General features: G+C 49.8%; 92 protein-coding genes, 1 tRNA gene and 1 riboswitch (2 of these 94 running past the window's edge). Of the genes, 40 read left to right on the top strand and 53 right to left on the bottom strand.

Translation table 11 applies throughout. The annotated features are described in order from the left end of the window. From MJ611_RS06130 to MJ611_RS06115, 4 genes are all read left to right on the top strand, one after another. A protein-coding gene (locus MJ611_RS06130) for a DUF4175 family protein (RefSeq protein WP_250428628.1) crosses the window boundary here: on the top strand, positions 1-1,627 show its 3' portion. Its footprint begins 548 nt before the window's first position; 1,627 of the gene's 2,175 nt are visible here — the last part of the coding sequence; its start codon lies beyond the left edge, outside the window; it ends in the stop codon at positions 1,625-1,627. 329 nt (positions 1,628-1,956) lie between these two features. After that, complete coding sequence (locus tag MJ611_RS06125) at positions 1,957-3,762, top strand: hypothetical protein (protein WP_250428627.1); 1,806 nt, start codon at positions 1,957-1,959, stop codon at positions 3,760-3,762. Positions 3,763-3,967: 205 nt separating this feature from the next. Beyond that, entirely contained in the window at positions 3,968-4,795 is an 828-nt protein-coding gene (locus MJ611_RS06120; RefSeq protein WP_250428626.1) for a helix-turn-helix domain-containing protein, read from the top strand. A gap of 68 nt (positions 4,796-4,863) precedes the next feature. Beyond that, a complete protein-coding gene (locus tag MJ611_RS06115) occupies positions 4,864-5,769 on the top strand; it encodes a hypothetical protein (RefSeq protein ID WP_250428625.1) in 906 nt (301 codons plus the stop codon). An 80-nt stretch (positions 5,770-5,849) separates the two neighbouring features. Here MJ611_RS06115 and MJ611_RS06110 read toward each other — a convergent pair whose 3' ends face one another. Beyond that, a complete protein-coding gene (locus MJ611_RS06110; protein WP_250428624.1) occupies positions 5,850-6,668 on the bottom strand; it encodes an alpha/beta fold hydrolase in 819 nt (272 codons plus the stop codon). 80 nt (positions 6,669-6,748) lie between these two features. Continuing rightward, entirely contained in the window at positions 6,749-8,890 is a 2,142-nt protein-coding gene (locus MJ611_RS06105) for a sensor histidine kinase (protein WP_250428623.1), read from the bottom strand. A 137-nt stretch (positions 8,891-9,027) separates the two neighbouring features. Here MJ611_RS06105 and MJ611_RS06100 point away from each other — a divergent pair, with 137 nt between their 5' ends. The 5 genes from MJ611_RS06100 (at position 9,028) to MJ611_RS06080 (ending at position 16,126) form a co-directional block, all read left to right on the top strand. Further along, a complete protein-coding gene (locus MJ611_RS06100) occupies positions 9,028-9,801 on the top strand; it encodes a LytR/AlgR family response regulator transcription factor (protein ID WP_250428622.1) in 774 nt (257 codons plus the stop codon). A 374-nt stretch (positions 9,802-10,175) separates the two neighbouring features. Then, on the top strand, positions 10,176-11,729 hold the full coding sequence (locus MJ611_RS06095; RefSeq protein WP_250428621.1) for a sodium:solute symporter family transporter: 1,554 nt from the start codon (positions 10,176-10,178) through the stop codon (positions 11,727-11,729). Next, positions 11,707-12,708 carry an alpha/beta fold hydrolase gene (locus tag MJ611_RS06090; protein WP_250428620.1) on the top strand — a complete coding sequence of 334 codons (1,002 nt, stop codon included), beginning with the start codon at positions 11,707-11,709 and terminating at the stop codon, positions 12,706-12,708. Before MJ611_RS06095 ends, MJ611_RS06090 begins: the two co-directional genes overlap by 23 nt. 30 nt (positions 12,709-12,738) lie before the next feature. After that, positions 12,739-15,231, top strand: coding sequence for a TonB-dependent receptor (locus tag MJ611_RS06085; protein ID WP_250428619.1), 2,493 nt, complete (start codon positions 12,739-12,741; stop codon positions 15,229-15,231). A gap of 127 nt (positions 15,232-15,358) precedes the next feature. After that, on the top strand, positions 15,359-16,126 hold the full coding sequence (locus tag MJ611_RS06080; protein WP_250428618.1) for a 3-hydroxybutyrate dehydrogenase: 768 nt from the start codon (positions 15,359-15,361) through the stop codon (positions 16,124-16,126). A gap of 80 nt (positions 16,127-16,206) precedes the next feature. On the opposite strand, the gene MJ611_RS06075 is transcribed toward MJ611_RS06080, so the two are convergent. From MJ611_RS06075 to MJ611_RS06040, 8 genes are all read right to left on the bottom strand, one after another. After that, entirely contained in the window at positions 16,207-18,150 is a 1,944-nt protein-coding gene (locus MJ611_RS06075) for an OmpA family protein (protein WP_250428617.1), read from the bottom strand. Positions 18,151-18,215: 65 nt separating this feature from the next. After that, positions 18,216-19,169, bottom strand: coding sequence for a PorP/SprF family type IX secretion system membrane protein (locus tag MJ611_RS06070; RefSeq protein ID WP_250428616.1), 954 nt, complete (start codon positions 19,167-19,169; stop codon positions 18,216-18,218). A 32-nt stretch (positions 19,170-19,201) separates the two neighbouring features. Next, positions 19,202-24,163 carry an ice-binding family protein gene (locus MJ611_RS06065; RefSeq protein WP_250428615.1) on the bottom strand — a complete coding sequence of 1,654 codons (4,962 nt, stop codon included), beginning with the start codon at positions 24,161-24,163 and terminating at the stop codon, positions 19,202-19,204. A 514-nt stretch (positions 24,164-24,677) separates the two neighbouring features. After that, positions 24,678-25,637, bottom strand: coding sequence for a PorP/SprF family type IX secretion system membrane protein (locus MJ611_RS06060; protein WP_250428614.1), 960 nt, complete (start codon positions 25,635-25,637; stop codon positions 24,678-24,680). Positions 25,638-25,642: 5 nt separating this feature from the next. Then, positions 25,643-29,266: an Ig-like domain-containing protein gene (locus tag MJ611_RS06055; protein ID WP_250428613.1), complete on the bottom strand. Its 3,624-nt coding sequence runs from the start codon at positions 29,264-29,266 to the stop codon at positions 25,643-25,645. Between the two features lie 459 nt (positions 29,267-29,725). Next, positions 29,726-31,123, bottom strand: a complete 1,398-nt coding sequence (locus MJ611_RS06050; RefSeq protein ID WP_250428612.1) for a T9SS type A sorting domain-containing protein — start codon at positions 31,121-31,123, stop codon at positions 29,726-29,728. 172 nt (positions 31,124-31,295) lie between these two features. Continuing rightward, positions 31,296-31,368 (bottom strand) — tRNA-Met (locus tag MJ611_RS06045). 74 nt (positions 31,369-31,442) lie between these two features. Next, positions 31,443-33,218 carry a BamA/OMP85 family outer membrane protein gene (locus MJ611_RS06040; protein ID WP_250428611.1) on the bottom strand — a complete coding sequence of 592 codons (1,776 nt, stop codon included), beginning with the start codon at positions 33,216-33,218 and terminating at the stop codon, positions 31,443-31,445. A 178-nt stretch (positions 33,219-33,396) separates the two neighbouring features. Here MJ611_RS06040 and hemW point away from each other — a divergent pair, with 178 nt between their 5' ends. The 3 genes from hemW (at position 33,397) to MJ611_RS06025 (ending at position 35,904) form a co-directional block, all read left to right on the top strand. Further along, complete coding sequence (gene hemW, locus MJ611_RS06035; protein ID WP_250428610.1) at positions 33,397-34,524, top strand: radical SAM family heme chaperone HemW; 1,128 nt, start codon at positions 33,397-33,399, stop codon at positions 34,522-34,524. A gap of 96 nt (positions 34,525-34,620) precedes the next feature. Then, positions 34,621-35,031 (top strand): hypothetical protein, encoded by a 411-nt coding sequence (locus MJ611_RS06030; RefSeq protein ID WP_250428609.1) that lies wholly within the window; start codon positions 34,621-34,623, stop codon positions 35,029-35,031. 102 nt (positions 35,032-35,133) lie between these two features. Further along, positions 35,134-35,904: a cyclase family protein gene (locus tag MJ611_RS06025; protein ID WP_250428608.1), complete on the top strand. Its 771-nt coding sequence runs from the start codon at positions 35,134-35,136 to the stop codon at positions 35,902-35,904. A 111-nt stretch (positions 35,905-36,015) separates the two neighbouring features. Here MJ611_RS06025 and metF read toward each other — a convergent pair whose 3' ends face one another. The 4 genes from metF to rplU form a co-directional block, all read right to left on the bottom strand. Then, complete coding sequence (gene metF / locus MJ611_RS06020) at positions 36,016-36,972, bottom strand: methylenetetrahydrofolate reductase [NAD(P)H] (RefSeq protein WP_250428607.1); 957 nt, start codon at positions 36,970-36,972, stop codon at positions 36,016-36,018. Between the two features lie 396 nt (positions 36,973-37,368). Next, complete coding sequence (gene metH, locus MJ611_RS06015) at positions 37,369-41,085, bottom strand: methionine synthase (protein ID WP_250428606.1); 3,717 nt, start codon at positions 41,083-41,085, stop codon at positions 37,369-37,371. A gap of 72 nt (positions 41,086-41,157) precedes the next feature. Then, a riboswitch (SAM riboswitch) is annotated at positions 41,158-41,267 on the bottom strand. A gap of 293 nt (positions 41,268-41,560) precedes the next feature. Further along, positions 41,561-41,830, bottom strand: coding sequence for a 50S ribosomal protein L27 (rpmA, locus tag MJ611_RS06010; RefSeq protein ID WP_250428605.1), 270 nt, complete (start codon positions 41,828-41,830; stop codon positions 41,561-41,563). A gap of 70 nt (positions 41,831-41,900) precedes the next feature. Then, entirely contained in the window at positions 41,901-42,212 is a 312-nt protein-coding gene (gene rplU, locus MJ611_RS06005) for a 50S ribosomal protein L21 (RefSeq protein WP_250428604.1), read from the bottom strand. Positions 42,213-42,850: 638 nt separating this feature from the next. On the opposite strand from rplU, the gene MJ611_RS06000 reads away from it, so the two are divergent. From MJ611_RS06000 to MJ611_RS05990, 3 genes are all read left to right on the top strand, one after another. Further along, on the top strand, positions 42,851-43,810 hold the full coding sequence (locus MJ611_RS06000; RefSeq protein WP_250428603.1) for a ribonucleoside-diphosphate reductase small subunit: 960 nt from the start codon (positions 42,851-42,853) through the stop codon (positions 43,808-43,810). A 348-nt stretch (positions 43,811-44,158) separates the two neighbouring features. After that, positions 44,159-46,540: a ribonucleoside-diphosphate reductase subunit alpha gene (locus MJ611_RS05995; RefSeq protein WP_250428602.1), complete on the top strand. Its 2,382-nt coding sequence runs from the start codon at positions 44,159-44,161 to the stop codon at positions 46,538-46,540. Between the two features lie 135 nt (positions 46,541-46,675). Further along, entirely contained in the window at positions 46,676-47,713 is a 1,038-nt protein-coding gene (locus MJ611_RS05990; protein WP_250428601.1) for a hypothetical protein, read from the top strand. Between the two features lie 166 nt (positions 47,714-47,879). Here the strand turns inward: MJ611_RS05990 and MJ611_RS05985 are convergent, their stop codons facing one another. The 5 genes from MJ611_RS05985 to MJ611_RS05965 all read right to left on the bottom strand — a co-directional run bounded on the left by MJ611_RS05985 (position 47,880) and on the right by MJ611_RS05965 (position 52,630). Continuing rightward, entirely contained in the window at positions 47,880-48,494 is a 615-nt protein-coding gene (locus MJ611_RS05985) for a hypothetical protein (RefSeq protein WP_250428600.1), read from the bottom strand. Positions 48,495-48,594: 100 nt separating this feature from the next. Then, positions 48,595-48,930, bottom strand: a complete 336-nt coding sequence (locus MJ611_RS05980) for a hypothetical protein (protein ID WP_250428599.1) — start codon at positions 48,928-48,930, stop codon at positions 48,595-48,597. Between the two features lie 185 nt (positions 48,931-49,115). Next, positions 49,116-49,574: a hypothetical protein gene (locus MJ611_RS05975; protein ID WP_250428598.1), complete on the bottom strand. Its 459-nt coding sequence runs from the start codon at positions 49,572-49,574 to the stop codon at positions 49,116-49,118. A 409-nt stretch (positions 49,575-49,983) separates the two neighbouring features. Next, entirely contained in the window at positions 49,984-50,622 is a 639-nt protein-coding gene (locus MJ611_RS05970) for an OmpA family protein (protein ID WP_250428597.1), read from the bottom strand. A gap of 322 nt (positions 50,623-50,944) precedes the next feature. Then, positions 50,945-52,630: a T9SS type A sorting domain-containing protein gene (locus MJ611_RS05965; RefSeq protein ID WP_250428596.1), complete on the bottom strand. Its 1,686-nt coding sequence runs from the start codon at positions 52,628-52,630 to the stop codon at positions 50,945-50,947. 508 nt (positions 52,631-53,138) lie between these two features. Between MJ611_RS05965 and MJ611_RS05960 the strand changes: the two genes are divergently transcribed. Continuing rightward, positions 53,139-53,525 carry an Hsp20/alpha crystallin family protein gene (locus MJ611_RS05960; protein WP_250428595.1) on the top strand — a complete coding sequence of 129 codons (387 nt, stop codon included), beginning with the start codon at positions 53,139-53,141 and terminating at the stop codon, positions 53,523-53,525. Positions 53,526-53,595: 70 nt separating this feature from the next. On the opposite strand, the gene MJ611_RS05955 is transcribed toward MJ611_RS05960, so the two are convergent. Next, positions 53,596-53,859 (bottom strand): hypothetical protein, encoded by a 264-nt coding sequence (locus tag MJ611_RS05955; RefSeq protein WP_250428594.1) that lies wholly within the window; start codon positions 53,857-53,859, stop codon positions 53,596-53,598. A gap of 219 nt (positions 53,860-54,078) precedes the next feature. Continuing rightward, entirely contained in the window at positions 54,079-54,306 is a 228-nt protein-coding gene (locus MJ611_RS05950; protein WP_250428593.1) for a hypothetical protein, read from the bottom strand. Between the two features lie 289 nt (positions 54,307-54,595). Here MJ611_RS05950 and MJ611_RS05945 point away from each other — a divergent pair, with 289 nt between their 5' ends. The 7 genes from MJ611_RS05945 to MJ611_RS05915 all read left to right on the top strand — a co-directional run bounded on the left by MJ611_RS05945 (position 54,596) and on the right by MJ611_RS05915 (position 60,007). Continuing rightward, entirely contained in the window at positions 54,596-55,027 is a 432-nt protein-coding gene (locus MJ611_RS05945) for a GNAT family N-acetyltransferase (protein WP_250428592.1), read from the top strand. Between the two features lie 2 nt (positions 55,028-55,029). Further along, the gene (locus MJ611_RS05940) at positions 55,030-55,338 is read left to right on the top strand and encodes a hypothetical protein (protein ID WP_250428591.1); all 309 of its coding nucleotides are present in this window, start codon (positions 55,030-55,032) and stop codon (positions 55,336-55,338) included. Positions 55,339-55,410: 72 nt separating this feature from the next. After that, positions 55,411-56,130, top strand: coding sequence for a hypothetical protein (locus MJ611_RS05935; RefSeq protein WP_250428590.1), 720 nt, complete (start codon positions 55,411-55,413; stop codon positions 56,128-56,130). A 105-nt stretch (positions 56,131-56,235) separates the two neighbouring features. Continuing rightward, positions 56,236-56,922, top strand: a complete 687-nt coding sequence (locus MJ611_RS05930) for an alpha/beta fold hydrolase (protein WP_250428589.1) — start codon at positions 56,236-56,238, stop codon at positions 56,920-56,922. A gap of 32 nt (positions 56,923-56,954) precedes the next feature. Then, positions 56,955-57,392, top strand: a complete 438-nt coding sequence (locus tag MJ611_RS05925) for a septal ring lytic transglycosylase RlpA family protein (RefSeq protein WP_250428588.1) — start codon at positions 56,955-56,957, stop codon at positions 57,390-57,392. A gap of 164 nt (positions 57,393-57,556) precedes the next feature. Further along, positions 57,557-57,871: a hypothetical protein gene (locus tag MJ611_RS05920; RefSeq protein WP_250428587.1), complete on the top strand. Its 315-nt coding sequence runs from the start codon at positions 57,557-57,559 to the stop codon at positions 57,869-57,871. 300 nt (positions 57,872-58,171) lie between these two features. Continuing rightward, positions 58,172-60,007 (top strand): M61 family metallopeptidase, encoded by a 1,836-nt coding sequence (locus MJ611_RS05915; RefSeq protein ID WP_250428586.1) that lies wholly within the window; start codon positions 58,172-58,174, stop codon positions 60,005-60,007. Positions 60,008-60,085: 78 nt separating this feature from the next. On the opposite strand, the gene MJ611_RS05910 is transcribed toward MJ611_RS05915, so the two are convergent. The 6 genes from MJ611_RS05910 to MJ611_RS05885 all read right to left on the bottom strand — a co-directional run bounded on the left by MJ611_RS05910 (position 60,086) and on the right by MJ611_RS05885 (position 64,117). After that, positions 60,086-60,838, bottom strand: coding sequence for a ZIP family metal transporter (locus MJ611_RS05910; RefSeq protein ID WP_250428585.1), 753 nt, complete (start codon positions 60,836-60,838; stop codon positions 60,086-60,088). A 9-nt stretch (positions 60,839-60,847) separates the two neighbouring features. Next, positions 60,848-61,582 carry an SAM-dependent methyltransferase gene (locus tag MJ611_RS05905; RefSeq protein ID WP_250428584.1) on the bottom strand — a complete coding sequence of 245 codons (735 nt, stop codon included), beginning with the start codon at positions 61,580-61,582 and terminating at the stop codon, positions 60,848-60,850. Between the two features lie 143 nt (positions 61,583-61,725). Next, positions 61,726-62,019 carry a hypothetical protein gene (locus MJ611_RS05900; protein ID WP_250428583.1) on the bottom strand — a complete coding sequence of 98 codons (294 nt, stop codon included), beginning with the start codon at positions 62,017-62,019 and terminating at the stop codon, positions 61,726-61,728. A 101-nt stretch (positions 62,020-62,120) separates the two neighbouring features. Then, positions 62,121-62,708, bottom strand: coding sequence for a hypothetical protein (locus MJ611_RS05895; protein ID WP_250428582.1), 588 nt, complete (start codon positions 62,706-62,708; stop codon positions 62,121-62,123). A gap of 77 nt (positions 62,709-62,785) precedes the next feature. Then, positions 62,786-63,649 carry a carboxylating nicotinate-nucleotide diphosphorylase gene (gene nadC / locus MJ611_RS05890; protein ID WP_250428581.1) on the bottom strand — a complete coding sequence of 288 codons (864 nt, stop codon included), beginning with the start codon at positions 63,647-63,649 and terminating at the stop codon, positions 62,786-62,788. Between the two features lie 66 nt (positions 63,650-63,715). Next, positions 63,716-64,117 (bottom strand): DUF4783 domain-containing protein, encoded by a 402-nt coding sequence (locus MJ611_RS05885; protein WP_250428580.1) that lies wholly within the window; start codon positions 64,115-64,117, stop codon positions 63,716-63,718. 258 nt (positions 64,118-64,375) lie between these two features. Between MJ611_RS05885 and gpmI the strand changes: the two genes are divergently transcribed. From gpmI to MJ611_RS05870, 3 genes are all read left to right on the top strand, one after another. Next, positions 64,376-65,917: a 2,3-bisphosphoglycerate-independent phosphoglycerate mutase gene (gpmI, locus tag MJ611_RS05880; RefSeq protein WP_250428579.1), complete on the top strand. Its 1,542-nt coding sequence runs from the start codon at positions 64,376-64,378 to the stop codon at positions 65,915-65,917. After that, positions 65,910-66,488 (top strand): hypothetical protein, encoded by a 579-nt coding sequence (locus MJ611_RS05875; RefSeq protein ID WP_250428578.1) that lies wholly within the window; start codon positions 65,910-65,912, stop codon positions 66,486-66,488. The genes gpmI and MJ611_RS05875 overlap by 8 nt, the downstream gene beginning before the upstream one ends. A gap of 137 nt (positions 66,489-66,625) precedes the next feature. Continuing rightward, the gene (locus MJ611_RS05870; RefSeq protein ID WP_250428577.1) at positions 66,626-68,137 is read left to right on the top strand and encodes a M43 family zinc metalloprotease; all 1,512 of its coding nucleotides are present in this window, start codon (positions 66,626-66,628) and stop codon (positions 68,135-68,137) included. Between the two features lie 652 nt (positions 68,138-68,789). On the opposite strand, the gene MJ611_RS05865 is transcribed toward MJ611_RS05870, so the two are convergent. The 3 genes from MJ611_RS05865 to prfA form a co-directional block, all read right to left on the bottom strand. After that, a complete protein-coding gene (locus MJ611_RS05865; RefSeq protein WP_250428576.1) occupies positions 68,790-69,215 on the bottom strand; it encodes a secondary thiamine-phosphate synthase enzyme YjbQ in 426 nt (141 codons plus the stop codon). Positions 69,216-69,273: 58 nt separating this feature from the next. After that, positions 69,274-70,650: a hypothetical protein gene (locus MJ611_RS05860; protein ID WP_250428575.1), complete on the bottom strand. Its 1,377-nt coding sequence runs from the start codon at positions 70,648-70,650 to the stop codon at positions 69,274-69,276. 365 nt (positions 70,651-71,015) lie between these two features. Further along, complete coding sequence (prfA, locus tag MJ611_RS05855) at positions 71,016-72,089, bottom strand: peptide chain release factor 1 (RefSeq protein WP_250428574.1); 1,074 nt, start codon at positions 72,087-72,089, stop codon at positions 71,016-71,018. 63 nt (positions 72,090-72,152) lie between these two features. On the opposite strand from prfA, the gene MJ611_RS05850 reads away from it, so the two are divergent. The 3 genes from MJ611_RS05850 (at position 72,153) to MJ611_RS05840 (ending at position 73,579) form a co-directional block, all read left to right on the top strand. Then, positions 72,153-72,857, top strand: a complete 705-nt coding sequence (locus MJ611_RS05850; protein ID WP_250428573.1) for a c-type heme family protein — start codon at positions 72,153-72,155, stop codon at positions 72,855-72,857. A 152-nt stretch (positions 72,858-73,009) separates the two neighbouring features. Further along, positions 73,010-73,330 carry a thioredoxin family protein gene (locus tag MJ611_RS05845; RefSeq protein ID WP_250428572.1) on the top strand — a complete coding sequence of 107 codons (321 nt, stop codon included), beginning with the start codon at positions 73,010-73,012 and terminating at the stop codon, positions 73,328-73,330. Positions 73,331-73,336: 6 nt separating this feature from the next. After that, on the top strand, positions 73,337-73,579 hold the full coding sequence (locus MJ611_RS05840; protein WP_250428571.1) for a DUF6952 family protein: 243 nt from the start codon (positions 73,337-73,339) through the stop codon (positions 73,577-73,579). 66 nt (positions 73,580-73,645) lie between these two features. Here MJ611_RS05840 and MJ611_RS05835 read toward each other — a convergent pair whose 3' ends face one another. From MJ611_RS05835 to rbfA, 8 genes are all read right to left on the bottom strand, one after another. After that, on the bottom strand, positions 73,646-74,254 hold the full coding sequence (locus tag MJ611_RS05835) for a TetR/AcrR family transcriptional regulator (RefSeq protein WP_250428570.1): 609 nt from the start codon (positions 74,252-74,254) through the stop codon (positions 73,646-73,648). Between the two features lie 163 nt (positions 74,255-74,417). After that, positions 74,418-75,101, bottom strand: a complete 684-nt coding sequence (locus MJ611_RS05830) for a carotenoid biosynthesis protein (protein WP_250428569.1) — start codon at positions 75,099-75,101, stop codon at positions 74,418-74,420. Beyond that, entirely contained in the window at positions 75,094-76,590 is a 1,497-nt protein-coding gene (gene crtD, locus MJ611_RS05825; RefSeq protein ID WP_250428568.1) for a 1-hydroxycarotenoid 3,4-desaturase CrtD, read from the bottom strand. Before crtD ends, MJ611_RS05830 begins: the two co-directional genes overlap by 8 nt. A gap of 71 nt (positions 76,591-76,661) precedes the next feature. Next, complete coding sequence (locus MJ611_RS05820) at positions 76,662-77,102, bottom strand: SRPBCC family protein (RefSeq protein ID WP_250428567.1); 441 nt, start codon at positions 77,100-77,102, stop codon at positions 76,662-76,664. A 656-nt stretch (positions 77,103-77,758) separates the two neighbouring features. Continuing rightward, positions 77,759-80,674: a DEAD/DEAH box helicase gene (locus MJ611_RS05815; protein ID WP_250428566.1), complete on the bottom strand. Its 2,916-nt coding sequence runs from the start codon at positions 80,672-80,674 to the stop codon at positions 77,759-77,761. A 220-nt stretch (positions 80,675-80,894) separates the two neighbouring features. After that, on the bottom strand, positions 80,895-82,118 hold the full coding sequence (locus MJ611_RS05810) for an ABC transporter permease (RefSeq protein WP_250428565.1): 1,224 nt from the start codon (positions 82,116-82,118) through the stop codon (positions 80,895-80,897). Positions 82,119-82,199: 81 nt separating this feature from the next. Further along, a complete protein-coding gene (locus MJ611_RS05805; protein WP_250428564.1) occupies positions 82,200-83,009 on the bottom strand; it encodes a class I SAM-dependent methyltransferase in 810 nt (269 codons plus the stop codon). A gap of 15 nt (positions 83,010-83,024) precedes the next feature. Further along, a complete protein-coding gene (gene rbfA / locus MJ611_RS05800; protein WP_250428563.1) occupies positions 83,025-83,429 on the bottom strand; it encodes a 30S ribosome-binding factor RbfA in 405 nt (134 codons plus the stop codon). A gap of 143 nt (positions 83,430-83,572) precedes the next feature. Between rbfA and MJ611_RS05795 the strand changes: the two genes are divergently transcribed. Next, positions 83,573-84,934 (top strand): hypothetical protein, encoded by a 1,362-nt coding sequence (locus MJ611_RS05795; RefSeq protein WP_250428562.1) that lies wholly within the window; start codon positions 83,573-83,575, stop codon positions 84,932-84,934. A gap of 155 nt (positions 84,935-85,089) precedes the next feature. Here the strand turns inward: MJ611_RS05795 and rpiB are convergent, their stop codons facing one another. The 4 genes from rpiB to MJ611_RS05775 all read right to left on the bottom strand — a co-directional run bounded on the left by rpiB (position 85,090) and on the right by MJ611_RS05775 (position 91,148). Then, positions 85,090-85,527, bottom strand: coding sequence for a ribose 5-phosphate isomerase B (gene rpiB / locus MJ611_RS05790; protein WP_250428561.1), 438 nt, complete (start codon positions 85,525-85,527; stop codon positions 85,090-85,092). Positions 85,528-85,529: 2 nt separating this feature from the next. After that, positions 85,530-86,372, bottom strand: a complete 843-nt coding sequence (tatC, locus tag MJ611_RS05785) for a twin-arginine translocase subunit TatC (protein ID WP_250428560.1) — start codon at positions 86,370-86,372, stop codon at positions 85,530-85,532. 30 nt (positions 86,373-86,402) lie between these two features. Next, entirely contained in the window at positions 86,403-87,677 is a 1,275-nt protein-coding gene (gene glyA, locus MJ611_RS05780) for a serine hydroxymethyltransferase (RefSeq protein ID WP_250428559.1), read from the bottom strand. A 186-nt stretch (positions 87,678-87,863) separates the two neighbouring features. Further along, positions 87,864-91,148 carry an IPT/TIG domain-containing protein gene (locus MJ611_RS05775; protein WP_250428558.1) on the bottom strand — a complete coding sequence of 1,095 codons (3,285 nt, stop codon included), beginning with the start codon at positions 91,146-91,148 and terminating at the stop codon, positions 87,864-87,866. 796 nt (positions 91,149-91,944) lie between these two features. Here MJ611_RS05775 and MJ611_RS20620 point away from each other — a divergent pair. Continuing rightward, the gene (locus tag MJ611_RS20620) at positions 91,945-94,044 is read left to right on the top strand and encodes an Ig-like domain-containing protein (RefSeq protein WP_250428557.1); all 2,100 of its coding nucleotides are present in this window, start codon (positions 91,945-91,947) and stop codon (positions 94,042-94,044) included. A gap of 68 nt (positions 94,045-94,112) precedes the next feature. Here MJ611_RS20620 and MJ611_RS05765 read toward each other — a convergent pair whose 3' ends face one another. From MJ611_RS05765 to MJ611_RS05745, 5 genes are all read right to left on the bottom strand, one after another. Next, positions 94,113-96,488: a T9SS type A sorting domain-containing protein gene (locus tag MJ611_RS05765; protein ID WP_250428556.1), complete on the bottom strand. Its 2,376-nt coding sequence runs from the start codon at positions 96,486-96,488 to the stop codon at positions 94,113-94,115. A gap of 416 nt (positions 96,489-96,904) precedes the next feature. Next, the gene (locus MJ611_RS05760) at positions 96,905-97,672 is read right to left on the bottom strand and encodes a metallophosphoesterase family protein (RefSeq protein WP_250428555.1); all 768 of its coding nucleotides are present in this window, start codon (positions 97,670-97,672) and stop codon (positions 96,905-96,907) included. 15 nt (positions 97,673-97,687) lie between these two features. After that, on the bottom strand, positions 97,688-97,918 hold the full coding sequence (locus MJ611_RS05755; protein ID WP_250428554.1) for a hypothetical protein: 231 nt from the start codon (positions 97,916-97,918) through the stop codon (positions 97,688-97,690). 91 nt (positions 97,919-98,009) lie between these two features. Continuing rightward, the gene (locus tag MJ611_RS05750) at positions 98,010-98,321 is read right to left on the bottom strand and encodes a hypothetical protein (RefSeq protein ID WP_250428553.1); all 312 of its coding nucleotides are present in this window, start codon (positions 98,319-98,321) and stop codon (positions 98,010-98,012) included. A 90-nt stretch (positions 98,322-98,411) separates the two neighbouring features. Beyond that, positions 98,412-99,281, bottom strand: coding sequence for an SDR family oxidoreductase (locus tag MJ611_RS05745; RefSeq protein ID WP_250428552.1), 870 nt, complete (start codon positions 99,279-99,281; stop codon positions 98,412-98,414). A gap of 107 nt (positions 99,282-99,388) precedes the next feature. Between MJ611_RS05745 and MJ611_RS05740 the strand changes: the two genes are divergently transcribed. From MJ611_RS05740 to MJ611_RS05715, 6 genes are all read left to right on the top strand, one after another. Then, complete coding sequence (locus MJ611_RS05740; RefSeq protein ID WP_250428551.1) at positions 99,389-99,643, top strand: 4a-hydroxytetrahydrobiopterin dehydratase; 255 nt, start codon at positions 99,389-99,391, stop codon at positions 99,641-99,643. A 133-nt stretch (positions 99,644-99,776) separates the two neighbouring features. Continuing rightward, positions 99,777-100,463, top strand: a complete 687-nt coding sequence (gene rsmI, locus MJ611_RS05735) for a 16S rRNA (cytidine(1402)-2'-O)-methyltransferase (protein ID WP_250428550.1) — start codon at positions 99,777-99,779, stop codon at positions 100,461-100,463. Further along, positions 100,429-102,114: an apolipoprotein N-acyltransferase gene (gene lnt, locus MJ611_RS05730; protein WP_250428549.1), complete on the top strand. Its 1,686-nt coding sequence runs from the start codon at positions 100,429-100,431 to the stop codon at positions 102,112-102,114. Before rsmI ends, lnt begins: the two co-directional genes overlap by 35 nt. Positions 102,115-102,168: 54 nt before the next feature. Further along, a complete protein-coding gene (locus MJ611_RS05725; protein ID WP_250428548.1) occupies positions 102,169-102,972 on the top strand; it encodes an inositol monophosphatase family protein in 804 nt (267 codons plus the stop codon). Between the two features lie 33 nt (positions 102,973-103,005). After that, a complete protein-coding gene (locus MJ611_RS05720; RefSeq protein WP_250428547.1) occupies positions 103,006-103,191 on the top strand; it encodes a FeoB-associated Cys-rich membrane protein in 186 nt (61 codons plus the stop codon). A gap of 113 nt (positions 103,192-103,304) precedes the next feature. Next, a complete protein-coding gene (locus MJ611_RS05715) occupies positions 103,305-103,643 on the top strand; it encodes a hypothetical protein (protein ID WP_250428546.1) in 339 nt (112 codons plus the stop codon). A 55-nt stretch (positions 103,644-103,698) separates the two neighbouring features. On the opposite strand, the gene MJ611_RS05710 is transcribed toward MJ611_RS05715, so the two are convergent. The 5 genes from MJ611_RS05710 to radA form a co-directional block, all read right to left on the bottom strand. Beyond that, entirely contained in the window at positions 103,699-104,628 is a 930-nt protein-coding gene (locus MJ611_RS05710) for a mechanosensitive ion channel family protein (RefSeq protein WP_250428545.1), read from the bottom strand. Positions 104,629-104,661: 33 nt separating this feature from the next. After that, entirely contained in the window at positions 104,662-105,684 is a 1,023-nt protein-coding gene (locus MJ611_RS05705; RefSeq protein WP_250428544.1) for a radical SAM protein, read from the bottom strand. A gap of 135 nt (positions 105,685-105,819) precedes the next feature. Next, entirely contained in the window at positions 105,820-106,992 is a 1,173-nt protein-coding gene (locus tag MJ611_RS05700; protein ID WP_250428543.1) for a baeRF7 domain-containing protein, read from the bottom strand. Between the two features lie 215 nt (positions 106,993-107,207). Next, positions 107,208-108,629 carry a TlpA disulfide reductase family protein gene (locus tag MJ611_RS05695; RefSeq protein WP_250428542.1) on the bottom strand — a complete coding sequence of 474 codons (1,422 nt, stop codon included), beginning with the start codon at positions 108,627-108,629 and terminating at the stop codon, positions 107,208-107,210. A gap of 199 nt (positions 108,630-108,828) precedes the next feature. Beyond that, positions 108,829-110,208, bottom strand: coding sequence for a DNA repair protein RadA (gene radA, locus MJ611_RS05690; protein ID WP_250428541.1), 1,380 nt, complete (start codon positions 110,206-110,208; stop codon positions 108,829-108,831). A gap of 145 nt (positions 110,209-110,353) precedes the next feature. Between radA and MJ611_RS05685 the strand changes: the two genes are divergently transcribed. Beyond that, positions 110,354-111,502 carry a porin family protein gene (locus MJ611_RS05685; protein WP_250428540.1) on the top strand — a complete coding sequence of 383 codons (1,149 nt, stop codon included), beginning with the start codon at positions 110,354-110,356 and terminating at the stop codon, positions 111,500-111,502. Between the two features lie 81 nt (positions 111,503-111,583). Here MJ611_RS05685 and MJ611_RS05680 read toward each other — a convergent pair whose 3' ends face one another. Continuing rightward, on the bottom strand, positions 111,584-114,520 hold the full coding sequence (locus MJ611_RS05680) for a CHASE domain-containing protein (protein ID WP_250428539.1): 2,937 nt from the start codon (positions 114,518-114,520) through the stop codon (positions 111,584-111,586). A 255-nt stretch (positions 114,521-114,775) separates the two neighbouring features. Between MJ611_RS05680 and MJ611_RS05675 the strand changes: the two genes are divergently transcribed. Both MJ611_RS05675 and MJ611_RS05670 read left to right on the top strand, forming a co-directional pair. Continuing rightward, entirely contained in the window at positions 114,776-115,258 is a 483-nt protein-coding gene (locus MJ611_RS05675; protein WP_250428538.1) for an Mpo1 family 2-hydroxy fatty acid dioxygenase, read from the top strand. Between the two features lie 24 nt (positions 115,259-115,282). Continuing rightward, positions 115,283-115,343, top strand: the 5' end (the start) of a protein-coding gene (locus MJ611_RS05670; RefSeq protein ID WP_250428537.1) for a hypothetical protein. It continues 656 nt past the right edge of the window; 61 of the gene's 717 nt are visible here — the first part of the coding sequence; it begins with the start codon at positions 115,283-115,285; the stop codon falls past the right edge of the window.

The following is a 115,343-nucleotide window of genomic DNA, read 5'->3' as shown; positions in this document are numbered from 1 at the left end:
TACAGCCGCTTTTATTCAGAAGATCGAGATTACCATCACGCCGCCCGCTTATACAGGCAAGAAAGCTTACAAGGCTTCGCAGCCCAACCTGCGCGTGGAGCAGGGGGCAATGGTCAGCTGGCGCATCACCACCAACCGGACTGCCAGAACCTTTCAGCTGGTCCTGAATGATAAAAGTCCTATCAAGCTGAATGGTAAGAACGGCAGCTATACCGTGTCGCATACTTTCACGGAGCCGGCACTTTACCACCTCAACCTCAACGGCCAGAAGTCGGCTTACTATACTTTGGAGATCATACCGGACGAGGCACCTACGATCCAGGTCACGAAGCCGGAGCAGTACACAGAGATCCTGTTTGGCGATCCGCAGCGGGTAACACTCCGGGCAGAGCTGTCCGACGACTACGGCCTGCGCGACGCCAACATGATCGCTACGGTAGCCAAGGGTACAGGCGAGGCCGTCAAGTTCCGGGAAGAAAAGATCGGCCTGGGCTTTAGCAGGCAAATCCGAAGCTTCAGCGTCAACAAGACTTTAGATCTGCAAAAGCTGGGCATGACCTACGGCGATGAGCTATACTTTTACGTGCAGGCCTGGGACAATCACAAAGGCTACACCCGCTCCGAAACCTACTTTGTGCAGATCGAAGACACGACCATTGCAGAAAGTATGGACGACCTGACGATGGGCGTGAACCCGGTGCCGGAGTATTTTCGCAGTCAGCGCCAGATCATCATCGACACCGAAAAGCTAATAAAAGACCAGAAAAGTATAAGCCGGGCCGCTTTTGAGGAGCGGAGTAACAACCTGGGCGTTGACCAGAAGCTGCTGCGCCTGCGCTACGGCAAGTTCCTGGGCGAGGAGTTTGAGTCGGGTATCGGTCCGGGGGGCGGCATACCGGAAGGCGAAGAAGGCCACCACGCCGGCGACGGCCACGACCATCTGGAGTTTGAAGACCAGAACAGCCCGGAAGCGCTGCTGGACCCGTACCTGCACAAGCACGACCAGGAAGAAGCGGCTACCTTCTTTGAGCCTGCCGTGAAAGCCAAACTAAAAGGAGCACTGGCGCAGATGTGGGAAGCAGAGCTGCGGCTGCGTACCCACCGTCCGAAAGAGGCCCTGCCTTACGAGTACAAAGCGTTGCGCATGCTCAAAGAGGTACAGCAGAGTACCCGCGCTTACGCCGCTAAAACCGGCTTCGACCCACCTCCGCTCAAAGAGCCTGAAAAACGCCTGACCGGCGACCTGAGCAAAATAAAAGCACCCGCTGAAAGAAGAACGATAGAAGCCGAAACCAAACTGCCACGCACCCGCGAGGCGCTGCAGTGGCTGGAACGGCAAAAACAAGGCTACAAGTATAAATCATCAGATGTCGCGTTGCTGGAGCGGGCAGGGCAGGAGCTGGCGCAGGAAGCGCTAAGCACACCGGGCCGCTACCTCCGCGCCATGCAGGACCTGCGCACGCTCATCGCCGATATCAACGCCAACAGAGTCCTTTGCCAAAACTGTATGGTTACAGTGGAGCAGGCCTGGCAGGAGCTTTTGCCGCCTGCCAGGCCTACGCCACAGAAGCAAGGCACGACGAGGAGCAAATTGGCGAGAGAGTATTTGAAGAAGTTAGAAAGTTAGAAAGTTTGGGAGTTAGAAGGTTAGAGAGTCTTATGCCCTTCCTTGCTGGGTGTTTTCACCAGCAAGCGGAAAGGACGCTGAAGTATAAGCTGTTGGTGAGAACACCAACAACGGCGGTAAAACCCGCTTCATTTTAAAATATGGAGCCACAACTTACTGTCATTCTGTTAAGAAACTTGGTCGAAGGGAGGTCAGGCTTTCGCTACTGGCCCACAAGACCTTTCAGGATGACAAAAAGGAGAGAAGGAGAGGATTCTACTTGTGGCAAGAGTAGTTAACAATTTTGCTATTTAACAAACAACAATTAACAATCAGCAATCAATAACTAAATGACACCATACCTCCCATACCTTCTCGCTATCGTAGCAGCGCTGCTGCTCGTGTGGCTGGCCTGGCGGCGCCCGAACCGCCGGCGGCTGGTGTGGCGACTGGCGGCCAGCGCAGTGGCAGGTATAAGTCTGGTGCTGCTGCTTTTTCCGCCAACGTACCAGCGCGCGCTCGATCCGGGTACGGCTATACTTCTTACCGAAGGTTACCAACCTGACACCCTCAACGATTTGCTCCGGAAGATGGAGCCAGCGCCGCAGGTTTATACTTACAAAACAGCAGCTCCTAAATCGGAAGCGGTAACTGACCTGTACACATTCCGGCAACAGCACCCGCAAGTAAACATGGTGCATGTAGTGGGCTATGGGCTGGAAGAGCAGGAACTACAGGCATTAAAGAACATCAGCCTGGTGCCTCATCTTGATCCAATGCCTGCCGGAGTTTCAGCAGTTACCTGGCCGGGCACGACTGCCCTGGGAGAAGCCGTTGTAGTGGCCGGGAAGTTCAACCATACTATAAACGAAGAGGCCAAACTATACCTGCAGGCAGCAGGACGGGTACAGGATTCGGTTACGGTAAAAGATGTTGGCAATCATACGTTCCAACTGCGCTATACTCCTAAACAGGCAGGACGCTATACGTATACTTTGCTTATGAAGGCAGCAGGCCGAACAGATACGGTGGGATTGATACCGGTGCAGGTGGAGGCGCCTCAGAAACTAGGGGTACTGCTGGTTTCTTCTTTCCCGGTATTCGAATTCAAGTTCCTGAAAAACCATTTGGGGCAACTGCAGCACCGGGTAGCCTTGCGAAGTACCGTCAGCAAAGGGATGTACCAGAGCGAGTGGCTCAACATGCCGCAGACCGACCTCAACCGGATCACACCGAAGCTGCTGCAACAGTTTGATATGGTGATCACGGAGCCACAGGCATTGCAGGAGCTCAGCAGCACCGAAAAGGCAGCTCTGCAGCGAGCCGTTACAGAAGAGGGCCTTGGCGTGTTAACCATTGCCGGAGAGCAGCCCGCCAACCGCAGCACCGCCTTCTTTACCAGTTTCAAGAGCAAGCGCCTCTCTCAGCAGGACACCCGCACCGCCCGTGCCACCTGGACCAATAACACCTCTGCCGCCACTGCTGCATTGCCTTATACCTTGGTGAGCAGCGAAGCCGTGACAGGCCTGGTAGAAGAACAGGGAAACAGCTTGTTAGCAGCAGGCCGAAAAGCAGGCTGGGGCACTGTAGCCATGACCGTAATCCCGCAAACCTTTAGCTGGCAACTGGAAGGCAAACAAAGCACCTACGCCAGCTATTGGGCTCATTTACTTTCTTCAGTAGCAAAAAAGGAAGTACAGGAAAAATTCTGGCAGCTCACGACACCACAGGCACCAAAGCCTCACCGGCCGGTTGATCTTTCCCTCACCGACTATACCTTGCAAAGCACGCAGAAAGCCCCTGCCGCAGCTATCCGAAGTATAAACGACACTGCAAGTATAAGTATAGCTTTGCAACAACACCCACATCAGCCCGAGCAGTTCAGCAGCACCTTCTGGCCCCGCCATACCGGCTGGCATGTAGTAGAGTCGCCGGACGTGGAGCCGTTTTATTTCCTGGTGCAGGATAGTGTTGCCTGGCCGCACCAGGCGATTCTTGCTAAGCGGGAGGCTACTGAGCAGTTTGTGCAGCAGCAAAGTATAAAACTAGCTGCTACCACCACAACAGACTTTACAAAAGAGCAGGTGCCGGTGATCTGGTTCTTCCTGCTGTTTGTGCTGAGCAGCGGTTTCCTGTGGCTGGAGGAGAAGTTGTAAAAAACTCTGAATACCCAGCTTCTACAACTTTGGAAAGAGCCGGTCGTATCGGGGAGTACGAACAAGCACACTAAATGGCTATACCTCAAATTGTTGTGATCTCTAAGATAATTCACAAAAGGATTATAACCTTTGCTCCACTGTTAAAGCCATTTGGCTTTTTAGATCTTTCGTTCCTACACTTCCCAATTCTTAAGGTATAGTCTTGCAGACGAAATTCTACATACCGCACATCCTGTTGCAGGAGTTCATCAACTGCATTATGGTGATACATGCCGAAGTAGATACGAACTCGTCTGCCGTTATTTGCCCCTACCCGCCTGCACCGCAAAACTCGTTGTTCTTTTACATCAACGACCGCATACGGGTACAGAAAGATGGCGAAACCGACTTCGTGCTGCAGCCTCGCAGTGTGCTGGTAGGGCCACAGGTAAGCCGTGTCATGCTGGATATCAACAAGAGCCATAAAGCCGTGCGCGTAGGCTTCCACCCGGGCGGCATGCACCGGCTCCTGGGAATCTCCATGGCCGAACTAATTGACGATCACTTTGACGCATCCGATGTTTTCGGGAGTGAAATGGAGCAGGTAAACAGCCGCTTGCAGGAGGCCCGAAGCTTCGATGAGATAAAAGAGGTGGTAGAGCAGTTCTTGCTTCGCAAAGCCAAAAGCATGAAACAAGCTCTCCCGTTCGACAAGGCTATGCTGGAGCTCATGCGGCATAACGGCAACACCCCGATCGAGCAGATTGCTTCGCTGGCCTGCCTGAGCCTGCGGCAGTTTGAGCGGGTCAGCAAAGAACGGATCGGGCTTCCGCCTAAGTTTTTTGCCCGGCTCGTCCGTTTTTCCAAAGCCTACCGCATGCGCGAAAATTTCCCGCAGCTAAGCTGGACCCACATCGCCTACGAATGCGGCTATTTCGATCAGATGCACTTTATCCGCGACTTCAAGCAGTTTGCTGGCGTGGCACCCCGTATCATCGAAAAAGATTTAGAAAAAGCACCCGTGCGACTTCAGGCCGGGTTGCGCCTGTAGTTGTCGTATTTATACTATTTGCTGTCGGTGTATAAGCTGAAATTTGATCAAACTAAAAGATCAGATTTATGAAACCGTACATCTTACTTTTCTCCGCATTCGCCTTGTTGCTGGCACAGCCGGCCAGGGCACAAAAGTCGAATCAACTTAAGTCCTTACAGGGCCATACCGCTCAGGTATACTACAGCCATGGGCACGAGCAGCGGGCACAATCCATCGCACAGCGTATCGACAAAGCAATGACTTATTACCAGCAGTTACTCGGGTTCAAGCCCACTGTAACACTGCTTATTCTGAGCCCTGCTGACTGGACAAAGTATAGCACAGTACCTGTGGTGTATGGCATGCCGCACTATGCAGATGACAAAATCTTGGTAATGGCGGCAGAAGACAATCCTTTCTGGAGAAGTTTTATACCTCCGCTCGAGCAACTCCCACAGGACCTGGGCCAGCAGATTAGGGCGGCGTATCAGGACAGCAAGGGAAATCTGAGCATGCAGCCTTTCTTTGACTTGCTGGCCCTGCACGAGTTGGGGCATGCGTTTCATTTTCAGGCCGGGCTTAACATGCAGCGCAAGTGGATGGGTGAGTTGTTTGCCAATACCTTGCTGCATACCTATGTAGCCGAGAACGAGCCGGAATCCTTGCCAGCACTGACGCTTTTCCCGCGTATGGTGGTGAGCAGCGGCGCCAAAGAGTATACCTACACCAGCCTGCAGGATGTAGACCAGCGTTATGATGAGATAGGCCAGCAGCACCCCAAAAACTATGGCTGGTATCAGAGCCGTTGGCACATGGCAGCGGGCACCATCTACGATACGGGCGGCAAGCTGGTGGGCCGAAAAATGTGGGACGCCCTCAAAAGCAGTCAGGTTAATTTAACCGACGAGCAACTGATCTCACTTCTCGAAAACGACGCCAATAAAAGCGTGGCTGATATGATGCGCAACTGGGATAAAGAAACCTTGAAATAAAGCATGTGCGGGCCCTGATTTCACGATGATTTTACCTTTAAAAATAAGGGCTTGCACTAAAGCGGTCCCCGACATTTGTATTACACCGTCTGCACCACTTTCGCGGCAAAGGTATCCAGCAGCTGAATCAGGTCCGGAATGCACTCCAGGTTTAAGGTATGGCCTACCTTCGGCAGAATCTCCAGCTCGCCATGCGGAAGCGCCTGGTACATGGCTTTTCCCATCTCGGTGGTGCACAGCATGTCTTCTTCGCCGTGCACGACCAGCACCGGCACCTGCACCTTTTGGAGTTCCTCCAGGTAATTGCCGCTTTCTTCGGTCGCGCGCACCAGTTTCAGCAGGCGCTCCGGCGTAGGGCTCTGGCTGGCTTTGCTGTTCTTGAGGTTTTCTATCGTAATGATAGGGTTCAGAAAATAGCTGCGGCCTAGCACAAAGGGCAGCATCACATCGAGCATGAGCGGGTAACCACCTGCCAGTAAAGCCTGTTTCCAGCTGGCGCCGATGGAGTCGAAGAAGGCGTCTTTGTACGGGAAGGTAGAAAGCAACACCCCACGCTGCACCAGCTCCGGATGGTTAACCAGGAACCGTTGTGCCACGGCACCACCATAGGATATGCCAACCAAAATTATTTCGGATGGCAGCTGCAGCGCCTTTAGCAGATCTGTCACATCAGCCGCGTGGCCTTCAAAGCTGCGGTGCTCCGGCGCCTCGTCCGACTGCCCCTGGAACAACAGATCCACCAGCACCAATCTATACTTCTTGCCCAAGGCATGCACCAGCCCTGCCCACGCCGCCGTCGACTGCGACAGCCCGTTCAGGAATACCATGGCCTGTGCGGCGTTGGCGTCTCCGTGCAGTTCGTAATACAGTTCCAGTCCGTCGGGTAAACGATGTCTCATAGTGGTAGCTTTTGATGAAGAAGTGATAAACAAATCTATAGGAAAATCCTGAAAAGCAAAGCAGTTGCCAAAGTATACCCTCAGCAGATCTCGCCTTCCAGCAGCCGCTCGTTCTCGGTTGGTTGCTGGGGCAGCACCAGGGGCACCGTAAACCAGAAGCGGCTGCCTTTGCCTACTTCCGTTTCCACTTTTATACTTCCGCCGTGGCGCTCTACAAAGTAGCGGCAAAGCAGCAGCCCCAAACCCGTGCCTTTCTCGTTCAGCGTACCTTTGGTGGCCATGGCCGGCATCTCCAGTTTAAACAGCGTCGCCAGCACATCGGGGCTTATGCCAACACCCTCGTCGGTTACGGCGATTGTTGCCATACTTGCGGAGCCTTCTTCGGCTTCAATCCGGATCAGGCCACCTGTGTGCGAAAACTTGATGGCATTGTGCAGCAGGTTGCGGATTACAAAATCGAGCATGTGCGCATCGGCCCGGACGCGCAGCTCGGGTTGCACCGTTACCTGCCACTGTATCTGTTTGGTATCAGCGGTATCTTTCAACAGGTTCACGTTCTGCTGCACCAGGTCTGCCAGCAGCAGTACTTCCGGCTCATAGCGTATATGGTGCCCCGAAGCCGTCTGGGCCGTTGACCATTGCAGCAAATTCTCGAGCAGGGCCTGCAGGTTGCGCACCGAAAGCTGCGTATGCGTGGCCAGCTTCTGCATCTGCTCCGGCTTCATCTTATCTGAAAAGTTAACCAGTATGTTCAGGAAAGACTCCAGCGTAGCCAAAGGAGTGCGGATGTCGTGGGAGATGATGGAGAAGAAGCGGTCTTTGAAATGGTTGAGGCGGCGCAGCTTGTGCTCCGATGCCTTCAGTTTGCGCACCGTATCTTTCAGCTCCTGGGTCTTGTGCCGCAGGGCCGAGGTACGGTTGGCGACCATCACCTCCAGCTCGTTTTTCTGCTGCTCTATCAGCAGCTTGCGCTCTGTTTCTTTTTCCCGCTCCAGCCGTTCCTGCTCCAGCACTTTGGCGTTCAGCTCGCTGGTAACGGTATTCAACCGGTAAGCCAAACCCAGCGAGAAGAGCACCACCTGGGCCACCATGCCCACCTGCGCCGAGTACACGGTAATGGTATTATCCGGCAGCAGGTGATTTTCTTTCAGGATAAAGAGCAAGGCGCCCACTACAAAAAACACGTTCGCGATGAGGAAGTATAAAGCCGGGCGGTAACCCAGCCGCAACGAACTTACCCCCACCAGCAGCATCGCCACCAGCACCAGCCCTCCGATGATCCCGATAAAGCTGACACAAGCCTGCAGCAGGTCGAGCGGCGTGAAGTACGAAAGCAGGCCCATGCCTACCGGCATGATGTACAGCAGCCCCAGCAGCAGCAACACTTTGTCCCAGGCAGGCATGGTATGCTGGGTGTTGAGGTAACGGCGCGTGAACAGCACCCGGAACAGACCATTGAAGGTAACGATGAACGGAAAACTGTGCGCATTCCAGTAAGGGGCCTGCGGCCAGAGCAGCTCCAGGGCAAAGCCGTGGTAGAACATAAAGTACAAGCCCGTGCCCAGCAGCGCCAACAGAAAATACAGGTAACTGCGGTCGCGCACAGAGGCAAACAGCACCAGGTTATAAAGCGTCATCACAAGGATGATACCGATAAAAATACCTTGTACAAAGAGCCGGTCGCGGTTGGCCTCGTGTACCTGCTCCGGCAGCAGCAGTTGGAGGCTTAGCTCCTGCGGCTTGTACAGATCCAGGTCGCCCTGCAGGCGCAGGTACAGCAGCGTGCTGGTGTTAGGTGCCAGGTGCAGTTGCACGTAAGGTTTGTACAAGGGCACATCCCGCTCGCTGATCGGCACCAATTGGCCTGTCTGCTTTAGACGATACGTACCGGAGGGTTGCTGCTCGTAGAGGTCTAAGTGGCTCCAGTCGCCGGCGTAGAGGTAACGTTCCTGCTCCCGGGCAGTAGTATTCTGCACAACCACCCGCACCCAATGCACGGTTTTACCGGGCGCCGGCGCTGTGGTGGTATCGTTGGGGGTAAAAGCTTTTTGCTGCACCTGCTCCAATCCGAGCGTGGCTACATTATCGTGGTATACTTGCAGCGGCAGCCGGATGTGCTGTGTGGCTGCCTCCAGCTTTACCGTATCAGGTACCTGCGCACGCACGGGCAGGGCTGCTGTTATAAGCAGCATACCCAGCACCCAGCACAAGTGGTGCAACATTGGTTTCCGGCAAGATACAAGCATGCATCAATTTACAAATAAATCTCAGTTATACTATACTTCTCTGTGTGCCCTGGTTTTGTCAGTAAAATCAAATTGCTATATTTAACTGATGTATTCTTAGCAACTTATAAAGTATGGCCAGGCTGAAATTACTTATTGCGGAAGACGATGTGGTGATTGCCCAGAACCTGTCGCTGTCGCTGGAGGCGATGGGGTATGAAGTATGCCATGTGGTAAGTACCGGCGAAGAGTTGCTTTTAGAGGTACACCAGCACAACCCGGACCTGGTGATACTCGACATCACGCTGGAGGGAAAACTGGATGGCATCGAAACGGCAGCCCTGCTGGCAAAAGCTACCAAAGTACCTTTTATTTTCATGACTGCCTTCTCTGATAAGGAAACCATTGACCGGGCAAAACAAACCAACCCGTACGCATACCTGGTCAAGCCTTTTGAGGCCCGCACGCTGCAAAGCAGTATAGAGCTAGCCATCCACAACGCCGGCACCCGGCAACTTGCAACGGACGCCTCACCAGCCAGGCCTGTTCCGGCAACGGATACTACTGACACAGTGGAAGCCGATAACTTCCTCCTGCACGACACGCTGTTTGTAAAGGTGCGCAACCGACTCGAGAAAGTAGCCCTGGAAGATATCATCTGGATAGAGGCGCAGGACATCTACTGCAACATCAAGACGCGCACGCACCTGTACCTGGTAAGCCAGAGCCTGAAGACCCTGGAGCAGCGCCTGCCTGCGGGCCAGTTCATGCGCGTGCACCGCTCCTACATCGTGCACCTGTCTGCCATCGAGGCCATCGAGGATAACCACATCCTGATCGGAGGCAAGCACATCCCCATCGGCAATACCCACAAAGACTCTTTGCTGAAAAGGCTGCAGATTTTGTGAGTTAGAGAGGGAAAGAGTTAGAAGGTTAAAAAGTTAGAACATTGTGGAGCTAAATATTCTCCAGGTTCTTTTGCCCTTGCTGCGTGTTATCACCAGCAAGCACAATGGCCGCTGAAGTATAAAATTGGGCTTTGATCCTAATCCTGTTGATCCTGCACTCATCCTGTAAATCCTGATGCAGACAATCAACAATTCACCCATTCCCTCAATCGCTCATCCAAAATTAAGAAGCACTCACTCACCTATTTCAAATCTCACCTGCTGCACTTCCGATTTCACCTCAAATATTCCTGAGTTGGCAAGTATAGGCTTTCGGTAATGTTTATTATTCCCTACATTAATACAACATTCCTTCACCTATAATACCATTCCCTATGAATATGGCCTCCTCAGAACTTGTGACAGCTGGTTGGGTAATCGTACTGGCCTACGCAGGTGTCATCCTGTTTTTTGTGGTGCGGGGCGCGCTGCGTATCCATTCCATCTCTGATTATGCGCTGGGCAGCGTTGCGTTCTCGCCGGTGGCAGTGGGGCTGGCCCTGGCCGCTTCCATGACGAGCGCTGCTACTTTTATCATCAACCCCGGCTTTGTGGCACTGTATGGCGTTAGTGGCGTTATCTCGATGGCACTGGCTTTGCCGCTGGCGGCACTTGTATCGCTGGTGGTACTTACCAAAGGCTTCCGCAAAATGGGTACTGCCGTAAAGGCGCAAACCATGGCCCAGTGGATGGGTCTGGTATACAAGAGCCGTGGCTATGCCATGTTCTTCGCTTTCCTCTCGCTGCTGCTGATCACTTTTATCGTGCTGATCTGTGTAGGCCTGACCAAAGTGCTGGCCAGCGTACTGAACCTGAATGAACTGCACGTGTGCGTGGGCATTGTGGTGTTTGTGTTCGGCTACATGATGTTCGGGGGTGCCAACTCCATGGTGTATACCAACATGATACAGGCTGCCATTATGCTGATAGTAGCTTTTATACTTTTAGGCTCCGGCTACGAACATTTCAGTAACGGCGTACATGGCTTTCTTGATAAACTGGAGGCGATCGATCCGCTGCTGGTGGCTCCGGTTAACCCACAGAGCTTCCTATTCCGCGATAATTTTGAAATTATTTTCTGCCAGGTGATCATCGGGATTGCCATCGTTTGCCAGCCGCACATCATCACCAAATCGCTCCTGCTCAAAAATGAAAAGGATGTTAATTTATACCTGCTGGTGGGCCTGCTGGTGCAGGGCTTGTTTTTCCTGGTCGTTTTTGCCGGCTTATACGCCCGCCTCTCTTTCCCGGACCTGACCGTGAACGGGCAGCCACTGCCGGTAGACGGAATTATGTCGGCGTACGTGGTGCAGGAGTTCCCGGTATTTGTGGGACTGCTGGTGGTGGTCGGTCTGATCTCCGCAGGCCTCTCCACCCTGGAAGGCCTGATTCAGTCTGTTTCTGTTACCATCACATCAGATATTCTGCGCCCGATGCTGGGAGGTAAAATGGCCGCACAGGAAGTGGTAATTAACCGCCTGGTGATTGTGGTACTGGCGGCGGTTTCTATCTGGCTCACGTTTGATCAGTTGCAAAACCCGAACCTGAGTGTGGGCATCTTTGCGCAGAACGGGGTGTACGCTTACTTTTCGGCTGCCTTTGTGCCAGTGCTGTTCGGCATGTTCCTGCACCGCGTACCGCTCATTGCGCCGGTCGCTGCTTCTCTTACTTCTGTAATCGTGCACTTTGGTGTATACTATGGCGGCCTTACCACTTACATGCAGGCGCCAGTCCGCAACCCGGGCATCGCAGCAGCACTGGCCATACTTGCCTCTGTGGCCGTGGGTCTCATTTTATACTTTGTTTTCCGGCCGGCTGCTGACAAAGCGGAGGCTGCTCGTGCTACAGCTTTAACAGAACCAACTTATGAGAGCGAGTTTAAGAAATAACCTGCTGCTGGCCTTCCTCTGCCTGTTGTGCCTTAACGCGCAGTGCCAGACAGCTAAAAAAGCACCCGCTGCTGATCCTGTTTTCGAAGGGCTGAAGTATAAATACACTACCAAAAAGGTGATGCTGGCAGATGGAACCAGCATTACTTACGTCGATGAAGGGAAAGGACCCGAAACAATCATTTTCATACATGGGCTGGGCAGCTACCTGCCAGCCTGGGACAAGAACATTGAAGACCTGAGCAAGAGCTACCGCTGCATTGCCCTCGACCTGCCTGGCTATGGCAAGTCAGCAAAAGAAGGCGTGCAGCCGGGCATGGACGCTTATGCCACGGCTGTACTCGCGCTGATGGATAAACTGAAACTGAAGCAGGCCATACTTGCCGGCCACTCCATGGGCGCGCAGATCGCCCTGACGGCTGCCATGAAAGAACCGCAGCGCGTGAAGAAACTGATACTGGCTGCGCCCGCTGGTTTTGAGACCTTTACCGAACAGCAGAAGCAACTTTTTAAAGCAACCGTAACGCCGGAAAGCGTGCAGAAAACCACACCGGAACAGGTAGCAGCCAACATCAAAATCAACTTCTACCAGATGCCAGCCGATGCGCAGTTTATGATTGCCGACAGGCTGAAGATGGCGGAGTCGAAGCAGTTCGGAGCTTATAGTGCGGCTGTGGCAGGCAGCGTGGCAGCGATGGTAGACGAGCCGGTGTATGAACAGCTGCCGCAGGTGCAGGCACCTACACTCATCGTTTTCGGCGAGCACGACGCCCTCATTCCGAACCGCTACCTGAACCCTGGCCTGACTACACAGGCGGTGGCCGAAAGCGGCCGCGACCGCATCCCCAACAGCCAACTGGTAATGGTGCCGGCGGCGGGTCACTTTGTGCAGTACGAGCAACCGGAAACATTTAACAAAGAAGTGCTGAGTTTTCTGAAGCAGCAACAGCAGTCCGGCAATAGTAACAAATCAAAATAATTTATACATCTAACCTTAACCTTACTAACCATGAAAAAAATTTACTTACTCCTGCTCGCGCTTTTTTCAGTGGCGCAGGTGGCATTGGCCCAGAGTGGCGGTGTCAGAGGCAGAGTGCTCGGGGCCGACACCGGAGAACCCCTGATGGGTGCTACGGTGGTGCTGGAAGGCACCTCAAAAGGCGCCACAACCAACTCAGCCGGTGAATTTAATATTACGGATGTCCCGGTTGGCACTTATAACCTACGCATCTCTTTTGTAGGGTACAGCTTCCCGAACCAGTCCGTAGCCGTGACCGAAGGCGGTACTACAGACGTTGGCACTGTTTCCATGTCGGTAGCAAATATGCTGGGTCAGGAAGTCGTGGTATCGGCTTCGCGCAGACCGGAGAAACTAACCGAAGCGCCCGCTACCATCAGCCTGATCTCCTCCCGGGAAATTGATGAGCTGCCGTCTTTTAACGTAGGGGAGCTGCTTGCCCGGCAGAAAGGAGTTGAGTTCATCCGTACCGGGGTGTTGGGAACAGGTGTCAACGTGAGAGGGATGAACAGTGCCTTTAACCCTAAAAACCTTCAGATGAACGACGCCCGTTTGTCTACGCTTATTGCCACGGGCTTGCCTCTGGGCCCACTGAGCACTGTTGTAAAAGAAGACATTGAGCGCATAGAAGTAGTATTAGGCCCGGCTGCGGCGCTTTATGGACCTAACGCACACAACGGCCTTGTAAATACCATAACCAAAGATCCCCGTCGCTCCGAAGGCACTACCCTGGCAGTTGGTGCTGGTAACCAGCAGGTATTTTCAACCAGATTAAGACACGCCATGGTGCTGAGCCCGAAGGTGGCTTTTAAAGTTACCGGCGAGTATACCAAAGGACTTGACTTCGCCTATGACGATACCGTGTATTTTGGTGCCACGCAGCGAGCAACAGAAATTGACCTGGACAGAAAGTTTAATTCCCTGCGAGGGGAAGCAGCTGTATACTATAGCCTGAATAACGCCTCTGACATTATACTATCCTACGGAGGCAGCAACTCCAACAACCTGGCACAAACCAATGCCGGCCGAAACCAGATAAAAGACTGGCAGGTGCATTACCTGCATGCCCGCTACGTGTCTCCACGGGTATTTGCGCAGGTATATCACACCTGGAGTAAGACAGATGAAACCTACGCTATCAACCAGCGAACCCAGAACTACCTGAGCTTTAAAAATGCAGGATTCAGCGATGAGGAAGCACGCGCAAGATCTTACACAGAACAGTGGTTCGGCACTTCGCCAACTGCAGGCAGAGCCTTACCTCGTGGTGCCGTATTCAGAGATGACTCCCGTCGCATAAACGGCGAAGTGCAGTACAACAACAACTTCGGGGGCTTTGATATTATACTTGGCAGCCAGTACCAGCGCGATATTGCCAACAGCCGTAACACCTACCTTTTCGACCAGAAAGGTGCAATAGAGGTAGACCAACTGGGCTTTTATACCCAGATAGAAAAGCAACTTGGAGGTGGTTTCAAAGTACTGGCCGCAGGCCGTGCCGATAACCACGAACTGTACGGCTTCAACTTCATTCCAAAGGCAGCACTGGTATGGTCACAGAACGATCACTCGGTACGCCTGACCTATGGCAAAGGTATTGCAGCGCCAACTATCCTTAACCTGGAAGGCTACCTGTTTGGTGGCCTCTTGATCGGAAACGGCGAAGGGTATACGTTGAGCGATGGCACCAAAATAGACAAGCTGACAGTAGAGTCTATCAACACCTTAGAAACAGGTTACAAAGGCAAGTTGAGTGATAAGTTATTCTTCGATGCCAATGCCTACTACAACAAGTCGAAGAACTTCCTGAGCCCGGCTATCAACATCGCCACACAAGGCCGTACGGTTACGCACAGAGGCAGCACGCCAATGTCTGAGGTAGTACCGGGAACGCCGGAGGCTGGCGCAGCGCTGGTGCTCACGTATGTTAATTTCGGTGAGGTAGATACCTATGGCGCTGACTTCGGATTGACATTCGCGCCTACCAAAGCGCTGAACTTTGTAGCCAACTACTCTTACTTCGGCTACGAGATCGACAAAGATGACTTGGGCAACGATGGCAACAAAGACGGCAAAGTGAACCAGCTGGATTTGTCTATTAACGCACCGGCTAACCGTTTCAGCCTGGCTGCCAACTATAGCCAGGGCAAGTTCTTCGGCTCTGTGTTCGGCCGCTGGGTACAGGAGTTTGATTTCTTCTCCGGCATAAACGTGGCTGCCAAAGCAGACGAAGCGCTGGGCCTGAAAGAAAACGCCCGTTTCGGCAGAACATGGAATTATGGTCCGCTGGGTGGCTTCACCAATTTTGATGTGAGCGCAGGCTATCGCATAAACAAGTACCTGACAACATCTGCACAGGTAACGAACGTGTTCGATAGCAAAGTAAGAGAGTTTGTAGCATCTCCTTTTATCGGCCGGTTATACTCTGTTGAGTTGAAGGTTAACTTACCAGGTTTTTCTAAAAATACGAATACAGGTAATTAGGTTAGATTAGTGTTGTTTCCAGAGCGCCTCCAAAGGGCGCTTTGGCTTTTTTAGGCGCCTGCACTTTAGCAGATACAAAGTATGGGTTCCGAAGATTTCCCTTTTTATACTTTAAAATCAGTAAACGATGAAAAACGCGATCATAACAGGTGGCACGAGCGGCATTGGCCTAGGTATAGCGACAAAATTTGCCTCGCAGGGCTACAACCTCCTGCTGAACGGGCTGGAAAAAAACGGGGAAGAAATCACGCAGGAAATAGCCAGGGAGTACGGTGTGCGCGCTGTTTTCTCTCCGGCTAACCTGCAGCAACCGGAGCAAATAAAACGAATGGTACAGCAGGCAGAACGGGAGCTTGGGCAGGTAGATGTGTTGGTGAATAACGCCGGCATACAGCATGTGTCTCCGGTGGAAGAGTTTCCGGAAGACCGCTGGGATGCCATTATTGCCATCAACATGTCGGCTACGTTTCATTCGGCAAAAGCTGTATGGTCGGGCATGAAGGCCCGTGGCTTTGGCCGTATCATCAACATTGCTTCGGCGCATGCACTGCGCGCTTCAGAGTATAAAGTGGCTTATGTAGCAGCAAAACACGGCGTGGCCGGAATCACCAAAGTGCTGGCACTGGAAGGCGCCCCTTACGGGATTACCTGCAACGCCATTTGCCCGGGCTATGTACGAACGCCGCTGGTAGAAGCCCAGATAGCAGACCAGGCACGGGTGCACCAGATGTCGGAGGCCGAGGTGATCGAAAAGGTAATGCTAAAGAAACAGCCCGTGAAGCAGTTTGTAGAAGTGCAGGCAATTGCCGGGCTCGCCCTGCACCTTGCCTCTGAGGCAGCCAGCCAGCTTACCGGCGCGCTACTGCCCATCGACGGAGGCTGGTCGGCGCAGTAAGTATAAAGACTCCACCCAAACAAAAAGCCCCGGCACCTTTGTCAGTGCCGGGGCTTTTTTATACTTATACTTTCGCCTGCTTATTTCGCCAGTATCTTGAATTCTGTTCTTCTGTTCCACTGGTGCTCTTCTTCTGAGCAGGATACGTTATCGGCACATTTGTTCCGCAGCTGCGTTTCGCCGTAGCCTTTTGCCTTCATGCGGCTTCTTTCGATGCCACGCGCCACCATGTAGGTTACCGCCGATTGTGCCCGCAGATCAGACAACATTTGGTTATAGCGGTGGCTTTCGCGGCTGTCGGTATGCGAACCCAGCTCGATAGTGATATTCGGGTTATCCTTCAGCGTACGTACCAGTTTATCCAGCTCCTTGGCGGCGTCCGGTCTGATATCGAACTTATCCAGATCATAGTAAATGTTCTCGAGCACGATCGCCTTGTTAGGCGTATCGCGGTTGAAGAGCATTTCTACTTGTACCGAGTCGATGCTGGTAAGACATTCCGGCGTTAGCGTTACGGTCTGGGTCAGGTACCCCTTTTTGCTGCCCCGTATGGTATAGTTCAGGCCCGCCTTGATCGGGAAAGTGAAGCGTCCTTTGCTGTCGGAATAAATTTCCCTCAGCGACCCATTGTTCTCTTCGAACAGCTGCAGGTATACCTGGTCTACCGGCACTTCTTTACGGCGCATTTGTCCTTTCACTGTGATGCGCTCTATCGTTTCGCCCACCAGCGTACAAGGCACCCGTACCTCTTCAAAACGCAGGATGTCGTCAAAGCCGTTCTCAGCCATTCTGTTGGAAGACAGCCAGCCTTTCGTGCCGGTACTATCGGCGTGTATACCAAAGTCATCGTGCGAGGAGTTGAGCGGGTACTTTAGGTTTTCTATTTTCGCCCATTTGCCTTTTTCGCCCAGCGCCCGGAACACGTCCAGGCCACCCATACCTGTCAGGCCGTCTGAGGAGAAGTATAAATTGCCATCAGCGCCAATGCTCGGAAAGCTCTCGCGCCCGCTGGTGTTAATTTTAGCCCCTGCATTTACAGGTTTGCCCCAACTGCCGTCTGCCTGTCGCTCGCAGTAGTAGATGTCAGATTCTCCGAAACCGCCCGGCATATCGGAAGCAAAATAAAGCGTCTGCCCATCGATTGTTATGGCTGGGTGCCCTACCGAGTACTTTTCCGGGTTGTTATGCTGGAAGGGTTTAACGCTCACCCATTCATTTCCTTTTCTTTGGGCAGTATAAATCTCCAGCCTGTTGATGTAATCGCTGCGCTCGTCGCCTTTAAACCAGCTGGTTGGGTCTGTGTTACGTTTCTGCCCTTTGCGCCTCACACTGTTGGTGCGGGTAAAGAACAGCAGGTTTTCTTTTCCCAGGAAGCTAGCCGGCCCGTTGTGGAAGGCCGTATTCACTTCTTCAGGCAAAGGCACGGGCCCTTCCCAGGTGCTATCCGAAGCACTTGGCGCAAAGTATAGCTGCACGTAACCATTGCCCGTCCAGTTATAGCGATCGGTCTGTTGCTTCTTTTTGCCTGCACTTGACAGCCGGTCCGAAGAAAACACCATCCCATCGGGCAGCTTTGTCGGGCTAAAGTCAATCCCTTCGGAGTTTAGGGTATTCTCTTTTTGTATGTCAAATGATTTGGGAGCTTTCATCCAGGCCATGGCCGTGTCGCAGGAAGCTGCCATCAGCGTGGCCACCTCCAGCTTTTCAGGTACGCGCTCGCCATACTTGCTGAACAGTGATTTGGCGCGCTCGTAGTTACCGTTGCGCTTGGCAGCTTCGGCATAAAAGTAATAGCTGGCAGGTTCCGCTTCCGGAAAAGCCACCACCTGTGCGTACCAGAACTCAGCTTCTTTGCTGTTGTTCATCAGGCGGTAACTGTCGGCAATGCGCTGCACATACTCCAGTTTCGGCTCGCCCCGCTCTACTATATCTTTATAGGCAGCAAGGGCCAGGCTGTACTCAAAGCTGTTGAAGAGTTTGTCTGCCTGCTTTACATCTTTCTGTGCCAGCACCTTTGCGGGCATACCACAGAGAATGCACAAGACGAAAGCAAGCGTTAAATTTATTCTCATATAGACTCGTAGGAAAATTAAAAGTATCGTGGGGTCATCATGTGGGCGTCCTGCTTCTTAAAGAAGTAGAAACCAACTGATACCTCGTGGCTGGCAAAATCTTTCATGTCGTTCAGGCTCATGTCGTAGGAGTAGCCAATCCGCAGCTTCGGTGTCACGTACAGCTGTGCGATGGCAGCCCAGGCGTTTCTACCGTTCAGCTCATAATCCTCCTGGGGTTTACTGAACAGTGGGGCCGCCGTGCGATAGGAACCCCCGAGCCAGATACGCTCACTCAAAAGTATAAAGGCGTTCAGGTCTACATTGGTCGGGCTTTCAAAATCCTCCTTCACCATAATGCTCGGCTTAAACTGGAAGTTAGGTCCCAGATCCACCACGTACCCCGTTGAGAGGAAGTAGTGGCGCCTTGGTGTCGCGATCAGGAGGTTGTCTTCTCCTTTAAAAGGGATGAGGTTCGCCACAGAGAAGCCCGTGTAAAAACGCTCTGTATTAAAGAAAAGGCCGACTCGGGCATCGGGAAGCAACTCTGTTTCGCGCCCCTGCGGTATAGCCATATCCGGTTTTGTACTGCCCGGCTTCAGCTTGGTTCCGTCCAAGGTATACTGCGAAGCTCCGCCGGCAAAGCCGAGTCCTAACTTGGCTGTCTCGCTCAGGTTAAGGCGCACTGCCAGGTTGGCATACACCCCCGATTGTTTCTGCACGCCCAGTTCATCGTTTACGGCATTAAACCCCCAGCCAATACGCCCGTTGCGGCTTGCACCATCTACACTCAGCGTTTGGGTAGTAGGAGCTCCCTCCAACCCGGTCCACTGGCTACGGTGCGTAGCATTGATGTTGATGATTTCCTTGCTGCCTGCATAGGCCGGGTTGATGATCAGTTCATTGAATATGTACTGTGTATATTGCGGCGCCTGCTGGGCATACGCCCCGTTTGCCAGCAACAGCCCCAATATCACCCAAATCTTTCGCATGGTATTCAAACGCATTAAGTTTGTAGTCTTCTTTATCGCACAATCATCACAAAACCTTTGAACACCTTCTCGGCACCATCGCACATTTTTACACGAGCGATGTAGTAGTAGGTACCTTCTGCCAGGTTATCCCCGTTCCAGTTGTTCTTGTAAGATTTGCTTCTGTACACTTCGTTGCCCCACCGGTTAATGATGGTCAGGTCGTTGTCCGGGTAGTTCATCAGGTTGGCCACTTCCCAGGTATCGTTGGTTCCGTCGTTGTTCGGAGAGAACACATTTGAGAAAACAACTTCACCATTGATCAGGCTCAGGTCCGGAGTCAGGGTAGCCACCTGGCTGGTACAAACTTCGTTGCTTGCAACTACTGTTATAACTCCTGCACCCGTGCCGTTACCTGCCTGAACGCTGATGCGGTTAGTGCCTGCGCCGGAGGTAATGGTCCAGCCATCCGGCAACGTCCAGGTATAGTTTGTGGCGCCGCTCACAGGCTCAACCTCATACACCAGGCCAACACAAGGAGAGCTACGATCTATGATCTTGCCCATGGTAGCCAGCGGTGCTGCTGTAACAGCCAGGGTACGGATGGCACTGGAGCCACAGCTGTTGTCTGCCGTTACAGAAACGTTACCCGAAGCTTTTCCTACTGTTGCTGTTATTTTGGTAGTGCCCTGACCGGCGGTAATCGTCCAGCCAGCAGGTACCGTCCAGGTATAAGAACCAGAGGTAGCGACAGAATCAATTTCGTAGGTTACAGAACCTACCGAGCATAGCAGTGTCTCGCCTCTGATTGCAGATGGGGCAACCGGCACGGCTGTTACCACCCGTACTTTCAGCGTAGTCTCACCGGTAGTGCCACAGGAGTTCTTTGCTCTTACCCCGATGGTTCCTCCCCCTGATACATGCACTTTGATGCTGTTAGTACCCGCGCCGGCTAAGATCTGCCAGCCGGTAGGTACAGTCCACAAATAAGAGTCGGCACCTGCAATCGGAGCGACAGTGTACACGGTCTCGGTGCTTCCGTTGCATGGGATGATCGGCCCCTGGATAGCAGCCGGCGCAGCGATTGGCTGCTGCGGAGCCACATAAAGTGTTCTGGCCGATCCTTTACCACACAGGTTAGTTGCAGATACAGCCACTTCACCGCCTTGTGTTCCGGTTTTAACCGTGATGGAAGTAGTACCCTGACCGGAAGTGATGGTCCAGCCATTTGGCACTGTCCAGGTATAAGATGTTGCTGTTGAAACACCGGCCACACTGAATCTTACATTATCCGAGCTCCCGCAGAACGAGCCGGAATTATTTACTATCTCTGCTGGTGCAGCCGGTGCGCCATTAGAAGGTGTCACATTCAGGGTAGAGCTGCTTCCGCCGCATCCGTTCAAGGCTGTTACGGTAACCTGGCCTGTTGTTTTGCCGGAGATTACGGTTACAGAAGTAGTACCCTGTCCGTTGATGATCACCCAATCAGCACCCGGGAAGGTCCAGTTATAAGAGCTTGCACCTGCAACTGGCTGTATCGAGTATACCTGGTTTGTTCCGGAGCAAAGCAGGCTTTCTCCTGTAATAGTGCCTGGTTGTGCAGGAGCTGACGTTACCATCGTAATGGACTTGGTTTTGGTTGCTCCAACGCCGCAGTCGTTCTCAGGAGTAACAGAAATCAAACCACCTGTGCTGCTTGTTTTTACTGTGATCGTTGCTGTTCCCTGGCCGGCAGTAATTGTCCAGCCTGCAGGTACAGCCCAGTTATAGGAACGAACTCCCGGAACCGCATCCACACTATAGGTTCCTGTTCCGTTCACGCACGCATTTGCCTCACCTTTGATGTTTCCTAAGGTTGCCGGAGTGTTAGCTGAAGGGGTAACTTCCATAAACTGGTAGTCGCTTGCTCCACAGTTGTTTGTTGCGCGCACTCTTACGCTACCAGCGTTACTATTTGGTTTTACTGTGATAGACGTGCCGTTAGCACCACCTATTATTTCCCAGCCAGTAGGCACGATCCAGATGTAGCTGGAAGCTTCAGCAACAGGGGCCACACTATACGTATAGGTAATGCCGATACATGGCACCGCCTCACCTACAATCGGATTTGGCTTAACAGGAGGATTTCGGAAAACGATCAGGGCAGACTGAGCCGGGCTCTTCTTACCACAGGCATTTATTGCAACAACAGATATCGTGGCTTCTACTGTACCTGCTACCACTTTTACAACACTGGTACCATTGCCACTTTCGATACGCCAGCCGGTTCCAGCTATCGTCCACTGGTAACTCACAGCTCCCGGTACAGGATCAACCATATAAGTAAGCCCCTGCTGCCCCACACACACCTGTAGCTCTCCGTTTATTTTAGTAGGTGTTATTGGTGCAGCTGTGGTTGGGTTCACTTTCAGGGTTGCCGGCGCACTGGCGCCGCAGTCGTTGGATGCTGTTACAGTAATATAGCCACCGGTAGATCCTGTAGTAACGGTTATAGAGGTTGTGCCCTGTCCGGAGGTAATCGTCCAGCCATCCGGCACCGCCCAAATGTATTCCAATGTATTAACTACCGGATCAAGGCTGTAGACCACGCTCTGTTGGCCAACGCATACTTCAGCAGCTCCTTTGATGGCAAAAGGCTGTATAGGAGTACTGGTAAATGGGGTAACCGCCAGTGATTTTGCTGCGCTGTTACCGCAGGCATTGGAGGCGCGTACCGTTACATTACCTGATTTGGTGCCCATTGTTACTGTGATGCGGGTGGTACCCTGGCCTGCAGTAATAGACCAGCCTTCCGGAACAGTCCAGGTATAGGTGGAAGCACCTGCTACCGGATCTGTCTCATACGTGAATGTGCTGTTGGCGCAACCATACGCAGTACCGCGAATGGTAAGTGGCGCAATCGGCGTACCTGATACAGTGGTAACATCAAGGCTTCGGGTGCTGCTGGCACCGCAATCGTTGGTGGCTTGTACCGTTACTTTCCCTGCACTTGCTGTAGCACTTACTGATACTGTTATCTCGTTGGTGCCCTGACCGGAAGTAATGGTCCAGCCAGATGGCACGTACCAGGTATAGCCGGAGGCAGTAGCAACAGGAGCAACAGAATATTTTAAACCGGTGCTACCCAAACAAACAGGGGTTACACCTGTAATAGCGCCCGGAACTGCCGGAGCAGCCGTAACCGGTGTAACTTCTAGCGTTCTGGCAGGACCGTCACCGCAGGCATTTATGGCTACTACGGTTATACTTCCTGCCTCTGCCGATGGCTTCACGGTGATGGAAGTAGTACCCTGTCCGCTAAGTATTGACCAGGAAGCCGGCACTGTCCATCTATAGCTTGTTGCATCGTTCTGAGGTGCAATGCTGAAGGTTGTGGAAGTTTTGGTGGAGCACACGCTGCCGCTACCCGTAATCGGGCTTGGCATAGCTGGTTTTGTGAGAAAGGGCTGTACCTCGCGTGTGCTTGGCTCGCTTACCCCGCATACGTTAATGGCTCTTACCTGTAGTGTTTTTCTGGTATTGGTGCCTCCGGGCATTACGGTTATGGTAGTGCCATTGTCTTCTACCATCGTCCATCCTTCCGGCAGTACCCATTGGTAGGAGGTCGCATTTGCCACCGGATCTATACTATAAGTAACTCCTGTTCCAACGCAAACATTTTCATCGCCTCTTATCGGTCCTGGTTTAGCCGGAGGGTTGGCAAAGTTGCTTACCTCCAGTCGGCTTGGCAAACTTTCGCCGCAGGTGTTGTTTACAGTAACGGATATAACACCGGTGTTCTGGCCTGCCGTAACGGTTATCGTGTTTTCGTTGGCTGTATAAGTCCAGCCAGACGGCACATTCCAGGTATAGCGGGTGGCGCCGGGAATAGGGTCAATGCTATACGTACCCGTGCTGCCAACGCACAATGCACCTGGGCCAGAGATCACCCCGGCGTTAGGTAACACCACGCAAAAGTTAAGTTCTACAGAGTTATTGGACCGGATCTCATCAACGCCGGCACCGGAAATAACCGCACGGGCAAATCCGTTTCCGGTTGCACTGATGGTCGCCGTGATCGTTAAGGTAGCCTCTTGTTTGTAAGCAAAGTTGCCGATCGTCCACACCCACATGCCTGTGTTAGCATCCCGCGCGAAGGTAGCTCCAGGTATACTCGATGTAAAGGTTGGCGACTCGCCGGTAAACTGCACATCCATTACCTTGACGCCTTCCTCATCTACAGGGCCGTTGTTTCTTGCCTTGATGGTATAGGTGATGGTTTCGCCTACCACGTAGCGGTTAGCACCGTTGGCACCCGGGTTTTTCTGCATTGTCACCTCCAGGTCGGCTGGTATGTGCAGGCGGTTGTTGGTAAGATCTAACTCGCCGGAAAGAGAGGCAACGCGCCCCTGCAGCAAGGTACCATCGCCTAGCACAATGTTCTGTTTTGCCAGAATATTGCCCTTTAATACTGTGCTTATGCCTGCTGTAACCCCTCCATCTATCACCCAATATACGTAAGCGCTGCTTGCATCACGCTTTAATGTCATTTGAGAGTAGTTGGCAATATCGAGACTCCCTTTCACATGGAAAATAAAAAGGGCATTCGGGTTGTTCTCGCCATCCAGGATCAACTCACCGGATAAGAGGGTATTGCCATTCAGCTCATACACACCTGGCGAGAGCGAAGCAAGTTGCCCCTTGCCCAGGTTTGCATTACTATAGGTGGCAGTAACGGGCCGGCCGGCTGCGTTATTGAAAGCAGCAATGGCATCCAGGTTTGCCTGCTTGGCAACAGCATCATTTTCGTGTTTTCCTCTCAGAACGGTGCCGGGAGGGAAACCCGTAATGCTACCTGCCGCCACACCAAGGTTGGCACTGATCACAGTGCTTCCGGTATTGCTTACTTTGGTATATCCGAGTGCGCTAAAGTCATAAAGTGCCCCAAGTGATGGCGCTTGCTGCGCAAACACCACTGTTGTTGCTAACCAAAAGCCTACTAATGCTAGTATGACTTTTTTAGAGAAGCTTATCATGAACGATGTGGTATAAGTTTGTTATAGTCTTGCGAATTTGTTGAAACAATGAGGTAAGCAACAATAACTGTTTTGCACTGGTTATACTGCCACTTCTTTTATCTTGCTCTTCTTCTTCTATTATGACACAATAATAAACCTTAAAAAGTACATAAAAAAGTGCTCAAAATATATAACCTTAACATTTTTACTGATTGGAGTTTAAATATTGATAAAAAATAATGCAAAGCAAATTTTCACCAATTATTTAATTATTTTTATATCTAATCCCTAAATGAATATATATTAAATCCTATATTATGAGCTAATTTATTCAGTTTAAGCGAAATGAAGTAAGCCTGCCTATTGGCAAGAATAGCATTATTCTGCAATGCGGGTTAGTTTAAAACAGGATATACTTGAAAAGGAAGGAGGAGAGCAGAAGTAAGATCCTCCTGCTCAAAGCAGTAGAACGAACAACCTGATCGGCTGTGCTACCGGGAATTCAGAAAAGAAAAGACTTTGGGATTTGGTACTACCAGATCCACTGCGGGCAGATAATCCTGCGGGTGTTGAGGAGTTTGAAGCCTACCACCACCTCATGGGTGCCGGCGCTTACTTTGTTAAGGTTGGAGGTAGTAGCATCGTAGGAATAAGAAATATCGAGCAGCGGGCTCACATAAACACCTACCATCCCTACAATGGCATCGTTATGCCGGTAGGAGGCTCCTACCCAGAAGCGCTCATCGTACAGAGCACGCAAGCTCACGTCTACTGCCACCGGGCTTGGGTCTGCAAACTTTACCATGGCAGAAGGAATAAAATCTATGGCTTCGAAGGGGCTGAAGCGGTAGCTGCCTGTTACAAAAAAATGCCGTTGCAGGTCCAGCGTAGCGCGCGTATCTTCAGCCGCTCTGAATGCCCCGGAATTTTCCAGCAGTTGTGCCCCGGATATACCTACCGAAAAGTTACGGGAGTAAACCCAGAAGCCCAAGTTAAGATCCAGCACATTCTGGTTGATCGTGCCGCCACCGATCAAAGGATCGTTGGGATTAGTGAATTGCAGGTCTTCTGAATTAACAGTATTGCGGATAAGCCCGGCTGCCGCGCCTGCTGAGGCGTTTATACTTCGGGTAAGGGGCAGGTGATAGGCATAAGAAAAGGTGATACCCGTACGGCGCAACGTCCCTGTTTTATCGGTATGAAAGGCTGCGCCGATGCCATGGTGCGCCAAAGCCTTGTGGTACTTGGTACTGGCGGCACCCTTATTCAGCGGGGTATGTGCGGTAAGGTAATAAGTAACCGGTGCACCATCCAGCCCGACCCACTGTTGCCGGGTGCTGGCACGTACATCTGCATAGTCTTCTATACCTGTAAGGGCAGGATTGAGCAGGTAATTGTTGAGCATGTATTGACTATACTGAGGCCGTTGCTGCGCGAAGACCTGCACGGCAACACCTGCAAAGGCAACAAACAAGAGGAGCAGCTTCTTCATAGTTGTTATCGGATAATAGTCACATCACCAGCGATCGGCTTCTCTGAAGGACTGAGATAAATCATGTAATAGTACGTAGCCACCGGCAGCGCTTCGCCATTGTAGGTGCCGTCCCAGGGAGTACCGTAGCCGGTTGAGCTGAATATCAGGTTACCCCAACGGTTGTACACCTCTACGCGCACATCCGGGTAGTTCTCTATCTTGCCAATTTCCCATACTTCGTTCACCTGGTCTCCGTTTGGCGAGAAAGCATTCGGCACCACGATAGCCGGTATTACCGTTACAGTAACTTCATCGGTATCGGTACAGCCTTCGGCAGTGGTAACAGTTACCGTGTAAGTGGTAGTCACATCTGGCCTTGCTACCGGGTTGGCCACATTCGCGTTGCTCAGCCCTGTAGCCGGCTCCCATTTATAGGTTACTCCGCCGGATGCCCGCAACTCTACTGTTCTGCCCTGGATGATCGTTACATCGTTACCGGCATCAGCCACGGGAGTAACTATGGTTACCGTTACCGTAGTGCGTGCAGCACTGATACACTGGTTTGAATTGACAGCCTGCACATAGTAGGTTGTATTCCGTGTCAGTGCCGGGGTTGTAAAGGATGGTCCCACAAATATTGGGGTTCCTCCGGTTTGTGTAGTATACCACTCGTACGTTTCGCCGTTTGCATTAGCAATCGCTAGAGTTGCAGAACCTCCGGGACAGGCTGTAGCATTAGCTACCGTGAGCTGTGGATTTGCCGGCAGTGGCGTAACCTTAACGGATACTGCTTCCGAAGCTTTGGAACAGTTATCCGAGGTAACCACGCGCCTGAACCAGGTTTCACGGGTCAGGGTTGGAGTGGTATAGTTGATGCCTGTGTTAGCACCAGGTGCTGGCGAGAAGCCTGCATCCGGCCCGCTGATGCTGCTTTCCCACAAGTATCGGTACGTTCCGTTGCCGCCTGTTGGGGTGCTGCCGGTAATCTGAACGGTTGTCTGTTCGGCGCACACACTCGGTTGCTCCGCGGTGATGGTGTTGTTCAAAACGCCTTCGTTTACGGTTATCTGAACCGCAGTACTTGTATCAGGCGTACAGGCTCCTGAACTGATCACACGTCGGAACCAGGTATCCTGCGTCAGGTTGCCTGGAGTATAACCCTGGCCGTTATTGGTACCAGGCGCTGCAGCAAAACCCGCATCCGGGCCAAGCGTGCTGCTCAGCCACAGGTACGTATAAGTACCGCTGCCTCCAGTTGGCGCTGCTCCCGTTAAAGCGGCAGGTGCTGTACCGGTACAAATAGTCTGGTTGCTGCCAATGGTATTGCCGGCAAGTGCAGGGTTAACCGTAATTTTTATGGCTTCGGAAGGTGATGCGCAGCCACCAGCAGACACGACACGCCTGAACCAGGTTTCGCGGCGCGTTAAGGCTCCTGCAGGGATGTCATAGTTCTCGCCGGTGTTTGTACCTGGCGCTGCCACAAAGCCTCTGTCTGATCCGGCCGTACTTACCTCCCACAGGAAAGTATAAGGTCCGCCTGCTCCGCCCGAAGGCCGTGACCCGATCAGCGGTTCTGGTGTATCGCCCACACAAAGCTCCTGCGCAGGGCCAATGGTGTTGGCGCTTGCCAGTACCGGATCCACAGCTGTTACCTCTACCACGTTACTGGTGTCAGCAGAGCAACTGGCCGAGAACACCAGGCGCCGGAACCAAGTAGTGGCATTGACCGGTGCGGTTGGTTTGTAATTGATCGTGTTGCTTACGCCGGGTGCCGTAGCAAACCCCGTGTTGGCCCCGGTTGTACTTATTTGCCAGGTATAAGTATACCCCGATCCGGCTCCTCCCGTTGGCTGGCTACCGGTAAGTTGCACTGGGGTGGCACCTTTACAAACACTGGCCACATCACCACCATTGATCTGGATGGTATTATTGGCAACACGCGGGTTCACCTGAATCGTGATTTCCTTACGCGGACCGGTACACTCAACTCCCTGCGCTGTATCGCGGGCAGCTACATAGAATGTATTGACACCACCAGGAAGTGAAGGCGTTGTGAAGGCTGGGCCCACAAAAATAGGTGTTGCCTGCGGATCGTTGCTGTCGAACCAGGCATAAACTGGTCCGGGACCGGTAGGGGCGAGGCGTACGGTATCGCCCTCACACACTGCGCCAGGATTCTGGATAGAAGGTACAGCAGGTTGCTGAAGTATAACCACTTCCGTTGGCGGAGGTGGTTGCCCCTGGTAAATCTGGTTCGAGCTGCCGCATTCGTTCACGGCCTCCACGGCAATGGTATACCTGCCCGGAACATCAAAGTCATACGGATAAGTGAAGGTATCGGAATTAAAGGTGCGCGTTGCACTCTTTGGCCCCCGGATAGTAATAGTAACCGTAATGTTCTCGCCGAGGTTCTTGTCTATGAACATGCCGCCGCCGCTACCGCCGCCCGGAATGCCTCCTCCTCCGGCGCCAGTGCCGCCCAACTCTATTGTAGTAGGCCCACAGAAAACACCGCCCGGTGGCGGCTGCACCTGCGGCCAGCCCACCACAATGCCCTGTGAAGTGGTATCGGTACCGCACCCATTGGTAACGATAAGCTGAATCGTATAAACGCCGGATTCTGTGAAGCGGAAAATAGGCTTGGGAGAGGTGAGCGATCCGGAATCCAGCACAAAGCCCTGGTCCGGCTGTACCGACCATTCATAACTCAACCCGCCGCCTGTAGAGCTGTCGGTAGGCGTTACGATAACAGGTACGCAGGGCGGCTGCTGGTTCTCCTCCGCACGCTTTTTATCCAGCGAAAAATTAGCTTTAGGCTCCTTGCTGACTACATAATCCTGGGTAAAAACTTCTTCGCAGCTGTTACCGGCAATGGCTCTGATGCGGATCGGGTAGGTTCCTATTGAATCAAAGGCTGCCGGATTTTTGATCGGGAAATCTGACGGGCGGTACTGCACTTCGGTACCGTTGCCCCAGTCTACAAAGTAGGAGCGGATGTCAGATAAGTATGGTTCCTGGGTAGTGTTGGTGATCTCTGCAAATACTTCGATGTCTTCGTCTGGAACGGTATCAGCAATACAGGTCACGAAGTTATTCTTTTCAGTAAAAGAGATCTCCGGTAATTTTCTTACCTGCACCTGCCTTGTCACCACTTCCGATTCGCAGCCTGAGGCAGCACTTGTCCCAAACACTTCTACTGTATACGTTTCTATGCCTGTACCCCTCACATCATACGTATGGCTTACGGTTGCGCCCCTGGCTATACTTCCATCGCCAAAAGCCCAGGTATAAACCACATCTGTTTGAGGGGAGTTTACTGAAAAGTTGAGTGGGGTACCCGAGCAGGCAGCCGTGGTAGGATCTACAACAAAACCCGGGGTGTTAGGCCGTGGATTAACAGTAATAGCAGTTTCGGCAGAGGTGGTTGTTTGGCAGCTGCCACCGGATACCCGCACCTGGTAATTACCGGCAGCGCTTACCTGCAGTGTTTCGCCGGTGGCGCCTGCTATGTCAATTCCATTTAAGATCCACTGATAAGTTAACCCGGCTCCTGTACTGGCTCTCAGCGTGGTGGTCTCGCCCTGGCATAATACCGTACGGCCGTCTACAGTTATGGTAGCCGGGCAGTTTGGTGTTGTTTGTGCCATAATCGGGTTGACCAGGAAAAAGCATAGGGCAAACAGACTATAGAACAGATGCCTAGGTAGATGTTGATGCATCGGGCAAGCGTTAAAGGGTGAACTGGGTATTACACGGATATAACGAAACTTTAATTAAATATGATTTACCACGTAACCAGACAATTTTATCTCTCCTCCTGAGAAAGAGCACTTTATGATGCCTCTTCAGGTGGTATACATTGCCGACAGTGTTACGATTTCAGGTGATGGATTGCTATAACTGCCATGTGTTCAGGCATGTTACAGCGCATACGACTGCGTTTTACCTTTATTGTTAAAATCAGGAAAAGGTTACAACCTTGTACACAAATTTCACGCTGCAGAGAAGGACACATAGCCCAATATCTATATAATAACCTGACTACGAGTAAAATAAAAAGAGCCAGCATGGTTAACATACTGGCTCTTTTTATGTCAGAACAATCTTTACCGCTGCAGTAGCAGTCTTTGCTTTAGCTGCCTGTCTGATGAGCGGAGCTGAAGTAGGTATACGCCATCGGGTAAATGGCCCAATTTCAGCTCCAGCTGCTCTGTGACCTGGGGCAATTGCTGTCGGTGCACGGCATGGCCCAGCATGTTGATAACCTGAACTTCTACCTGTAGCAGCGGCTCCCTGGTTGTCAGCAACACCCGGCCGTTGCTTGGATTCGGATACAGAACAAACCCCATCGCTCTGGCCTCATCAGCCAATCCGGTTATTGTCACCTGCCATACATCGGAATATGCAGAGAAGCAGCCTTGGGCATTGCGCACCCGAACCTTGTAGGCCCCACCTTCTTTCACCGTAATGGATCTTGTACTGCTTGCCAATTTCACATCATCCCGCACCCATTCATAATGATCGCCTTCTAAACTTGCTCGCAGCTCTTGTGCGCCTACCTGCTCTATTGTTGGCCTGGCCGGCAGCGGCTTTACCTCCACTTTTACAGCCTCGCTGTAGCTTACGCCACAGGCCCCGGAACTGACCACACGCCTGAACCAGGTGGTATTGCTAAGTATACCGGAAGTATACTGCTGGCTCTCGTTTGGACCTGCTGCAGGCACAAAGCCATCTGTAGCACTGGTTATACTTGCTTCCCAGCTGTAAGTATAAGTACCGTTGCCACCAGCCGGGGTAGAGCCCTCCAGCATAGCAGGCGCCTGCCCTGCACAAACTGACTGGCTCCCCTGGATGGTATTGCTACTGATTGGCTGCGAAACAGCGATAACCAGTTCAGTTGCTGCGCTCCGGCCACAAGGATTCTCGGCGGTTACACGTATCACACCTGCTTCGGTTCCTACCACAACTTTGATATGGCTTGTATCCCGAAGACCTACTATGCTCCAGCCTGCCGGCAATGTCCAGTTATACTTCCGGGTATCTTCCATCACAGGCACGCTGTACGTTGCCTCACTGCCGGTACATACGCTGATTGGGCCGGTAACTGCCACAGGCTTGGCTGGCACTTTTGTCGTTACCCTTACCTCTTCATGGCGGCTACCGCTCTCGCCGTATTGATTTTGCGCTTTTACACTTATACTTCCGCTTGTGCTGCCAGCATTAACCATGATCTGGTTGGTTCCCTGCCCTGCGATGATCATCCAGCTGGCAGGTACGCTCCAGGTATAGCCGGTGGCCCCACTTACCAGAGACACCATATACGTGGCAGTTACTCCAGCACATACTTCCGTTGGTCCGACTATAGGAGCAGGGGTTGCGGGAGGATCTGTAACGACAATCTGGCCACCAGACGCTAAAGTATAAGAGGCTGCATACCCTACTGGTACAGCAGAGAAACAAAGTACAAAGTATAGTAAAAGGTATCGGAGTAGATGTCTTCTCATACAGCAAGGCTAAGTATAACAGTAGCAATATATTAAATATGCTATACTCTTTCAGGCTTTGCTGAACTTTAGTTTCCAGGTGAGGAGAGGGTAAGGAGAAGTGAGAAGCTGGGATCTGGGAAGCTAAAATGCAAAAAGCCTAAACCGTTTCCGATTCAGGCTTTTTCTGAGGTAGCGGGAACAGGACTCGAACCTGTGACCTTTGGGTTATGAGCCCAACGAGCTACCAACTGCTCCATCCCGCACTGTTATTGTGTTACAAAAGTATAACATCAATTTATACTTTGCAAGTTCTTATACCTGAAAAACGATAAAAAAGTTAGAATTTACTCGTTATCCCGAAGTGTATTTTAGAGTATTTCAGTGAAAGTGGCTGTTGCTCAGATCGTCCCACAGAATACACCAATTGAAAAATTCCGGCTCCGGTGCTAAAGCTGATGCCACCTCCTATGCCCAAAGGCAGGTCTTCGGCAAAAGAGTTCTCCAGGTCGCTTCGGTAATAGCCCTGGTCGTAGAAAAGCAGCACATACGAATCTTCTGCAGTGAACAGGCGGTACTCCAGCGTGCCTACGCCGTAGGTAGAGGCATAAAAGAAGTACTCGTCAAAGCCGCGCAGTGAGGAGAGGCCTCCCAGGCGGTACATGTCGTTCAGGAAGATCTGGTCGTTGAGCAGGCTCTCGCCCTGCAGCCTTGCCAACAGCGCTCCGTTCTTGCCCAGTTTAAAGAAGTTCTCCAGTCGCAGCGCCAGACTCAACTGAGTAGTCTTCATATCAATCGTGTCATAAAAGCTTTTCTCCAGGTTCGGGTTGCGCAGCACCTGTTTGTTTCCGGCTGCCAACTGCAGTTCCGCCAGCCTTCCTTTTCTCGGGAAATAAAAATCGTCGAGGTTGTTCCAGAGGTAATTCAGGCCATAGGTATTGGTTCGGGCATCCGCCAGGTCGAGTTTTTGCAGGCTCTGCGTATTGGCCGAAGAAAGGATGTTGGAATTGCGCCACTCGGTGAACACGCTGAAACGGCCATACCTAATGGTATTGTAAGCCAGTTGCAGCCGGGGCTGTACGATGATGAAAGAGGAGTCCTGCTTTTGCAGGTTAAAGCGACCGCCCAGCTCAAAGGGAGTGCCAAACAGGTTCGGGTGCAGGTATTCGCCGTTGAGGATAACAGAACCGCGGCTCACACGCCGCCACTGTAGCCCCAGCTGCTTGCCGCTGCCTTTGATGTTGCGGATGTTCAGGTTGGCCTCACCGGTTATCAGCAGCTTGTTATCGCGGCGGCTGGGGTCTGGCAAAAATCCAACAACACCATCTACCTGGTTTGTCTGGCGGTCTTCCAGGAAGTATACGATGCGGGCTTTGTCGCGGGCAAACTGCACCTGCGGCGGGCGTGTTACTTTAATGTAGGGCAGAGCCGTAAGCATGCGTTGCGATGCCTGCACTTGGTCCTGGTTGTAGGGCTGCCCCGGGTACAGCTGCAGGTAGCGCATCAGAAACTTCGGCTGTGTTTTGCTGCCACCCATTACCTGCACCGAATCATAGGTTACCACAAATGCTTTCTCCACCATCAGCGTAGCAGAAATCCTGTTGTTCTGGATCTTAACAGAGTCGAGCCAGACGGAGGCGAAAGGGTAGCCGCTACGCTCGGCAAAATCAAGGATACGCTGCTGCAGCTTCACGTACTCGGCAGGCTTAAAAGGTACGTTGCGGTAAAATTTTTCCCGGAAGCCTGACTCGATCAGTATACCCTCGCTCAGGTTGCCGTTTCGCAGTTCGGCCCAGTCGTAGCGGTTGCCGATGTGCAGTTTCACGTGGAGCGTATCGCCGCGGTTAAACGAGCTGTCAGCGGAAGTTAGCAGAAAGGCGTCCTGCTGCAGCTTTTGCACCAGAGCCTGCACTTCTTTTCGGGCTTCCAGCGTATCGGGAAGTTGGGTGCGGTAGTTGTATTGGCGCAGCACCTGCTGGTCTTGTGCCGAAGTATAAACCCGCAGCGCCACCTTTGCCTGCACAGGCTGCAAAACCTGCAGCAGCGGCTTATCCTGCGCCTGCACCAACGGCAGCCACAAGTATAAACACCAGACTAAGGCAGCTATTTTATACATTTGTACTGTTAATTGTTGAATTGTTTAATGGCTAAATTGTTAAGTCTATAACAGATGCCTGTTTAGAGGGTATGTTTGCAAAAGTAAGCGTGCCTTACCAGATTATCACATCGGACTGCATACATATCAACCTGGCTGAACAACAATTTAACAATACAACAATTTAGCGATTTAACCATTGGCTGGCATATACATCCACATACCTTTCTGCAAGCAAGCTTGCCACTACTGCGATTTTCATTTCAGCACCTCCATGGTACTGAAGGCCGACATGGTACAGACCATTAACCGGGAACTGGAACTGCGCCGGGATTACCTGCAGGGCCAGCCGGTGCATACCGTTTACTTTGGCGGCGGCACCCCATCGCTGCTTAACCAGCACGAACTGCAGTCGATTCTGGCAACAGTGCGGGTGCTGTTTATAGTTTCGGATGATGCCGAAATTACCCTGGAGGCCAACCCGGACGATCTGAAGCCGGAGAAACTGCAGGAACTGAAAGCTGCAGGAATCAACAGGCTGAGCATCGGCCTACAGTCGTTCCACGAGCCGCACTTGCGCCTGATGAACCGCGCCCACTCCGCTACCGAAAGCCTGCAGTGTGTGAAGGACGCCCAGGCTGCCGGCTTCGACAACATCACCGTAGACCTGATCTACGGTGTACCGGCCCCGGACCACAGCATTTGGCTGGAAGACCTGAAAACGCTTTTCTCGCTGAATGTGCAGCACGTATCCTGCTACGCCCTCACCATCGAGCCCGACACTGCATTCGGCCGCTGGAGCAAAAAAGGCAAGTTCAAGCCTTCGGAAGACGAGTTCACGGCGCAGCAGTTCGAGATTTTGCTGGAGCAGATGCAGCAGCATGGCTACGTGCAGTACGAGATTTCGAACTTCTGCCAGCCTGGCTATGAATCGAAGCACAACAGCAGCTACTGGCGCGGCGTGCACTATTTGGGCGTGGGGCCTAGTGCGCACTCTTTTAACGGCCACAGCAGGCAGTACAACGTATCGCACAACAGAAAGTACATCGATGCCCTGAAGCAGGACGTGGTGCCTTTCGAGCTGGAGGAGCTCACCCTGGCCGACCAAGCCAACGATTACCTGCTCACCACGCTGCGCACCATCTGGGGCTGCGATCTCAGTAAGCTACGCCAGGAATACAAGTATGATTTAGGTGCTGATCACGTGCCATACCTGCAGGAGCTCCAGGAAAAGGAACTGGCAAGTATAAAAGATAACGTGCTGTACCTGACAGACAAAGGCAAACTACTGGCCGACCAGATCACGCTGGACCTGATGGTAGAATAATCGCAGGAAAGTATAGGGAAAATTTAACAGCCGCGTACATACGACGAAATTATATAGTAGATTTACAATATACGCATCCTGTTATCACCTAACCTTATGCAGCAACTGGAAACGCTCTTCTCGAATGATATCACCCGGATTGCGGTTGACCGTGACCATAACCTGGTGGTGAACGTATGGCAGAAGCATGTGAGCCATGAGGAGATGGTTCAGACTGCCGTGAAGCTTAACCAGATCTTGAAGGAGACGAAGGCCGATAAACTGTTGCTGAGCGCCCTGAACCTGGGCACGATCTCTGCCAACACCAAAGAGTGGCTCACCAACACCTACTACAAGTCGCTTTCCGAAATGGGCCTGCAGAAATTAGCCCGGGTGCTACCGGCTAACCTGTTCAATAAACTTTCCCTGGAATCGGTTATGACCCGGGCTGAAGCGCTGGGCACTATCCGCTTTGAGACGCGTAATTTTGCCAGCAACGAAAGCGCCATGATCTGGCTGCGGGAGTAGACAACTCCTGTGTTCAGCCTTCCCGAGCAATAGGCTCAATTTATACTTACGGCAGAGCGATACTCAAACTTTTTCCGTTATACTTGCTAAAAGCCTCTGCCTATGACAGCCTCCATCACCTTTCAGGATCAGGTTTATACTTTCAACCCGCTGCAACCGCTGGATATTTCGATGCCGCTGCACGACCGCCAGCCGCAGCCGGAGTGCTTCTGGGCCGAGCCTGTTCAGTTTGACGTGATCCGGGTAGGAGATTTTGTAGGATCTGTGGCCGAAGGAGGTAGCACGAACTACAAGCGCGTGCATGTAACGCCGCATGGCAACGGTACCCATACCGAGTGCTACGGCCACATTTCCGCCGATGAGCATGCCACGATCCACAACTGCCTGAAGCGCTTCCTGTTTGTAGCGCAGCTGGTCACGGTAACGCCGCACAAGCAAGAGAATGGCGATGAGGTGGTACTGCTGGAGGATGTAAGAAAACAACTAGAAGGTATAAAACCCGAGGCTGTTATACTTCGCACACTGCCTAATTCGGATGAAAAGCTTACCCGCCACTATTCCGGCACTAACCCGCCCTACTTAGAACACACCATCGGGCAGTACCTTGCCGAGAAAGGCGTGCAGCACCTGCTCCTGGATTTGCCTTCCGTTGACCGCGAACTGGACGAAGGAAAGCTTTTATGCCACCATGCGTTCTGGCAATACCCGAAGAACACCCGTTGCGGCGCTACCATCACCGAGCTTATCTATGTTCCCGATCATATTCCGGATGGTTTATACTTGCTGAACCTGCAAATTGCCAGCCTGCAATTGGATGCCAGCCCAAGCAAGCCAGTACTTTATTCGTTATCACCTGATTACCTGGAATTGTAAGCTGACCTCACAGCGTCTTTCAGACCTGTGAGTGTCTGAACTTTAGCCTAGCTTCGTAGCAAATAAGACGCTCACAGGTCTGAGAGACACTGTGAGGTCTGAAGCTATACTTTAAAACAACGCCTCGGCTACTTTACGCACCGACTCCGATTTGCCCATCGAATAGTAGTGCAGACACGGCACGCCAAACTCCATCAGCTCTTTTGACTGCTGTATCGCCCATTCTACTCCGATTTGGGCAGCCGCTTTGTTATCCGGGCAGGCCTCGATAGCGTCTGCCAGTTCACAGGGAATTTCGATATGGAAAAGGCTCGGCAACAGGTTAAGCTGGCTTTTGGTGGTCATTGGCTTCAGGCCAGGTATAATGGGTACGTTTATACCTTCTTCGCGGCAGCGGTTCACAAAGTCGAAGTACTTCTGGTTGTCAAAAAACATCTGCGTTACAATGTAATCGGCGCCTAATTCTATTTTACGCTTCAGCCAGCGCAGGTCCGATTTCATGTTGGGCGCTTCAAAATGCTTCTCGGGGTAGCCCGCTACACCTATGCAGAAATCCGTTGGGTTATGATACGTCTGTTCGTCATCGAGGTAGCAACCGTTGTTCATATCCACTACCTGCCCGATCAGTTCAGTCGCATAATTATGTCCGCCCGGTTCAGGCATAAAACGTTGCTCGCTTTTAACGCAGTCGCCACGTAGCACCAGCACATTGTCTATGCCTAGAAAATGAAGGTCGATCAGCGCGTTCTCGGTTTCCTCTTTGTTAAAGCCTCCGCAGATCAGATGCGGCACGGTATCTACTTTGTAGTTGTTCTGGATGGCTGCGCAAATGCCTACTGTGCCTGGCCGCTTACGCGTGGTGCGCTTCTCCAGCAAGCCATTTTCCCGCTGCTTGTACACATACTCTTCGCGGTGGTAGGTCACATCGATAAACGGCGGTTTAAACTCCATCAAGGGATCGATGTGATTAAACAGGGTGCGCATGTTCTCGCCTTTCAGCGGAGGCAATATCTCAAAAGTAAACAGCGTTTTGCCATTCGCGTTTTTGAAGTGTTCCGTTACTTTCAATTTATACTAAATTGTTAAATGGTTTAATTGTTAAATTGTTGGTTTTGATCGGGTCCAACATCCTTAACCCCTGAGAGCTACGCTCGCTAGTCACAGGAGGGGAAACTATGCCTCTTTTTGCTGTTCCGGATTTTCTAACCTGGAACCTGCCCTGCTGCGGATATCCTTATCCGCTTTACCCATCCCTGCACCCTCCGAGGAGGGGAATTTCGACTATTGCTTATTCCCCTCTTGTAGACTAGTCAAAACGCGAGTTTTGAGCTAGCGAGCGCAGCTCTCAGGGGTGTGTTTGATAGCATCCGCTTAACCTCCCTTCACACAAGATCCTTTCAGGATGACAAAAGGAAAGAGTAAGTATAAACTCCCCTTCTTGGTTAAGGATGGGTGGTTGGTTCGCTACACCGCCTGCTGCTGCTTTACCGGCTTTGGATCATAGTTCAGGTTCGGTGATAACCAACGCTCCAGTTCTTCTTTGGCCATACCTTTGCGCTGCGCGATATCAGCTACCTGGTCTTCGCCAATCTTGCCCAAGCCAAAGTACTTCGACTCCGGATGTGAGAAGTATAAGCCGCTCACCGAAGCTGCCGGGTACATGGCCAGGTTTTCGGTAAGTATAACTCCTGAGGTTCTTTCGGCATCCAGCAAATTAAACAGTGTGATCTTCTCGGTATGGTCCGGGCAACCAGGATAGCCTGGAGCGGGGCGAATGCCTTTATAACTCTCCTTGATCAGATCCTCGTTGCTCAGGTTCTCTTCCGGCGAGTAACCCCATAGCTCCTTGCGTACTTTGGCATGCATCAATTCGGCAAAAGCTTCTGCTAGCCTATCCGCTAACGCTTTTACCATGATGGATTTATAGTCGTCGTGCTCGGCCTCATACTTCTCCAGCAGCTTCTCAATGCCAAAACCCGCTGATACCACAAAGCCGCCAATGTAATCGGGTACGCCGGTTTCTTTCGGAGCTACAAAATCGGAGAAAGCCAGGTTAGGCACGTTTGCACCCTTCTTGCCTTGCTGCCTCAACGTATGGAATTCCGTCAGCACGTTTCCACGTGAATCATCAGCGTATACTTCAATGGTATCATCTGCCTCCACGTTGGCAGGATAGAAACCAACTACAGCACGGGCCTCCAGTAATTGCTTATCCACAATCTCCTGTAGCATTGCCTGCGCGTCGTTAAACAGCTTCGTAGCTTCGGTACCTAATTCCGGATCGGTCAATATTTTCGGGTACTGACGCTTGAGCTCCCAGGCATGGAAGAACGGTGTCCAGTCGATGTACGGCACGATCTCCGAAAGCGGGTAATTGGTGTAGGTTCTGTTGCCGATAAAGCTTGGCCTAGTTGGCTGCGTCGCATTCCAGTCTACTTTATACTTGTTAGCACGGGCTTCATCTATACTTGCAAAAGCACGGTCCTTGGTTCGGCCCAGGTGGTCTTCACGCAGCTTTTCATATTCCGCTTTGATCTCTGCTATATAACTATCACGCTCGCTGCTAAGCAGGCTGCTCACTACGGTTACACTTCTGGAGGCATCGTGCACATGCACTACCGGACCGCTATACTGCGGCGCAATTTTTACGGCGGTGTGCACCCGTGATGTAGTTGCTCCACCGATCAACAGTGGAATCTTCATGCCACGGCGTTCCATTTCCTGTGCTACGTACACCATTTCATCCAGTGAAGGCGTGATCAGACCACTTAAACCAATGATATCTACTTTATGCGCTTCGGCCTCTGACAGGATCTTATCCAGCTGCACCATCACGCCCAGATCAATTACCTCGTAGTTGTTACAAGCCAGTACCACGCCCACAATGTTTTTACCGATATCGTGCACATCGCCTTTTACAGTCGCCATCAGGATGGTACCTGCTGTTGATTTGGACGTATCATTAGCTAACTTTTCTGCTTCCATAAACGGCAACAAGTACGCCACCGACTTCTTCATCACACGCGCACTCTTCACTACCTGCGGCAAAAACATTTTACCGGCACCAAACAAGTCACCCACCACAGTCATACCTGCCATCAAAGGGCCTTCTATCACATCCAATGTTTTGGTTGCTTGCTGGCGTGCTTCTTCGGTGTCTTCTTCTATGTAGTCAACTATACCTTTTACCAGAGCATGTTTTAAACGCTCTTCTACCGGGGCATCACGCCAGGCGTTATCGGCTCCAGCGGCTGTTTTGCCTTTACCTTTTATAGTTTCGGCATAGGTTACGAGCTTTTCGGTAGCATCCGGATGACGGTTAAAGATCACGTCTTCGATCAGGTCGCGCAGCTCGGTTGGTATCTCGCTGTAAACTCCCAGCATACCCGCATTTACGATACCCATGTCCATACCAGCCTGCACGGCATAGTATAAAAACACAGTATGCATTGCCTCGCGCACCACATCATTGCCCCGGAACGAGAACGACAAGTTACTTACGCCACCACTTACCAGGGCATGCGGCAGGTTTGCTTTTATCCATTTTACAACCTCGATATAATCTACCGCATAGTTGTTGTGCTCTTCTATACCTGTGGCAATCGCCAGTATGTTCGGGTCGAAGATGATGTCTTGTGGCGGGAAGCCAACTTCATCTACCAGTATGCGGTAAGAGCGTTCGCAGATCTCTTTTCTGCGCTCCAACGTATCAGCCTGGCCCTGCTCATCAAAAGCCATTACTACTACGGCGGCACCATATTGGCGTACTTTGCGAGCCAGTTTCTTAAATGCTTCTTCGCCTTCTTTTAGCGAGATAGAGTTAACAATAGATTTACCCTGCACGCACTTTAAACCAGCTTCGATCACGCTCCATTTAGAAGAGTCGATCATAATCGGCAATTTGGCAACGTCGGGTTCAGAAGCGATCAGGTTAAGGAAGTTGCTCATGGCCTGCTCTGAGTCGAGCATGCCTTCGTCCATGTTCACGTCAATGATTTGCGCACCACCCTCTACCTGCTGACGGGCAACTGCAAGCGCTTCTTCAAACTGACCGTTAACTATAAGGCGGGCAAACATCTTCGAGCCAGTAACATTGGTGCGCTCGCCGACATTTACAAAAAGACTTTCAGGGGTAATGGTGAGGGGCTCAAGGCCGCTGTAGCGTGGGAGAGGAGCTACCGGAGTAGGAACGTGCGGTTTATACTTCTGCACTAAGTCTGCAATTACTTTGGTGTGTACGGGCGTAGTGCCACAACAACCACCCAATATGTTTACTAATCCCTCTTTCAGATATTCCTCTACGATAGCTCCCATCTGCTGCGCGGTCTCGTCGTAGCCACCAAACGCATTGGGTAAACCGGCGTTCGGGTAAGCACTGATGTAACAGTCTGAAATACGGGATAGATCCTGAATGTGTGTTTTCAGCTGACGGGCACCTAAGGCGCAGTTGAAACCAACACTCAATATAGGCGCATGCGAAATGGAATTATAGAAAGCTTCTACCGTCTGGCCAGACAAGGTACGGCCGCTGGCATCAGTTATAGTTCCTGAAACCATGATCGGAAGCTCTTTACCGCCATCATTTACATATTGTTGTATAGCAAAGAGAGCAGCCTTACAGTTCAGCGTATCAAATACCGTTTCTACTAACAGCAAGTCAGAACCACCATCCACCAAGCCGCGCACCTGCTCGTAGTAGGCCTCTACCAGTTGGTCAAAGGTGATAGCGCGGTAGCCGGGGTTATTTACATCCGGAGAAAGCGAAGCCGTTCGGTTAGTCGGGCCAATGGCACCAGCCACAAAGCGTTTCTTTGAAGGATTTTTAGCTTCTATCTCATTTGCAGCTTCACGCGCAATCTTCGCTGATTCATAGTTAAGCTCATACACCAGGTGCTCCAGCTTGTAATCAGCCATGGCTATACTTGTGCCGCTGAACGTATTGGTCTCGATAATATCGGCACCGGCTTCCAGGTACTCGGTATGGATGGTTTTAATGATATCTGGGCGGGTAATGGAAAGCAGATCGTTGTTGCCTTTCAGATCAGAGGGATGATCTTTGAACCGTTCGCCACGGAAATCGGCTTCCTGTAGCTGGTAACGCTGGATCATGGTGCCCATGGCACCGTCGAGCACAAGTACGCGCTCTTTAAGCTGCTGGTAGATCGGATGTGTTTTGGTCATGGCTGGTGTCTTTCTTCTCGTAAGTCTTCTGCATTGTCTTATCAAGAAGGACACCCTAAGGCAGGATATACTTTCTTATCTTTTCCCGGCTAACGTATAGCTGGGAAGGGAATTAGCACCAGGCTTGTACAAGGTTGCTAAGACGTCATAGGGCCCTATCCCTCGGTCTTTCTTGATAAGAAGCTGCAAGTTACTATACTTATCCGCAAAATGCGAATTTTTGTTGCGCGGGTTGGCAAAGACAGTTGCAGCTGTAACAGAAATGGATAAAAACAGAAAAGGACACGTTTCAAGTGTCCTTTTCCTAAAAGAGTTTAATTGATTTCCAATCTATAACCCTTTATGTCTATTTATACGCCGCCTCAGCAGATAGGTTACTGTAAAACCTTTTAGATGAGGCAAATAAAAAAGGGATGCTGATGCATCCCTTTCCTGATCGTATAACTGCCCTGAAGCAGCATGATACTGGGTTGAATTACGCTTCGGCTTCTACCTTAGGTATTACAGAAACGAAAGAACGGTTTTTTCTGCCTTTCTTAAATTCAACGATGCCGTCAACCATTGCAAACAGCGTGTGGTCTTTGCCCATACCCACGTTCTGACCTGGGTGGTGTGCAGTACCTCTTTGTCTTACAATAATGTTACCAGCGATGATGTCCTGGCCACCGTAAATCTTAACACCCAGACGTTTGGAGTGTGACTCGCGGCCGTTGTTAGAACTACCAGCTCCTTTTTTGTGTGCCATTTTCTTTAATATTTAACTCAGGTTAGCGAACTAAACTGAAAAGATTCAACGATTAATTTCTTCTTACTGCTTATCCAATGCTCTCGATCAGGACCTTTGTGAATTGCTGGCGGTGGCCATTCTTCTTGCGGTATCCTTTTCTTCTCTTCTTTTTGAAAACGATCACTTTGTCGCCTTTAACAAGGCTTGAAACGATTTTACCAGTTACTTTAACACCGCTTACAAAAGGGGCGCCAAGCGTAACAGTACCGTTATCATCAGTAAGAAGAACATTGGCGAACTCAACGGCGTCACCATCATTGCCGGAAAGCTTGTTAGCGTAGATGAACTTACCGCTCTCTACTTTGGTCTGTCGACCTGCGATTTCTACAATTGCGTACATCAGCTTCAATGTATATTTTTAGATTTAGTCTGCAAAAGTAGTGGTCTTGATTGTAATATGCAAATGGTTGCTGCTTAATTCCTTCTGTTTTCCACTTCACTAATCCACACTTTTGTGGAAAACGCTGTTGAAATCAGCAAGCCAATTTTACGTATCTGTGAAAAACCCGCACAACTTACTACACAGCAACATCTTACACGCATTCCCAAATCCAGTACTTTTCCACAAATCCACACCATCATCCTACCAGCTACTTACTTCCAAGCCGGAACAACCTTCTCATTTTTGTACTTTCGCCAACCCTACAACTCTCTGTTGTAGCTAAAATCATTTTTCATGCTCACGGCGCTGCATTTATAGTTGGTTTACAATATTTTAGCTAATCTATATATGTTATCCACTATGTGGATAACCCTGTGCATTACAACACAACATACAGGTTAACAGCTGGTTAAATAAGTGTGGAGAAATTGAACAACTTTGGACCTCATTTTCAAGTTCATTTCTCTATATTTGAACTCCTGATTTTTCCGCAGGCTCTTGCAAAGCTGGTGCCTGCCTGAAGAGAGATCAAATAGCTTTGAAGCCGTAGCTGGCTTGTCAGATCTATTAACCTACTATATAAAGTTTACGCGTTTATGGAGCCAATACTAAAAGAGAACCCAAACCGCTTTGTCTTGTTCCCGATACAGCACGATGAGGTGTGGCAGATGTATAAAAAGGCCGAAGCCAGTTTCTGGACCGCAGAGGAGATCGACCTCTCGCAGGACACGAAGGACTGGGAAAACCTGAACGACGGGGAGCGCCACTTCATCAGCCATGTGCTGGCATTCTTTGCTGCTTCGGATGGCATTGTAAATGAAAACCTGGCAGTAAACTTTATGCAGGAAGTACAGCTGCCTGAGGCACGTTGCTTCTACGGCTTCCAGATCATGATGGAGAACATCCACTCCGAAACTTACTCCCTGCTGATCGACACCTATATAAAGAAGCAGTCAGAAAAAGATTACCTCTTTAACGCGCTGGAAACAGTGGCGTGCGTGAAGAAAAAAGGAGAGTGGGCGCTGAAATGGATCAACAGCGAAAATTTTACTGAGCGCCTGATCGCTTTTGCGGCCGTGGAGGGCATCTTCTTCTCAGGTTCGTTCTGCTCTATCTTCTGGCTGAAAAAGCGCGGCCTGATGCCAGGGCTTACGTTCTCTAACGAGCTGATCTCCCGTGACGAAGGCCTGCACTGCGATTTTGCCTGCCTGTTATACTCTATGCTGCAGAACAAACTGCCGGAGAGCCGTGTGCATGAGATCATCCGCGATGCGGTAGCCATTGAGCAGGAGTTCGTAACAGACGCACTGCCGGTAGATCTTATTGGCATGAACGCGAAGCTGATGAGCCAGTACATCGAGTTTGTGGCCGACCGCCTGCTGGTGGCACTGGGCTACGGCAAGATCTGGAATGCCACCAACCCATTCGATTTTATGGAGATGATCTCGCTGCAGGGTAAGACTAACTTCTTCGAGAAGCGTGTGGGTGAGTATCAGAAAGCCGGCGTATTGGGCGGCTCTGACAAAAACGTATTTTCGCTCGACGAAGATTTTTAATAATATCAGAAAATACCTATGTTTAGGAAGCCATCGGGGAAAGGTGCCATCCCCTTCCCCCGGCTTACTTATACTTTGCCCGGACAAAGCATGCCCTGAAAAGGCTGCAGCAACACAATCCGGGACCATAGTTGGCTACAGCGCCATCAACCGGAGGCAGGCTGCCTCATCGCACGTAAAAGCATTAGGCTTTACCTTATAAAGATTAGTATTACAACGGTTTACGCCAGTATCTGCGTATTCTGTTATGTAAATATTAAGATGTTTCAACCTGCTGCACATGCAGCAGTTACACTATACCTATATCCAAAAAATCCGGGCCTTTGACACCCGCTAAATGTATACGTTATGTTAGTAGTTAAACGAGACGGCAGACGCGAATCCGTCAAATTCGATAAGATCACGGCACGCATTGAGAAACTGTGCTATGGTTTGAACATGGACTATGTGTCGCCGATTGAGGTGGCCAAGAAGGTGATCGATGGTATTTACGACGGTGTAACGACCGTGGAGCTGGACAACCTGGCTGCTGAAACGGCTGCTTCGCTTACCACCAAACACCCGGACTACGCGGTGCTGGCGGCCCGTGTGGCCATCTCTAACCTGCACAAGGTTACGAGCAAGTCGTTCTCCAACACCATGAAGCGTCTTTATACGTACGAAGACCCTAAAACCGGTGAGAACGCATCGCTGATCGCAAAAGATGTGTACGAGATCATCCGCAAGCACGCTGCTACGCTGGATTCTTCTATCATCTACGACCGCGACTACAACTACGATTATTTCGGGTATAAAACACTGGAGCGCTCCTACCTGCTGCGTTTAGACGGTAAGATTGTAGAGCGCCCGCAACACATGTTGATGCGTGTGGCGGTGGGTATCCACAAGGAAGACATCGAATCTGCCATCGAGACTTATAATCTCATGTCTGAGAAGTGGTTTACGCACGCCACCCCAACATTATTCAACGCCGGTACGCCAAAGCCGCAGCTGTCTTCGTGCTTCCTGCTGGCCATGCAGGACGACAGCATCCCGGGCATTTACGACACGCTGAAGCAGTGCGCGCAGATCTCGCAAAGCGCTGGCGGTATCGGCCTGAGCATCCACAACGTACGTGCTACGGGCTCTTACATCAAAGGCACCAACGGTACATCCAACGGTATCATCCCGATGCTGAAGGTATTTAACGACACAGCCCGCTACGTAGACCAGGGTGGTGGCAAGCGCAAAGGTGCGTTCGCGATTTACCTGGAGCCGTGGCATGCCGACATTTTCGAATTCCTGGACCTGAAAAAGAACCATGGCAAGGAAGAGAACCGTGCCCGCGACCTGTTCTATGCCCTCTGGACGCCAGACCTGTTCATGAAGCGTGTAGAGGAGAACGGCTACTGGAGCTTGTTCTGCCCGAACGAAGCACCTGGCCTGGCCGAGTGCTGGGGACAGGACTTTGAGCGCCTGTACGAGAAGTATGAGCGCGAGGGCCGTGCCCGCAAAACCGTGAAAGCACAGGACCTGTGGTTTGCCGTGCTGGAATCGCAGATCGAGACAGGTACGCCGTACATGCTGTACAAAGACCACGCTAACCGCAAGTCTAATCAGCAGAACCTGGGTACGATCAAGAGCTCGAACCTGTGCACCGAGATCATGGAGTACACCGACAAGGACGAGGTAGCGGTTTGTAACCTGGCGTCGCTGGCACTGCCACGCTTCGTGAAAGAAGAGAACGGCCACAAAGTGTTCGACCACCAGAAGCTGTTCGATGTAACCTACCACGTAACCAAGAACCTGAACAAGGTTATCGATATCAACTATTACCCGGTTCCGGAGGCGAAAAACTCCAACATGCGTCACCGCCCGATCGGTTTGGGTGTGCAGGGCCTGGCTGATACCTTTATTCACCTGCGTATGCCGTTCGAGAGCGAGGAAGCACGCGGCCTGAACAAGGATATCTTCGAGACCATTTACTTTGCTTCCATGACGGCTTCCAAGGACCTGGCCAAGAAGCAGGGTGCTTACGAAACCTTCAAAGGCTCTCCACTATCGGAAGGCAAATTCCAGTTTGATATGTGGGGCGTAACACCAGACAGCGGCCGCTGGGATTGGGAAGAGCTGCGCCAGGAGGTAATGGAGCACGGCGTGCGTAACTCGCTATTGGTAGCGCCTATGCCTACGGCTTCTACAGCACAGATCCTGGGCAACAACGAGTCGTTCGAGCCTTATACTTCCAACATCTACCTGCGCCGCGTACTTTCAGGCGAGTTCATGATCGTGAATAAGCACCTGCTGAAAGACCTGATTGCGCTGGGCCTGTGGAACGATAAGATGAAGAATGACATCATCGCGGCAAACGGTTCTGTTCAGGACATCCCGAACATTCCGCAGAACATTAAAGACCTGTATAAGACAGTGTGGGAGATCAGCCAGCGTACGGTAATTGACATGAGTGCCGACCGTGGCGCCTACATTTGCCAGAGCCAGTCGCTGAACCTGCATGTAATGAACGTGAACTTCGGTAAGCTAACCTCCATGCACTTCTACGCCTGGAAGCGTGGCCTGAAGACAGGTATGTACTACCTGCGCACCAAAGCCGCTGTAGATGCCATCAAGTTTACAGTAGAGAAACAAGCCGCCGAAACACTGCAGCCGGTTTACAACCAACTAGACCAGAACCGCAGCGACATGGCCTGTTCGCTGGACAATCCAGACGCTTGCGAAGCTTGCGGATCGTAAATAACTGAAGAAGGAGGGCTTAATGTCCTCCTTCTTTTTTACCCCAAACAAGTACACCCTGTGTTACCACTGATTCCCCGTCAGTGGGGTGGAATGTTGTTGTCTATACTTTTAGCTTGATAGAAAATAAAACAAATGAAAGTAGTCTGCTTCATTGGAAGCGGCTTTAACTATATGTTAGCAGATATAGTGAAGCCACAAACTGATTTAACAATCGGAAATATTACTCTTTATGAAGAACTAATTAGCTTAAACAACCTTTGGCAAGAATTTGATTACCCTCTGCTTCAGCTTGGGAGTTTTATACCAGATAGGCGTGGAGAGCGCATGCTAGAAGCTGTCGAAAACATCCAATCCATACTGCAAAAGAGCTCAACCATAGGTAATAAAATAAATTCTACAGATCAATCTCCCCATGCCATATTGGACATCTTCATAAAGGAGCACATACAAAGAGTAGGAGAAAGGTTTACCAAATTCGAGGAAAATGGAGGGTACTCTAAAATCAACCGTGTCTTCTCAAATTTTGGAGCCGCATTCACCTCAATACTACAGAAGAACCACATCAGTGAATTCTATCTATGCTCGACCAACTATGATGGGATAGTTGATAGTTTGCTAACGTACTACTGCAAACATGAAATGAAGAGAAAGTTTATACTAAAGGATGGGTTCATAAACGAAGATTTCTACTGTGATTTGTTCAGAAGGTACAATTATAAGATAGCACACATACATGGTTCATACAGGTACTTTGATGGACCAAATAGGACCATTAAAGTAGGAAAAGCAATTGTTAATGAAAAACCATTAATGATATATGGTAATCCTTACCGAAAAGAGTCTTCAATATTGAATAACCATGTACTTAAGGTGAATTACTTAGAGCTAAAGCGTCTACTATCATCGTGTGACAAGGTAGTTGCCATTGGTAATTCATTCAATGATGAACCACACTTGCTCGATTTGCTTAGAAGTACATTCAATAGACCAGAAACTCAAATGATAGTGTGCTCTGATAAACCACATGTTGTTGCCTCTGTCCTTGAACCATATTACGGCTACACAATTCATACCCAATCCACAAAGCATGTACAGTCTGAAGAGCAGCTTATCAAGTTGTTTAGCAAGTTACTTAGCTCTACAAGTATGAACATGCTTGCCACAGCATAACTTGGATCAGCAGCAAGCTCAATAGACCTCGCGGCGTCTTTACGACCCGCGAGCGTCTAACCCCTCCAACGCCCTCTCCACGAAGCAACAGCCTTTCCGTCCCAGACGCTCGCAGGAGCTGCGCACGCTGCGAGGTCTATTCGCGTAGCGAGGCTTTTATACTTGGCTATAGCTCATCTTCTTCTATGATCGGGGCTATACTCTCTAACCCGGCGGCGTTTCCTTCGTGAAACTGCTTATAACTTTCTCTTCCGCCGAACCACGCCAACACCTCCTCCCGCTGCAGCACCGTTTTGCTGTTCGATAGTATACTATGGTAAGAGGAGTAAGGCCAATTGCGAAAATCCTTTATCAGGCTGTGATGTTGTGGGTTGAAGTGAATGTAATAAACAAGCCTCGTGAAATAGGCCTCGGAGGTAACTTCCTTTCTGCCAAACCTGTGCTGAAATAGTCGCCCGACACGCTCGTAGCGGTTATTTATAGTTTTAGCGTAAGCATTAAGCAAGTGCCCTAATTGCCGCTGTACACTTACCAACGTATTCGAATCATCTACAATACTTTTTTTCCGTAGCGCATCTTCTTCCTTTATTCGTACCAGAAAATGCACATGGTTTGGCAACAGGCAATAAGCAAAAGTATCTGTATAAGGGGTTACATGCTTACGGTAGAGCTGCAGAAAGTAGTGATAGTTATCGTGTTGCCTGAACAACGTTTCCTTATTGTTGCCCCTGGTGTAGAGGTGGTAATACTTACCTGGCTCCAACGAGATCGTTCTTTGCATGAGGCTTTATACGTCTCTTCAGCAATCAGCGGCAAAAGACCTCGCAGCGTGCGCAGCTCCTGCATGCGTCTGGGCTAGAGAGGAGCAACTAAAACACAGCCTACACCGGCTCCATCAGCCAGGCCATTGCTTCTGCCTCGCTTGTGAAAGTGCGGTGTATCAAATGAACAACGTGGTCCTGGCCCTTGTCTATCATGACCTCTACTGCTTCGTTGTTGTTTTCGAACTGAGAGGGGAGGCGCGCCATGCGCAGCAGCGAAGTTCTGGCTACCCGGGGTACATACACCTCCAGACTCCACTGCAGGTCAGCAGGGCTTATGGATTCCATAAGGCGATCGTCGGCCAGCCACCTTGTTAACGAAAACCGATCGATAAGCTCCATGCACAGCAGAAAAGCCTCTCTCAGCTCCGGCCCTTGTAGACGTCCGTTCCACACAGCTTTCCCGAACCTGGTTTCTTTTTGATAGTAAAGCGTTACAAAACTGTTTTTAAAGTATACTTGCATTAAAGGTACCCTGTGTTATAGTTAGCAAAGGTACCCAAATATTTTTTTAAGGAAACTCCTTTAGGTCCTTTAAGTAGTATGCCAACAGGAGTACCTAAGTATAACGTGTAACAGCTTTACTGCTCCTGGCCCAAAACAGAAGCATCTCCAGACTCAGCAGAGGGCTCTGGTGAAAGTGGTAGTTTCAGCCATTCTATTGCGTTGTCCAGATTATCGAAATCGCAGAAAACTATATCGCCTAAGCCTCCGCTACGCTGCAAAATATTGTTCAGCGCCATTTTATTAAACATATCTTCCGATACCACACTCGCCATACGCCGCAGCGGGCTCTCAAGCAGTTTAGGAATAAACGCTTCTACAATCCACTGCTGGTCCTGCTGCCGGATAGCTTTCATTTTACTGCGATCAGACAGCCAGTGTATGATACTGTATTGATTTATAAAATCAAGGGAGCGCATAGCCGTTACCCGTAGCTCATCGCTGCTCACAAACCCCTTCCATTCACCCAGGCCCAACTGCAAATCTTTGTCGTAGCTAACCCGTATTGCCTCGGTTTCATAATAAAGTTTAAGCATAATTTATGTAAGAAGTATGGTACTTATTGCAGCTTACAACCCGAAAGTGCTGTGTATGTTTACCTTGCTGCGCCAACTGAACTACTTAGGTAACCTGGAAGGATCTATTTAAATCAATGCCCAGATTAGATACTGTACTCCCAAAGTAAGCTTAAAGTTGGTTAGACGCGCACAAATACCTGCCTGCCCAGCGCTGGTATGCAGACTTATACACTGTTTGCCTCAGCAATACCGGAAAAGCTGGTGTTATACCTTACAGCTGCTTCTCTGCTGAAGATACCGAAGTATGCACTGATCATTCTGCCGGGCCGAAGGGTTTTCAAGAGGAAACGAAGCACGCCCGTATAAAAAGGCAAAAGCCTCCGGAGAATTCCCGGAGGCCTGTCCTATACTTTATACTTGCTGCGGACTAGCTGTTACGCACCACGATCTCTACACGACGGTTTTGCTGACGCCCCTTTGCCGTAGCGTTAGACTCTGCAGGGCGGGCTTCACCAACCGGGTGTACAGACAGGCGGTAAGCATCTATTTTGCCCTGCTTTTGGAGCCAGTTCTTTACTGCTTCAGCACGCTTTTCAGCCAGTTCCTTGTTGTAGCTGGCGCTGCCTTTAGCATCGGTGTAGCCATAGATTCGTACCTGCCCCTCTTTGCTGCGCTGTGCTATAGAAGAACTGATCTTCTGCAGGTTTGCTTCTGCGTCTTTCTTTATCTCAGCTTTGTCGGTGTCAAACAGCACATTCTCTCCTAAAGAGTAGACGCTGTACTGGTCATTACCACGCACTTCCACATCCGTATCCTTAAACTCGGGCCAGTCTACAGTTGGCATGTTAAAGTCTACATCCCAATCTGCCTCACCTGTTTGGTCTACATCAACCGGAGAGCCATCGGCAGCAATCTGGCTATCCTTTTCATTCTCGAAGGCCACGGCAGTATCTGCAGTGGCTTCTTCTGCTTCGTTTCTGCTTGTTTCAGTTTTGCTGTCCATGTCGCTGCAGGCAACACAGAATGCCAGGGCTGCACACGCTATTATTGTATTAATTTTTTTCATAGTTCTTACTTGTTTAGTTGAATACGGCTTGTGTACGAATAGGAATAATCATAGTTGTAGAAGCCGAAGAAGGTACGCCTGGAAAAAAATCATAAGCAGCCAAGAGCTTACAGAGCAGGAGAGAAGCAGATCCGGAGCCGCTCCACTGATATCAACTGCATATTCTTTTCGAGGCAAAACTGCAGTTTTTGAGGCCGAAAACAACAGAATAATACATTTAGCTTACCTGCCATTTAAGAGGAAGGCTTTACCATGCTCTATTAAACAAAAAAGCCCCGGCCAGGTAGCCGGGGCTTTTACTTAAGGTTAGGTTCAGATCGGTTTAATGCTTTATAAATCGTTTTGTCTCGCGTTTTTCACCGTCTACTACGGTTACAAAGTATACGCCGCTCTTCAGGTTCTGCACCGGCAACATGATCTCTTGTTGGGTAGTGCTCAGGTACTGTGCTATACTTTTGCTGGCAGCGTCTGTAACCTGTACCGTGGCAGCGCCGGACGCAGCCTGCACTTTGATGGTCACCGCCGACGTAGCAAGTGTAGGGTATACCGAAGCCAGTTCCTTTGCCTGTAATTTGCCTGCAAAGTTCAGGGCAATCACGTGCGATAGGTTTACAGTACCATCATAGTCCACCTGGCGCAGGCGGTAGTAATTTGTGCCGTTTAAAGGGTTAAGATCAGTGAAGCTATACTTTAGCAATACGCTGCTGTTGCCATTGCCTTTTACTGTGCCAATCGCTTCGAATGTACGGCCGTCCTGACTGCGCTCTATTACAAATTTCTCGTTGTTTATCTCGGTAGCAGTGCTCCAGTTTAATACTGTGGCGGTATTCTGCACATTGCCTTTAAAAGATGCCAGCGTTACCGGCAAAGGTGATAGTGCATTGTCCTTTCTCCAAGATAGGTCGTAGATGCCTACCTCCTGCTGGTTAGGCGTTGCGTCAGCGTTATAGTAAGAAATAACAACACGATCTACCGCTATGCCAAAAGAGACCTTTACGTTAGCTATGTTTGAAGTTGCCGCTACATCTGTGCCAGATACTCCCAGCAATTCGCCTGCCGTGGCGTTATATTGACTGGATGCAGTGCGGAATAGCTTTTCTTTTACTAACAGTACTTCTTTACCGCTACTATACCCTTTGATAAGGAGTTTATCCTGTCCTTTGCTGTTGCTCTGGTCAATGTCAAGCAGTGTGAACGTAAGATCTTCTACCGGCTTGTTGAACTGCACCTGAACGGCAGTGCCTTTAGTGGCAGTAGCTCCTGATTGCACCAGGGCAAGCGACTTGTTTAGCGATTGAAAGCGCGTTCCGACAAAGCTTTCTGCCAGGGATACACCTGCATCACTTGTGCTTGACCACTTCATGCTTACGCCGTCTACGGTATAGTGAGCAGGTGTTGCCGCCGAAGCTACAAAAGGATTCTCCCCATCCGGTCTGCTCTTCCATGCAAAAGAAGATAAACCGCTCTCCGGAGTGCCTTCAATGATTATGTCGTCGATAGCGTAGTAATCCTGCTGGTTTGCCGGCGTAGATATCTCCCAGCGTAACCTGATCTTTTCGGCAGTCAAAAGTCCGATTGGAAGCGAGGCACTTGCCTGGTTCCAGACGTTGTTGGTCGTAGCATTTTGTGTAACTGAGGCTTCTAAGAAACTTACACCATTGTCGATGCTGTAGAATAGCTTGACAGGGCTATTGCTCGTTGTACTAGCTCCGTTTACCTTGCTTCGGTAATCTGTCCATTTAATGGTGATGCCTGTATAGCCTAAGGTAGAAAACCTGTTGTTAAGGTGGAGTACTTTGGTACTTCCGATGTTGGATGCCGTTTTGAGGTATGCACCACCTGAAGCATAGCCTGTGCTCGGCGATGTTTCAGCATTGAGCCATGTACCTGCTGTAAATGTATATCCGGTTACAGTGCCGCTGAAGTTTTCATGATAGATAATAACCTGTGCCAGCGCAGGGAAAGTAAGCGTTAAAAGTAAAAGTACTAGTGGGTAAAGTTTTTTCATATACTGCTGCTCTATTGCAACACCCCTTATGAAAGAAATATGCCACGTTCCCTTTTTTAGCAAAAAGCCTGTCTTGCTCCATTTAATAGTTTATACTTTCTCGTGTACTTCTATTTACAAGCGTCTATCTATATAGCCTTTACATTATTAAGTTGATTGTGCAACATCGGGTAAATTATTTTCTAAGTATTTGTGCAAGACATTCCAAATACAAGCAAAATATCCCTATATGGGAAAAGTTACTGATCATTGGGAACAATCCACATCTAAGTACAGTTTCATCCAAATGAGGAAGACACATCTAAGAAGAGCCTACCCACAGTAGCCACCTTGAAAGTTAACTCTCTTAAGGTATAACAACCCGACAAAATGTCGACTCAAATTTGCTCTTTTTCCCGTAAACAGGTCATTATGGCGTAGTTAAGACATGTAGCAAAGCTACGCCTCGCTGTAAACACACTGGCACCGCATTTGCATCATTCTCCCTGAAACGAGAGAGGAGGCAGAGATGAAAATCATAAAAAATAAAGAATTTTTACGAAGCATTGCCCAACAGATCAATTTGCTGAATACAGTGAGTGGAGGTGTGAGCGAGACCTACGTAGATATCGAGAAGTATAACCGTGGCGCTGTAATTAAGGTGTGGGCCGCAGGAGTGAACCCGGATGCGTTTAAAGTGGTGCTGCACAGCAACCAGCTTACCATATTCTCTTTATTCCACAGCCCCGAAAACCAGGAAATGGCTGTACCGCTCTTTAACAAGGTATTTATGTTACCTCCGCAGGTTGATATCAGCCGGATTGAGGCCCTGCACCAAAATGGTGAGTTACAGGTGAAATTACCTTACCACGAGTCTACTTTCAAGCCACAAGAGATCGAGATAAAGCAACTATAAACTATAACCATCAAAACAGAAAGGCTATCGCAGAAGCGGTAGCCTTTCTGTTTTTGGAGGCATTGCTGATTCAGAGGTTGTTGAATCTTGCCTTGATAATGGTTGTAAGGTAATCGTATACTTCTACGGTTTCTTTATCATAACAGAATACGTTGAATTGGTCTGCGGTTGTCTGCATCACACGGCAGCCGTTTTCGATCATCATAAAGATCAGCTCACGAAGCCGGTAAGGGTGGCCTGCAATGTTCAGGATACATACAGCGTCGCTGCTCTCCACGTACAGAAACATGTGCTGCACCTGGTTTACATCAGTCATGTTGGTAGGTTCGGACATTGGTACTTTAACTTTGGCTATTACTGCAAGAGCAAAATTTTAGCCTAAAAAGTGCCTGACCAACAATACTATTTTAAGATATCACACTAAAAACATGCTATACTTCAAAAGCACCTTAGCACAATTAAAGTATAACTGCAGCTAAAAGCATTTCTTTCAATCAGGAGACCGGAGATACGACAAGGAAGACGGAATGCTGAAGGCAAAATAAAAACCCGGCTACTCGGGCCGGGTGTTCATTATTCTGAATGCTTCTGCTCTGGAAATCAGTTTTTCCAGGATAAGTGGTGGATCGTCTTCTTTTGCCACCACCAACGTGAATTTATTGCTCTTATCTGTATAATAGATAAGCGTCGTCAGATCTTCGTAGCCAATGCTGAAGATCTTCCGTGTCCTATCATTATAATAGTTATAATTATCTAATTTAATATTTCTTAATAACCTCATATCCCCAACTGTCTTCTAGTACTTTAACGACCCCTATGACTGAGATTGTTGCAAATCCAAACCATGTACTATTAAATACTTAGAATTTTTATATTTGCATAAAAACTCTACGTATAAATCACCGGTAAAACGGCACTCTTTATACTAAAATCCTGATATACAAACATCTGAATACAAGCACTCCCTTGAGGCGGCATTTTCTAAATTGTATATCTTTCTATCGTGGTACTTCTTTGCGAAAATAGCCTGATATTACAGAGCTGCTCAATACCCATTTTTTGCTTATACGATGTCGCACACAATCAAGATAACAGAAATAACAGACCTACCCGGTATGCTGGCCCAACACCACCTGATACGCCAGCTGAACCCGTCCATGTCGCTGGCTTACTACGAGGAGCTGCTGCAGCAAATGCTGCAAAATGGCTACCGCATGGTAGGCGCCTTTGATGGCAGCACCTGTATTGGCCTTTCCGGTTTCTGGATAAGCGCCAAACTCTACAGCGGCAAGTACCTGGAAGTAGATAATTTTGTAGTGACGGAAGAGTACCGCTCGCGGGGCGTAGGCAAATTGCTATCGGACTGGATGCTGGAAGAAGCCAAACGCCACAACTGCGCAACTGTTATGCTGGATGCGTATGTAACCAATAGTGCAGCCCATCGGTTTTACTTCCGCGAGGGTTTCCACATCAAGAGTTATCACTTCTTCAAAAGCCTGTAGCCATGCCCGACAGCAAGATCAGCCGCCTGTATGGTTTGTTTTACTTTCTGCTGTTTGAAGTGGTGGTGTATGTAGGCCTTAAGTACCTGCTCTCGGGCCTGGGCATGGACAACCAGATGCAAGCTGAGAACACCATTGTTCCCAACTGGGTAAAGGCTGTTGCCTTCATTATGCTGTATATCCTGTGCATGCTGATGGCGGTAGTGCTGGTCAGCAACCTGGTACCTGCCAGGCACCGGGGGCAATTAATGAGTTGGGTATACCTGGCGCTACTAGGTATGGTGGCCATGCTTATTTTACTATTCAATTAGCTTTTCTTCTATTTCTGATTTTTGCGTATAGCCGGATACTGTGTATATTAACCGTATCATATCAATATATCCATGACAAAATTATTTTCCCTGATACTGCTCGGCCTGAGTCTGTGCCTGAGTGCCCAGGCGCAAGGCTACCAGGACCGCAGGCACTTCATTCAGCTTTACGACGGCCAGACTGTCTTCGCAAACAAAGTACAGTACAAGTCGCCTTTGTTCAAGGGTAATTACTTCCTGCTCGACGATTCGCTTAAGTATAACATTGAAGCGGTGAACGTGTACCAGAACAAGGAGGGCTATTTTGCCCGCGTATCCTCGGGCGGCCGCTACGACGATTTTGCCAAGCGCATCATAGAAGGGCCACGCATTTCCAAGTTCTATACAACGCGCACCTCCTACAACTATGGCTACTCGCCTTACGGCTACGGCATGTCAACTCCGAGCCGCCGCAGGGTCTACTATTTCTCTAAAGACGGAGGCCCGTTGTTTTCATTCAACTACGAGAACCTTCAGCAAGCCTTGTCTGACAATGCCTCCAGCATGACGCTGCTACAGCGCCACCGCAGAGACCGCATCATTTATACTGCCATGACTGTGGTAGGAGCCGGCGTAACTGCGGCAGGCGTGCTTTCTTCTGTGAACAAACGCGATGAGTTCGGAAACACAGAGCTTTCCCCGGCTATCTATGTGGGTGCCGGCATCATTGCTGTGCCGGTGGTTATTCAGCTTTTCCGGAAAGACAAGCTGACGCAGGCCGTGGAAGTATACAACTACCAGATCAAGCAGTAAACTTTTCCGAACTTACAAAGAGGCAACATCAGGAGCCGGGGCTGCAAGTATAGGTATGCTCCGGCTTTTGCCAATAAGAACTATCACAGCCCAGTTATACTTCCTATGCAAAACCTGCTGCTACTACACGGAGCCCTCGGCTCAGAGGCTACCCTGTTTCCGCTGAAAGAACAACTGCAGCCATACTTCCATACTTATACGCTGGGCTTCAGCGGGCATGGGGGCAAGGCTATACCTGCAGCCCCTTTCGGAATGGATATGTTTGCGCAGGATATCCTAAACCTGCTGGACGAACAGCAACTGGAAAGCACGTACCTTTTCGGTTACAGCATGGGAGGCTATGCCGCGCTGTGCTTTGCACGCCAGCACCCGGACCGGGTAAAAGGCATCTTCACACTTGCTACCAAGTTCGACTGGTCGCCGGAGACTGCCGCTAAGGAAACCAGGCTGCTGAACCCGGCAAAGATACAGGAAAAAGTGCCCCAGTTTGCCCAAACGCTCGCCAGCCGCCATGCCCCGCAGAACTGGAAAGAAGTAATGCAGAAAACTGCCGAGATGATGCACCACCTGGGCGCGCAGCCCCCGCTATCGGCAGAAACGCTGGCCGAGGTGACTGTGCCCGTACAGGTTGGCGTAGGCGACCGCGACAACATGGTGAGCGTGGAGGAAACAACCTGGGCTTACCGCCAGCTGCCACAGGCCCGCCTGCTGGTGCTCCCGAACACGCCCCACCCCCTGGAAAAAGTAGCAACCGAAAAACTGAGCCAGGAGATCAGGCAATTCTGCAGCTAAGTTTTCGTTAAAGCCTTTGACAACTTTTAGCTATGACAAACTTTTATACTTCCCTGACCGGCAGCTTTGGCCATAGGCTGCGTCAGGCTTTTGTTCTGGGCGCTTTTGTGGCTTTATTATCGTCCTGCGCCGGCACGTCAGCTGCAGTGGGCAAGCGTGGCTATACAGAAGAAGGCAAAGCCTCTTATTACAGCAACAAGCTACACGGCAGGAAAATGGCCAACGGCGATCCTTACCGGCGCAACAAACTAACGGCAGCCCACCGCACCCTGCCTTTTGGCACCAAAGTAAAAGTAACCAACCTACAGACAAAGCAAAGCGTGAAAGTAAAGATCACGGACCGGGGACCTTACTCAAAAGGACGTGTGATCGACTTATCGGAGGCGGCAGCAAAAAGAATAGGCTCTATTGATGAGGGGGTAGTACCGGTAAAAGTGAAGGTAGTAAAGCCTGCAATCGGCAGTAAATAAGCCCTTTCCTTGTGAGAAGCCCCTTTGCCAATCCAGGTCATACTTTAACACAACTTTAACATACATTTCTCTAAAAAGTACAACGAGAAGCTTGTTAATCTGAGCGCCATCCACTACTTTTGAGTATGTTAACTCTGAAGCCTATTTTGCGGTTGCTGGTACCTATGGCAGTAGTCATGCTGCTGAACATAGCGTTTTGCCCGGCTGCTGACCTTCAGAGCGAAATTCCTGCTGCAGAGGCAACTATAGCTATACCTGACGCAGAGCAAAAAACTGCCGCTACGATTGCTGCCTCCCCGCAAGACACTCCTAAACAGAAGTCAGTATTGGATGCAGAAGTGCTGGAAAGCCCTATCTCCCTGCTGAAAGATGCCTTCACTTCCTCTGAGGAAGATGAATCAGAGGTAACCACGCAGCCAAGCACGCTGGTGCTTACCGTGAAAGCACTCATCGCTACGCTGCTTTCTACCATTATCTAATTCTGCTTTTATACTTACTTACCCTTGTACGGGTAAAACTCCCGGAACGAAGTATAGCGCGAGGTCTGGTCTGAAGCTTTCATAAGTATAAATTAAGCCATAGGTCATTTAGCAACGGAAGCGCAAGAATCAATGCCGGCTACACCCCAAGTATGAAGTTACCTCAACTTAATAAAGCGGGAAGAATGCTGTTCCCGACATACGTCTGCCTACTCTGTTTACTAAATTTACGTTACGGGCCTATCGAACATACACAGATTGTACTATATTTCGTTCTGAAAACAAACTTTAGTCCCGTACATGAAGCGCTTCGCTCTGCTTAGCACCTTACTTTCTTCTCTTTCGGTTGCCGCACTGGCACAACAGGATTACAATATCTTGCTGGACCTGAAGAACATTAAAAACGACCAGGTAAAAGTGGTGGTGCACACCCCGGCCGTAAAAGAAGACAAGATCACCTACATCATCCCGAGCGTTATTCCCGGATCATACTCCCAGAAAGACTATGGCCGCTTTATCAGCAAGTTCAAAGCCTACGACAATCGCGGTAAGCGACTGAAAACAAAGCAGGAGGGGGTAAACCAGTTCACTATCACAAAAGCGGATAAGCTGGCGCGCCTGGAATACCTGGTGGATGACACCTGGGATGTAGAGAAGGACGACAACTACATCTTTCAGCCCGGCGGCACCAACATCGAGGCAAACCAGAACTTTATGATCAACCATTTCGGCTTTTACGGGTACCTGGATGGCTACAAAATGCTGCCCTATACCATAGCGGTGCAAAAGCCTGCGCACCTGTACGGAGCCACCGCACTGGCTATAGAGCACAAAGCACCGGAACAGGACATCGTCCGGGCTCCTGACTATGTACGCCTGGCCGATGGCCCGCTCATGTACAGCCGCCCCGATACGGCCAGTTTCCGCTCCGGCAATACGCGTGTTTCCATTGCCGTGCATTCGGAAACAGGCACCGTGAAAGCCAAACAGGTGCAGGAGATGATCACACCGCTGGCCACTGCCCTGACCAACTTCTTTGGCGGCATGCCGGTCGATAATTACCACTTCATCATGTATTTCCCGAAGTATACGCCCGAGAGCAAGGTTGCCAAGTATGGCGGCTTCGGCGCTTTGGAGCACTCCTACAGCTCAATGTACTTTTTGCCGGAACAGCAGAACGAAGAGAACCTGCGCAGCATGGTGCTGGATGTGGCAGCGCACGAATTCCTGCACATCCTCACGCCGCTCAACGTGCACAGCGAAGAGATCGAGTATTTTGATTTCAAGGATCCGAAACTCTCGCAACACTTGTGGCTTTACGAAGGCGTAACCGAGTACTTCTCGAACCTGGTGCAGTTGCAGGAGGGCCTGAAAGATTACCCTACTTTTCAGCAGGAAATGATGGGCAAGATCGAGAGCAGCAGCAAGTATGAAAATGTCTCTTTTACAGAGATGAGCCGCCACATCATCGAGCCCAAGTACCAGGAGATGTACCCCAACGTATACGAGAAAGGTGCCCTGATCGGGCTGCTGTTGGACATTCGCCTGCAGGAACTCAGCAAGGGCAAGATGGGCCTGCGCGAGCTGATGCTGCAGCTGTCGAAAAAGTATGGACCGAACAAACCGTTCAAAGACGACGAGCTGATCGATGTGATCGTGGCTGCTACATACCCGGAGATACGCCAGTTCTTTGACCAGTATGTAACAGGCAGCAACCCAATGCCTTACCAGGAGTACTTCCAAAAAATAGGCTGGGGTTACGCTGACAAGAAGATGGGCAGCGCCTATACGTTTGGTCAGTTTAGGATGGGCTTCGAGAAAACCCGGAAATTCTTCTGGATTGCCGAGCCACTGGATAACCAATTTGGCTTCGTGATGTACGACGTACTGCGCTCAATAAACGGTCAAGCCTTAACAGAAGCAAACATCTACGAGCTGGCAGGACCACTGCTGGAGGTAAAGAACAACAAGCCGGTAGAGATCGAGTACATCCGCGAGAACAAACTCTACAAGAAAACCTTCACACCGGCCCGGATCGAGAAAGAACTTCAGTTTGTGATTGAGGACAACCCTGCTGCGACACCGGAGCAACTTAGGTTACGGCAACAGGTACTTAAAGTGGGAGAGAGGCACTAGCAGCCCAGCAGTATAATTAAAGTATAAAGCCGGCAAGAAAAGACTCTTTGCCGGCTTTATACTTCCTGAGAGCACTGGTTATATAAAGTCGCTGGCAAGTGCCAGCAAAAGGCCCAGTATGGTGGCAATAAGCTTGTTGCGGTTAAAGTGGTGCTCCGGACTCGTTTCGAAAAGGATTGTGGTAGAAATGTGCAGAAAGTTACCGGCTACAATGCCTGTCAGGGCCGTAAAGATGACGCTTCCTTCTGCCTCATGGCTGATCAATGTGTTGCTTACGATAATACCAAGCGGCGCGCCTACAGCAAAGATCAGCAACCACAGGAACGCTTTCCGGAAGTTCTTTACCCGCGTCATCAGCACCGACATCAGCGCAAAGGCCGCCGGCACGTGGTGTATGGCTACTCCTAACAATACCGCATAAAAGCTGTCGCTCTCGTGCGAATGCCCTGCATGTCCGTAGCTGCCGCGGTCCACGAGTATGCTGCCTTCCAGGAAGGAGTGGATAAACAGAGAGCCCAGCAGCAGGAACGGCATCGATCCTACCCGGCCATGCTCGTGCACATGCATGTGCCCGTGTTCTACGCCATGCGAGAAAAGCTCCAGCACCAGTTGCAGAAAAAAACCGGCAAGTATCCAGTAACCCACCACGTGCGGGTCGCTGTTGCTCAGCAGCACATCTGGCAGCAGGTGGATGATGGTAATGGTAAACAGGTAGGCACCGCTGAAGGCTAGGGCCATCTTCAGCCACTTAAGGCTATCCGGTGGAAAAGCCTTTACCAGGAACCCGGATACCACAACGGTAAAGAAAAGTACAAGTATGGCAACTATCATTGGGGTTGCTTATTTCTTTAATACAAAGATCATTCGATCGCTGTGTTCGTGATCGAAGGAATTAAGGTTGTAGTCGCCGAACACATCAACCAGCCGAAGCTGCGCCATGCTGAAATATTCCAGGAAATCCTCTTCCCGCAATGCCCTTACCCGCTCCTGAAAATGATGCGACTCTCCGTTGTCAGAGAACCGGATGGATTTTACGATAAAGCCCTGCTCCACCCCGCGATGTATCTGGAATTTAATTCCCTGTATTTCCTTTTCCTCATGCGCAACAAGGTCGGCAATGGTTTTGTCGGTATTCATAAAGTCGATCACCAGCTTGCCGCCGTGTTTCAGCGATTTGGCAGCAGCAAGCAGCGCTACCACATTTTCTGTCTCGTTATCGAAGTAGCCGAAGCTAGTGAACAGGTTAAGCACGAAATCGAACGCTTCAGGTTTGTACACCTCGCGCATGTCGTGTACTTCAAAATGCAGCCGTTCGTTCTCGAACTGTTTGGCATAGGCTATACTTTGCCCCGACAGGTCAATGCCTGTTACGTCGTACCCTTTCTGGTTGAGGTATACCGAGTGGCGGCCCTTTCCGCAGGCCAGGTCGAGCATCTTCTCCGCAGGCTTCGGGTGCAGGTACGTAACCAGGTTATCGATAAAGGTGCGCGCGTCCTGGTGGTCGCGGTTGCTGTAAAGTATATGGTAGTATGGAGAATCAAACCAGGTACTAAACCACTCTTCCTGTTGTCCCATAGGTGGTGCAAAAGCAATTAAGTTGCAAAGGTAGTCTTTATTTCGGAAGATGGATATACACCGGCAATCGTGGGGCACGGGTATAAAAAAACCTGCCGCTGCCGTTTAACTACGGCAGCGGCAGGCACTAAGGTGTAACAGAATTACTTGCGGATTGCGCCAGCCTCTGTATTTGTTTCTTTGGTTTCGCGCACGCTGTCACCAGCCTGGATGGTATTGCCGCCCAGGTCAGCGTTTGGCATTACTTCCTTCTTCTCTTCGTGTGTTTCTTTACCGTGCACCTCGTTTACTTTACCAACGTTGTGTGTGTTGCGGGTACCTGGCTCCACATAATCCACGGAAACTTTTGCTCCTGGTCTCAGGTCTTTCGGAGTATCGCAAGAAACCATAAACAATCCGCATACGGCGGCGAAAACTGCTAATACGTTCTTATTCATTGTTGTTGTTTTTATACTATATACTAATTGCACCCTTTTCGCAGGGCTGTGCATGTTATATCAATTACGATAGAATTCAAAAGCCGGCTTGTGGGCTACCGTTAAGCCAGCAGGTTCTTGCGGCGCAGCAACGACTCCATCAGCTTCAGATCGTTCTGGCTGTTGAAGATACGGAACGGCAGCAGCACAAACACCGGTGCCTGGAAGTTACGGGCAACCCAGCCTTTCCAGCCGCCAGGCAGCTGGGCATCGGTAGGCGGCTTCAGCCACAACTGAAAGCCATCGTCTCTTTTTTGCGCTTTCTGAATCATGTCCCAGCCCAGGGCCATGCCTTCGCGCTCGTTGCGCTTCATCAGTATCTGGCGCTGATCAATCTCATACATCAGTTTTTCGAACAGGGGGTTGCCCTGCTCTACCTGCGTTACGCCCATTACCTGTGCAGAGCGCAGCAGCACAAACAGGATGGTGATGATAACAGCACCGGCCACCCACCACCACGAGAAGCTGAAAGCAGCCGGAAGCAGGAACAACACCAGCGGAATCAGGGCGTGCCACCAGTCTTTTTTCCATACCTGGGTAAGGGCCATGGTGGTGTACGTGTTCTTGTCGAGCTGGTACTTTTTGGTTCGGATTGCCTGCGGGGAAGGTCCCTGCTGCATCCGGAAATTACGTTGGTTTGGTTGAATCATAAATAAATTAAATCGAACTCTCTTTTCTCTGCCGTTACCTCCTGCTGCTCCCGGTTCTCAGGGTAAGTCAGCGGCATTTATACTTTGTAAGCCTTCAGGCTCAGGTCCATACTCTTAATGGAGTGCGTCAGGGCGCCAACCGAAATATAGTCTACGCCGCATTTGGCTACTTCGGCAATGGTCTGCTCATTTATACCTCCGGAAGCTTCTGTTTCGTAACGGCCACCGATCAGGGCTACCGCTTCGCGCATCATCTCCGGCGTCATGTTGTCGAGCATGATGCGGTGGATGCCGCCTGTGGCCAGCGCCTCCTGTACTTCCTGCAGGTTGCGTGTTTCCACTTCTATGCGCAGGTCTTTGTTCTTTTCTTTCAAGTAACGCTGCGTCGCCTCAATGGCCTGACGGATGCCGCCGGCATAGTCCACGTGGTTATCTTTCAGGATGATCATGTCGAACAAACCAAACCGATGGTTCACGCCCCCGCCAATCAGCACCGCCCATTTTTCCATGATGCGGAAGTTAGGCGTGGTTTTGCGGGTGTCCAACAACTTGGCGTTGGTACCGGCAATCAGGCTGTTGAGGTGGTGGGTGTAAGTGGCGATACCGCTCATGCGCTGCATGCAGTTGAGCACCAGGCGCTCGGCAGTAAGTATAGACTGCGCCTTGCCTCTTACGGTCAGGGCCACGTCGCCATACTTCACCTGCGCGCCATCCTGCAGCAGCACTTCTACCTGCAGCTCCGGGTCTACGGCATTGAAAATATAACCGGCCAGCTCTACACCAGCCAGTATGCCCTCGCCCTTCACCAGCAGGCGTGCCTGGTTCTGTGCATCAGCCGGAATGGAGGCCAGCGACGAATGATCGCCGTCGCCAATGTCTTCGGCCAGGGCGCGCGAGATAAACTCTGCGATGCTTTGTTGTGTCAGGTATGTCGGTTTCACAGTGCAAAAATAAAAAAAGGCTCGGGATATAACCCGAGCCATGTTAAAAATCTCATTATTATCTGCTTAATCTTTTATAAAGTTCAGCGATTGTATCTTAGATTCCTTCAGGCGCACCAGTACGGTATAAGAGCCGTTCTTGGAAGTATACGTACCGATGGCGTAGCGTTGTCCTTTGTCAGAAGACCCCTGGTGGCTGTATGAAAAATCTACCGGAGCGTTTTTGCTGAAGAAATTCTTCATCACGAACTCCGCCTGATTGCTGCTGTAGCTGGTGGCGTCGCCGCTCTCCAGTGTAATTTCCACCACACTGCTGAAGTTCTTCGCCAGATCTTTGGAAGATCCGATCCGGATAGCCGACTTCACGCTGCCCATCACATCGCCCTGCGCCTGTGCACGTCCCACAGACAAAAATGCAACAGCAAACAACAACGAAAATACTACGGCAATCTGTTTAAAGTTTTTCATAAATAAAGTTTGTATCTCGCTCTGATAGTAGCTAAAACTATGCCAACAACCGGGGTTTCTGCTCTCTGCTATAAAGTTAAGAGTATTCCCTAAAAATAAATACTCTGTGGCTTACACTTTGTGCAGAATTATTGCGTTAACGGATGTTATGCTGCTTCCGTTCCCAATAAAAAGAAGGAAGTATACTTTCCCTTTCCTGCGTATGAAAGCATAAGGCTGCCGAAGCCCGCAATCGAAAGTTTTGCCTATATTTGTATCATGGATAAAAAGGTTCTTCTTGTGATTTTAGATGGATGGGGCATAGGCACAAATCCGGATGTGTCTGCTATTGCTAAAGCCCGCACGCCTTTCATCAGCTCTATACTTCAGCAATACCCGCACGCTACGCTTAAAGCGTCGGGCGAGGCCGTGGGGCTGCCCGAAGGACAGATGGGTAACTCGGAAGTAGGCCACATGAACATTGGCGCCGGCCGCGTGGTGTACCAGGACCTGGTGCGCATCAACAAGACCATTGCCGAGCACAAGCTGGCTTCCATGCCGGTGCTTGCAAACGTGCTGGCCTTTGCCAAAGAAGAGAAGAAGCCGGTGCACCTGATCGGTCTTTTGTCTGATGGCGGCGTGCACTCGCACATCGACCACCTGAAAGCCTTGTGTACCGCTGCCTTCGACGAGGGACTTTCGCAGGTATACATCCATGCCTTTACCGATGGCCGCGACACCGACCCGAAAGGCGGCGTGAAGTATATTAACGACCTGGAGCAGCACCTGGAGCAAACTACCGGCACCATTGCCTCTATCGTGGGCCGTTACTATGCCATGGACCGCGACAACCGCTGGGAGCGCGTAAAACTCGCTTACGATCTGCTGGTGCACGGCACAGGCACACCTTCGCAGAACCTGATCAAATCCATGCTGGACTCTTACAATGCCGGCGTTACCGACGAGTTCATCAAGCCGATCGTGAAAGTAGATAATCAGCAGCAGCCGATTGCCACCATACAGGAAGGCGATGTGGTGATCTGCTTCAACTTCCGCACCGACCGTGGCCGTGAAATTACGCAGGCCCTGACGCAGCGCGACTTCCCGGAGCAGAACATGCATAAGCTCAACCTCCGCTACGTAACCATGACCAACTACGACGACACGTTTGTAGGCGTAGAGGCCATTTTCGAGAAAGATAACCTGAACAATACCCTGGGCGAAGTAGTCGCTAAGGCAGGCAAAAAGCAGATCCGCATTGCCGAAACAGAAAAATACCCGCACGTTACCTTCTTCTTTTCCGGAGGCCGTGAGGAAGCTTTTGAAGGGGAGAAGCGCCTGCTGTGCCCGTCGCCTAAGGTAGCCACCTACGACCTGGCACCGGAAATGAGCGCCTTCGATATACGCGATGCCATTATTCCGGAGCTGCAGAACCAAACTGCTGATTTCATTTGCCTGAACTTTGCCAACCCCGACATGGTAGGCCACACCGGCGTATTTGAAGCTGCCGTTAAAGCCTGTGAGGTGGTAGACCAATGCGCAGAAGCCGTTATCAAAACTGCCCTGGAAAATGGCTACGACACCATCGTGATCGCCGACCACGGCAATGCCGACCTGATGATTAACCCGGATGGCACGCCGCACACAGCCCATACTACCAACCTGGTGCCTTTCGTGCTCGTAAGCAACGATTTCAAAGGCAACCTGCTGCCGGGCAAGCTGGGCGATATAGCCCCTACCATCCTGGATTTGATGGGTATCGAGAAGCCTGCAGAGATGACGGGAGTTTCACTTCTTGAGCGGGACATTGTACTTGGCTAAGTATAAAAACATAGTGGTTGGGGTACTGCTATTAGGTACCACCGCAGCTTGTGAGAGGCCTGCGCCGCCCGTTTCTGCCAGGGCGGCGGACTCTCAGAACATAACCGTATACCTGCAGCAGCAGATGCAGCGCCTGCAGGCAGAAAAACCCATGGTGCTCAAATCTGTAAAGACCGAGAACAGCCCTACCGAAACAATAGAAACATCCGAAGTGGACTGGGAAGACGAACTGGCTGTTTTCCAGGAGGTAGATCTGAGCCGCCCGGCGCTGCAGGACCTGTATAGCGAACACCGGGAACCACATACGGATGGCAGCACCTCTGTTTCCTTCCGGAAAGTGGAGGAAGCCGAAACACCCGTGCAATACCTGCAGCTGCAGCTTTCACCGCAAAACAACATACAGCAACTCGAAGCCCTGGTACTGGAAAAAAACCTGCTTTTTTACTCCAGACGTAAAGTTTCGCTTAGCACCGATCCTGAAAGCGGAGACGTATCCAGCTACCGCATAGAAGGCGTTCAGAAACTCATCTTCGGCGATTCGCTCCACTACCGCATTGATGCAAACCTGTAGTATAACCACAGGTTTCCGCTGCTACCGAGAACATCTCCGGGTAAATTGATATCCTGTAAGCCTCAATTTTAGTATATTGCTTCTTAAGCTGCTCATACATTGCAGTTTAATTAGTTAGCTACTCCTGTTGTTTTTGTATGCGCCTCTTTACGCTTCTGCTTATACTATTTATACTTTATGCCCTGATCGGCAGTGCCCAAAGTATAACAGCGCCGACAGGTGCTACCGGTGGGCGCACCTGCGGCACAGATGCCTATACAGAAGTACAACAGGCACAGGACCCGGGCTTTAAACAACGCCAGCAACAGGCGCAGCAAGCCGTTGAGCAAGCACTGCAGCAAAAACCCCGGGGACAATACGCACGCAAGGCTGCCATTACCATCCCCGTGGTGTTTCATGTGGTTTACAACAATGGCATCGAGAACATTTCAGAAGAGCAGATCCTGTCGCAGCTAGCCGTGCTAAACGCAGATTTCAGAAGGAAGAATGCCGACGCTGCTAATACCCCCGCATACTTTCTGCCCTATGCCGCCGACGCGGAAATTGAATTCTGCCTGGCCGTCGTAGACCCGGACGGCAACCCGACTACCGGCATCACCCGCACCCGGACCGACCGCACTCAATTCAGCTACATTTCCGATAACGTGAAGTTCAGCAGCACCGGCGGCACCGACGCCTGGGACCGGAACCAATACCTGAACATCTGGATCTGCAACCTGGATGGCCAGATACTGGGCTACTCTTCCACGCCGGAAACCGAAGCGCGACGCGATGGAGTAGTGCTGCATTACAGAGCAGTGGGGGCGTATCCTGCCAATCCTTTTTCCAGCAAATACAACCTTGGCCGCACCGGCACGCATGAGGTCGGCCATTGGCTGGGCCTGAAACACATCTGGGGCAACGGCACTACCTGCACCGACTCTGATGACATCGACGATACCCCGAACCAGGAAGGCGAAACCCAGGGCTGCCCGGACGGCATCTCTACTTCCTGCGACAACGGCCCATACGGCAACATGTGGCAGAATTACATGGATTACAGCTACGACAACTGCATGAACCTGTACACCAAAGGGCAGGCAGCCTACATGCAAGCCGTACTGAGCACTACCCGCAGCACCATACTTAACGCAATTACCTGTTCCGGCTCCCTGCGCTCCGACTTCAGGGTTTCGGACGAGCGCGATACGCTGGCTATTGCCGGGCAAACAGTTACATTTAAGGATGCTTCTGTTGGGCTGAAGCCCCTCTCCTGGCTGTGGCATTTTGAGGGCGGCACACCGGCTACTTCTGCCGAGCAAAATCCAACCGTGACCTATGCCAGACCAGGCAAGTACCGTGTGAGCCTTACCATTACAAACGGCAACCTGAGCAGCACCGAGGAGAAGGAAAGCTTTGTGCATGTGACCGTGAACGATTTGGCAGTATACCCGAACCCGGCTTCCGAATACATCACCATCGAGCAGCCGGCGCGTGTGCAGGTACGGCAGGTAGAGTTGGTAAACCGCTTGGGGCAACCGGTGCTTAACACAGAAGTCAGCGACCGCATCGTGCGCCTGGATGTGCTCCACCTGCCGGCTGGTTTATACTTCCTGCGCGTTACCAGCAGCAATGGGGTGGAGATAAAGAAGGTAACGTTGGTGAGGTAGGAGAGAGGAGAGTAATAGGTTTAAGCTTGAACATTTATTAGAGGTTGAGAATGAGGCGTAGCCGAGAATAGTGCTTGTGCAGAGTTATATCCTGCACACTTATTTTATACTTATTATGTTTTCCTGATTGATTCTGACTGTATCCTTGAAATCTATCATCCCTACTGCCGCATGCAGTAACCAAGAGTTAGAATCTATTTTTCTCCCTGACACCTTTCCTGACAGTATTCTTGTTGCCTTATTTGAGTAGTCATCAACACAAAAGCATGCTCTTTTATATAGTCCTTGGTGTTTCTTGAAGCCAGTGTCAACTATATTGAAATTAGCTATTGAGCTCTCTACTTCAAAAACTACAATCTCAGCAACACCACTGTCGGTATAGGTGCTGTCGCCTTTAGCGTAGGTCAGGGTAAAGACAGTTTTACTTCCTGTTGCAATCTCATAATCATAGTATCTAAAAGTACTGTCTTCATTTACCTTCGGACTTAATACTAACTTAGATTTAGGAATCAGTTCTATTGAGTAGTACTGATAGGAGTTGTTTCTACTTTTCCTGTTCTCTGTACAGGAAAAGTAGAAACAACTCCTATCAGTACTACAAGTAAGATTCCTTTAGTCATTGGTATTGTATCTAACTAGCAGATAAACGCTTCTAAAATCCTTCCCCCTGCAGCGTTACCACAATCCAGCGTTTGGAGGCGTGGTCGCGGTGCTCGCAGAGGTAGATGCCTTGCCAGGTGCCCAGGTTAAACTTGCCGTTGGTGATGGGCACCGTAACCGAGGTACCAAGTATGGCTGCTTTCAAATGGGCTGGCATATCGTCTGGGCCTTCCAAGGTATGGCGGTAGTAGGGTGCGTTCTCCGGCACCATGTGGTTGAAGTGGCTCTCAAAGTCCTGGCGCACGGTAGGGTCGGCATTCTCGTTGATGGTGAGGCTGGCAGAAGTATGCTTGATAAAAATATGCGCCAGGCCCATTTTTATATCTTCCAGCTCCGGCAACTGCGACTCGACCAAGTCTGTGATAAGGTGAAAGCCACGCTTAACTGCCGGTAACCGTATTTCCTTCTGATGCCACATAGAGCTTAATTTTGAATGAGCGATTGAGTGAATGGGTGAATAGTTATTCAAAATTTCCTTAATCTATCGTGCGTTCGTAGGCGCCTATGTCCGGAGTGTTGCTTCGGGGCTTACCTTTCAGGTCTTGTAATACCTGTGGCAGCACTTTGGCTTCGCTACTGGCTGGAGAGAGCGTATCCAAGGTAAAAACGTGTTTTGCCGGGGCCTTGAACTTGGGGTCGGTATTAAGGATGTTGCCCTTACCCTCAAAAAGGGTTTTGTACTCCTCGGTTTGCAGCATGTTGTTTTCTACTTCCAGTTGTATTTCTGCTTTCTCTCCTTTTAGCAGCAGTTCGTTACGGAAACCGGAGTTGTTGCTGTACACGATGGAGTTTACCAGGCGTAGGCGCGTCGGTTTGCCGGTTATCTCGGTTTCAGGTATAAAGTCCGTGATCACAAAAGCGGGCGTTTCGCGGGGCAGGTTGTTATTATAGTTCACAATGGTAGAGTAAAGCACTTCGTAGTTGCCACCACCCAGCCCACCGAAACCATACTGCCCGCAGTTCTGGATCAACGTGTTCACCACCCGGATGTCAGAGGTAAAGCCAATGATGCCATCCAGGAAAGCGTAGCGTATCTCACAGCCTTCTACCAGCGTGCCGCCTTTACCCGGGTTGCCAATGCGCAGCCCCCAGACTGTGTTCTTGATGTCAGCATACCGGATCACGCTGTTCCCGCTGTTTGCCAGCAGCCGTATGCCCTCCCATTGTCCCGGCGCCTGCACGTACTCCGGTTCGCGGCGGTAGCCGCTGAACACAACGCGCTCCTCCGGCGTGCCTTCTACCAGCAGCCGCCCGCTCACGAGCAACACCGCTTTGTTGTTGGCAAATACCTGCGTTCCTTTCTGGATGGTAAGCGTAGCACCCTCCTGCACAAGCACTGTATCAAGCAGCACATGGGGTTTATCGTTAGGCCATACAGTGGTACCGATAGCAGTTTTGCGGTGGAAGTAAGCGTTTTGCCCGTAAGCCACCAGTTTCACGTTCTGCCGGTTGCCATTGGTGGTGAACATGATCGAATCCGATACCAGGAAGGGCAGGTTCTCGTCCGAAGGATTGATGTTTACCTTAACCAGGATGTACAAGCTGTCTTTGCCGCGCAACTCAATGCCTTTTACTACAGGGCTTTGAACACCGTTGATGATCAGGTTGTAGGGAGAAGTGGCGGCGCCCGAGAGCAGGATTTCGTTTATCCGGACAGCCTTTTTGTTGGGGTTGTATACTTTCAGGCGCCTGGTTATACTTCCCTGCGACACAAACACGGTATCGAACAGCACCGTATCGCCGGAGAACTCCAGCATAGCCTTTGAATCCGTGGTGATCACCTCGTCGTCCGGCGTGCACGAGAGCATCGACAGCAGCAGGAGCAGGGGAAGTATGGCAAGCAGGTATTTCACGTTTGCGTGTTTCGTGTTTCGTGTCTTGTGTTTCGTTAGATTATGCTAAGCCGTTGTTGGTGTTTTCACCAACAACTATACTTATACTTTGGATAATCGCTTCTCAGGCTTCTCTATTCTGGCGCAAGCATTATCTTCTGGCCAAAAAAATGCTGCTCTTTCGGATTCCCTTTTCTGGCGCAGGCGTCCTCTGACCAAATCTTCGAATGTGTACTATGTTTCGTTCGACTTTTGTTTGGCGCTATAACCACTAACAACTATTCAGCAATTTAACAATTTAGCAATCAACAATTAAAAAGAAAAAGGAATGCAGTGCAGCCATACTTGCTTTACCACATTCCTTTATACTTGATGAGCTATCTTTATTATGCTGTAGCGCCTTCTTTTAGTCTTTCGGCATTTTCAGCGATACGCAGTTCTTCAACAAAATCGTCGATGCCGCCGTCCATTACCGCAGGCAGGTTATACACGGTATAGCCGATACGGTGGTCGGTAACACGACCCTGCGGGTAGTTGTAGGTACGGATCTTGTCGGAACGGTCGCCGCCACCTACCATGCTCTTACGCTGGGCACCTTCGGCTTCCAGTTTTTTGGCAAGCTCCACTTCGTAAATACGCGAGCGAAGTACCGCTAAGGCCTTATCGAAGTTCTTCAGCTGCGATTTCTGGTCCTGGCACTGAGCTACAATACCGGTTGGGATGTGCGTTAAACGAACAGCCGAATACGTGGTGTTTACCGACTGACCACCCGGGCCTGAAGAACAGAACAGGTCTTTGCGCACGTCGTTCATATCGAGTTCAATATCGAACTCCTCCACCTCTGGCAGTACTACCACCGAAGCTACCGAAGTATGGATACGACCCTGCGTCTCGGTTGCAGGCACACGCTGTACGCGGTGCACGCCCGATTCGAACTTCAGCTTGCCATAAACGTCTTCGCCCGACATGCCCACAATAATTTCTTTATAACCACCTGAAGTACCTTCTGTAGCATCGATCAATTCAGTGCGCCAGCCCATTTTTTCTGCAAAACGGGTATACATACGGTACAGGTCGCCGGCGAAGATAGAGGCCTCGTCGCCACCCGCACCCGCACGGATCTCCATGATGATGTCTTTGCTGTCGTTCGGATCTTTCGGGATCAGGAGTTCTTTCAGGGCATCTTCCATGGCCTCGCGCTGTGGCAGCAGGGTATCAAGCTCCTCCTTGGCCATCTCACGGAAGTCCTCGTCTTTTTCAGTAGCGATAACCTGTTTAGCGCTATCGATGTTACTAAGTATGTTCAGGTACTTTTTATATTCAACTACAATCTTGTCAAGATCCTTGTACTCCTTGTTCAACGCCTTGAACTTCTTCATGTCGCTGGCCACATCAGGCTGGATGAGTAACTGGCTTACCTCCTCAAATCGCTGATTTATGGCTTCTAATTTATCTAACATCGGTCTGTTATGGTTTTAAAGTGCAAAGATACTAAATTGGCGTGTAGTTTCTTAAATACAAATTTGGCTAAAAAGATGTTCAACTGCCGTACCTTTCTCATATCTATAACTTTTTTAGGTGCCAGTATAGTTTCAGGCTGCGATTTAAAAGTAAAACCCATAGAAGGAGGCAAAGAAATAGCCCAGGAAGTTGAACGCCATAAAATCAAACGCCTCACCCAGAACGATATTCTGAAAGCTGCCCAAAAAGCCGGCGACTCGGTGGTAGTAGTAGCGCAGCAGGAACTGGACGCCCGGCTGCAGGAAGAGCTTCAGAAAGGCGGGGTGGCCGCAGCCATGGCCTACTGCCAGCCCGAGAACTATGAGGCCGTAAATGCCCTGGAAGAAAAATTTGGCGCCACCGCCCAGCGCACCGGCACCCGCCTGCGCAACCCGGCAAACAAAGCCGGCGGCCAGGCCGCAGCCATACTTGCGCAGTACGAAAAAGGAGCGCTAAAGGAGCCCCAGGTAGTTGCGCTGAACAACGAAGAGCTACTTTATACCTCGCCCATCTACATCCGAAATCAGAACTGCCTGAACTGCCACGGCACCATCGGCCAGAACATTGCCGCTGCAGATTACGAGAAGATCAAACAAAAGTACCCGACAGATGCCGCAACAGGCTACCAGACAGGCGAGCTGCGGGGTATGTGGCACATCACCTTCCGTAAAAAAGAGTTCATCGCCTACCTCAACGATCAGCCTAAAAAAAGCAGAAGAAGACGCTAAACAAAACTGCAGGTTAGCTGTTATGAGCCGGAAGTGGCCTCTTAAGGATAGCTAAAGCTGCATATTAGGCCTGAAACATTTACCTTTGAAGCAAGTATGACTTAAGGGCATACCTGATCTGAATTTATAACCTATATTAACCAATAGAGAATATGGCTGTTATACTAGCAACTGATAACGATTTTACCAACGTACTTAACACGAACCAGAACGTGGTAGTGAAGTACTATGCTGACTGGTGCGGCAGCTGCCGTTTATTTGCACCAAAGTTCAAGCGCATGTCTGACGACGATGCTTTTGCCAATGTCGCTTTTGTGGATGTGAACGCAGAAACAAGTCCGGAAGCCCGTAAACTTGCCGGCGTAACCAATCTGCCTTTCTTCGCTGTGTTTAAAGGAGGCAAACTGGTAGATACCGTAGCTGCCAGCAAAGAGGAAGCCGTGCGCGACCTGATTCATAAACTTACAGTATAATCCGAGATGAAAATACCCGCTATAAAGAAGTTAGTAGAAACGCAGACACTGGACGCACTGATGGCTGCAGAGGCTGCCATTGTAGACGAGCAGCCGCTTGCTATTGAGGTAGAAGGCGACGACGAAGGCGAACAGCTGACGCACGTGCTGGCCGCAGTCTGGATCCTGAACCACATGCAGGACAGTGGCGCTGATTTTAAAACAGCGCTGCGCGAGTACACCAAAAAAGTACGCGTTTCTATCAGCTAATACCTGATTAAAGTATAAAAAAAGAGGCCCGAAGCGCATGCTCCGGGCCTTTTGTATTTGTGTAGGTTACAGGTTGTTCTTAGAGAAAAACTCTTCGGCCAATTTGCTGCCGGTATCGGTGCAGAAGCCTCGCACATAGTACAGGTAAATACTTCGGAATACTTCCGACAGGTCGTACTTTTGCGGCGGGAAGATGTTGGGGTTTATCATCATGAAGAACTGCTCCAGGATGATCTTTGTAACCACTTGCAGGTTGATGTCTTTTCGGAAATAGCCTTCCAGAATGCCCCTGTTCAGAATATCTGCATTTACTTGCTGGTTGTTGCTGCTCACGTGCTCCATACTCATTTTCCATGCTTCCGGGTAGCGTTGCATATCTCCGATAAACACGGGGTTTATCTCCCGTATTCTCCTGATACCGTCCTGCAGCAGCAGCATAAATTCTTCCACAGGGTTAGCGGCCTTCGCCAGCAACTGCGTTTGTTCGCGCTTCTGTTGCTCAATATCTAACAAAACTACCTGCTTCACCATATCTGCCCGGCTCGAGAACAGCTCTTTAAAAGTTGTTTGCCGTATATCAAGTATCCTGATGAGATCCTCGTCGGTGTGCGATTCTATACCATCCCGCTTAAATATTTGCAGGAGCTCTCCCAATATGGTCTCTAAAAAAGTCATTTGCATAATGGTGCTTCGGTGTACAGCTCTGCCTTGTGGGCAAACATTGTACGTAAAAAGATACAATCTAACGGTCCTGTTGTAACGGATGTTGCCGCCGGCTGACAAAGATAAAGCATACATGCACAATGTACAAGGCGGTTAAAACATGAGTTACAAACTCTTATATAAAAAGGTACAGCCCTAAAAAAAATACCAGTTGCACCAGGTACACAAAAGGAGCAAGCCGGTTGCGCTTGTAGATAGCCGTTCTCTGAAAATATACCTGCAGCAGCAGCGACAACCCAAGCCACCCTATGTAGTTAGACCATGGGATACGATCGCCATTCCAGCTCCAGAAATCGAAGCGCATGGCCACCGGTTCTATAAAAAAGTCCAGCCCCACCATCAGCAACGCGGCCAGCAGTGCTTTTGCCAGCCAGTGCAGCGAAGTATAGTTGGCAATGTGCCCGGTGGTATACACCAGCATCAGCCAGTTCAGCCCGATCAGCAGCGGCACCTCAAACAACTTGGTACCCAATGCCGCGCCGTAGCTGTAGTTGCCAAACAGCAGGCCTGTATGGATGCCCACCACCTCGGCCATAAAACCAGCTACTGCCACCACCACGGCGAAAAGTATGAACGTGCTATTCCAGCGCTTATGAAAGGCGAACAGCAGCGCATACGTCAGCAGCAGGTTCATGGGGGTGAGCGTCTGAAAATACTCCGGATCGTTGCTGAACAGAAGCCCCCAGAAGCCTACCGCATGAAAGAGCACCAGCACAAACAAGGCGACCGAAAAGGCATACGGGTGCAGCTTTTGCAGTATGGACGTGGCAGCGCGTTGTGTCTGTATGGTATCAGGCATGGGCTTTATACTTGGTGATTGTAGCAGGAGTTGGCGCCAGGTGCCCAACAATGCTGGCCGAAAGCAGGCACAGCGGAATGCCGCCGCCCGGGTGCACGCTGCCTCCGCAAAAGTATAACCCCCTGATCTTAGAACTAAAATTCGGGTGGCGCAGGAAAGCCGCCATCCGGTTATTAGAACTGCTGCCGTACAGTGCTCCGGCGTAAGAAGAAGTCTGCTGCTCGATCAGGAGCGGATCCAATACCTGCTCGCATTGTATCAGCGGCGCCAGGTCGGTTTGCAGCATCTTGCTCAGCTTGTTTACTACGGCGGCACGTGTCGTATTGATCAGTTGCGGCCAGTCCTGCCCCTGGTGGTGCGGCACGTTCACCATCACAAACCAGTTTTCGCAACCCGGTGGCGCATCCTCCGGCTCCAGCTTCGAGGTGATGTTCACGTACACTGTCGGGTCAGCGCTTATACTTTTATACTTAAAAATGTGCTCGAATTCTTCTTTATAGTTCTGGCTGAAGAAGATGTTGTGCAAATGCAGTTCCGGGAACTCCCGCTGTACGCCCCAATAATAAATAAGGGCGGAGCTTGATCGCGGTTGTTGCAGCGTTTGTTCCGGCGCCGGCTGGTCGGGCAGGAGCCTGCGGTAGGTGGGCACCACATCCATGTTGCTCACCACTACTTCGGCCTGGTAAGTCCCTTTAGCTGTTTGCACGCCGGTTGCTCTGCCTTTTGTTGTCAGAATCCGCTCTACCCGCTCGTTATATTTGAATTCTACGCCTAGCTCTTCGGCTAATTTTACCAGGCTACTGGCAATGGCGTAGATGCCGCCTTTCGGATAAAAAGCGCCAATGTTGTGCTCCAGGTGCGGGATCAGGTTCAGGGTGCCGGGTGCCTGGTACGGGTCGGAGCCGTTGTAGGTGGCAAAGCGGTCGAGCAGCTGCACAAAGCGTGTGTCCGAAAACTGCTGCGCGTTAGCGGCGTGCATGGTTGTCGTTAGGCCCAGGTCGGAGAGGCAACCCAGCGCCTTCAGCACATCCGGGCTCAGGTAGGTATCGAGCCGGTGCAGCGACTTGTGCAGAAAGGTATCGGCAGTGCCCTTGTAAAGACGGGCGCTCTTTGCCAATACATCCAGCACCGCCTGCTTCGGTACGCCCAGTTGCTGCGCTGCTTCCGTTGCAAACGCTTCCGGGTCGGCATAAGCTTTCAGTCTGCTGCCGTCGGGCCAGAAGTAATGCGTAATAGGGTCGAGGCGGGTGTAGGTAAAGTAATCGGAAGGGGTGCGGCCGGCCAAGGTAAACAGCTCATCCACGAGGTGCGGCAGCGTGAACAACGAAGGCCCGGCATCGAAGCGGTAACCCTGCAGGTCGAACTGGTGCATCTTGCCCCCGAACGCAGCATTGGCTTCCAGCACGGTTACCTCATACCCTTTCACAGCCAGCCTGATGGCTGCGGCTATACCGCCTATTCCCGAACCGATAATGGCTGCTTTGGTCATACTTCAAGATACGCAGTTTATACTTCTTCTGCACTAAACTGATGGGGTAGTGGAAAGGTTTTGACAGACAATTATACTTTGCCAAATACTTTCCGGTAGATTGGTTTGCGCATGCCAAACTGCGCCAGCATGAGCGGGTAGAACAGCAGGTCGAGCAGCTTAAAGCCGGTGCTGTAGGTGATGATGTCGTGTATGATGGCGCCGCTGCCATACTTCGTTATCAAGTGCTTGTGATGCCAGTAGCGCAGGGGAGGAGGAAGTTCCTGCCCCTGGTCTACAAAGTATGCTTCGGTGTCAGTTATACTTTCTTCGGTGATCAGGCTGGTCCAGCGGAAAGATTTGAAACCGGTCTGCAGTTCTACCTCCACCACATCGCCGGGCTTGCTGCCGTCAAAGCGCAGCAGCTTCAGGCGCGGGTAGGGCGGCGACAGCCTCCGGAACAGCTGCTCGTCAAATGCATGAAACACTTTCAGGTAATCCTGCTGCACGGCTGTTTGTAGGTGGAGTTGCATGGTTTGATTGATGGATTGTTAAATTGTTGATTGCTTTTCTCGTCTGGCGCGGAAGTAACTTCCGCGACTTGGTATAGGAGCGAATCTCCAGATTCGCGTGTGACGTCGCTCCCCATGCCACACGTTTAGCGTGCGCGTGGCTTGTGGCTGCACATGAGGCCAGTTTGTAACCAGCGTTACCCGCTTTTTCTGGCGCGGGAATTATTCCCGTGTCTAAGTATGATGTTTAGTCTCTGACTCTACCGGGCCAGAGGCCCCGCTATAGTTCGTCACGAGCGAGGACGCTCGCGCCATGGCTGTATATTGTTCAGGTAAAAGTATAAACCCACCCCTGCCCTTCCAAGGAGGGGAATTTCTGCCATTGGTGTAAGTCAGGTTATACTTTCATCGCTGCTGTGACCCAACAATCCCTGCCCCTCAGAGCTACGCTCGCTACCTCCAAACTCGCGTTCTCGAGACCTATGGTCGCAAGCTTCGAACCCACCCCTTCCCCCTCCAAGGAGGGGAACTTTGTTAGTATTCCTTTTAACCTTCCTCCGGACGCTAAAGTTATACTTCCTGTAAAAGAAAAAGCCGCTGCATTTATACCTGCAGCGGCTTTTCATACTTTATACTTATAGCTTATCATCAATTTAACAATTCAGCCATTCAACAATTTAGCTTAGCAGGTTATCGATATCCTCTTTGGTCAGGCTCTTGATGATGGTTTCGTCGGTGCTGATCAGGTCGGTTACGAGCTGTATTTTGCGGCTTTGCAGTGCCAGGATCTTTTCCTCTACCGAATCTTTGGTGATGAACTTGTAGGTAAATACTGTGTTCTGCTGCCCGATGCGGTGCGCCCGGTCTACAGCCTGTGCCTCTACGGCCGGGTTCCACCACGGGTCAAGTATGAACACGTAGTCGGCAGCGGTCAGGTTAAGGCCTACGCCACCTGCTTTCAGCGAGATCAGGAACACTTTTATACTTTCGTCGGTCTGAAACAGCTCCACCTGCTTCTGCCGGTCCTTGGTGTTGCCATCGAGGTAAGCATACGTTATTTCCTTCTCGTCCAGCACACGCCGGATAAGCTCCAGGTGCTTTACAAACTGGCTAAAGATAAGCACTTTGTGGCCTTTGCCTACCACGTTCTTAGTCATGCGCATTACCTCTTTCAGCTTACCCGATTCGCCCTCAAAGCCCGGATCTGTCATGAGCGGGTGGTTGGCGATCTGGCGCAGCTTGGTCAGGCCCTGCAAGAGCATGAACTGCGTATTGCCGGCACCGTTCTCTTCCAGACTTGTCAGGATCTTGTTGCGGTAGTACGACTTGGTCTCTTCGTAGGCATGCTCCTGCTCCTCGGTCATTTTGCAGTACATGGTATGCTCAATCTTCTCGGGCAGCTCGCGGGCCACCTGTGATTTGTGCCGACGAAGTATAAACGGCTTGATCAGGGCATGCAAACGGCGTGTTTTGTGTTCGTCTTTCTGCTTCTCGATGGGCTTCAGAAACTCTTTGCGGAAGAAGTTCTTGCTGCCCAGCAGCCCCGGGTTGATAAACGTCATCTGCGACCACAGATCCATGGTGCTGTTCTCTACAGGGGTGCCGGTAAGTATAAGCCGGTGCCGCGACTTGAGTTCACGCACCGAGCGCGAGGTGTTGGAATCCGGGTTCTTGATCGCCTGGGACTCGTCGAGTATGATGTAATCAAAATAGTAGCTCTTCAGCAGCTCCGCATCCAGGCGCACAATGCCATACGAAGTCAGCACCAGGTCATATTCCTGGAACAACTCAATGTTCTTGTCGCGGTAGGTGCCGGTATAGTTGAGTACGCGCAGGTCCGGGGTAAATTTCTCAGCCTCTTTCAGCCAGTTATAGATCAGGGAAGTTGGCATCACCAGCAGCGAGGCCGCTTCGGCGCCGTTCTCTTTGCGGTGCTGCAGCATGGCCAGCGTCTGCACGGTTTTGCCCAGGCCCATGTCATCGGCCAGGCAGCCGCCAAACTTGTAATCTTTTACAAAGTGCAGCCAGTTGTAGCCTGCCTTCTGGTAAGGACGCAGCTCACCGCGGAACCCCGAAGGCAGCGGATGATCTTCGATGGTTTCGAACTCGCGCAGCTTCTCCAGTTTCCGGTTCATGGTCACAGTGGCCAGGTTGCCGTTCTCCAGGTCGTTTACCAGCGCCATGTGGTGCTTTTTCAGCGTCAGCGTATCTTCGCCGTCTGAGAAGGCAAACAGCTCGATGTACTGCGTAAACCACTCTTCCGGTATGATGGCAATCTGCCCGTTCGGTAGTTCAAACTCGTTGTTGCGGGAAAGAATATGCTGTTTTAGCTTAATAAAAGGTATCTCGAACTCACCAAAGCGCACGGTGCCGTAAATATCGAACCAGTCGTTGTTCTCGGTGATACCTACGTTTACAGATACCTCGCCGATAAAGTAATTCTTACCGCTTTTTTCCTCCTGCCGCACGGTAAAGCCAAGTTGTTCCAACTCGGCCAGGTTATGGTTGAGCCACGCAAAGGCAGCCGGTTTTTCTAAAATGGTTTGCCCGTTCTTTACTTCCAGTGCCCGCTTCGACAGCTCTTTTATGTAGCCTTTCTCGTGGTTAAGGTCCCGGATCAGGCGATGGAACACATACGAATCCTCTGTTTTTTCCATACTTACGCTCACGCGCTTTGCCTCGCTTGTAGGCACTATGTAGTCGCCATACTTAAAGGAGAGGTCGAACAGGATCTTATCGCTTACCAGGGCGCCGGCTTTTACATCGGCTGGCTGAACTGCTTTCTCAGTAGTCTTTACTTCCGAGAAGGTGAGGTGCGGGGTAGGAGTATACCGTTCTGAGCGGATGGAAAAGCCGGTAGCAAGCACATCAAATTGCTCTACCAGCGGCGCCACAAACTTGCGGTAGTATGTTTCTTCAACTGAGCGGGGTATGGCAATAAAGCGCTTGTTCAGGAATGGCTGCAGCTTTTTACCGTCGATCGGTTTTTCAAAACTATAGATGGTGCCATCGAGCATAAGCCAGGCCGGCTCGTAGCAAACCAGTGCCGCATCGCGGTACATGAATTCCATCTTCTGGCCGGCATACTTTATAGTCGGGTAGTAATGCGTGTTGTCTTCGTTGCGCCTGAAATGGAACAGCACGGAAGCTTTTTCCGGAGCAATTTTGATCTTGCGCCAGGTTGGCTCCCCATCTTTACCCATGATAAAGGTCTGCTTGTTGCGCAGCAGCTCCAATATCTTGGCCATGCGCCCCTGTATGTAGTGGCTTATGGTTTCCTGCAGTGCTTTGTCTCCCTTCTCCGGGTCGTATACTTTCAGGAAGAAATCGGCAGGCGACTGTTTCTTAGGGGAAAACTTCTTCAGCACCGCATCCTGCTGTATCTGGTCTATCAGCGGAAGCAGTTTGAAGTCATCTGCATCAAGGCGAGAGGCAAACTCTTTGCCGTTTTTAACAGAAATATTCTGGTGCTGAAAGGTTAGATTGCCCTTCGAGTTCACCTGTACTACAAAAGATTCGAACAGGTACCCCAGGTACTCGTGCTCAAATAAGGAGTATACTGCCTGAAAAGGCTGTGTGGTATAAACTTTCATACCATGCTGGATTAAAGGACATCAAATTTAACCTTAAAACCGGTTATTTCCTACTTCCCGGCAGGCTTTTACCCCTTTACCAGACAGTCGGATCAAATCTCCTGACAAACAGCCGACCGTGCCTGATGTTTACCGGTAGAGGCAGAAATTAACCGCCTTTGGCAGGGTTGCCAATGGGGAGGGTTAAGGAAGAAACCTGGTAAGTATAAAGGGTGAGAGATTAGAGGTTATCGGTAACCGACATAGCAGCCGCTTTGAGTGCCGGGCGAATTGAAACCAGCAGCGTGATCACAATAATAGCGGCGCCCGTCATGATAAAATCCTCCACTTCCATTTTAACAGGATAGGAATCTACCACCGAAGTAGCCATGCCCATGGACACCAGCCCGAATGTCTGCTGCAGGTTGCATACCAGCATGCCCATCGATAACCCGTAGGCAGCCCCGATGAAAGCAACCAGTGCGCCCTCAAACAGGAAGATGTTGCGGATTGTTGTGGCCGTAGCCCCCATAGAGGCAAGTATGGCAATATCCTTCTTCTTGTCGATTACGAGCATTGAAAGCGAGAAGAAGATGTTGAGCGAGGCAATGCCCAGAATAAAGGCAAAGGTGATGAACACGAACAGCTTCTCGACCTTAACGGCACGCAGCAGGCTGGTGTGCTGCTCATCGCTGTTCTGCACCAGAAATTTGGAACCCAGCACCTCCTGCAAAGCGCGCTTCACGGTTTCGATGCGTTGGCCTTCCTCTACTTTTATTTCGAGCGAAGTACGGCGCCGGCCATACTCCAGCAGGTCTTCAGCAAAATTAAGGGGCACAAACACGTACGCGTCGTCGTACTGGCGCTCGATAGCGAATACCCCGCCCGGTATGATCTCGCGGCTGTTGAACGAGGCCTCGGGGTTGAGTGGGTTGAACTTGGTGTTACGCGGGTACATGAACTGCAGCGGCACAAACTCGTTGTTCGGCCTTATAGAAAGCTGGTACTGCACCCCGCGCCCTACCAGCGCATAGTATTCATTCTTCTGGTGCAGCTGGTAACTTCCTTCCACAATGGAAGAGTCGATCTCGTTCTGCTCAAAGAAGTTTTCACTTACGCCTTTTACCTTCACCACCATCTGGCGGTCGTTGTAGCGCAGCAGGGCATTATCTTCTATCACCTCCGACACCACTGCCACACCCGGGGTGCGGCGTATGCGGTTCATAAACTCCGTGTCCGTTTCAAAGGCCTTGCCCTCTACAGCCGTAATTTTCAGGTCGGGATCGAAGCTACTGTAAATGGCCCGGATCAGGTCTTCCAGACCGTTAAAAACCGACAGCACAATAATGAGCGCCATCGACCCAACGGCCACCCCGATCATGGCAATATTGGAAATAATACTGATGATGTTCCTCTTCTTTCTGGAGAAGAAATATCGCTTCGCTATCAGAAAAGGGACGTTCATTTAGTCGTATTTCGTGTTTTGTTTTTCGTTGATCGATTTCCGAGTCTGGAACTCAGAACTCGAGACTCAGCACTCCTGATGTTATTTCCACGCCTTTACGATCAGGCCGGTTCCTGTCGGGTGGTTGCCATTTACGTCCATCCAGTTTAGCAGCAAGCTGAACGGATAGGTGACCAGGTAATAGAACGGCAGCACAACAAAGAAAATTTTAGAAGTATTCAGCATCAGGAGCGGGTACTTCATGGACAATCGCCATGAGATCTGTCCCGGTTTGCCGTACGAGTAACGGGCCTCTACCTTGCTGAAGCCTGCTAGTTTCAGCTTGTCTTCAATCTCCCTGATGTTATAGCCGTCGCGCACGTGCTCTTCAATAAAAGAAGCTTCATCGTCGCCGTGCACGTCCGAGCCACCCTGGTCAGAAGGCGTTGAGATAACCAGCATACCGCCCGGGCGCAGCGACGCCTGAAAGTTGCGGAATACTTCCACATCTTCCAGAATATGCTCCATCACATCCACGGAAAGGATCAGGTCATAGCTCTCCGGCTGGCGGAATTTTACCAGGTCCGCAATCTTGAAAAGAACGTTTTGCCTGCCGATCGTGCGGAAAAAGCGGTTGCTATCGGAGATCTGCTCTTCCTTTACGTCTACCGCCAAAATGCTCCACTTGCTGCTCTGGCTGGAAAGCCAATAGGTATACTGCCCGAAACCGGAACCTGCATCCAGAATATGCTGCTCTTTGTTCTTGCGCCCATCGGCCCAGACGCGAAGCTCTTTGTGCACATGCCATGCCCGGAGCAACAGCAGGTCTAACAGGTTGTAAAACAGGCGGCGCAGAAAAGGTGTCTTGTTGAAGGCATCTCCAAGCACACGCTTAATAGGATCATACTGCATAAGGGTGGTATCGAACTATCGGGTATAGGTATTATCGTCCTCCTCGTCAGCGTTGTCTTCTTCGCTGGCCGGCGGAATATCGAGGTTAGAGAAAATCTTGTCCATGTGGGCTGCATACTCAGCGCTGTCGTCCAGGTAAAACACCAGTTCCGGGATAACACGCACCTGGCTCTTGATACGCTGCGCCAGCAAATGGCGAATGGTTTTGGTGTTTGCACGTACCTGCAGCAGCAGGGCCTCGTTATTTTTGGCCATCATTACACTTAAGTATATTTTGGCTACACCCAGGTCAGGCGACACGCGCACCACGCTAATTGATATGTAGGCACCATCAAAAAGGTGCGGCACTTCCCTTTGGAAGATCTCTGCCAACTCCTTCTGAATAAGGCGCGAAAATTTCTGTTGTCTTTTACTTTCCATACGAAGATGCAAATATCATATTAATTTCGCATTTTTACCCCAAAAGCGCCTTACTCATTTCAATGCATATTGGCGTTTAGTTTCTCTAACTGCGTCTTCCTTTGATTAGTTACTTCCGCAGCATACTGCCTTCCCGACTTATTTTGCTGATATTGCTCTTCTTGGCTATCCGGCTTCCGTTAATCTTTTTAGGTATTCCGGATACAATCCAGGAGCTGCTGCACATGCTGGTGGGCGAGCGCCTGGCCGACGACTTTGCCATGTACCGGGAGGTATATGACGATACGGCACCGCTTTCAGCCTTGATCTACTGGATGATTGACCTGCTGGCAGGCCGGTCGTACCTTACGTACAGGCTTACAGCCGCCTTCCTGCTGCTGCTGCAGGCTTTGTTCCTGAACATCACCCTGAACAGGCACAGCGTGTACGCCGGCAAGAGCTACATTCCGGCATTGCTATACCTTATCCTGGGTAGTATCACATTTGAGTTTGATATGCTCTCGCCGCTGCTGATCGGCAACACCTTTCTGATCCTGTCGCTGCCTTATATTATAACCGTATCGCGGGAGGGGCTTTCGAATAACAGGCTTTTTGCAGGCGGCTTTATGATCGGCCTGGCAGCATTAAGTTACCTGCCGCTGGCACTTTTCCTGATCGTGAGCAGCTTTGCGGTGTTCTTTTTTGCCTCAAGCACCTTCCGGAGCTTCCTGCTGATGCTGTGTGGCTTTGCCTTTCCGTATGCCGTTTTCATGACCTATTACCTGTACAGCAGCTCGCTTTCATACTTTCTTGAATTGCACCTGTTCCGCCCGTGGCAGTTTCATATAGCGTTTCTGCTTCCGGCAACAGACCTTGCGAAAATTATGCTGTTACCGGCAATGTTACTGGCTTTATCGCTGATGAGCACCGCCTCTTTGCCGCAGCGCCTGGTATTTCAAGTTAAGTTTCAGCAACTGATGGGCGTATGGCTGGTGATGAGCCTTGCACTGGTATTTACCCAATACGAGATATCTGCGGGCACCTTCATCGTGGTGCTGCCACCTTTGGCTTACTACAGCGAGTACCTTTTCAGCATTCGTAAGAAAGTATGGATGCTGAACGTATTCTTCTTTTTGCTATTGGCCGGCGTGCTGTTACTGCGTTACCAGCAGCCCCTGGGCCTGAACCGGTTCGTAAAAATTGATGATTCGCGGATGCTCTTGCCTGAACAGGCGAGCACCGGGGTTAGCAGCACTACCGTACTTGTTCTAGGGAATGACATCAGCTATTACAGGCAAAACAAACCGGTAACCCCATACCTGAACTGGCAGCTGTCGCAGCGGCACTTCGGCCGACTGCAGCAATACCAGGCCGTGTATGAGATCTACCAAAACTTCAGAAAAGAGTCTCCTGCCGTTATAGTTGACCAGGCAGGCCTGATGCCAGAATTAAAGTATAAACTGCCTGCCGTGTTTGAAGCTTACGAGCCAACGGGTACACCATCCGTGTACAAGAGAACGCGTTAGCCTGCCGGCTATACTTTCTGATTCATGCTTTTACATTTTAGCTCACTTACACTGCAGCTGCACGGTTTATACTTGTAGGAAAGTAGGAAAGTATAAAAGCAGAACGGGCGCCTTTGCTAAAAGGCGCCCGTTCTGCTTTTATACTGGTTACTGGCTTAGCAGTCCGCTATCTTGTTCACTCGGTTCTGGTGGCGTCCGCCTTCAAACTTTGTGTTCAGGAAAATACGCGTCATTTCTGCAGCCTCTGCCTCTGATACGAAACGAGCCGGTATGCAAAGTATGTTGGCGTCGTTGTGCTCACGGGCAAGCTTCGCAATTTCAGGCAGCCAGCATAGGGCCGCACGTACTTTTCTGTACTTGTTAGCCGTCATAGCCACTCCGTTGCCACTGCCACAGATCAGGATGCCATAGTCGAATTCGCCTTCTTCTATCGCTTTAGCAAGCGGGTGCACATGGTCCGGGTAATCAACAGAGGCATCTGAAAAAGGCCCAAAGTCCTTCACCTCGTGTCCGCCCTCGGCCAGCAGGTCTTTGAGTAAGTTTTTATAGGTGAAACCGGCATGGTCTCCTCCTATCGCGATTTTGTAGGCCATAGTTAGGAATTTTGTTGGTTTAATCTCTTTAAATCTCTTTTACGGATAGATTTCGAAACACTTATACTTACCTCGTAGAGCAGCATAAGCGGCAACCCGATCAGAAGCTGGCTGATTACATCAGGCGGCGTAATAATGGCAGCTACCACCAGTATCACTACCACTGCATGACGACGGTACAGCTTCATCGTTTCAGGTGAGAGAAGACCTGCCTTCGTGAGGAAGTATACGATCACAGGCATCTCAAACATCAAGGCGCACGACAGGCACAGGGTCGTAAGCGTAGAAATGTAAGACGACAGGTCAAACTCGTTTACAATAGACGGATCGACCTGGTAGCCTGCCAGGAAGTTGATGGAAATAGGCGCTGCCACGTAATACCCGAACAGCAGTCCCATCATAAACAGTACCGAAACAAAAAAGACTGCTCCCTGCGAGTTTTTCTGCTCCTGCGGGTAAAGTCCGGGCTTTATAAAGCGCCAGATTTCCCAGAATGCGTACGGGAAGGCACAGGCCAGTCCCAGCACCAGTGATACCAGCATGTGCATCGTAAACTGCCCGCTCATCTGCCGGCTCTGTATCGTAAACCCCATTTCGGTGATACAAAGCGCGTCAGAGCCGATACGCTGCCCCAACTCGCAAATCAGCCTGTAGCTTAGGAAATCGGTGCGGGAGGGGGCCAGAATGATATCATGGAACACAAAGCCTTTCGCCAGAAAAGCAATGGTTGCAAATACAAGTATGGAAGCTAAAGCCCTGATGATGTGCCATCTCAACTCTTCGAGATGATCCACAAAGGACATCTCCTGCTGCTGCTCTCCTTCTTCCAGATATGGTTGATCCATTAATTAGGGCTCCTAAAATATACTTTATGATTAATAAGCGAAAAGCGGATACTGCTGCATCCAGCTGTTTACCTCTTTGCGCACAGCTTCCAGTTTGCTGTCGTTATCATGGTTGGAAAGCACATCGTCGATCAGCTCCACAATGCGTACCATGTCATTCTCTTTCAGGCCTCTGGTAGTAACAGCGGCAGTACCCACACGCATACCGGAAGTCACGAACGGCGACTTGTCGTCGAACGGCACCATGTTTTTGTTGATGGTGATGTCTGCTTTTACCAGCGTGTTTTCTGCCAGCTTACCTGTGAGCCCTTTCGAGCGCAGGTCGATCAGCATCATGTGGTTGTCGGTGCCACCAGAAATAATGTTGTAGCCGCGCTCCACAAACGCCTTAGCCATAGCCTGTGCGTTCTGCTGCACCTGCTGTACATAGCCCAGGTAGTCGTCAGAGAGGGCTTCAAAGTAAGCAACTGCCTTCGCTGCGATTACGTGCTCCAGAGGGCCACCCTGCGTACCCGGGAATACAGCGCCATCCAGCACAGACGACATCATGCGGGTTTCACCTTTTGGCGTCTTCAACCCAAACGGGTTCTCAAAATCTTTCCCCATCATAATCATGCCGCCTCTTGGGCCGCGCAGTGTCTTGTGGGTAGTTGTAGTTACGATATGGCAATGCTCAAACGGGTTATTCAGCAAACCGCGAGCGATAAGTCCGGAAGGGTGGGAGATATCTGCCATCAGCAGAGCGCCTACCTCATCGGCAGCTGCGCGCAGCTTCTTGTAATCCCAGTCGCGGCTATACGCAGAGGCGCCACAGATAATAAGCTTTGGTCTTTCTCGACGAGCTGTTTCTACTACTTTGTCAAAATCAATAAGGCCGGTTTCCTGCTCCACTCCATAAAAAGAAGGCTTGTACAGCTTACCGGAGAAGTTTACCGGAGAGCCGTGTGTCAGGTGACCGCCATGCGACAGGTCGAAACCCAGTATCTTATCGCCCGGCTGCAGCACAGCCAGCATCACAGCTGCGTTGGCCTGTGCACCCGAGTGCGGCTGCACGTTCACCCATTCAGCTCCAAAGAGTTGTTTTGCACGGTCGATAGCCAGTTGCTCTGATTGGTCTACTATTTCACAGCCACCATAATAGCGTTTGCCTGGCAGGCCTTCAGCATACTTGTTGGTCATTTCGCTGCCCATTGCCTGCATTACCTGATCTGAAACGAAGTTCTCGGATGCGATCAGTTCGATGCCGTGCGTCTGGCGTGCTTTTTCTTTGGCTATCAGGTCGAATATGGCTGTATCTCTTTGCATTGCTGTTATAGTTGTAGTGATCGTTCAAAATTAAAGCTTGCACCCGAATAAACCAATTTTCAGCCACTTATATACGTAAGCACACTTCTGCGCAGATTTAGGCTATTAAAATTTATGGTTTGTAAATACAGTATAAAAAAAGAGCCCGCCATTTAAGTGGCGGGCTCTTTTTTTATGTAGAACTGATTATCGCTTGATCAGTTTTACCTGTTCGGTTTTGCCGTTGAACTCTGTAGTCAGGATATACATGCCTGCCGGCAGTTTCTCGCTAAGGTCAAGCTCTATGCTATTTGTGCCAGCCTCTACGTCTGCTGACTTTGCAGCTACCTTGCTACCGGACATGTTTACGATTGTGATGTTCAGTTTGCCAGCTTCTGTAGCCGGGAACAACAGCTTAGACTCAGGAGAGATCGGGTTAGGAGCAACTTTTACTGTCTGCAGTTCTGCTGTCACCTCTACGGCCACTACGTTGCTGTAGCTTGATGTACCATCCAGGTCTACCTGCTTCAATCTGTAGTAACGAGTACCTACAAAGCCGCCAGCGTGGCTGAACTGGTAGTTCGTTTTAACAGAGCTGTTAGTGGCCTTGCTGTTTACTTTGCCTACTGCTTTAAACTCGCCCTTCGCGTCATCTGTCATTTCTACATCAAAGTGTGAGTTGTCTTTCTCAGAAGCTGTTGCCCAGGTTAGTAATACGGCTTCTTTTTGCTTTTGCGCTTTGAAAGAGATCAATTCTACTGGGAGGGGGGCAGCACCAGTACCATTCACTGTAAGTACTTCTACCTTCGCGTCTTCAGTTGAATGTGTAATACTCACACTTGTTGTACCAGCTGCAGCAGGTGCATATCTAACCCAAATGTCTGTTGGAGCTAACGTGTTATCGAAAATATTGTCTTCAATTGTCAGCGTCTTAACAAATGGTCCTTCCATGCTTCTGGAGATAGTGTAATCCCCTGGAGCTCCGCTAACATCTACTGTTACACTAGCTCCATCATTCAGATCTGTAGCACTAACTTGGTACATATTTACATCACTAGTACCTACAGCCAAAGAACCAAAATCTATTTCTGTTGTTGATAGAACTATTTTAGGAGAATTCAATACTGTAAATACTTCGCTACTTGTTGCAGAGCCAGCTGAAGTAGTTACAGTAATGGCTCCTGTAGTCGCCCCCATTGGTACTCGTGCACTCACTTGTGTATCGGTATCTTGTACAAAGCTTGCCGTAACACCATTGAACAGTACTTCCTGTATGTTAGCAAAATTTTCACCTGTAATAGTAATTACATCTCCAACTTTTCCTTCAGAAGGGCTAAAAGCTGTTATTTGAGGAAGAAGCTGAAGTACTGTAAATTCAACTGAGCTGGTCGCTGTACCGGCAGTAGTTTCAACTGTTACAGTGCCTGTAGTAGCTCCTTCTGGCACTTCTGCTACAAGTTCTGTCTCGCTCACTTCTGCAAAGTTTGCCAGCACACCATTGAACCATACCCCTTGCACTTCGGTAAGGTTGGCTCCTGTAATTGTTACTAGATCGCCTACGTATCCCTCAGTTGGATTTAATGTTATAATTTCAGGAGCAGGCTGAAGCACAATAAATACTTCTGGGCTAGTTGCTGTACCTTCTGCAGTTTCTATAGTTACGTATCCTGTAGTAGCTCCTACTGGCACCTGTGGTCTTATTTGAGTTTCACTATCCTGATTGAAGCTAGCTGCTACACCATTAAACAATATGCGTGATACTCCTTTAAAGTTCTCACCTGTTATAGTAATAACATCTCCTATGTAACCTTGGTAAGGATCCAACATAGTTATAACTGGTTCACGACGCAATACTGTAAATTCAACTGAGCTGGTCGCTGTACCGGCAGTAGTTTCAACTGTTACAGTGCCTGTAGTAGCTCCTTCTGGCACTTCTGCTACAAGTTCTGTCTCGCTCACTTCTGCAAAGTTTGCCAGCACACCATTGAACCATACCCCTTGCACTTCGGTAAGGTTGGCTCCTGTAATTGTTACTAGTTCACCTACGTATCCTTCTGTCGGATCAAAGCTTATTATAGTCGGCACGAGGTAAAGCACCGTAAATTCCTCAGAACTGGTTGCTACACCTGCAGGTGTCTCCACTGTTATAAATCCTTTTGTTGCGCCGGAAGGAACAGAAGCTCTAATTTCACCACTGTTTATGCGTGTGTAAGAGGCAACTACTCCATTGAATTTTACATTTTTAATTTCATTGAAGTTTGTTCCTCTGATTGTGATCAGTTCACCTGCATAACCTTGATTCGGAGAAAATGATGTAATTGTCGGACTATCATAGATAACGGTGAAAGCTTCACTTGAAGTGGCTTTTCCACCTTCAACTACTAATTTGATAGGACCAGATGTAGCGCCCGCAGGAACGGTTATTTCAATTTCAGAATCACTTAAAATTGTATAGGTTGCACTAACACCATTAGCAAATGTTACTGATTTTACGTTAGTAAAATTAGAACCTTGCATTGTTACTTTTGTAGCTATTGGCCCTTCTGTAGGACTCATTTGAGTAATAACTGGCGCAAAGAACTCTCCGTTTCCTGTGATATTAAATATGTAAGGATTTTCATCCGTATCGTTATTACTTATAAAAACAGTAGCTTTCTTCTGACCAAAAGATTCCGGCTTAAAAGTAATATCAAAAGTTGTTGCGTTTCCCAATCCTGAGTTAGCATCTTCGATAATTGCAGCCGTATTAACTTCGTTAACTATAAACTCACTCGCGTTATCACCAGAGACAACTACTTTAGGGCTACCTGTTAAATTCAATTGCCCTATACCTAAATTTTCTATTGTGAAGGTACGAGTATTACTTGTTTTGATATTTGTAAGTCCGAATGAATAAGTAGCATTAAGTGTTATGTCGGAAGTTTGCTTTACATTAATTTCAGGTTTAGGAGGGGTTACCTTAATTGCGTCTAGCAATATATATTGATTTTTCCCTACAACAGAAACAGAATAAGTGAACTTCACATACCGAACATCATTACTTAAAGTATTATCAAATACTTTCTCCTTACCTGCAGTTCTAATAATATTATCACTAGCACTTATGGTTCTAATTGTATTATAGTTTATACCATCAACCGAAGCAGACACAACGAATTCCCCAGTAAAATCAGCAAGGCCAGCCCCTCTTACTGCATAGGAAATCATTTTTAATCCAGCTGGGACATTTATCTGCACCCAGCCTCCCTGAGCATTAAAATTAGCTGACTTAGTTCCTGTAGGACTATTCGCTAACTCAGCAGTGTTATCAGCTCCAAGACCACTTGATATCACTAATCCACCACTAGGAGTTTTCCATCCCCCATCGTAACTGTATGGCAACGTCTGCGCATGTGTTTGTGCGACCCCGACAATGCAGAAGAGCAGAAGCAACAATAGCTTCGCTGTGTTTCTCCTTAATAGGAAGTTTAAAAGGGTAGAAGTTTGAGCCATAGCATAGCGATTAATAACCCGACAATAATTAAGAAATAATAAAAATTTAAGTTTTCTTCTCCTGCAGTCAATCTAACTAGACCAACCTTTTTCAACATCTGCTTAAACAAGAATTCTCCAGCAAAAAGAGTACAATGCATAGAGTTTTTTTTCATGCTTTGCGTTTATCATATTCTTTGCTTCTCACTTTCAGCATGATAAATATAATGCAAAGCTAATACAAAAGACAAATATATATGTCTAAAATTTATATATAAAAATTTTAGCATGCCTTATTGTGTCAGAATAGCACAGAATTTTTTAATATTAATGTTCTACTTAGTAGAGTAAAACTAACATTGCTTATCTGTCCTCATACTACTATCCTCCTCTTCAACTATAGTAACTTATTGAAAACCAATATTTTTTTTATGGGACAGCCTTCTTTAGGTTTTGTTAGCCCTTGATACTATTACCTCCACTGGTTTTTATCCAGCCTTTAAAACTTTTCAACTTTTTATATAAAGTTATCATTATAGCACCATCTTTTATACATAATAATTTGCATATATATAACACTCTCAATACTTTTCCTTTGCTTAAAATAGAACTTATAATATTAAGCATATTAGCAAAATGCAAAAGTTCAATTTAAACAAATTAAATTCATATGCCCATGGAACAAACTCTACACAACAAACCTCTTCTTCAAGGTGGAGAAAGGCACGGCAGAACAGTCCAATTTGGCAAACGCCGAAATTGGATGTTATGCAGCAAGATGGTATTGCTCTTCATCTTTTTAACCAGTTTCTCGGCTGTGGCCTCTCACTTCAAAGGGGGGCAGGTAACCTACAAGTATTTAGGTGGAGGTCAGTATGAAATGACTATTAGAGGGTATTGGGATAAAGACGCAGTAGGTAGCATAAGTCTTTCGTATGAAGGATCGCCCAAGTATAACACTGGCTCTACTTCTATTTCTAAGACCTTATTACCTGATGGTATCACCATCGAACACGTGCAGCGGCAACGTATTACCTGGTCTAAGCCTGGTTTATACCAAATTTCCTGGAAGAGCTGCTGCCGGGCGAATGGCTCAAACTTCGGTTCCGAGGAAAGCGGTTTGTTTGCCGCAGTAAACTACAATCCGGATGCACCAAGTTCTTCTCCGCAGTTTTATGACCTGCCTATCTTTAACTTCAATGTTGATAAAGCCATTAGCTTCAACATGAACATGGAAGACCCGGAAGGACATGAGCAGGATTATTCGCTGGAAATTCCTTTTGGCGTATCGGGTGATCCATATAAACTCATGCGTGAATCAGGCTTCAGCATTGCTAACGATGGCACTATAAAGTGGGAGAGACCTTTAAAAGGGCTGTGGCTGGTAAACGTTAAGCTGCGCGAGAAAATCAATGGCCAGTATACCGGCGCTTTTGTTCTTCGCGATTTTATTCTGAACATCAGCTCCGGCAACAACACAGCACCTGAGTTTACACAGCTTACAGAGCAGTTTGTGCAGGAAGGGCAATCTTTGTCTTTCGAAGTAGCAGCTCAGGATGCAGAAAAACAAAACGTGACCCTGAACGCGAACAGCTCCTTGCTTGAAAAAGGTGCTTCTTTCAGCCAAACTGCATTCGGGGACGCGGCAAAAGGCACCTTTACCTGGACACCACAGGCAGGCGTAACAGGCAAGTATACAGTGCAGTTTGTAGCCACCGACTCTGACGTAGTGCCACTCTCTACCCAGATGACGGTTTATATCAATGTAGTTCCTAAAGGATGCGCCGTTCAGGCAGCTTACACGTTGGATAAGAAAACCTGCGCTGGAAGCAGCACTGGCAAAGTGACGCTTAAAGCAAACAATGGGGTAGCACCATTTTCTTATTCCTTGAATGGCGGCAGCACCTTTCAGTCATCTGCAACATTTGATAATTTAGCTGCCGGCACTTACTCTGCTTTAGTTAAAGATGCAACCGGCTGTGTTAGCGCGACTGTGCAGGTAAGAGTAGAAGAAGAGGCCCTTCCGGTAGTATCCTTCAACATGCCTTCTTCTGTTGCATGTGTTAATGCCAGCCCTCTTACGTTAACAGGTGGATATCCGGCAGGAGGTAGTTATACAGGCACTGGTGTTGAGAATGGCGTGTTCAACCCTGCTGTAGCCGGCATTGGCAAACATACTATAACTTATACTTACACCAATGCCAACGGATGCACCAATGCTACATCGCAGGTTATGGAGGTAAGCGTAGCCCCGGTAGTAAATGCAGGTGCCGACCAGAACGTGATCTACGGATATGAAGAGAAGTATGCATGCGCTACTTTAACTGCCAGCGGCGATGCTACTTATACTTATAACTGGAGCACTGGCTCAACTACCCAGAGCATTAAGGTATGCCCGACCACTACTACCACCTACACCGTAACAGTTACAGACAAGTATGGCTGCACCAGCACCGATGAAGTAACTGTATTTGTAAACGACGTGCGTTGCGGTAATAACAGCAGGAAAGACAAAGTAGTAGTTTGCCACAAAGGCAAGCCTATCTGCATTGCTCCGCAGGCCGTACAGGCGCACCTGGATCATGGCGACGTACTGGGAGATTGCTCTACAGGAAACGCAGGTACTATCAACACTGTAGCTGACTACAATACTGAAATTGTAAACGCATCAATTTCTCCAAACCCAATCCAGGACAAATCACAACTGAAGCTGATCGCGCATGACAATGACCAGATTGCCATTGATATTGTTGACCTGAATGGCCGTGTTGTGAAGCAACTGTATAAGGGTGAAGTAATAGCTGGTAAAGAGTACAGCTTTGATATCAGCAGATCGATTGGTAGCAAGCAACTTTATATCGGCAGAATAAAGACTTCTAAAGGTGTACAGATCATCAAGCTGATGATCGCTGAATAAGTACGATTTTACTCATGCAAAAAGGGCCGCAGTAACTGCGGCCCTTTTTGCATGAGTAATGTTGGTTGTTATTTCTTCATCAGCTTGAAAGTATGTTTGCTGCCGTTATCTACTACCTGAAGGATGTAGATACCGCTTGCCTTTGCTGAAGACATATTTACAGTTACTTGGCCAGACTCAGTTGCTTCTGACTGCTGCTCGGATATTACCTGTCCGAAAGCATTGCTAAGTATAATACGTACTTCACGTGGTGTACCATTTGACAACTGCACTGTCACATCGCTTGCAAAAGGGTTCGGATAAGCTGCAGTAGCTACTTTTATACCTCCTACATTGATCGCTTTTACAAAAGAATAGGTGGTTGTTCCATCCAGGTCTATTTGGGCCAGGCGGTAGTAACGGGTACCTGTAGCGATATTCTTGTCCAGGAAACTGTAGCGTTGTGCTACAGATGAAGTAGTAACGCTGCTTTTCACAAAGCCAATCTTGCTGAAGTTTCGGCCGTCTGTTGACACCTGCACTTCGAAGCCGCTGTTGTCTTTCTCGGAAGCCGTCATCCAGGTTAGGTTTACCCCCTGAGCCTGACGCTCTGCTTTGAACCAGGCAAGTTCTACTGGAAGGGGGGCATTCATACTACCTGCAGTGTATAGTCCTAATGTGCCGAAATTTGAAATGCGATAAGTTTGAGTCACACCAGTAGTAGTCTCACCGGTTGATTTAAAAAGAGTCGATATGATTCCTTGGAAGGTGCTAGATGCCGCTGTAACCGAGGTTTGTCTGTATATAGATTGAGGAGAAGATGGCTGATTTAATTCTGAAACCATAAAGTCCATATCTACTTGCAGATTTGCCTTTTCAATGCTTGTGCCAGACGCAGCAGTGATGTCATAATAGCGTCTTGCACTACTATATCCATTATCAGCTAAAAGTTCTTTACCGGTTGTTCGTGTTATAATTAAGGTCATGGGCTCAACCGATGTAGAAGAAGTACTACCTATACTTAGACCAATATTACCAAATAACTGGGTGCCAGTTCCATATGCAGGTATATTTCTTGTAGCCTTCACAAAGCCATCAATATACTCAATGTTGTTTTCTGCTCTTGCTAATACACCAGTTGTGCCTAAATCTAGTGTAAACCCTTGCGTTTTTAATTTTGTCTTTAAATCCAAAATTCCAGTAACTGAAAAGTTATTCAAGAGAGTCCCTTCACCATTTTGGATTGTAAGATTGTTGAAAGTACGGGCACCAGCCGCAGCACTTATATTTTTCACCACACCGGAGCTACCGTTCAATACTATTGTAGAACTCCCCGGAGTAAAGGCTCCTTGTATATTCCAGTTACCGGAGATGGTATGTGTATAGCTAGCTGCAGCAAATATACTTCCAGTATTATCTGTAAAGGCTCCTGCAACTCCTATATTACCAGTAGCTGTCTTGGTACCAGAAGTAGTGAATTGAAGATTATGGTAGTTTACCCCCGCAACGCTCTGATTACTACCGTTAAATACTATAGTACTTCCTGTTCCCTTATTAAATGCACCAGTACCAGTATTAGTAAAATCACCTCCAATGTTAATTGTACTTGTTCCAGCAAGTAGATTTCCACTGTTTGTAACAGAACCTGAGATATTATGCACAAGGCTTCCTGCAGCAAATATGGTTCCTGAATTTATAGTAAGATTATCCTCTATTCGAAAAGCATCAGTAGGCGTTTTTGTTCCACTACCACTAAGTATAAGATTTTGATAAACACTTGATGTCTGCTCAGGTTCCCCCTTAACAGAATACGTTTCTGCTGAAAAGTTAAATAGCGTCTGGTTAGCACCACTGTACTCGATAATACTTTTATCTGAGAAGGTATAAAATATATTGGTGTTGGCATCAGACACTGCACCACCGTTTTGACTGTGCTTGGTTATAGCATCCGTCACTACTAAATGGCCGCTGCTCTGGATTGTAAGATTTGCTCGTAATTTTGGTTTACCAGTGGTTGTTTTGAACCTAAGATTTGCAACTGTAAGTGTTGATGTAGTTCCAGCAGGAACGTTATCATCTCCAATGATAATCTCTCCACCTCTTTTATCTTGACCAGAACCTGCATCTATATCTAACCTATTACAAACTGCGTTTCCTGTTACTTTTATGACTGAACCCTTTGGAATAAATACTATATCTGAGCTTATCGGAACAACACCTTCAACCCAACTTGATGCCAAGTTCCAATCTAAAGGAGTATCATCTAGGGATGTTTTAGCTGTTACATTAGCACCAACGCCTATTTTCGTTGCAGCTTGCCCAAAGACTTCCACCCCAAGCAACATAAAAAGGCTTAGCAGCGTAAGAGTCAAAAAGTTTCTTAATCTGCTACCAGCAGCTCTTCCTAAAGCTGATGTAACAGGCTGCACACTAGCAGCAAAATTGAAATTGTAAAAGTGTTTCATAAAAAAGTATTAGGATTTTCTAGTTGCTGTGTAAACGCACCTTTAACAGCTGGATCAGCTGCTGAATAGTATAGGCAAAGCGTTTCCTTTATACTTTTTCAAGTATTTAATTGCACTCATTTTCGGAGCACAATCAGCAGGGGCATTAGCTTTTAAATTAAAAGACAATAAAATGCCGGGCTGCTATTTCAGCAGCTTCCTACTTTCTTCAATATTTTGGAAACCTATTTTACCTTACTGTTGCGCTGTCTAATTGATTATTAATATAAAGCAATATTAAAAATTAGAAACACAACATGCTATAATTTTTCCAACTATTTTTATGAATTCAATTAATATTGCACTAAAAAAGCACATATTGGCTTGCCATAAATCAATAATTGGAGTTTAATATTATATTATATAAAGTCTGTATATCAGCTTTTTATGTTTATAGGGTAAGGCTTGTCCAAATTGCACTGTTTATACAACTGCATCGCGTCTAAATCCAATGCCACCAAATTGCCTAGTGCAGCGTTTTTGTAGTAGGCACAGCCAGCATCCAGATTCAGACACTGTTTCTGCTGATCAACGCCTTGTAGAATGATACTCAGTGCCGTAGGGGTATGTCCGTGCAACAGGCGCTTATCCGATAGCTTTTCCCAATCCACTTTGTAGTTGCGGATGTTCATCATGGCATCGGTGTCTTTGAAAATGTCCGCTTGTTTGAAATCAAAACCGGCATGCACCAGGTAGTAATCAGGCAGCTCAAGGTAATAGGGGAGGGAGTTCAAGAAATTTACATACTTGTCAGGGAGGTGGGTTATGTCTGAAATGCGGAAATTCTGGTAAGTGAGCTTTTTCTCATCAGGGGTTAGGAGCAGGGCACGTTCGCCTGCTCTGGCCGCATTGAGCAACATCTGGTCGTGGTTGCCGCGCAGGCAATGTACCTGGTAATGCTGCTTTTGCAGGTGAAGTATAAAATCGATCACGCCCTTGCTATCGGGGCCTTTGTTTACATAATCGCCCAAGAGGTATAACTCATCATCTTTACGCAGGTGTAACTGCTCCAACACCAGAGCTTTGAAGGTGCGGGCGCAGCCATGGATATCGGTGATGGCGTAGCGGGCCATAGGAAACGTTACGGGGTGGAGAACAGGTATAAAAATAGCACCTGCCGGAGCAGGTGCTATTTGTGTAAACATGACAAAGAAGTATGACTAGTACTTGCCTCTGTCTATATCCGGTTTGTTCAGGTTTCTGTTTGGGTTGTTTGTTCTGATACCCTCAGCTGGTTCATCAGGCCCATTAGTATACTTGTCCTCCAGTTCGTCGTGCTCGGCACGTGTCTGGTTTGGGTCTACTGGCTTTGTACCGGCTTTCGACTGGCTTGATGCACTTGGGCTTCCTTTGTTCTCAGAGCTTTGCTGAGTATGCTTGTATGATGGCATTTTCCCTCCTTCTTTTAAATTAAACAATAGGCCTGAGCCAGTGCCTGCTGGCTCAGCACCTGAAAATTATATGATTTACGATAGCAGATACTTACGTACCTCTGCCTTCGTCTTCGGTGCGCATGTTATCTGGTGGCGGTGTTCCGTCATCAGAATAATCGTTTACGCCTGTGGCAGACGGGCCCTGGCCGGCAGTATCGCTGCCGAAACCTTCTTTGCCGTCGCGGTTGCCATAGCCGCCACGCTGATGTTCATTCTTGGGCGGATCTGCTCCTGGTATAATATGACCGGCCATCATTTCCTGCTCGGAAGTGTCGTCCTCAATCACACGTACAGGCCTGTTTTTACCATTGCCCTTGCCCTGCGACTGATTCTGGTCTTTATGTTCTCTATCTTTCTCCATGATGCTTTACTTTTACCGGCTCCTTTCCTCAAAGGTCAGGAGCACTTTAGGTGTTTTTACTCCAAATCCGGCGCTATGGTTTAGGTAAAATCAGGAACCTACCTGTTCGCCGCCGTTTACGTGTATCACCTGCCCGGTTATGTAAGAGCCATCTTCCGAGGCCAGGAAAACATAGGCAGGCGCTACCTCAGATGGCTGCCCCGGGCGTTTTAAAGGCACATTCTGACCAAACTCCTTCACCTTATCGGCATCGAAAGAGGCAGGTATCAGCGGTGTCCAGATCGGGCCCGGAGCTACGCCGTTTACCCTTATTTTTTTCTCGGCAAGATTCTGCGACAGCGAGCGGGTAAAGGCCGTAATGGCGCCTTTGGTTGAGGCATAGTCCATCAGGTGGTCGCTGCCCCTGTAAGAGGTTACGGAAGTAGAGTTAACGATCGCGCTGCCCTCTTTCATGTGCTCCAGAGCCGCTTTGGCCATATAGAAATAGGCGAAGATGTTGGTCTGGAAAGTTTTCTGCAGCTGATCTTTGGAGATATCCCGTAGATCTTTCTGCTCGTGCTGCTCGGCGGCATTGTTCACCAGGATATCCAGCTTGCCCAGCTCTTTTACGGTTTGCTCCACTGCTTTTTTGCAGAAAGTTTCGTCTCCCACATCACCGGCCATGATGATGCACTTGCGGCCTTCCTTCTCCACCAGCTTTTGCGTGTCCTTAGCGTCCTTGTCTTCGTTCAGGTATACAATGGCTACATCGGCACCTTCGCGGGCAAAGTGCACGGCTACAGCCCGGCCAATGCCACTGTCTCCGCCCGTTATCAGGGCTACCTTCCCTTTCAATTTATCACTGCCCTTGTAAGACTCCCGGATGTACTCGGGCTTTGGTGTCATTTCGTGCTCTTTTCCTGGCTGCTCTTTCTGCTCCTGTGCCGGTAACGATTCTGGTTTCTTCTCCATAGTTTTCATAGCTTTATGTGGTGTAGCCGCAAGCGGCGGCCTTTTCTATACGCCTCCTTAGGCCGCTTGTTTCCGTAACAGGCACATACGCAGTCACTCATGTTATACTATACTTTATGTGGACAGAAGAAGACAATAAATTAAAGCGCAGCCTCACGTTTAAGGACTTCCGGCAGGCCATGGCTTTTATGAACGAGGTAGCCGAAGTGGCCGAAGAGCAGAACCACCACCCCTGGTGGAGCAACGTGTACAACAAAGTAGAGATAGAGCTGACCACGCACGACGCAGGCAACACCGTTACACAAAAGGATTATACCCTGGCAAAACGCATTGATGAAATAGCCGATAAAATCCTATCGTCTGGCTCCTGAGCCGGTGCAGCTGCAGCCCCCATACGCTTGATGAAATGGTAAGTACAGAAGCTAACCACGCCTTCTGTACCTTTTTACCTTTCTACTTCTTTACCTTTTTACCTTTCTCCCTTATCTATAGTATCTTTACGGCATGCAGGAACCTGAGAAAACCAATTTATACTTAGTGCCTACGCCCATCGGCAACCTCGAAGACATTACGCTACGTGCCATCCGGGTGCTGAAGGAGGTGGATGTTATACTTGCCGAGGATACCCGTACCAGCGGAAAATTGCTGCAGCACCTGGGCATTGAAAAGCGCATGCACAGCCACCACCTGCACAACGAGCACAAGGCGCTGGCCCACCTGGTAGAGCGCCTAAAGGCAGGGGAGGTGATGGCGCTGGTATCGGATGCAGGTACGCCCGGAATTTCTGACCCCGGATTTTTGTTAGTGCGGGAGTGCCTGAAACACGGGATAAAAGTGGAGTGCCTTCCGGGGCCTACCGCCTTTGTGCCGGCACTGGTAAAATCGGGCTTTAGTACCGACAGGTTTACATTTGAAGGATTTCTGCCCCTGAAAAAAGGTCGCCAGACGCGCCTGCAGAGCCTGGCAGAGGAGGAGCGCACGATGATCTTTTACGAGTCGCCGCACCGCCTGCTGAAAACGCTAACGCAGTTCAAGGAGTACTTTGGCGGCGAGCGCGAGGCATCTGTTTCACGTGAAATCTCAAAAATGTTTGAAGAAACCATTAACGGTACTTTAGACGAGCTGATTCAAATCTTCACTACAAAAGCAATCAAAGGTGAATTCGTCATTGTCGTACAGGGCGCTAAGTAGCCCTTTTATACTTCCGCTGCTGGCACTGGTAAGTGCTGTTATACTTTGGCTGGGCTGGCCCATCAAGCCGCTGGGCTTTTTCCTGTTCTTGGGCTTTGTGCCGGTCCTCTACCTGGAGAAGTTGGTATCAGAGGGCGGGCAGCATAAGTCGCCGGGTTATACGTTCTTTAAGTATAGCTACCTGGCCATGGTGCTCTGGAACCTGTTCACCACCTGGTGGGTGATGCATTCTACCGTGCCGGGTGGCATTGCAGCTGTTATCTTTAACGCGCTTTTCCAATGTGCCCCGCTCATGGCTTTCTACTTTACCAAAAAGTTGCTGGGCCGCGTGATAGGCTATACTTCCTTTATTGTTTACTGGGTGGCCTTTGAGCAATTTCACCTGAACTGGGATCTCTCCTGGCCCTGGCTTACGTTAGGCAACGGCTTTGCCAGCCTGAACCAGTGGGTACAGTGGTACGAGTATACCGGTTTTCTGGGCGGCTCTGTCTGGATTCTGCTGGTTAACCTGCTCATTTTCCTGACGATAGAGCATTATCCGTTCCAGCCAATTCAAAAAAAGAAATTGTTGCTGCCGCTCGGTTTGGTGGTAGTGCCTGTAGCGATTTCCTACCTGATGCTGGCCAACTATACCGAACAGGGCGAGGCGGCAGAAGTAGTAGTGGTGCAGCCGAATGTAGATCCGTACCGGGAGAAGTTTTCCGGACACGACAACTTTATACCTTACGAAGAGCAGCTGCAGCGCCTGATCAGCCTGTCGGAGAAGCAGATTACGCCAAAGACGAAGTTTGTGGTATGGCCTGAAACCGCCCTGCGCGTGGACGAAGGCTACTGGGAAGAACGCATTGGCAGCTATACTTCTATCCAGCAGCTACAGGATTTTCTGAAGCGCCACCCGGGACTGGAGCTGGTATCGGGTATCGACACCTATACTTTCTACGGCGACAACAAAAACGCCAGCCCAACCGTGCGCCACCTCGAAGGCTTCGGTTACTACGACTCCTTCAACACGGGCATGCACATCAACACCAACAGCCAGATAGAGATGTACCACAAATCGAAGCTGGTTCCGGGCGTAGAGAAGCTGCCTTACCCGCATGTTTTCAAGTTCCTGGGGCCATTGGCCATTGACCTGGGAGGTACCGTAGGCAGCGTAGGCAGCCAGCCGCACCGCTCCGTATTCAAGTATGCGCCCAAGCAAAGTATAGCGGCAGCACCTGTCATCTGCTACGAGTCTATTTACGGCGAATACGTGTCGGATTATATCCGCAACGGGGCCAGCCTGATCTTTGTGATCACGAACGACGGCTGGTGGAGCGACTCGCCGGGCTACAAGCAGCACCTGCAGTATGCTACCTTACGAGCCATCGAAACCCGGCGCAGTGTTGCCCGCGCCGCCAACACCGGCATTTCCGGCTTCATCAACCAGAAAGGCGAGATCACGGACCGTTCGGAATGGTGGGTGCAGGATGCCTTGCGCCAGACCATACTTGCTAATACCGAAATGACCTTTTACACCCGCACAGGCGAGTACATCGGCACAAGCATGCTGTGGTTGTCGCTGCTGCTCTTTATCGGAACGGTAGGAAAGGGCCTTATGCAAAAAGCCAGACCGGAAGAGAAAACAAAGTATAAAAACGTAAAAGCGTAGCGCCCTTGCTCGTTTTCTGCGTACTACAAGCTTCAACCTATAACCACTAAAACTATGAACCTGCGACAGCTTTGCCAGAACGTAACGATTATCACCAGAGGAGTAGGGGCCTTTATCAAGAAGGAGTCCGGCAGCTTTGACCGCTCCAAAGTAGAAATGAAAGGCTTCAACAACCTGGTGTCTTATGTAGACAAGCAGGCGGAGGAGCAACTGGTGAAACAACTGCGCGAGCTGCTGCCGGAGGCAGGTTTCATTACCGAAGAAGAAACGGACAATGTTCGGAAAGAGCGCTTCAACTGGATCATCGACCCGCTGGATGGTACCACTAACTTCACGCACGGGCTTCCTATATTTTCGGTAAGCATCGCTTTAATGGAAAACGAGGAGATCGTGCTGGGTGTGGTGTACGAACCGAACCGCGACGAGTGCTTCTATGCCTACAAAGGCGGCGGCGCGTTCTGCAACGATAACCCGATCAACGTATCCGAGGCACCTGCCCTGAAAGACGCACTGGTAGCAACCGGCTTCCCTTACTATGACTTCGGGCTGACGCAGCAATACCTGCAGGTGCTGGGCAACTTTATGGCTAAATCGCATGGGGTGCGCCGCCTGGGCTCTGCTGCCCTGGACCTGGTGTATGTGGCCTGTGGCCGTTTTGAAGGCTTCTTTGAGTTTAACCTGAACCCCTGGGATGTGGCAGCCGGCGCCTTGATCGTGCAGGAAGCAGGCGGGCAGGTGTCTAAATTTACAGATGGGGGCGACTACATTTTCGGGCGGGAGATCGTGGCCAGCAACGGCAACATCCACAGCGAGATGCTAGCGACCATTGCCGAGTACTGGAAAGAGCCGCTTCGGTAAACTTTTTATACTTTTGTGCAGTTGTAAAAGCATATGGTACAGGAACTCATTATTCTTCTGATTTTTATAGCAGCCTCTGCCTACATCGGGCGCATGCTGTACCGTGTTTTCAGTGCGAAAGGCGATGGCTGTGCCAGTGGCTGCGGCGGCTGCTCGAGTATCGACTTTAAAAAAATACAGCAGGAGATGGACCGGAAAGCGGCTGCTACGAAGCTGTAAAGTATACTTCCCCTGCCTCAGCAAACACTTTTTTGGCTCTCTTCTTATATCCTTCATTTGTTTTTGCGTATAGTTCTATACTTGAATAGATATTCCATTTAAAGCTATATGCCATGCAAGATAAAGTTGAAGAAAGATCTTTGGTAAACGTACTTAACCGCCTCCGGAAAGATGGTTTTAAGTATGATTTTAAAGTATCGGGCGACGGCCGCCTGTGCACCCTTGAAGACAAAAGCCAGTTCACACCAGATCAGGTTCGCATTGTAGACTTTTACCGTTTCGAAGGTGAAAGCAACCCGGATGATATGTCCATACTTTATGCGATCGAAACAACTTCGGGTTTGCGAGGTACTATTTCGAACTCCTATGGCCCGTATGCCGACGAGAAGATTGATAACTTCCTGAAGCAGGTAGAAGACCTGGGTAAGAACCTGGATAAAAAAGACAAATAAACAGAAAGGGCCGATCTTCCATCGGCCCTTTCTGTTTATACTAATACTTTATATTCTACTTCCCGTTATCCGACTGCTGCGTGCTGTCCTTGCCCTCCAAGGTGCTTCGCAGTTGCTCTTCCAGCTTTTCGCCTCCTTTTATACCAAAATCCAGTGTCCGGATCGGGAATGGAATCATGATATTGTTTGCATCAAAGGCTTTCCGGATGCGGATGATGGCATCGCTTTTGGCACTCACATAGTCTATTTGCCGGGAATAGGTGATCCAGATGCGGGCTTTCATGTTAATAGAGCTATCCCCAAATTCATCATACATAGCCTCGATGTCTCTTGTTTTCACCCGGTTCTTTACGTCCTGCAGCGCCTCAACCACGATCCCTTGCACGCGCTCCAAGTCCTCGGCATAGGAGATGCCCACATTCAGGTCGAGGCGCCGGATACCATGAAAGGAGAAGTTGGTAACAGGGTTCTCAAACACCATTTTGTTCGGGAGCTTCACCAGCTCACCGGTAGGTTTGCGGATGTCGATCGTGCGTAGCGTAACGCGTTCAATCACGCCGAAGTACTCGTTTGTCTCGATCATGTCGCCTACGCCAAAAGGCTTCTGCACGGCAATGATGATACCCGAGATGAAGTTGGCCGCAATGTCCTGAAAGGCAAAGCCCAATGCCAAACCGATGATACCCACACCGGCCAGCAGCGACACCACCACTTTATCGAGCTGCAGCACACTAAGCACAAAAAAGAAGCCGACCATCAGCAGCGACAGGTACAGCAACGTCGAGATCAGGTTGTTGAGTGCTGCGCTGTGCGAGAAGCGGCCGATCACCTTATCCATGCCGTTGCGTATGGCCCGTGCTACAACGAACGTGATGATCAGAAGCACCAAGGCTACAAAAAGGTTTGGCAGCATCAGCACCAGGTGCCTTCCCCAGGCCTCCAGCTTGTTGAGCAACAGCTCCAGTGCTTTATTGATATCGTTCATATTGCTTCATGTAGTGATCCATTTGATTTTCGGTCAGGCCCATACCTTGGTACCCTCGGTGCAGTTACGGCACATTTCTATTTCTGACCTGGAGCGCAGCAGCGAAGCCCGGAACTTGTTATAGCCGGCCCCACGCCATACTTTCCGGAAAGATAAACTTTTCAGGTCGCCCATACGGTATTCGGCATCTTTATCGAAGCAGCAGGGCACCACCAGGCCATCCCAGGTAATAACGCAGGAGTGCCACATTCTCCAGCAATGGTTCAGCAGCTTATTTTTGATCGAGTAGCTCCCGTCGCCGTTGTTTTTGTAGCGGGAGTAATAGTCGATGGTGGGGATGAGCGGTGAGCCCTGGCTGTAATCATAGATCTGTGCTGTTTTAAAGACCACCTCATCCACGCCCAACTCCCGGGCCAGCTGCTTTACGTCTTCCAGCTGATGCTCGTTTGGGCGCACCACCAGGTACTGAAACATGATGTGCGGCGTGCGGGACTTCAGTTGCTTTTTCCATTTCACCACATTGCGCGTACCCTCCAGTACCTTGTCCAGTTTGCCGCCTACCCGGTAAGCAGCATAGGTTTCCTGTGTGGTGCCGTCTATGGATACGATGAGGCGGTCCAGCCCCGACTCAACTGTCTTGCGGGCGGTTTCATCGTCAAGGAAGTGGGCGTTGGTAGAAGTGGCCGTGTAGATACCCTTGTCGGAGGCATACTTTACCAGCTTCAGGAAGTTTTTGTGCAGAAAAGGCTCTCCCTGGAAGTAGAAAATAAGATAGAGCAGGCGCCTATGCAGCTGATCAATGGTCTCCTTAAAGAACTCGTCCTGCAACATGCCGGTTGGCCGTGTAAAGGAGCGAAGGCCGCTGGGGCACTCCGGGCAGCGCAGGTTACAGGAGGTGGTAGGCTCCAGCGAAATGCTCAGCGGATCGCCCCAGTGCACTGCTTTGCCTGTTACCCGCGACACGATGTAGCTGCCCACCACCTGCATTGCGTTCAGCACGCGTAGCGGTGTCAGCTTTGACATAAAATTCAACCCGTCAGTCAGGCGTGGCTTCATCAAGGGCTTTGTAAGTATAAACTGTAGCAGTACGCTCTTTCTTATAGGACCAAATGAGGTCAAAATAAAGGGGCAGCCGCTCTGGCTGCCCCACTAAATTATACTTTACGGGCTTAATGCCCAAGTATGGCTTGCTTAATATCGGAATAAAGCTTTCACGTTGTTGCCGTCATTCACTTCAGACAAGCCATTGTAGCTGCTGATGAACACCTTACCTCCCTGCGCCAGTGTTTTGATCGCTGCCAGGTTGATCAGGTCGTCATCGCCGCGGTGGTAGGTGTCGTGTACTACGGCTGTTGCGCTCTTGGCATCGTACGTACCCCATACCGGCTCACCCGGCGCTATAAACAGGGTATCCACCCGCCCATGTACGGCTTCTGCTGCCACGGTAGCAATATCTTCGGAAGTAACGCCGGTTCCGGCTACGTTCTCGTAACGCGCCAGCGAATCGGTATGGTTCTGCTGCATCAGTGGCCTAACAACGGCCAGCGCCTTCTCATGGATGCCATTGCCGTTTACTGCATCAGCGTTTTCGTTTATGTGGATATTCTGGGGAACTATGTTTTTATACTTGCTGTGGCTTCTGTAAAGGCTACAATAGTGGTCCACGCCAGCTAATACCAGCGGCTCATGCGCATCGTGCAGGATCTGCTGCAAACCGTTGTCTACTTCAATAACAAACTCACGTACCCGCTCGTGCTCTTCATCGCCCTTGGTGGAGCCTGGCCCATGAAGGATGTTTACACCGTTTACTGTTGATGTACCCGTATGATAATCCTGGTCATGGCCTCGTACTTCCGGGCTTAATGCCTTTGTCATCGTCTCAGGCACAAAAGAGCTGATATCTATCGGTCTGATCTTCTCGATGGTTGCCTCATAAAAACCGACTTTATCCCGGTTCAGGCAAAGTATAAAGAAGCGCCCGTTCTGGCTCAGAACAGGGAGGATCGGCGTAAAATAAAACTGGTCCAGCACATACACCATTTCCGGCATCGCGATAGGAAGTGTAAAATGCTGAGAGAAGCCTTTTGTAATAAACACGGCCAGGCCTTCGCTCTGGTGACGCCAGAAGTTGTTATCATCCAGCAGCTCTTCTGCAGGCTTCAGGTATTCTTCAATTTCGGCGTCCGGAACATCGTGCCTTTCGAGCAGCGTTCTTGCTTCGCGTATTTTGTTCTTGAAGAGTTTACTATCCTGACCGTTCAACACTTCTGTACCGTTGCGGTGTGTAGGAATGTAGATGGATATGCACAATCCATTCTGTACATTCAGCAGCTTCTCAATGTCCTTTTTACTGATTAACGCCATATCATTACAAGTTTAAGTAGTATTTACATACAATAAATCCTATCCCTTGCTGCCCGTCTGGTAGCTCAGGGATAGGAGTTTTTATTACGCAGCAAACAATGGAACAGTTATTTTACTGCTGTATATGGCAGCTTTCAGGGAAGGGCATAAAACACAAACCGCCTGCCCGGGTACAATTCCGGAGCAGGCGGTTCGGATTTAATAACATATGAGGTCTAGCGGACGGAAGCACTACCCGTAGTCAGGTGCCGGGTAATGTCTTTTTCGATCTCACGGTCTGTTGGTCTCCTGGGCTTTACGCTGATAAAGGCACCTTCCTCGTCTATTAGAAAGTATGCCGGCACATCCTTCAGTTCGTATTGTTTTACCAGGTCGGCATCAACGCTGCTTTGATACAGGTGCACCCCCTGCAACTGCCTTGTTCTTACCATTTGCCGCCAGGCCTGTTCGTTATCGTCGATGGCTACGTTCAGGAACACCACGTTACGACCGGCAAACTTTTTGGATAGTTCCTGCTTGTGCGGAAGATCAACCATACAGAGGCCACAGTTGGTGCGCCAGAAGCTCAGGTATACCAGGTTACCCTTGAAGTCGCTGAGCGATACTTTCTGCCCGTCGATGTTGGTCAGCATAAAGTCCGGGGCAGGGCTGCCGATACCAAACTTTTTGTTGATCGCGTGCAACTTGCCTAAGTAGGCATCTACCTCGGGTTTGTTGTAGTTGGCACTAAAATCCAGCAGCAGGGCTTCTGTATACTGTACATGGCCTTTTTGGACGGCCTGCTTCAGTATCTGGGCAAGCGCCAGCGTACGCACTTCGCCCTGCAGCTTCTGCCGGGCCAGCTCGTAACTGGCTTTATAGTATGTTTTGTCAGCTTCCTTGTAACCCGCAGACTGAGCCATGAATGTAGTGTAGTTGCGCAGGAAAGTGATAAAAGAAGGGCTCAGGAGATTAACAGGGTTTTGCATATCCAGCTCATCCAGGAAACTGTAAAACCCGGCACCCGGCTTGATAACAGCATCGTTTATCACCACGCGCTCCCGCAGGCCGGCATAGGTCAGCTTATCGTTGGCATAGCTAAACGCAATTTCTGCCAGTAAGTAGGCTTTGAATTTTTCGGAAACAGGTTTCTTGTCGGTTAACTTTTCCAGAAAATCGAGTTGATCTTCTTTGCGGGCATCCAGAAACACGACAAACTCTTTTTCACGAAGCTTGATGTTGTCGGGCAGCACCTGGTAATCTTCCTCCTCATCGAAGCGGCTCGTGTATTGGCTCAGGAGGTTGTTTTCATTTGCTCCTTTGCCCTCGAACTTGATGGATTTGAGAAACTTATCGCCGTTAAACGTGAGGTTCAGTTCATAGCCTGGTTCCAGGTACACCGGCATCACTTCTTCGCCGTGCACCAGTTCTACGATACCTGCTTGGGTAACAGGCACCTCCAGCTCGAACTTTCCTTCGTTGAGCTTCACTACTGTCTGTACTTCTTCCGGGATGAGCGGCGAAGGGTAGGAGGCAAGGATGACTTCTTCGGAAAGGGGCTTTTGGATTTTTCCTTTGATAATGGCTTTGTTCTGCGCAGAAAGATTTTGCACCACCAGCAAAAAAGCCAGTGGCAGCAGGAGCTGCAGTTGTTTCATAGGTAAAGCGGGTAGAATTTTGTTATATACTTTCGATTAAATTAGTCCAAAAATTACCGGCTTCCGGAGCCGTAGCCAAAGCCACATTTCCGGTTGCCAGCACGTTGAACATTAAGTATATAGTTAAAAATTCCAAGTTCCCACTATTCCTGTTATTTTATGAGAATCAGAAAAGAACTTCCTGTTTAAAGTACAAAAACTATCCAAAAAGGGCACCGAAAACTTCCTCAAGCCGGCCAAATGCATGGATGTTGATGGAAAATTTGCTCAGGTCTACTCCCTTCTTGTTATACTTGGAAATATAAATATCCCGGAAGCCAAGCTTCTCTGCCTCGCTGATGCGGTTCTCAACCCGGTTTACGGCTCTTACCTCGCCACCCAAACCTACTTCTGCGGCAAAACAGGAGGTGGACGGAATGGCCATGTCCTCGAAAGAAGAAAGTATGGAAGCGCACACCGCCAGGTCCAGCGCCGGATCTTCTACCTTCAGGCCGCCGGCAATGTTCAGGAACACGTCCTGTGCACCCAGGCGGTAACCGCCCCGTTTCTCCAGTACGGCCAGCAGCATGTTCAGGCGCTTGCCATCGAAGCCAGTACTGGTGCGTTGCGGCGTACCATAGGTAGCCGGGCTTACCAGGCTCTGCACCTCGATCAGCAGGGGCCGGTTGCCTTCCAGTGTGGCGCCAATGGCAATGCCGCTGAAAGCATCTTCGCGCTGCGAGATCAGGATCTCGGAAGGGTTGCTCACTTCGCGCAGGCCGGAGCCCAGCATCTCGTAAATGCCCAGTTCGGAAGTAGAGCCAAAGCGATTCTTGGTCGTGCGTAGGATGCGGTAGGTCATGTGACGGTCGCCTTCGAAGGTCAGCACGGTGTCTACCATGTGCTCCAGAATCTTTGGCCCTGCTAGGTTGCCCTCTTTGGTGATGTGCCCGATCAGGAACACCGGGGTGCCGCTTTCTTTGGCAAATTTCAGCAGTTCTGCCGTACACTCGCGCACCTGGCTCACGCTGCCTGCACCTGCCTCTATAAAGGAAGAGTGCAGCGTCTGGATAGAGTCTACCACCAGCACCTGCGGGCGCAGCAATTCAATTTGCTTGAAGATGTTCTGGGTACCCGTTTCAGTAAGTATAAAACAGTCGGATGTCTGGGCCAGCAGGCGCTCGGCGCGCATCTTTATCTGCTGCTCGCTTTCCTCGCCACTTACGTAGAGCACGCGCAACCCGTCCAGGCTCAGGGCAATCTGCAGCATCAGCGTCGATTTACCAATGCCCGGTTCACCGCCGATCAGCACCATCGAACCCGGCACAATGCCGCCGCCCAGTACGCGGTTCAGTTCCTGGTCTTTTGTCTGTATGCGTGATTGTTCCTGGTACGAGATGTCGGCAATAGGCTTGGGCTTACTGGCAACCTGTGCCGAGCTGCTGCCCACTTTCCAGACGCCGGTAGGCGTTACCTCCTCGCGCTGTACTACTTCTTCTACATAGGTATTCCACTCGCCGCAAGCCGGGCACTTACCAATCCACTTGGCAGATTGGGCGCCACAGTTCTGGCAGAAATAGGATGTTTTTATTTTGGCCATACTACGAAGATACGCATTTTTAAGGGATTTCTGGAGTTTTTGAAAGGTGGAAACAGGTACTTTTTCTTTTACAAAATTGCAGGCAAGTATAAATAAAATGCTATATTTTGATAGCTTGCAGTACTGTACTATACTCTTAAATTCCATGAACCCATTACGGTATACTTTCCTGTGCCTCCTGCTGATGAGCTTTGCAACTGTTCAGGCACAAAAACAACAGCGAGCTTATCTCATCACGGCAGCTTCCGACACGCTCCGGGGCGAATTGTTAAAAGAGAAACCTAGCGACATGCTGAAGAAAGTAATGTTTGGTAAAGAAGGAGTTTTTAAAACATATACTACTACAGAAGCAAAAGGCTATGGCATAGAGGACGGCCTCCGGTTTGAAGCCAAAGAGGTGCTTGTAGATGAAAGAAAACAAACCGTATTTCTGCAGGTGCTGGTAGATGGCCCGGTTAAACTATACTACGCCAAAGATCTCCATCCTGCAATCAAGTATTTCGTGCAAAAGCAGCAAGAGCCTGTAATGCCGCTTCATCAAAGCTACTATACCGGTACACTCTCCACGTTGCTCACAGACTGTGAAGGTATCAAACGTCAAAAATATAAGTATGCCTCTTTCAGCCTCTCAAATCTGGTAAACAGCTACAACAACTGCCACTATGCGGGGCAAAAAAGCGAAGTACTGATAAAGCCTGCAAAAGTAATGACCTCCTGGGGGGTGCGGGCAGCAGTCCATACTTCCAGGCTCAGGTACGTTGATGAAGCCGAAGCTCCGGAAAATCATACGTTTGATGCAGAGCCCGGAGCGACTGCCGGTATATTTGTTAACATTGGCGTTGCCGGCAAAAGGCTGTCGCTGCAGCCGGAGCTCCTGTACACAACCCGGACAGCAGAAAGCACCTACCGCTATACCAGCAAAGTTGCGCTTGATTATGAAAGCCACATCCAACTTCAGGCACGCTACCTGCAAGTGCCTGTTCTGCTGAAGTATAAACTGAGCACCCGCAAATTACAGCCTTATGTAAATGCCGGTTTGAACTATGGACTGGCGCTTTCTAAAGATTTCAAAAAAACAGTTACCTACGAAACCGGTCATACTTCCACTACAGAAATGACTCTGGACAACTATACCCTTGGCTACGTAGCAGGAGCAGGCCTGCAACACCAACTCTCCAAACGAAATGCTGTATCGCTGGAGCTTCGCTTTACCCGCGACCTAGCCAATAGCAACCACGTGTTTAAGAAAATTCATTTTGATACCTGGCAAATAGCAGGTGGCTTCACCTTTTAGAAATTCTGCTGACGCTTAAAGCAACAAGGGCGCTGTCTTCTAAGATCAGCGCCCTTTCTGTGTAAGTATAACGTAAGCTAATTAGCTGCTCAGCTGTTTCTCCGCAACTGCCACCGCCTCCTGTTTAAAGTATACTTTGAAGGTGGTGCCTTTGCCCAGTTCGCTGCTTACTTCAATGCTGCCGCCGTTATTTTCAATAATGCGCTTTACAATGTAAAGGCCGATACCGGTACCCTCCACGTGGGTGTGCAGGCGCTTGAACATAGAGAACAACTTGTGCTGCTGTTCTTTCTTAATGCCAAGGCCATTATCCTGCACCCGTAACACCACAAAGTCATTCTCCTGGTAGGTATCAACCAGCACCTGCACCGGGCGCTCCGGCGACCTGTACTTGATGGCATTGGATACCAGGTTGTAGATGATGCTGCGCAGGTTCTTACGGGCGTATACAATACCTTCTACCTTGAAATCGACATCGATGCGGGCACCGGTATCCTTTATCATGGCGTCGATATCCGAGGTGACATCTTCCAGCACTTCCTCAAACACAAGCGGCTCCTGCTTCGATTGCAGGTCTTTCTGCACTTTGGTGATCTCGGCCAGGTCGGCTACAGTTTGCTTCAGCTTTTCGATCGAGTTGCCAACCATGTCCAGCAGCTGGGCATCTTCCGGCACCAGTTTGTCCTGCAGAATGTCGCGCAGGAGGGAGGTTAAGCCTTCCATGTTCGCGATCGGCGACTTCAGGTCGTGCGATGCGGTGTAGACGAAGTTATCCAGGTCGTTGTTGATGCGTTGCAGTTCATCGTTCTTCTTGCTGAGCTCGTCGTTGATGGTAGAGAGCTTTTTACGGGCTGTCACCAGTTCTGTCACTTCCACGGCAAAGATAAGCACGGCTTCTACCTTGCCATGGCCGTCCATCAGAGGCTGGTATACCAGGTTGAAGTAACTTGTGCTAAGCTCCCCGTCGCTGTTGCGGTCGATAACAGAAGGCACCTCCTTGCCTACAAAAGGCTTCCCTTTCTCAAACACATCGTCCAGGCGCTCGTAAAAGCCTTGTCCTTCCATATCCGGGTGCGCCTCGCGCAAGGTCTTGCCTACCAGTTGCCTGTTGCCATACAACCTGCGGTAGAGCGGGTTAACCAACACGTACTGCTGGTCCGGGGCACGTACCAGTGCCACCAGGGCAGGCACTTCCAGGAACAGCTTCTGCAGCAGCTCGGCATTCTGTTTTACCTTGCGCTCGGCTTCTTTTATATCGGTAATATCGATGATGGTACCGATATGGCCCAGGAACTCACCTTGCGCACCAAAACGGGGGTTACCGGTTGTTACAGCCCAACGCAACTGCCCGTCGTGGCGGCGCAGGCGCATTTCTAACCGGAAAGCCGTTGCCTGTGCACGTGCCTCTTTGTAAACAGACTCGAAGTAGGGCATGTCCTGCTTGTCGATGGCCTGCAGCCAGCCGAAGTTGAGGCTTTCTTCCCAGGTTTGCCCGCTGAAGTTCTGCCATTGTTTGTTCACGTACACACTTTGGCCCCAGGCATCGGCCATCCAGATCTTTACCGGAGCATTGTCAGCCATTGTCCTGAAACGTGCCTCGCTTTCCAGGATGGCCTGCTGCGCGCGTTTTTCTTCGGTAATATCCCGCACTTCGATGATGGTGGCCGTAGGGAGGCCGTTTTCCATAATAGGGCGCGTAGCGCAGGATACGTTGAAGAAGGTACCGTCTTTCCGGATAAAAACATCCTCGTGGTTACGCAAACTGATGTTAGCCGGTACCGACGTTACGAGCGCACATTCCTCTTCCGGGAAAGGTCTGCCATCGGGGTGCGAATGGTGAATTGCCTCGTGCAGGGGCAGTTTCTTCATCTCCTTCAGGGTATAGCCGGTCATTTCCTCTGCAGCCGGGTTCATGAAGGTACAGTAGCCATTTACATCCAGTATAAAAATGGCTGCTGTGGCATTATCGGTAATGGTTTGCTTCAGGCGGTTGGAACGACGCGTATTGGATAGCGACCAGATAATGAAGAACATCAGGAAACTGATGATACTCCCGCCCAAAAGTATAAAGTAGGGTAGCTCCAGGTCGGATGAACGCCCCAGCGTTGGCTTTGCAGTGCTGTAAACGCGCCAGGTGTTATTGCCGATTGTGATGGTTTTTAATTTAGCATAGCGCCTTTTTACAGCAGCGTGGTAGTATAGTGTGGTATCTGTGCTGTACAGCAGGGCATCTTTGTTCAGGCTGGTGCCGTCGTATACTTCTATGTCCAGGTCGTTGAAATCATCCCCCAGAATAGAAGACATCAGGTCCTTAGCCCGGAAGGGGCTGTACACAAATCCTCTTATCAGGCGCTGCCGGTCCTGAATAGACTCCGGATCGGCATTGTTGCGGTAGAGGGGCAGGTAGATCAGGAAGCCAACCTGCTCATCTTTGCCTGTTTCCTGCACCAGGCGCACCTTGCCCGACATGGCAGGCTGCTTGGTATCGCGGGCCATCTGCATGGCAGAATTACGTACAGACTCGCTGAACATATCGAACCCAAAAGCACGTAGGTTACGGCCGGTGAAGGGCTCCAGGTATAAAATAGAAGTATAAGCTGTTCTCTTTCCTTCCGGTTTAACGGTATAATCCGGGTAGCCTTCGCTCCGCACCTTGTTGATATGACTTTTCAGCTCATCAGGCCGGATGTAATGCGCGTAGCCGATGCCTTGTATGCCGGGGTATTTCTTCTCGATCTCAAGTGTTTCGTAATATGTGCGCCAGTCCTTTCGCTCTACGCTATCAGACGCAGTAAACATGGCTTTGGCTCCCATCAGAATCTGCACGTAATCGCGCATGCGCAACTCAATCGCTTCGGAAGCCTGCTCTGCCCTCAGATCAAAAAGCTTCGCCACGCGTTCCTGTGCTTTCTTCTTTGTTTCGGCATAAATAAACAGGGTAAGAAGGAATATAAGCAGGAAGGATGCAATTGCTATGTAGTAGTCCCGGACGAAGAGAGCCAGCTTGGCAAATTTCATGTCTAGTAAATTAATGTCAGTCTAAAAGTACAATATGCTAAGACCGGACATATCGTTTTATGAATATATTTCAAATATAATAAAAAAGCCAGCATAACCAAGTAACCGTACTTCGGCATTCTTGTTTCGGCACCATTCCTGATCGCACTTATCCGGAATCTGGAAGTTGGAAATGAACGTGCAATATGTTACCTTATTTCTTTGAAAATGGTGTAACACGTTTCCTTTGGAAAGCATTCAAACCTGGCAGCAAATATGAGAAATATGCAACAATGGTTCGATGAATACGGCCACAGCCACCAGAACCCGACAAACAAGCTCATTCACTGGATATGCGTTCCGGTCATCTTTTTCAGCATTGTAGGGCTACTGGCCAGCATACCAAGCGATTCGATCAAAATGATGTTTCCGCCGCAGCTACAGCCGTTCGTTCACTTTGGCACTGTGGTTGTCCTGCTGGGGCTGCTGTTTTACCTGCGGCTCTCGTTTACCATGTTCCTGGGGATGGCGCTGGTCAGTGGGCTGGTGCTGCTGGGCGTACGGGCGTTGGAGGAGTGGGGCACGCTGCCGCTCTGGGCTACCTGCCTGCTGCTGTTTGTGCTGGCCTGGATCGGGCAGTTCTACGGGCACAAAGTGGAAGGCAAAAAGCCGTCGTTCTTTAAAGACCTGCAGTTCCTGCTGATCGGCCCGGCCTGGCTTCTTGGTTTTATTTACAGGAAATTAGGTATCCCGTATTAACTTTGCGGCTCAGATACCTCTTTTATGATCGATATAGTAAAAAATCTTCTGATCGGTTTCTTCGCTGTTGCTGTGCTGCTGCCGG

The sequence above is a fragment of the Pontibacter ruber genome, assembly GCF_023630205.1.
In the GTDB taxonomy this organism is placed as follows: domain Bacteria; phylum Bacteroidota; class Bacteroidia; order Cytophagales; family Hymenobacteraceae; genus Pontibacter; species Pontibacter ruber.
The sequence above is the reverse complement of the archived record's forward strand: the minus strand, read 5'-3'. Positions and strand labels throughout refer to the sequence as shown.

Bases quoted from the DNA above. Each gene is read 5' to 3' on its own strand.
- MJ611_RS06125 (WP_250428627.1), top strand. From the start codon at position 1,957: ATGACACCATACCTCCCATACCTTCTCGCTATCGTAGCAGCGCTGCTG.
- MJ611_RS06115 (WP_250428625.1), top strand. From the start codon at position 4,864: ATGAAACCGTACATCTTACTTTTCTCCGCATTCGCCTTGTTGCTGGCA.
- MJ611_RS06110 (WP_250428624.1), bottom strand. From the start codon at position 6,668: ATGAGACATCGTTTACCCGACGGACTGGAACTGTATTACGAACTGCAC.
- MJ611_RS06105 (WP_250428623.1), bottom strand. From the start codon at position 8,890: ATGTTGCACCACTTGTGCTGGGTGCTGGGTATGCTGCTTATAACAGCA.
- MJ611_RS06100 (WP_250428622.1), top strand. From the start codon at position 9,028: ATGGCCAGGCTGAAATTACTTATTGCGGAAGACGATGTGGTGATTGCC.
- MJ611_RS06095 (WP_250428621.1), top strand. From the start codon at position 10,176: ATGAATATGGCCTCCTCAGAACTTGTGACAGCTGGTTGGGTAATCGTA.
- MJ611_RS06090 (WP_250428620.1), top strand. From the start codon at position 11,707: ATGAGAGCGAGTTTAAGAAATAACCTGCTGCTGGCCTTCCTCTGCCTG.
- MJ611_RS06085 (WP_250428619.1), top strand. From the start codon at position 12,739: ATGAAAAAAATTTACTTACTCCTGCTCGCGCTTTTTTCAGTGGCGCAG.
- MJ611_RS06080 (WP_250428618.1), top strand. From the start codon at position 15,359: ATGAAAAACGCGATCATAACAGGTGGCACGAGCGGCATTGGCCTAGGT.
- MJ611_RS06075 (WP_250428617.1), bottom strand. From the start codon at position 18,150: ATGCCCGCAAAGGTGCTGGCACAGAAAGATGTAAAGCAGGCAGACAAA.
- MJ611_RS06070 (WP_250428616.1), bottom strand. From the start codon at position 19,169: ATGCGAAAGATTTGGGTGATATTGGGGCTGTTGCTGGCAAACGGGGCG.
- MJ611_RS06065 (WP_250428615.1), bottom strand. From the start codon at position 24,163: ATGATAAGCTTCTCTAAAAAAGTCATACTAGCATTAGTAGGCTTTTGG.
- MJ611_RS06060 (WP_250428614.1), bottom strand. From the start codon at position 25,637: ATGAAGAAGCTGCTCCTCTTGTTTGTTGCCTTTGCAGGTGTTGCCGTG.
- MJ611_RS06055 (WP_250428613.1), bottom strand. From the start codon at position 29,266: ATGGCACAAACAACACCAAACTGCCCGGCTACCATAACTGTAGACGGC.
- MJ611_RS06050 (WP_250428612.1), bottom strand. From the start codon at position 31,123: ATGAGAAGACATCTACTCCGATACCTTTTACTATACTTTGTACTTTGT.
- MJ611_RS06040 (WP_250428611.1), bottom strand. From the start codon at position 33,218: ATGTATAAAATAGCTGCCTTAGTCTGGTGTTTATACTTGTGGCTGCCG.
- MJ611_RS06030 (WP_250428609.1), top strand. From the start codon at position 34,621: ATGCAGCAACTGGAAACGCTCTTCTCGAATGATATCACCCGGATTGCG.
- MJ611_RS06025 (WP_250428608.1), top strand. From the start codon at position 35,134: ATGACAGCCTCCATCACCTTTCAGGATCAGGTTTATACTTTCAACCCG.
- metH (WP_250428606.1), bottom strand. From the start codon at position 41,085: ATGACCAAAACACATCCGATCTACCAGCAGCTTAAAGAGCGCGTACTT.
- rpmA (WP_250428605.1), bottom strand. From the start codon at position 41,830: ATGGCACACAAAAAAGGAGCTGGTAGTTCTAACAACGGCCGCGAGTCA.
- rplU (WP_250428604.1), bottom strand. From the start codon at position 42,212: ATGTACGCAATTGTAGAAATCGCAGGTCGACAGACCAAAGTAGAGAGC.
- MJ611_RS06000 (WP_250428603.1), top strand. From the start codon at position 42,851: ATGGAGCCAATACTAAAAGAGAACCCAAACCGCTTTGTCTTGTTCCCG.
- MJ611_RS05995 (WP_250428602.1), top strand. From the start codon at position 44,159: ATGTTAGTAGTTAAACGAGACGGCAGACGCGAATCCGTCAAATTCGAT.
- MJ611_RS05990 (WP_250428601.1), top strand. From the start codon at position 46,676: ATGAAAGTAGTCTGCTTCATTGGAAGCGGCTTTAACTATATGTTAGCA.
- MJ611_RS05985 (WP_250428600.1), bottom strand. From the start codon at position 48,494: ATGCAAAGAACGATCTCGTTGGAGCCAGGTAAGTATTACCACCTCTAC.
- MJ611_RS05975 (WP_250428598.1), bottom strand. From the start codon at position 49,574: ATGCTTAAACTTTATTATGAAACCGAGGCAATACGGGTTAGCTACGAC.
- MJ611_RS05970 (WP_250428597.1), bottom strand. From the start codon at position 50,622: ATGAAAAAAATTAATACAATAATAGCGTGTGCAGCCCTGGCATTCTGT.
- MJ611_RS05965 (WP_250428596.1), bottom strand. From the start codon at position 52,630: ATGAAAAAACTTTACCCACTAGTACTTTTACTTTTAACGCTTACTTTC.
- MJ611_RS05960 (WP_250428595.1), top strand. From the start codon at position 53,139: ATGAAAATCATAAAAAATAAAGAATTTTTACGAAGCATTGCCCAACAG.
- MJ611_RS05955 (WP_250428594.1), bottom strand. From the start codon at position 53,859: ATGTCCGAACCTACCAACATGACTGATGTAAACCAGGTGCAGCACATG.
- MJ611_RS05950 (WP_250428593.1), bottom strand. From the start codon at position 54,306: ATGAGGTTATTAAGAAATATTAAATTAGATAATTATAACTATTATAAT.
- MJ611_RS05945 (WP_250428592.1), top strand. From the start codon at position 54,596: ATGTCGCACACAATCAAGATAACAGAAATAACAGACCTACCCGGTATG.
- MJ611_RS05940 (WP_250428591.1), top strand. From the start codon at position 55,030: ATGCCCGACAGCAAGATCAGCCGCCTGTATGGTTTGTTTTACTTTCTG.
- MJ611_RS05935 (WP_250428590.1), top strand. From the start codon at position 55,411: ATGACAAAATTATTTTCCCTGATACTGCTCGGCCTGAGTCTGTGCCTG.
- MJ611_RS05930 (WP_250428589.1), top strand. From the start codon at position 56,236: ATGCAAAACCTGCTGCTACTACACGGAGCCCTCGGCTCAGAGGCTACC.
- MJ611_RS05925 (WP_250428588.1), top strand. From the start codon at position 56,955: ATGACAAACTTTTATACTTCCCTGACCGGCAGCTTTGGCCATAGGCTG.
- MJ611_RS05920 (WP_250428587.1), top strand. From the start codon at position 57,557: ATGGCAGTAGTCATGCTGCTGAACATAGCGTTTTGCCCGGCTGCTGAC.
- MJ611_RS05915 (WP_250428586.1), top strand. From the start codon at position 58,172: ATGAAGCGCTTCGCTCTGCTTAGCACCTTACTTTCTTCTCTTTCGGTT.
- MJ611_RS05910 (WP_250428585.1), bottom strand. From the start codon at position 60,838: ATGATAGTTGCCATACTTGTACTTTTCTTTACCGTTGTGGTATCCGGG.
- MJ611_RS05905 (WP_250428584.1), bottom strand. From the start codon at position 61,582: ATGGGACAACAGGAAGAGTGGTTTAGTACCTGGTTTGATTCTCCATAC.
- MJ611_RS05900 (WP_250428583.1), bottom strand. From the start codon at position 62,019: ATGAATAAGAACGTATTAGCAGTTTTCGCCGCCGTATGCGGATTGTTT.
- MJ611_RS05895 (WP_250428582.1), bottom strand. From the start codon at position 62,708: ATGATTCAACCAAACCAACGTAATTTCCGGATGCAGCAGGGACCTTCC.
- MJ611_RS05885 (WP_250428580.1), bottom strand. From the start codon at position 64,117: ATGAAAAACTTTAAACAGATTGCCGTAGTATTTTCGTTGTTGTTTGCT.
- gpmI (WP_250428579.1), top strand. From the start codon at position 64,376: ATGGATAAAAAGGTTCTTCTTGTGATTTTAGATGGATGGGGCATAGGC.
- MJ611_RS05870 (WP_250428577.1), top strand. From the start codon at position 66,626: ATGCGCCTCTTTACGCTTCTGCTTATACTATTTATACTTTATGCCCTG.
- MJ611_RS05865 (WP_250428576.1), bottom strand. From the start codon at position 69,215: ATGTGGCATCAGAAGGAAATACGGTTACCGGCAGTTAAGCGTGGCTTT.
- prfA (WP_250428574.1), bottom strand. From the start codon at position 72,089: ATGTTAGATAAATTAGAAGCCATAAATCAGCGATTTGAGGAGGTAAGC.
- MJ611_RS05845 (WP_250428572.1), top strand. From the start codon at position 73,010: ATGGCTGTTATACTAGCAACTGATAACGATTTTACCAACGTACTTAAC.
- MJ611_RS05840 (WP_250428571.1), top strand. From the start codon at position 73,337: ATGAAAATACCCGCTATAAAGAAGTTAGTAGAAACGCAGACACTGGAC.
- MJ611_RS05835 (WP_250428570.1), bottom strand. From the start codon at position 74,254: ATGACTTTTTTAGAGACCATATTGGGAGAGCTCCTGCAAATATTTAAG.
- MJ611_RS05830 (WP_250428569.1), bottom strand. From the start codon at position 75,101: ATGCCTGATACCATACAGACACAACGCGCTGCCACGTCCATACTGCAA.
- crtD (WP_250428568.1), bottom strand. From the start codon at position 76,590: ATGACCAAAGCAGCCATTATCGGTTCGGGAATAGGCGGTATAGCCGCA.
- MJ611_RS05820 (WP_250428567.1), bottom strand. From the start codon at position 77,102: ATGCAACTCCACCTACAAACAGCCGTGCAGCAGGATTACCTGAAAGTG.
- MJ611_RS05815 (WP_250428566.1), bottom strand. From the start codon at position 80,674: ATGAAAGTTTATACCACACAGCCTTTTCAGGCAGTATACTCCTTATTT.
- MJ611_RS05810 (WP_250428565.1), bottom strand. From the start codon at position 82,118: ATGAACGTCCCTTTTCTGATAGCGAAGCGATATTTCTTCTCCAGAAAG.
- MJ611_RS05805 (WP_250428564.1), bottom strand. From the start codon at position 83,009: ATGCAGTATGATCCTATTAAGCGTGTGCTTGGAGATGCCTTCAACAAG.
- rbfA (WP_250428563.1), bottom strand. From the start codon at position 83,429: ATGGAAAGTAAAAGACAACAGAAATTTTCGCGCCTTATTCAGAAGGAG.
- rpiB (WP_250428561.1), bottom strand. From the start codon at position 85,527: ATGGCCTACAAAATCGCGATAGGAGGAGACCATGCCGGTTTCACCTAT.
- tatC (WP_250428560.1), bottom strand. From the start codon at position 86,372: ATGGATCAACCATATCTGGAAGAAGGAGAGCAGCAGCAGGAGATGTCC.
- glyA (WP_250428559.1), bottom strand. From the start codon at position 87,677: ATGCAAAGAGATACAGCCATATTCGACCTGATAGCCAAAGAAAAAGCA.
- MJ611_RS05775 (WP_250428558.1), bottom strand. From the start codon at position 91,148: ATGGCTCAAACTTCTACCCTTTTAAACTTCCTATTAAGGAGAAACACA.
- MJ611_RS05765 (WP_250428556.1), bottom strand. From the start codon at position 96,488: ATGAAACACTTTTACAATTTCAATTTTGCTGCTAGTGTGCAGCCTGTT.
- MJ611_RS05760 (WP_250428555.1), bottom strand. From the start codon at position 97,672: ATGTTTACACAAATAGCACCTGCTCCGGCAGGTGCTATTTTTATACCT.
- MJ611_RS05755 (WP_250428554.1), bottom strand. From the start codon at position 97,918: ATGCCATCATACAAGCATACTCAGCAAAGCTCTGAGAACAAAGGAAGC.
- MJ611_RS05750 (WP_250428553.1), bottom strand. From the start codon at position 98,321: ATGGAGAAAGATAGAGAACATAAAGACCAGAATCAGTCGCAGGGCAAG.
- MJ611_RS05745 (WP_250428552.1), bottom strand. From the start codon at position 99,281: ATGAAAACTATGGAGAAGAAACCAGAATCGTTACCGGCACAGGAGCAG.
- MJ611_RS05740 (WP_250428551.1), top strand. From the start codon at position 99,389: ATGTGGACAGAAGAAGACAATAAATTAAAGCGCAGCCTCACGTTTAAG.
- rsmI (WP_250428550.1), top strand. From the start codon at position 99,777: ATGCAGGAACCTGAGAAAACCAATTTATACTTAGTGCCTACGCCCATC.
- MJ611_RS05725 (WP_250428548.1), top strand. From the start codon at position 102,169: ATGAACCTGCGACAGCTTTGCCAGAACGTAACGATTATCACCAGAGGA.
- MJ611_RS05720 (WP_250428547.1), top strand. From the start codon at position 103,006: ATGGTACAGGAACTCATTATTCTTCTGATTTTTATAGCAGCCTCTGCC.
- MJ611_RS05715 (WP_250428546.1), top strand. From the start codon at position 103,305: ATGCAAGATAAAGTTGAAGAAAGATCTTTGGTAAACGTACTTAACCGC.
- MJ611_RS05710 (WP_250428545.1), bottom strand. From the start codon at position 104,628: ATGAACGATATCAATAAAGCACTGGAGCTGTTGCTCAACAAGCTGGAG.
- MJ611_RS05705 (WP_250428544.1), bottom strand. From the start codon at position 105,684: ATGAAGCCACGCCTGACTGACGGGTTGAATTTTATGTCAAAGCTGACA.
- MJ611_RS05700 (WP_250428543.1), bottom strand. From the start codon at position 106,992: ATGGCGTTAATCAGTAAAAAGGACATTGAGAAGCTGCTGAATGTACAG.
- MJ611_RS05695 (WP_250428542.1), bottom strand. From the start codon at position 108,629: ATGAAACAACTGCAGCTCCTGCTGCCACTGGCTTTTTTGCTGGTGGTG.
- radA (WP_250428541.1), bottom strand. From the start codon at position 110,208: ATGGCCAAAATAAAAACATCCTATTTCTGCCAGAACTGTGGCGCCCAA.
- MJ611_RS05685 (WP_250428540.1), top strand. From the start codon at position 110,354: ATGAACCCATTACGGTATACTTTCCTGTGCCTCCTGCTGATGAGCTTT.
- MJ611_RS05680 (WP_250428539.1), bottom strand. From the start codon at position 114,520: ATGAAATTTGCCAAGCTGGCTCTCTTCGTCCGGGACTACTACATAGCA.
- MJ611_RS05675 (WP_250428538.1), top strand. From the start codon at position 114,776: ATGAGAAATATGCAACAATGGTTCGATGAATACGGCCACAGCCACCAG.